This window comes from Chromobacterium sp. FG22 (assembly GCF_057809415.1).
The window spans coordinates 109596-221612 of the sequence record NZ_JBMDJX010000004.1; the positions used below are offsets into that span (position 1 = coordinate 109596).

107 protein-coding genes (2 of these 107 running past the window's edge) are annotated in these 112017 nt (G+C 63.7%); 43 read left to right on the plus strand and 64 right to left on the minus strand.

Annotated features, from left to right (window positions below):
* From adhE to ACODSD_RS05575, 3 genes are all read right to left on the minus strand, one after another.
* On the minus strand, positions 1-904 hold the 5' portion of the coding sequence (adhE, locus tag ACODSD_RS05565; protein ID WP_107798203.1) for a bifunctional acetaldehyde-CoA/alcohol dehydrogenase. The gene continues 1766 nt to the left of window position 1, outside the view; only the first 904 of its 2670 coding nucleotides appear in the window; its start codon is at positions 902-904; the stop codon falls past the left edge of the window.
* 428 nt (positions 905-1332) lie between these two features.
* Positions 1333-2418: a carbonic anhydrase gene (locus tag ACODSD_RS05570; RefSeq protein WP_474455713.1), complete on the minus strand. Its 1086-nt coding sequence runs from the start codon at positions 2416-2418 to the stop codon at positions 1333-1335.
* A gap of 200 nt (positions 2419-2618) precedes the next feature.
* Complete coding sequence (locus ACODSD_RS05575; protein WP_235084320.1) at positions 2619-3002, minus strand: ester cyclase; 384 nt, start codon at positions 3000-3002, stop codon at positions 2619-2621.
* A 328-nt stretch (positions 3003-3330) separates the two neighbouring features.
* Between ACODSD_RS05575 and ACODSD_RS05580 the strand changes: the two genes are divergently transcribed.
* From ACODSD_RS05580 to ACODSD_RS05590, 3 genes are all read left to right on the plus strand, one after another.
* The gene (locus ACODSD_RS05580; protein WP_253313828.1) at positions 3331-4263 is read left to right on the plus strand and encodes a LysR family transcriptional regulator; all 933 of its coding nucleotides are present in this window, start codon (positions 3331-3333) and stop codon (positions 4261-4263) included.
* A gap of 94 nt (positions 4264-4357) precedes the next feature.
* Positions 4358-5542 (plus strand): FAD-dependent monooxygenase, encoded by a 1185-nt coding sequence (locus ACODSD_RS05585; RefSeq protein WP_488876942.1) that lies wholly within the window; start codon positions 4358-4360, stop codon positions 5540-5542.
* A 121-nt stretch (positions 5543-5663) separates the two neighbouring features.
* Entirely contained in the window at positions 5664-6083 is a 420-nt protein-coding gene (locus ACODSD_RS05590; RefSeq protein ID WP_488876943.1) for a hypothetical protein, read from the plus strand.
* Between the two features lie 87 nt (positions 6084-6170).
* Here the strand turns inward: ACODSD_RS05590 and ACODSD_RS05595 are convergent, their stop codons facing one another.
* From ACODSD_RS05595 to ACODSD_RS05615, 5 genes are all read right to left on the minus strand, one after another.
* Positions 6171-7607 (minus strand): EAL and HDOD domain-containing protein, encoded by a 1437-nt coding sequence (locus ACODSD_RS05595; protein ID WP_107798199.1) that lies wholly within the window; start codon positions 7605-7607, stop codon positions 6171-6173.
* Positions 7608-7657: 50 nt separating this feature from the next.
* Positions 7658-8758 (minus strand): chorismate synthase, encoded by a 1101-nt coding sequence (gene aroC / locus ACODSD_RS05600; RefSeq protein ID WP_235084328.1) that lies wholly within the window; start codon positions 8756-8758, stop codon positions 7658-7660.
* Between the two features lie 57 nt (positions 8759-8815).
* On the minus strand, positions 8816-9460 hold the full coding sequence (locus tag ACODSD_RS05605; protein ID WP_227107001.1) for a 2OG-Fe(II) oxygenase: 645 nt from the start codon (positions 9458-9460) through the stop codon (positions 8816-8818).
* Between the two features lie 59 nt (positions 9461-9519).
* Positions 9520-10437 (minus strand): alpha/beta fold hydrolase, encoded by a 918-nt coding sequence (locus ACODSD_RS05610; protein ID WP_488876944.1) that lies wholly within the window; start codon positions 10435-10437, stop codon positions 9520-9522.
* Between the two features lie 243 nt (positions 10438-10680).
* A complete protein-coding gene (locus ACODSD_RS05615; protein WP_107798195.1) occupies positions 10681-11892 on the minus strand; it encodes an MFS transporter in 1212 nt (403 codons plus the stop codon).
* Between the two features lie 119 nt (positions 11893-12011).
* Between ACODSD_RS05615 and ACODSD_RS05620 the strand changes: the two genes are divergently transcribed.
* A complete protein-coding gene (locus ACODSD_RS05620) occupies positions 12012-13682 on the plus strand; it encodes an SgrR family transcriptional regulator (RefSeq protein WP_488876945.1) in 1671 nt (556 codons plus the stop codon).
* A gap of 117 nt (positions 13683-13799) precedes the next feature.
* Positions 13800-14231, plus strand: a complete 432-nt coding sequence (locus ACODSD_RS05625; protein ID WP_107798193.1) for an Hsp20/alpha crystallin family protein — start codon at positions 13800-13802, stop codon at positions 14229-14231.
* 80 nt (positions 14232-14311) lie between these two features.
* Here ACODSD_RS05625 and pepN read toward each other — a convergent pair whose 3' ends face one another.
* Positions 14312-16936 carry an aminopeptidase N gene (gene pepN / locus ACODSD_RS05630; protein ID WP_488876946.1) on the minus strand — a complete coding sequence of 875 codons (2625 nt, stop codon included), beginning with the start codon at positions 16934-16936 and terminating at the stop codon, positions 14312-14314.
* A gap of 82 nt (positions 16937-17018) precedes the next feature.
* Positions 17019-18797 carry a M61 family metallopeptidase gene (locus ACODSD_RS05635; RefSeq protein WP_488876947.1) on the minus strand — a complete coding sequence of 593 codons (1779 nt, stop codon included), beginning with the start codon at positions 18795-18797 and terminating at the stop codon, positions 17019-17021.
* A gap of 472 nt (positions 18798-19269) precedes the next feature.
* On the opposite strand from ACODSD_RS05635, the gene ccoN reads away from it, so the two are divergent.
* From ccoN to ACODSD_RS05695, 12 genes are all read left to right on the plus strand, one after another.
* Positions 19270-20694, plus strand: a complete 1425-nt coding sequence (gene ccoN, locus ACODSD_RS05640) for a cytochrome-c oxidase, cbb3-type subunit I (RefSeq protein WP_107798190.1) — start codon at positions 19270-19272, stop codon at positions 20692-20694.
* A 16-nt stretch (positions 20695-20710) separates the two neighbouring features.
* Positions 20711-21325 (plus strand): cytochrome-c oxidase, cbb3-type subunit II, encoded by a 615-nt coding sequence (gene ccoO / locus ACODSD_RS05645; protein WP_019102681.1) that lies wholly within the window; start codon positions 20711-20713, stop codon positions 21323-21325.
* A gap of 3 nt (positions 21326-21328) precedes the next feature.
* Positions 21329-21520, plus strand: a complete 192-nt coding sequence (locus ACODSD_RS05650) for a cbb3-type cytochrome oxidase subunit 3 (RefSeq protein WP_048410958.1) — start codon at positions 21329-21331, stop codon at positions 21518-21520.
* A complete protein-coding gene (ccoP, locus tag ACODSD_RS05655; RefSeq protein ID WP_019102683.1) occupies positions 21517-22434 on the plus strand; it encodes a cytochrome-c oxidase, cbb3-type subunit III in 918 nt (305 codons plus the stop codon). Before ACODSD_RS05650 ends, ccoP begins: the two co-directional genes overlap by 4 nt.
* A gap of 154 nt (positions 22435-22588) precedes the next feature.
* On the plus strand, positions 22589-24040 hold the full coding sequence (ccoG, locus tag ACODSD_RS05660; RefSeq protein ID WP_488876948.1) for a cytochrome c oxidase accessory protein CcoG: 1452 nt from the start codon (positions 22589-22591) through the stop codon (positions 24038-24040).
* 3 nt (positions 24041-24043) lie between these two features.
* Complete coding sequence (locus ACODSD_RS05665) at positions 24044-24571, plus strand: FixH family protein (RefSeq protein ID WP_107798188.1); 528 nt, start codon at positions 24044-24046, stop codon at positions 24569-24571.
* Complete coding sequence (locus ACODSD_RS05670) at positions 24571-24990, plus strand: YbaY family lipoprotein (RefSeq protein ID WP_227106993.1); 420 nt, start codon at positions 24571-24573, stop codon at positions 24988-24990. The genes ACODSD_RS05665 and ACODSD_RS05670 overlap by 1 nt, the downstream gene beginning before the upstream one ends.
* A 446-nt stretch (positions 24991-25436) precedes the next feature.
* On the plus strand, positions 25437-26813 hold the full coding sequence (locus ACODSD_RS05675; protein WP_107798187.1) for a peptide MFS transporter: 1377 nt from the start codon (positions 25437-25439) through the stop codon (positions 26811-26813).
* A 179-nt stretch (positions 26814-26992) separates the two neighbouring features.
* The gene (locus ACODSD_RS05680) at positions 26993-28489 is read left to right on the plus strand and encodes an ArnT family glycosyltransferase (RefSeq protein WP_488876949.1); all 1497 of its coding nucleotides are present in this window, start codon (positions 26993-26995) and stop codon (positions 28487-28489) included.
* Positions 28482-29495, plus strand: coding sequence for a glycosyltransferase family 2 protein (locus tag ACODSD_RS05685; protein WP_107798185.1), 1014 nt, complete (start codon positions 28482-28484; stop codon positions 29493-29495). Before ACODSD_RS05680 ends, ACODSD_RS05685 begins: the two co-directional genes overlap by 8 nt.
* Positions 29492-29899 (plus strand): GtrA family protein, encoded by a 408-nt coding sequence (locus ACODSD_RS05690; RefSeq protein WP_488876950.1) that lies wholly within the window; start codon positions 29492-29494, stop codon positions 29897-29899. The genes ACODSD_RS05685 and ACODSD_RS05690 overlap by 4 nt, the downstream gene beginning before the upstream one ends.
* A 53-nt stretch (positions 29900-29952) precedes the next feature.
* Positions 29953-30777 (plus strand): ChbG/HpnK family deacetylase, encoded by an 825-nt coding sequence (locus ACODSD_RS05695; RefSeq protein WP_488876951.1) that lies wholly within the window; start codon positions 29953-29955, stop codon positions 30775-30777.
* A gap of 28 nt (positions 30778-30805) precedes the next feature.
* Here the strand turns inward: ACODSD_RS05695 and ACODSD_RS05700 are convergent, their stop codons facing one another.
* Both ACODSD_RS05700 and ACODSD_RS05705 read right to left on the minus strand, forming a co-directional pair.
* Positions 30806-31492, minus strand: a complete 687-nt coding sequence (locus ACODSD_RS05700) for a TIGR01621 family pseudouridine synthase (RefSeq protein WP_235084340.1) — start codon at positions 31490-31492, stop codon at positions 30806-30808.
* Complete coding sequence (locus ACODSD_RS05705; protein ID WP_199225795.1) at positions 31485-31991, minus strand: acyl-CoA thioesterase; 507 nt, start codon at positions 31989-31991, stop codon at positions 31485-31487. The genes ACODSD_RS05700 and ACODSD_RS05705 overlap by 8 nt, the downstream gene beginning before the upstream one ends.
* 200 nt (positions 31992-32191) lie before the next feature.
* On the opposite strand from ACODSD_RS05705, the gene ACODSD_RS05710 reads away from it, so the two are divergent.
* A complete protein-coding gene (locus ACODSD_RS05710; RefSeq protein ID WP_488876952.1) occupies positions 32192-32857 on the plus strand; it encodes a putative metalloprotease CJM1_0395 family protein in 666 nt (221 codons plus the stop codon).
* 73 nt (positions 32858-32930) lie between these two features.
* On the opposite strand, the gene ACODSD_RS05715 is transcribed toward ACODSD_RS05710, so the two are convergent.
* Entirely contained in the window at positions 32931-35171 is a 2241-nt protein-coding gene (locus ACODSD_RS05715) for a heavy metal translocating P-type ATPase (protein ID WP_227106987.1), read from the minus strand.
* Between the two features lie 273 nt (positions 35172-35444).
* Between ACODSD_RS05715 and ACODSD_RS05720 the strand changes: the two genes are divergently transcribed.
* Together ACODSD_RS05720 and ACODSD_RS05725 are read left to right on the plus strand one after the other, a co-directional pair.
* Positions 35445-35915, plus strand: a complete 471-nt coding sequence (locus ACODSD_RS05720; RefSeq protein ID WP_107798179.1) for a Cd(II)/Pb(II)-responsive transcriptional regulator — start codon at positions 35445-35447, stop codon at positions 35913-35915.
* Positions 35912-36571, plus strand: coding sequence for a YiaD family glycine zipper/OmpA-like lipoprotein (locus tag ACODSD_RS05725; RefSeq protein ID WP_107798178.1), 660 nt, complete (start codon positions 35912-35914; stop codon positions 36569-36571). Before ACODSD_RS05720 ends, ACODSD_RS05725 begins: the two co-directional genes overlap by 4 nt.
* 179 nt (positions 36572-36750) lie before the next feature.
* Here ACODSD_RS05725 and ACODSD_RS05730 read toward each other — a convergent pair whose 3' ends face one another.
* Together ACODSD_RS05730 and ACODSD_RS05735 are read right to left on the minus strand one after the other, a co-directional pair.
* Positions 36751-37434 carry an LrgB family protein gene (locus ACODSD_RS05730; RefSeq protein ID WP_048415644.1) on the minus strand — a complete coding sequence of 228 codons (684 nt, stop codon included), beginning with the start codon at positions 37432-37434 and terminating at the stop codon, positions 36751-36753.
* Positions 37424-37855: a CidA/LrgA family protein gene (locus ACODSD_RS05735; protein ID WP_107798177.1), complete on the minus strand. Its 432-nt coding sequence runs from the start codon at positions 37853-37855 to the stop codon at positions 37424-37426. Before ACODSD_RS05735 ends, ACODSD_RS05730 begins: the two co-directional genes overlap by 11 nt.
* 121 nt (positions 37856-37976) lie before the next feature.
* On the opposite strand from ACODSD_RS05735, the gene ACODSD_RS05740 reads away from it, so the two are divergent.
* Both ACODSD_RS05740 and ACODSD_RS05745 read left to right on the plus strand, forming a co-directional pair.
* The gene (locus tag ACODSD_RS05740) at positions 37977-38867 is read left to right on the plus strand and encodes a LysR family transcriptional regulator (RefSeq protein ID WP_107798176.1); all 891 of its coding nucleotides are present in this window, start codon (positions 37977-37979) and stop codon (positions 38865-38867) included.
* 27 nt (positions 38868-38894) lie between these two features.
* Complete coding sequence (locus tag ACODSD_RS05745; RefSeq protein WP_107798175.1) at positions 38895-39347, plus strand: LEA/WHy family protein; 453 nt, start codon at positions 38895-38897, stop codon at positions 39345-39347.
* 87 nt (positions 39348-39434) lie between these two features.
* Here ACODSD_RS05745 and ACODSD_RS05750 read toward each other — a convergent pair whose 3' ends face one another.
* Complete coding sequence (locus tag ACODSD_RS05750; RefSeq protein ID WP_227106984.1) at positions 39435-39869, minus strand: hypothetical protein; 435 nt, start codon at positions 39867-39869, stop codon at positions 39435-39437.
* A gap of 131 nt (positions 39870-40000) precedes the next feature.
* Entirely contained in the window at positions 40001-41887 is a 1887-nt protein-coding gene (locus ACODSD_RS05755; protein WP_107798173.1) for a methyl-accepting chemotaxis protein, read from the minus strand.
* A 291-nt stretch (positions 41888-42178) separates the two neighbouring features.
* Here ACODSD_RS05755 and ACODSD_RS05760 point away from each other — a divergent pair, with 291 nt between their 5' ends.
* The gene (locus tag ACODSD_RS05760; protein ID WP_081544319.1) at positions 42179-42823 is read left to right on the plus strand and encodes a TetR/AcrR family transcriptional regulator; all 645 of its coding nucleotides are present in this window, start codon (positions 42179-42181) and stop codon (positions 42821-42823) included.
* 68 nt (positions 42824-42891) lie between these two features.
* Here the strand turns inward: ACODSD_RS05760 and sucD are convergent, their stop codons facing one another.
* From sucD to ACODSD_RS05825, 13 genes are all read right to left on the minus strand, one after another.
* On the minus strand, positions 42892-43776 hold the full coding sequence (gene sucD / locus ACODSD_RS05765; RefSeq protein WP_043592732.1) for a succinate--CoA ligase subunit alpha: 885 nt from the start codon (positions 43774-43776) through the stop codon (positions 42892-42894).
* 27 nt (positions 43777-43803) lie between these two features.
* Positions 43804-44976: an ADP-forming succinate--CoA ligase subunit beta gene (gene sucC, locus ACODSD_RS05770; RefSeq protein WP_048411387.1), complete on the minus strand. Its 1173-nt coding sequence runs from the start codon at positions 44974-44976 to the stop codon at positions 43804-43806.
* A 200-nt stretch (positions 44977-45176) separates the two neighbouring features.
* Positions 45177-46610: a dihydrolipoyl dehydrogenase gene (gene lpdA / locus ACODSD_RS05775; protein ID WP_235084350.1), complete on the minus strand. Its 1434-nt coding sequence runs from the start codon at positions 46608-46610 to the stop codon at positions 45177-45179.
* A 49-nt stretch (positions 46611-46659) separates the two neighbouring features.
* Positions 46660-46842 (minus strand): hypothetical protein, encoded by a 183-nt coding sequence (locus ACODSD_RS05780; protein WP_048411385.1) that lies wholly within the window; start codon positions 46840-46842, stop codon positions 46660-46662.
* Positions 46843-46896: 54 nt separating this feature from the next.
* Positions 46897-48138 (minus strand): 2-oxoglutarate dehydrogenase complex dihydrolipoyllysine-residue succinyltransferase, encoded by a 1242-nt coding sequence (gene odhB / locus ACODSD_RS05785; protein WP_081544315.1) that lies wholly within the window; start codon positions 48136-48138, stop codon positions 46897-46899.
* Between the two features lie 52 nt (positions 48139-48190).
* Entirely contained in the window at positions 48191-51019 is a 2829-nt protein-coding gene (locus ACODSD_RS05790) for a 2-oxoglutarate dehydrogenase E1 component (RefSeq protein WP_488876953.1), read from the minus strand.
* Positions 51020-51217: 198 nt separating this feature from the next.
* Positions 51218-52510: a citrate synthase gene (gltA, locus tag ACODSD_RS05795; protein ID WP_107798170.1), complete on the minus strand. Its 1293-nt coding sequence runs from the start codon at positions 52508-52510 to the stop codon at positions 51218-51220.
* A gap of 53 nt (positions 52511-52563) precedes the next feature.
* The gene (locus ACODSD_RS05800; protein WP_107798169.1) at positions 52564-52812 is read right to left on the minus strand and encodes an FAD assembly factor SdhE; all 249 of its coding nucleotides are present in this window, start codon (positions 52810-52812) and stop codon (positions 52564-52566) included.
* On the minus strand, positions 52809-53519 hold the full coding sequence (locus ACODSD_RS05805) for a succinate dehydrogenase iron-sulfur subunit (RefSeq protein ID WP_107798168.1): 711 nt from the start codon (positions 53517-53519) through the stop codon (positions 52809-52811). Before ACODSD_RS05805 ends, ACODSD_RS05800 begins: the two co-directional genes overlap by 4 nt.
* A gap of 13 nt (positions 53520-53532) precedes the next feature.
* The gene (sdhA, locus tag ACODSD_RS05810) at positions 53533-55305 is read right to left on the minus strand and encodes a succinate dehydrogenase flavoprotein subunit (protein ID WP_107798167.1); all 1773 of its coding nucleotides are present in this window, start codon (positions 55303-55305) and stop codon (positions 53533-53535) included.
* The gene (gene sdhD, locus ACODSD_RS05815) at positions 55305-55649 is read right to left on the minus strand and encodes a succinate dehydrogenase, hydrophobic membrane anchor protein (RefSeq protein ID WP_043592734.1); all 345 of its coding nucleotides are present in this window, start codon (positions 55647-55649) and stop codon (positions 55305-55307) included. Before sdhD ends, sdhA begins: the two co-directional genes overlap by 1 nt.
* Positions 55643-56017, minus strand: coding sequence for a succinate dehydrogenase, cytochrome b556 subunit (sdhC, locus tag ACODSD_RS05820; RefSeq protein ID WP_019103264.1), 375 nt, complete (start codon positions 56015-56017; stop codon positions 55643-55645). The genes sdhD and sdhC overlap by 7 nt, the downstream gene beginning before the upstream one ends.
* 235 nt (positions 56018-56252) lie before the next feature.
* Positions 56253-56987, minus strand: coding sequence for a GntR family transcriptional regulator (locus tag ACODSD_RS05825; protein ID WP_048415654.1), 735 nt, complete (start codon positions 56985-56987; stop codon positions 56253-56255).
* Between the two features lie 210 nt (positions 56988-57197).
* Here ACODSD_RS05825 and ACODSD_RS05830 point away from each other — a divergent pair, with 210 nt between their 5' ends.
* The 3 genes from ACODSD_RS05830 (at position 57198) to lysS (ending at position 60977) form a co-directional block, all read left to right on the plus strand.
* Complete coding sequence (locus ACODSD_RS05830) at positions 57198-58178, plus strand: malate dehydrogenase (protein WP_227106976.1); 981 nt, start codon at positions 57198-57200, stop codon at positions 58176-58178.
* 116 nt (positions 58179-58294) lie between these two features.
* A protein-coding gene (gene prfB, locus ACODSD_RS05835; protein ID WP_146176780.1) for a peptide chain release factor 2 occupies positions 58295-59399 on the plus strand; the annotation gives its coding sequence in 2 pieces (ribosomal slippage) (positions 58295-58375 and positions 58377-59399; 1104 coding nt in all).
* Between the two features lie 72 nt (positions 59400-59471).
* Entirely contained in the window at positions 59472-60977 is a 1506-nt protein-coding gene (lysS, locus tag ACODSD_RS05840) for a lysine--tRNA ligase (RefSeq protein ID WP_488876954.1), read from the plus strand.
* 135 nt (positions 60978-61112) lie between these two features.
* Here lysS and ACODSD_RS05845 read toward each other — a convergent pair whose 3' ends face one another.
* Positions 61113-61445, minus strand: a complete 333-nt coding sequence (locus ACODSD_RS05845; protein ID WP_488876955.1) for a monooxygenase — start codon at positions 61443-61445, stop codon at positions 61113-61115.
* Positions 61446-61656: 211 nt separating this feature from the next.
* Between ACODSD_RS05845 and ACODSD_RS05850 the strand changes: the two genes are divergently transcribed.
* Positions 61657-62106 (plus strand): hypothetical protein, encoded by a 450-nt coding sequence (locus ACODSD_RS05850; RefSeq protein ID WP_107798162.1) that lies wholly within the window; start codon positions 61657-61659, stop codon positions 62104-62106.
* A gap of 8 nt (positions 62107-62114) precedes the next feature.
* On the opposite strand, the gene ACODSD_RS05855 is transcribed toward ACODSD_RS05850, so the two are convergent.
* Positions 62115-63104: an aldo/keto reductase gene (locus ACODSD_RS05855; protein WP_488876956.1), complete on the minus strand. Its 990-nt coding sequence runs from the start codon at positions 63102-63104 to the stop codon at positions 62115-62117.
* Positions 63105-63207: 103 nt separating this feature from the next.
* Here ACODSD_RS05855 and ACODSD_RS05860 point away from each other — a divergent pair, with 103 nt between their 5' ends.
* Complete coding sequence (locus tag ACODSD_RS05860) at positions 63208-64110, plus strand: LysR family transcriptional regulator (protein WP_227106932.1); 903 nt, start codon at positions 63208-63210, stop codon at positions 64108-64110.
* A gap of 13 nt (positions 64111-64123) precedes the next feature.
* Here ACODSD_RS05860 and ACODSD_RS05865 read toward each other — a convergent pair whose 3' ends face one another.
* The 3 genes from ACODSD_RS05865 to ACODSD_RS05875 form a co-directional block, all read right to left on the minus strand.
* Entirely contained in the window at positions 64124-65065 is a 942-nt protein-coding gene (locus ACODSD_RS05865) for a GGDEF domain-containing protein (protein ID WP_227106930.1), read from the minus strand.
* A gap of 32 nt (positions 65066-65097) precedes the next feature.
* Positions 65098-67908 carry a bifunctional diguanylate cyclase/phosphodiesterase gene (locus tag ACODSD_RS05870; protein WP_107798158.1) on the minus strand — a complete coding sequence of 937 codons (2811 nt, stop codon included), beginning with the start codon at positions 67906-67908 and terminating at the stop codon, positions 65098-65100.
* 67 nt (positions 67909-67975) lie between these two features.
* Positions 67976-68164, minus strand: coding sequence for a hypothetical protein (locus ACODSD_RS05875; protein ID WP_488876957.1), 189 nt, complete (start codon positions 68162-68164; stop codon positions 67976-67978).
* Here ACODSD_RS05875 and ACODSD_RS05880 point away from each other — a divergent pair.
* The 3 genes from ACODSD_RS05880 (at position 68163) to ACODSD_RS05890 (ending at position 71349) form a co-directional block, all read left to right on the plus strand.
* On the plus strand, positions 68163-69482 hold the full coding sequence (locus ACODSD_RS05880) for a TRZ/ATZ family hydrolase (protein ID WP_107798157.1): 1320 nt from the start codon (positions 68163-68165) through the stop codon (positions 69480-69482). The genes ACODSD_RS05875 and ACODSD_RS05880 overlap by 2 nt on opposite strands.
* A 2-nt stretch (positions 69483-69484) precedes the next feature.
* On the plus strand, positions 69485-70183 hold the full coding sequence (gene ubiG, locus ACODSD_RS05885) for a bifunctional 2-polyprenyl-6-hydroxyphenol methylase/3-demethylubiquinol 3-O-methyltransferase UbiG (RefSeq protein ID WP_235084360.1): 699 nt from the start codon (positions 69485-69487) through the stop codon (positions 70181-70183).
* A gap of 497 nt (positions 70184-70680) precedes the next feature.
* Positions 70681-71349, plus strand: coding sequence for a GntR family transcriptional regulator (locus ACODSD_RS05890; RefSeq protein ID WP_107798155.1), 669 nt, complete (start codon positions 70681-70683; stop codon positions 71347-71349).
* Here ACODSD_RS05890 and ACODSD_RS05895 read toward each other — a convergent pair.
* Entirely contained in the window at positions 71332-72237 is a 906-nt protein-coding gene (locus ACODSD_RS05895; RefSeq protein ID WP_488876958.1) for a LysR family transcriptional regulator, read from the minus strand. The two genes, ACODSD_RS05890 and ACODSD_RS05895, sit on opposite strands and share 18 nt — an antisense overlap.
* 87 nt (positions 72238-72324) lie before the next feature.
* Between ACODSD_RS05895 and mdtH the strand changes: the two genes are divergently transcribed.
* On the plus strand, positions 72325-73527 hold the full coding sequence (mdtH, locus tag ACODSD_RS05900; protein ID WP_488876959.1) for a multidrug efflux MFS transporter MdtH: 1203 nt from the start codon (positions 72325-72327) through the stop codon (positions 73525-73527).
* An 85-nt stretch (positions 73528-73612) separates the two neighbouring features.
* On the opposite strand, the gene ACODSD_RS05905 is transcribed toward mdtH, so the two are convergent.
* Complete coding sequence (locus ACODSD_RS05905; RefSeq protein WP_019101271.1) at positions 73613-73816, minus strand: cold-shock protein; 204 nt, start codon at positions 73814-73816, stop codon at positions 73613-73615.
* Positions 73817-74047: 231 nt separating this feature from the next.
* On the opposite strand from ACODSD_RS05905, the gene clpS reads away from it, so the two are divergent.
* Positions 74048-74356 carry an ATP-dependent Clp protease adapter ClpS gene (gene clpS / locus ACODSD_RS05910; RefSeq protein ID WP_019101854.1) on the plus strand — a complete coding sequence of 103 codons (309 nt, stop codon included), beginning with the start codon at positions 74048-74050 and terminating at the stop codon, positions 74354-74356.
* Positions 74356-76632, plus strand: a complete 2277-nt coding sequence (gene clpA / locus ACODSD_RS05915; protein ID WP_227106924.1) for an ATP-dependent Clp protease ATP-binding subunit ClpA — start codon at positions 74356-74358, stop codon at positions 76630-76632. The genes clpS and clpA overlap by 1 nt, the downstream gene beginning before the upstream one ends.
* A gap of 53 nt (positions 76633-76685) precedes the next feature.
* Here the strand turns inward: clpA and xerD are convergent, their stop codons facing one another.
* From xerD to ACODSD_RS05955, 8 genes are all read right to left on the minus strand, one after another.
* Positions 76686-77594, minus strand: a complete 909-nt coding sequence (gene xerD, locus ACODSD_RS05920) for a site-specific tyrosine recombinase XerD (RefSeq protein WP_404990261.1) — start codon at positions 77592-77594, stop codon at positions 76686-76688.
* 196 nt (positions 77595-77790) lie between these two features.
* The gene (locus ACODSD_RS05925; protein WP_107798150.1) at positions 77791-78258 is read right to left on the minus strand and encodes a methylated-DNA--[protein]-cysteine S-methyltransferase; all 468 of its coding nucleotides are present in this window, start codon (positions 78256-78258) and stop codon (positions 77791-77793) included.
* 85 nt (positions 78259-78343) lie between these two features.
* The gene (rplS, locus tag ACODSD_RS05930) at positions 78344-78712 is read right to left on the minus strand and encodes a 50S ribosomal protein L19 (protein WP_019102875.1); all 369 of its coding nucleotides are present in this window, start codon (positions 78710-78712) and stop codon (positions 78344-78346) included.
* Between the two features lie 3 nt (positions 78713-78715).
* Complete coding sequence (gene trmD / locus ACODSD_RS05935) at positions 78716-79483, minus strand: tRNA (guanosine(37)-N1)-methyltransferase TrmD (protein ID WP_048415670.1); 768 nt, start codon at positions 79481-79483, stop codon at positions 78716-78718.
* Positions 79483-79989, minus strand: coding sequence for a ribosome maturation factor RimM (rimM, locus tag ACODSD_RS05940; protein ID WP_227106922.1), 507 nt, complete (start codon positions 79987-79989; stop codon positions 79483-79485). The genes trmD and rimM overlap by 1 nt, the downstream gene beginning before the upstream one ends.
* Before the next feature lie 35 nt (positions 79990-80024).
* Positions 80025-80273, minus strand: a complete 249-nt coding sequence (gene rpsP, locus ACODSD_RS05945; RefSeq protein ID WP_019102878.1) for a 30S ribosomal protein S16 — start codon at positions 80271-80273, stop codon at positions 80025-80027.
* Positions 80274-80379: 106 nt separating this feature from the next.
* Positions 80380-83055 (minus strand): bifunctional acetate--CoA ligase family protein/GNAT family N-acetyltransferase, encoded by a 2676-nt coding sequence (locus ACODSD_RS05950; RefSeq protein ID WP_107798148.1) that lies wholly within the window; start codon positions 83053-83055, stop codon positions 80380-80382.
* Positions 83052-84062 (minus strand): cation diffusion facilitator family transporter, encoded by a 1011-nt coding sequence (locus ACODSD_RS05955; RefSeq protein WP_227106919.1) that lies wholly within the window; start codon positions 84060-84062, stop codon positions 83052-83054. Before ACODSD_RS05955 ends, ACODSD_RS05950 begins: the two co-directional genes overlap by 4 nt.
* Positions 84063-84250: 188 nt before the next feature.
* On the opposite strand from ACODSD_RS05955, the gene nadA reads away from it, so the two are divergent.
* The 5 genes from nadA to rpoS all read left to right on the plus strand — a co-directional run bounded on the left by nadA (position 84251) and on the right by rpoS (position 88867).
* Complete coding sequence (gene nadA / locus ACODSD_RS05960) at positions 84251-85168, plus strand: quinolinate synthase NadA (RefSeq protein ID WP_107798147.1); 918 nt, start codon at positions 84251-84253, stop codon at positions 85166-85168.
* A gap of 130 nt (positions 85169-85298) precedes the next feature.
* Positions 85299-86045 carry a 5'/3'-nucleotidase SurE gene (surE, locus tag ACODSD_RS05965; protein WP_488876960.1) on the plus strand — a complete coding sequence of 249 codons (747 nt, stop codon included), beginning with the start codon at positions 85299-85301 and terminating at the stop codon, positions 86043-86045.
* The gene (locus ACODSD_RS05970; RefSeq protein ID WP_019102883.1) at positions 86027-86698 is read left to right on the plus strand and encodes a protein-L-isoaspartate(D-aspartate) O-methyltransferase; all 672 of its coding nucleotides are present in this window, start codon (positions 86027-86029) and stop codon (positions 86696-86698) included. Before surE ends, ACODSD_RS05970 begins: the two co-directional genes overlap by 19 nt.
* Complete coding sequence (locus tag ACODSD_RS05975; protein ID WP_488876961.1) at positions 86611-87870, plus strand: peptidoglycan DD-metalloendopeptidase family protein; 1260 nt, start codon at positions 86611-86613, stop codon at positions 87868-87870. Before ACODSD_RS05970 ends, ACODSD_RS05975 begins: the two co-directional genes overlap by 88 nt.
* 49 nt (positions 87871-87919) lie before the next feature.
* Entirely contained in the window at positions 87920-88867 is a 948-nt protein-coding gene (gene rpoS / locus ACODSD_RS05980; RefSeq protein ID WP_019102885.1) for an RNA polymerase sigma factor RpoS, read from the plus strand.
* Positions 88868-88919: 52 nt separating this feature from the next.
* Here rpoS and ACODSD_RS05985 read toward each other — a convergent pair whose 3' ends face one another.
* From ACODSD_RS05985 to ACODSD_RS05995, 3 genes are read right to left on the minus strand one after another with little or no spacing between them, the layout of a single operon-like run.
* Positions 88920-90857 carry a transglutaminase TgpA family protein gene (locus tag ACODSD_RS05985; protein ID WP_488876962.1) on the minus strand — a complete coding sequence of 646 codons (1938 nt, stop codon included), beginning with the start codon at positions 90855-90857 and terminating at the stop codon, positions 88920-88922.
* A complete protein-coding gene (locus ACODSD_RS05990) occupies positions 90844-91812 on the minus strand; it encodes a DUF58 domain-containing protein (protein WP_253313799.1) in 969 nt (322 codons plus the stop codon). Before ACODSD_RS05990 ends, ACODSD_RS05985 begins: the two co-directional genes overlap by 14 nt.
* Positions 91796-92692 carry an AAA family ATPase gene (locus tag ACODSD_RS05995; RefSeq protein WP_081544285.1) on the minus strand — a complete coding sequence of 299 codons (897 nt, stop codon included), beginning with the start codon at positions 92690-92692 and terminating at the stop codon, positions 91796-91798. Before ACODSD_RS05995 ends, ACODSD_RS05990 begins: the two co-directional genes overlap by 17 nt.
* Before the next feature lie 73 nt (positions 92693-92765).
* Here ACODSD_RS05995 and ACODSD_RS06000 point away from each other — a divergent pair, with 73 nt between their 5' ends.
* Complete coding sequence (locus ACODSD_RS06000; protein ID WP_107798142.1) at positions 92766-93725, plus strand: histone deacetylase family protein; 960 nt, start codon at positions 92766-92768, stop codon at positions 93723-93725.
* Between the two features lie 62 nt (positions 93726-93787).
* Here ACODSD_RS06000 and plsY read toward each other — a convergent pair whose 3' ends face one another.
* Positions 93788-94417: a glycerol-3-phosphate 1-O-acyltransferase PlsY gene (gene plsY / locus ACODSD_RS06005; RefSeq protein WP_107798141.1), complete on the minus strand. Its 630-nt coding sequence runs from the start codon at positions 94415-94417 to the stop codon at positions 93788-93790.
* A 73-nt stretch (positions 94418-94490) separates the two neighbouring features.
* On the opposite strand from plsY, the gene ACODSD_RS06010 reads away from it, so the two are divergent.
* Positions 94491-94850, plus strand: a complete 360-nt coding sequence (locus ACODSD_RS06010; RefSeq protein ID WP_048415680.1) for a dihydroneopterin aldolase — start codon at positions 94491-94493, stop codon at positions 94848-94850.
* Positions 94851-94923: 73 nt separating this feature from the next.
* Positions 94924-95349 (plus strand): PaaI family thioesterase, encoded by a 426-nt coding sequence (locus tag ACODSD_RS06015; protein WP_107798140.1) that lies wholly within the window; start codon positions 94924-94926, stop codon positions 95347-95349.
* A 65-nt stretch (positions 95350-95414) separates the two neighbouring features.
* Here ACODSD_RS06015 and ACODSD_RS06020 read toward each other — a convergent pair whose 3' ends face one another.
* The 15 genes from ACODSD_RS06020 to mutY all read right to left on the minus strand — a co-directional run bounded on the left by ACODSD_RS06020 (position 95415) and on the right by mutY (position 110740).
* Positions 95415-95711: a hypothetical protein gene (locus ACODSD_RS06020; RefSeq protein WP_488876963.1), complete on the minus strand. Its 297-nt coding sequence runs from the start codon at positions 95709-95711 to the stop codon at positions 95415-95417.
* 74 nt (positions 95712-95785) lie between these two features.
* On the minus strand, positions 95786-96178 hold the full coding sequence (locus tag ACODSD_RS06025) for a group II truncated hemoglobin (protein WP_227106904.1): 393 nt from the start codon (positions 96176-96178) through the stop codon (positions 95786-95788).
* Positions 96175-97383 carry a formate-dependent phosphoribosylglycinamide formyltransferase gene (gene purT / locus ACODSD_RS06030; protein WP_253313797.1) on the minus strand — a complete coding sequence of 403 codons (1209 nt, stop codon included), beginning with the start codon at positions 97381-97383 and terminating at the stop codon, positions 96175-96177. Before purT ends, ACODSD_RS06025 begins: the two co-directional genes overlap by 4 nt.
* 115 nt (positions 97384-97498) lie before the next feature.
* Positions 97499-98755 (minus strand): D-amino acid dehydrogenase, encoded by a 1257-nt coding sequence (locus ACODSD_RS06035; RefSeq protein WP_488876964.1) that lies wholly within the window; start codon positions 98753-98755, stop codon positions 97499-97501.
* Positions 98756-98822: 67 nt separating this feature from the next.
* The gene (locus ACODSD_RS06040; protein ID WP_107798136.1) at positions 98823-99674 is read right to left on the minus strand and encodes a CheR family methyltransferase; all 852 of its coding nucleotides are present in this window, start codon (positions 99672-99674) and stop codon (positions 98823-98825) included.
* A gap of 62 nt (positions 99675-99736) precedes the next feature.
* Positions 99737-100069 (minus strand): iron-sulfur cluster insertion protein ErpA, encoded by a 333-nt coding sequence (gene erpA, locus ACODSD_RS06045; RefSeq protein WP_197083112.1) that lies wholly within the window; start codon positions 100067-100069, stop codon positions 99737-99739.
* A 219-nt stretch (positions 100070-100288) separates the two neighbouring features.
* Complete coding sequence (gene argC, locus ACODSD_RS06050) at positions 100289-101317, minus strand: N-acetyl-gamma-glutamyl-phosphate reductase (RefSeq protein ID WP_488876965.1); 1029 nt, start codon at positions 101315-101317, stop codon at positions 100289-100291.
* 156 nt (positions 101318-101473) lie between these two features.
* Positions 101474-101866: a 30S ribosomal protein S9 gene (gene rpsI / locus ACODSD_RS06055; RefSeq protein ID WP_019102900.1), complete on the minus strand. Its 393-nt coding sequence runs from the start codon at positions 101864-101866 to the stop codon at positions 101474-101476.
* 15 nt (positions 101867-101881) lie between these two features.
* The gene (rplM, locus tag ACODSD_RS06060) at positions 101882-102310 is read right to left on the minus strand and encodes a 50S ribosomal protein L13 (protein ID WP_019102901.1); all 429 of its coding nucleotides are present in this window, start codon (positions 102308-102310) and stop codon (positions 101882-101884) included.
* Between the two features lie 499 nt (positions 102311-102809).
* Positions 102810-103520 carry a purine-nucleoside phosphorylase gene (deoD, locus tag ACODSD_RS06065; RefSeq protein ID WP_488876966.1) on the minus strand — a complete coding sequence of 237 codons (711 nt, stop codon included), beginning with the start codon at positions 103518-103520 and terminating at the stop codon, positions 102810-102812.
* A gap of 70 nt (positions 103521-103590) precedes the next feature.
* Positions 103591-104805: a phosphopentomutase gene (locus tag ACODSD_RS06070; protein ID WP_107798134.1), complete on the minus strand. Its 1215-nt coding sequence runs from the start codon at positions 104803-104805 to the stop codon at positions 103591-103593.
* Between the two features lie 15 nt (positions 104806-104820).
* Positions 104821-106146, minus strand: coding sequence for a thymidine phosphorylase (deoA, locus tag ACODSD_RS06075; protein WP_107798133.1), 1326 nt, complete (start codon positions 106144-106146; stop codon positions 104821-104823).
* Positions 106147-106361: 215 nt separating this feature from the next.
* Positions 106362-107129: a deoxyribose-phosphate aldolase gene (gene deoC, locus ACODSD_RS06080; protein WP_107798132.1), complete on the minus strand. Its 768-nt coding sequence runs from the start codon at positions 107127-107129 to the stop codon at positions 106362-106364.
* Between the two features lie 321 nt (positions 107130-107450).
* Positions 107451-109655 carry a RelA/SpoT family protein gene (locus ACODSD_RS06085; protein ID WP_107798131.1) on the minus strand — a complete coding sequence of 735 codons (2205 nt, stop codon included), beginning with the start codon at positions 109653-109655 and terminating at the stop codon, positions 107451-107453.
* A gap of 44 nt (positions 109656-109699) precedes the next feature.
* On the minus strand, positions 109700-110740 hold the full coding sequence (gene mutY / locus ACODSD_RS06090) for an A/G-specific adenine glycosylase (protein ID WP_488876986.1): 1041 nt from the start codon (positions 110738-110740) through the stop codon (positions 109700-109702).
* A gap of 126 nt (positions 110741-110866) precedes the next feature.
* On the opposite strand from mutY, the gene ACODSD_RS06095 reads away from it, so the two are divergent.
* On the plus strand, positions 110867-112017 hold the beginning of the coding sequence (locus tag ACODSD_RS06095; RefSeq protein WP_488876967.1) for a THUMP domain-containing class I SAM-dependent RNA methyltransferase. It continues 1585 nt past the right edge of the window; 1151 of the gene's 2736 nt are visible here — the first part of the coding sequence; its start codon is at positions 110867-110869; the stop codon falls past the right edge of the window.

Below are 112017 nucleotides of genomic sequence, written 5' to 3' on the forward strand. Positions count from 1 at the left end.
CCGCGCTCTGGCCGACGATGGCGGCGTTGAGGCTGCCGTCCTGCAGAATCACCTTGCGCACCGCCTCCGCTTCGCGCTTGGACAGGATGTAGCCGCCGTGCTTGGCGAAACGCTCGCGCACCGCCTCGTAGATTTCATCGACGATGATGACGGACTGCTCGGACGCGCAGACCACGCCGTTGTCGAAAGTCTTGGACATCAGGATGGAGGCGACGGCGCGCTTGATGTCGGCGGTCTCGTCTATCACCGCCGGGGTGTTGCCGGCGCCCACGCCGATGGCGGGCTTGCCGGAAGAATAGGCGGCGCGCACCATGCCCGGCCCGCCGGTGGCCAGGATCAGATTGAGGTCGGGGTGATGCATCAGCTGATTGGATAGCGCCACCGAGGGCTCGTCTATCCAGCCGATGATGTCCGGCGGCGCGCCGGCCGCCACCGCCGCCTGCAACACCAGCCGCGCCGCCTCGCAAGTGGAACGCTTGGCGCGCGGATGCGGCGAGAAAATGATGCCGTTGCGCGTTTTCAAGGAGATCAACGCCTTGAAGATGGCGGTGGAGGTGGGATTGGTGGTGGGCACGATGCCGCAGATCAGACCGATGGGCTCGGCGATGGTGATGGTGCCGAAGGTGTCGTCCTCGGCCAGCACGCCGCAGGTTTTATCGTCCTTGTACTTGTTGTAGATGTATTCGGAGGCGAAGTGGTTTTTGATCACCTTGTCCTCCAGCACGCCCATGCCGGTTTCCGCCACCGCCATCTTGGCCAGCGGTATCCGCGCGTCCGCGGCGGCCAGCGCCGCGGAGCGGAAGATGTGGTCCACCTGCTCCTGGCTGAAGCCGGCAAACGCGGCCTGCGCCTTTTTCACCCGCGCCACCAGCGCGTCCAGTTCCAGTTCATTGCCAACGGTCATTTCAAGTCTCCCAAACAGTTAAACCTGTCGCAGCGAGAGAATGACTAATTAGTGACATTTTACTTTCATTTATGAAAATAAAATCTAGACAATAATATTGTCCATTCACCGCCCATTCTCATCGCTTCAAAACTTTTTTGTAGCAAGCGCATTACAGCGATACGCTTTCAACACCGAAAAACCCTGTCGCCCGCAAACGCGAAACCATAGCGGCGGCATCAATAAGTCCATGCTAAGCGAAAAAACGATATTCGTTTTTGCGCATTGCCAAACAAATACGGATTAAGCGGAGAAAAAATGTCACAACCGGAATCATGAGGGGAAACGCGCGCGCGTCGGCTGTAACGGCGACGCTACCGCGCCGACGCCGCGCAAATAGAATGGCCGCCTGTCGGCGGCCATGGGCGAAGCGGAAATGCGGCGCGCCGCTATTTCATGAAACTGTATTTGAAGAACTGGCCGGCGCGGCTCATTTCGCGGATCTTGGCCGGATCGGTCTCGCCGTTCAGATTGGTGATCACCAGCTTGCCATAGCCTTGCTTCAGATCGTTGCGGAAGTCGTAGAACGCGCCCAGCACCGCCAGCTTGCCCGCCTCCACCTCGCCGGCGTAGGTCATGATCGCGGTTTCCACCTGATTGTTGACGTTCAGCAGCGCGCCGTTGGTGGGGTCTATGCCCTTGGGAATGTCGATGGTGGACAGCTCTTTGCGGATTGCCGGCTCCAGCCCGCCGTAGTCGCCGGAGGCGGCCTTGATCGCGCCGCAGGCGGCATGGCCGATGATGATCAGCAAGGGGGTATGCAAATGCCTCACCCCGTATTCGACCGAACCCTCGGCGGTGGCCAATTGATTGCCGATGTCCCGCACCATGAACAGATCGTTGACCGCGTCGCCGTGGAAGGCATTGGTTTGCACCCGGGAATCCGAGCAAGTCACCACGGTGGCGCGCGGGCTCTGATGCTCGGCGAAGCGCTCAAAATAGGCTTTGTCGTGCGCCTTCATATAGCGGGCGTTGGCTTCGACTATGGTCTCCACCACGCCGCGCACTTGCTGGGCCTCGGAGGCCAAATGCGCGCCGGCGTGCGCGTCGCCGTGCTCGGCAGCAACCGCCTTGCGCTTGGGCTTGACCACGCGGCGCTTTTTCACCGGCGCGTGCACTTCCGGACTGGGTTCGCTCAAATTTTTGGCCGCCGGCGGCGGCGCCATCTTCACCGCCGGTTCCATTTTCTCCGGCGGTTTGGCCTCGGCGTGTTTGGCTTCAGCGGGCTTGGCCTCCGCCGGTTTGGCTTCCGCGTGCTTCGCCTCCGGCTTGGCCTCCGCTTTGGCCTCCGCCTTGGCGGCGGGCTTGGCCTCGGTCTTGTGTTCCGCCGCCGGCGCGGCCGGCTTGGCCGGCTCCGCCTTGTGGGCTTCCGGCGCCGCCGGCTTCAACTTCAGCGGCAGCTTGATCACCGTCTTGGGCTGAGACCCTTCGGCCGGCGCCGCCTCCTCCGCCCAAGCCTGGGCCGTCAACAACAAGAGACAAAGCGCCAGTCGGCGCCTGCGTCCAAGCATCCCCATTTACCACTCCTTATTGTCATCTTGGCGGTCATTATATTTATGCAATATCGGCTATGTTTGATAAAACTGAAAGACGATATTAATTGACCGGTAATTAGCCCAAAAAAATGACAATAAGTTAAATTAACGCCGTTCAACATGCAAACGGCGCCGGCGGCTCAGCTGCTTTGTATCCAGTACTCGACAATGCGGCCATCCGCCACCCGGTAGCAGGCGCTGCCGATCTGGCGCAGCGGCTCGCCGCTGGGCGGGCGGCCGTCCAGGCCGGCCAGGTCATGTCCCAACTGGGTCCAGCGCGCGTAAGCCTTGTCTCCGTCCACCAGCAATTCGTCCACCCTCAGTTCAAAGGCCCCGTAGTCGCGCAGGAAGTCCCGCACATGGGCGGCGTAGTCGGCCGGGCTGCGCTCCAGCGTATGCGGCGACTCCGCCACCAATTGATGCGCCAATACCTTGGGCGCCAGATAATCGCCGGCCGCGTCCGGATTGCGTCCGGAACGCACCTCCTTCAAAAACCCCGTCACTACCGCTCTGGTATCCTGCATCTTCGTTTCTCCTCGATTCGACATCACGGTCAATGAAACACCCGTCGGTTCCGCGCGCAATCCACCGGATTGGCGCACTGCCGCCCTCCGTTCGACGCCGCGCACCTCGCCCGCTCCAGCGCCTCGGTTTCATCGCGCAACGCCCGCCGCGTGTGGGCTTGCATGCCCTGCCACCACAAACGGCCCAGCCGCCCCCAGAATCGACTCCACGCCCCCCAGGCTCCCAATGCCATGATGCGCTCCAATTGTTCTGCTATTGATCACGCAAGCATGCTAATCTACATGCGCATACAATAAAATCCGTGAAATATCCACACACTGTTCTGAAATGAAAACAAACCACCCTCCCTCTCCGGATGCTCTGCTGGCCTTCGACGCGCTGGCCCGCCACGGCAGTTTCACCGCGGCAGCCGACGCGCTCGGCTGCGCCAAAAGCCGCGTCAGCCAATTGGTCAAGCAACTGGAGCTGGAGCTGGGCGCGGTGCTGGTGCTGCGCAATACCCGGCGCGTGGCGCTGACCGAGGCCGGCCAGCGGCTGGCCGTGCACGCGCGCCAGCTGCGCGAGATGCTGGACCGGGTGCGCGGCGACGTCGGCAATGTGCAGGATTGCGTGGAAGGGCCGCTGGTGATCAGCTCCGCGTCCGCCTTCGCCCAGTTCCTGCTGGTCCCCATCCTGTCCGAGCTGTCCAATCAGTACCCGGGGCTGGAGATGCAGCTGCAAGTGGAGAACCGGCTGCAAGACCCGGTGGCGGAAGGGCTGGATTTTTGCGTGCGCACGCGCAATGTCTACGACGATGGACTGGTGGCCAAACCGCTGGGCTTCATGCGCGAAACCGTCTACGCCTCGCCCGGCTACCTGGCCCAGGCACCCAGGCTGGAACACCCGGAAGACCTGTGCCTGCACCGCGTGCTCTACGATTCCAGCAAGGCGCCCAGCGAGGCGGTGGAATGGGCGCTGGAGAAGGACGGCGTCTATGTGCGCATGCCGGTGCGGCCGGTGCTCAGCTGCAATCAGTATTCGCCGCTGGTGTCCGGCGCGGTGGCCGGCTGCGGACTGGCGCTGCTGCCCCACTACGTGGCCAGCAGCTTTCTCGCCACCGGCCAGTTGGTGCCGGTGCTGCCGGGCTGGAGCCACGATTGCTGGCCGGCCTTCCTGGTCTACCCTTACCGTCACCCGCTGCCGCGCAAGAACGAGATCTTCGTCCAGCACGTGGTGCCGCGGCTGCGCGCGCTGCTGGCGGCGGAACCGCAAACGGCTTGATCCAGGCCAAGACGCGCGGCGCCTCCCCTGGGCTATGCTGGCGCGCGACCCGGCGCTCGGCGAAAGGCGCGGGCAAACGATTGGAAAGGGATTTATGCAATACAGCGATATTCTCATCGTCGGCGGCGGCATGGTGGGCTCGGCGCTGGCCGCCGCGCTGTCCGGCCACGGCCTGAGCATTGCGGTGCTGGAGCAAGCGCCGCCCGCCCCGTTCGACGCGGCCCAGCCGCCAGATCTGCGGGTTTCGGCGATCAGTCCGGCCTCGGCTCGCTTTCTGGCCGGCATCGGCGCCTGGGACGCGGTGCTGGCGATGCGCGCGGCCCCCTATCTGCGCATGCAGGTGTGGGAGGGCGAAGAAGCCGACGGCACGCTGTTCACCGCCGAGGAGGCCGGCGAGGCCGCGCTCGGCCACATCGTGGAAAACCGGGTGGTGCAACTGGCCGCCACCCAGGCCCTGCGCCAATGCGCCGACGTCGACTATCTGGCCCCGGCCGCCATCCGCCGCATCGTCTACCAGCCCTTCGCCTCCCGCGTGGAGCTGGAAGACGGCCGTCAACTGAGCGCCCGCTTGCTGATCGCCGCCGACGGCGCGCGCTCGTCGGTGCGCGACGCCGCCGGCATCGGCGTCACCAGTTGGGACTATCCCATGCACGCGCTGGTGGCTTGCTGCGAGCAAGAGCAAACGCAGCAGGACATCACCTGGCAACGCTTCACCCCCACCGGCCCGCAAGCCTTTTTGCCGCTGACCGGCGAATACGGCTCGCTGGTCTGGTATCACCGTCCGCCGGACGTCCAGCGGCTGCTGGCGCTGGACGAGGCCGAGCTGGCCGCGGCCTTTCACGCCGCCTTCCCCCGCAAGCTGGGCGCGATCCGCCGCATCGTGGCCAAGGGCAGCTTCGCGCTGACTCGCCGCCACGCGCAGCGCTACGTCAAGGACGGCGTGGCCCTGGTGGGCGACGCCGCCCACACCATCCACCCCTTGGCCGGCCAGGGCGTGAACCTGGGCTTCCAGGACGCGGCCAAGCTGGCCGAGGTGATACGGGAAGCCGCGGCCCAAGGCCACGACTTCGCCAGCGCCGACACGCTGCAGCGCTACCAGCGCGCGCGCAAGCCGGCCAACCTGGCGATGCAGACCGCGATGGACGCGTTCTGCTACGGCTTCGCCAACGATATCGCGCCGCTGCGGCTGGCGCGCCGCCTGGGCATGCGCCTGGCCGACCGCGCCGGCCCGCTGAAACGCGAAGCGATACGCTACGCGCTGGGCTTGAAAGGCGGCTGACGCCCGGCGGCGTCTCCTTGAGCGGCCGGCGTCATCGCCCCTTGGCGGCTATGCTGAAGCGTCTGGCCCTCATCAGCGCCGCCGTCGCGGCGGGCCGGCCATCGCTCAAGGAGGCCATTCCATGAAACGTCTGACATTGCTGGCGGCGCTGCTTTACGCGCTCGGCGCCCTTTCCTCCCCCGCCTGGTCCTTCTCGCCTGCCCACGGGCCGCTGCTCAGCCAGGCTGGCGGTGGCGGTGGCGGTGGCGGTGGCGGTGGCGGTGGCGGTGGACACGAGGGCGGCGGCGGAGGTTCCGGCGGCGGCGGACATGAGGGAGGCGGCGCCGGCGGTGGCTCCGGAGGCGGCGGCAACCATGATGGCGGCCCACAGGGCGGCGGTCATGCTCCCGGCAACGCCAACGGCGGCCCGCAACACGGCGCGGCCCCCGGCAACGCGCCTTCCGGCGCGCCCCATGGGGAACCGCCGGGAGACCGCCGCGCGGCGCCGGGCGCCGACGATGCGGCCGCTCAGGGACAGGCTCCGGCCGGCAACGGCCAATAAACAAGCACAGGAAAGCCAACAGGCCGCATCCGAGGATGCGGCCTGTTTGCTGTCAGCGCGCCGTCATGCCTGATTTGGAACAGGCCCTCAAACCGCCTCCACATTGTTGTGGACTTCGCTGTCGCGCAAGACCACCTGCGCCCACACCGCGGCGTCCATATAGTACTGATTGACCAATTCCACCTCGAAATCCAGCACCTTGGCCAAGGCTTCGATCTGCTCGGTGTCGCCCTGCTCGCAGGCCAGCGCCATCGCCAGGAAGGGCGCGAACATGCCGCGGCGCTCCACCACCGCCTCGCGCACCGGCGAGGCCAGCTCCAGCGGGTCCAGCACATCGGGAAACGGCACCCCGAGCAAAACGTCCAGCATGGAGAACATGCCGGTGAGGAACAGATGTTCGGCCTCCACCCGGTTGCCGCGATAGCTGCCCATGCGCTCCAGCAGGCGGGCGCGGATCAGCGACTTTTCCAGCAGCGACACCGCGGTGCCGTCGTCCTTGCGCGCGGTGAACAACAGCATGGACAACCACTTGAACAAGGTTTCCCGGCCCAGCAGCAGCAGGGTTTCCTCTATGGTCTGCACCTTGCGCGACAAACCGTGCACCGGCGAATTCATGAAACGCAGCAGTTTGAACAGCAGCACCGAGTCCAGCTTGAACTGGGTCTCGATCTCGGCGGCTTCGGCATTGGCGCGCAACATGCGCATGATTTGCAGCACCCGGGTCTGGCTGGCGTCCACCTTGCCGCCCTCCAGCGCGCGCACGGTGGCGATGAAGGGGCCGTGGAACAAGGCGAAACGATTATGCCCCGGCCCGCGCAGACAGACGTCCAGATCCTCGGCGGTGCCGACGTTGCGCGCCATCCAGCGCACAGTGGGATAACGCTTGGGCAGTTGATCCAGAATGGGCTCCAGCACCTTGCCGGACGGCGCGTCGAAGTCCAGGATCATGAAGTCCATGCGGCTGAACAAATCGTTCTGCAGGTGCGCCGGCAGGCTGCCCGGATCGTAGCCGGCCGGCTCCAGCGCAAAGCGCATCGCTTTTTGCTTGAGCGCGTCCAGCTGCCGGATCATCTCCTCGGACACCGAACCGGTCTGCGACGGCTCCAGCACGAAGATCACGCTGCTGGCCGGCATATTCGACAGCATAGGCTCGTCCAGGGTGTCGATGGAGATATGGACAAAGGCGCGGCGGAAAGCCAGCAAGCGGAAGATGTCCATATTCTGCAGCGTGCTGAGCATCAGCCTGTCGAACTCTTGCTGCTTGCCGGCGGCGATATTGCGCTTGCCCTGGCGCACGAAGAAATCGTAAGCCACCACCCTTTGCAGCCTGTCCATCACCGGCTGGTGCGAAACAAAGCCCAGGGTGGGCGGCAAATCCAGCGGCGGCGCGTTTTCCAGCTGCCGGCTGGCCGGCGAGTCGTGCGCCAGCTCGGTGAACGGCGCGGGCACGACCTGTTCGTCGCTGGAGGAGTCCGAAGATTTCTTCATACGGCCGGTCAGGCCGCTGATCAGATTTTTCAGCATGTTCCATCCTACCGGATATGCCGGCGTCGTCCCGGCTTACGGTTTACAGTCTAGCCGATTCGGCCGGCAATTCTGGGAGTATCTACCGAAACATCGCCGCATTGCGCGCGATGGCGCAAGGCGTGGTCGATCAACACCAGCGCCAGCATCGCCTCGGCGATCGGCGTGGCGCGGATGCCGACGCAAGGATCGTGGCGGCCGTGGGTTTCCATGGTCAGCGGCTGGCCCTGCTTGTCTATGGAGCGGCGCGGCTGGGCGATGGAGGACGTCGGCTTGATGGCGATGGACACTTCGATCTCCTGGCCGGTGGAAATGCCGCCGAGCACGCCGCCGGCGTGATTGCTGGCGAAGCCCTGCGGCGTCAGTTCATCGCCGTGCTCGCTGCCGCGCTGGGTCACGCAGCCGAAGCCGGCGCCGATCTCCACGCCCTTGACCGCGTTGATGCTCATCATCGCGTGGGCGATGTCGGCGTCCAGCCGGTCGAACACCGGCTCGCCCCAGCCCACCGGCACGTTTTCAGCCACCACCCGCAGCCGCGCGCCGATGGAGTCCAGGCTCTTGCGCACGCTGTCCATATAGCTTTCCAGCTGCGGCACCACCTCGGGATCGGCGGCGAAGAAGGGGTTGCCGGACACATGCTCCCAGCCCTTGAACGGGATGGCGATTTCGCCGATCTGGCTCATGTGGCCGCGGATGACGATGCCGTAGCGCTGATGCAGCCATTTCTTGGCGATGGCGCCGGCGGCCACCCGCACCGCGGTCTCGCGGGCGGAGGAACGGCCGCCGCCGCGCGGATCGCGGATGCCGTACTTATGCCAATAGCAGTAATCCGCATGGCCGGGACGGAAGGTGTCGGCGATATTGCCGTAGTCCTTGCTGCGCTGATCGGTGTTGCGGATCAGCAGCGCGATCGGCGTGCCGGTGGTCTTGCCCTCGTACACGCCGGACAGGATTTCCACCGCGTCCGGCTCGCGGCGCTGGGTGACGTGGCGGCTGGTGCCGGGCTTGCGCCGGTCCAGCTCCGCCTGGATGTCGGCTTCGCTGATCTCCAGCCCCGGCGGGCAGCCGTCCACCACGCAGCCAATGGCCGGGCCGTGGCTTTCGCCGAAGGAAGTCACCGTGAACAACAACCCCATGGTATTGCCTGACATCTTCACTGTCCTTTGTATGCGGAATCCTTGGCGAAGATTCTAGCACGAGCCGTCGGCCTACCAGCCGGCCGCCGTCGCCATGCGGCGGCGAAACCAGCCGGTGATGGACAAACGCTGCCGGCCGGCCGGCAACACCTCGTGCCAGAAGCGGTCGGACAAAAACAGCGCCAGGGTGCCGGCCTCCGGCCGGACGTCGACATGGCGCTCGCCGTCCTCGTCCAGATAAAGCCGCATCTCGCCGCCGGCGTCGGCCGGCCAGTCGTCGTTCAGGTAGAGCACCGCGGTCAGCGCGCGCGCGTCGTCGTCGCGGAAGCGGTCCAGGTGTTTTTTATAGAAAGCGCCCTGCGGATACACGGCGAAGTGGGACTCCAAGTCCTCCAGCCCCATGTAGAAGGCCTGGTTGACCGCCTGGCGGACGGCGTCCAGCTTGGAGAAATACAAGGATGCGGCGGAATCGGCATTGTCCGGCTCCAGCCACAGCACCGAGTCGGAACGGATTTCGCTGCGGCGGTTTTGCTGCGCGGCGCGCCCGACGGCGGCTTCATGGAACTTGCCCTGCTGCCAGTGGACGAGGCATTCCTCGCGCAGCAGGCGGATGTCTTCGGCAGAGAACAGGCTGCGGTCTACGACCCAGCCCTGTTCGGCAAGGTTGTCGATAACGGGCCCTAGCAAATAGGGCGAAACTTCAAAGTCTTGTGTCATGGTTCATTCTCCCAGGCGCGATTTCTACCACAGCCGCGCGCCAAGGAAAATGTCATTTATCAGTAATTTTCGCTGACCTGATCATACTCACCATGCAGCCATGCCAATACCAGCGGGAAATGGTCCCGGATGGCATCAGGATGGGTCAATAATGACACATGGTTGTAATCGTGCAGATGGCCGACGCGCCGGGACAGCAGGCGCAGCCGCGACAGGTGCGGGCCGGATTCGTCGCGGAAGCGGCGCACGTCCTCCGGATGGCCGCGGCAGGGATCGTTGCCGGCGGCGAAGTACAGGGCCGGCGGCAAACGGGCGCCTTGGGCGGCGGCGCCGTAATCGAAGCCGTCGTCGCTGTCCACCCAGGGCTTGGGCTGCGCCCACAGCTTGCTTTGCAGATGGCTCTTGTCGCTCTCGTCGTCCGCCCCCAGCCGGATACGCCGCGCCGGCAGATAGCCGAACAGGCGGATCAAAACCCGCGAGGCGATATTCCACATGAAATCCACCTCCACCAGCTTGTTCAGATTGCGCACCCGCACGCTGCGCTTGCTGCCGAAGTAAACCAGGCTGGCCACTTGCTCAGCCAGCTCGGGAAAGCGGATCAGGCAGCTGGACATATGCACGCCGCCCCAGGAATGAGCCATCCAATGCAGCGGCGCGCCGTTCTTGAGTTCGCGGATGTGGCGATGCAGCGCCGGCAAATCCTCGCAGATGGTCTCGGTCTGCCCGTGGCGCGAGGCGCGGCTGATCTTGGGCAGGCTGCGGCCGCGGCCCCGCAGATCGGCGACGAACACATCGTAGCCGGCCTCGGCCAGGTAATGAGCCAGCCCTCGGCCGGAATTGCTGTAAAAAGTGCGGCCGTTGGCCATCACCCCGTGCAACAACAGCACCGGCGGACCGTCCTCGCGGCAATAAATGCGTTTCAGATACAGCTGCTCGCCGCCCACCGCGACAAAGCGGTCCTGCTGGCGCTTTTCCATGCCTTCTCCTCGTATCGGCGTCTGCTTCGTCGTCTGCGCGACAATTCAAACAAGCGCTTGATCATGACAAAAAAGCCGCCAAAGAGAAAGCCCGCCCTGCGTCAGAACCTGTTCAAAGCCTCTCGAGCCAGAGCGAGACAAGGCGGACACGGCTGAAGAAGCGGAATGTACGGGTGGTAATGAGCATTCTGAAGACGTTTTCAACGCCGTATCGCCGAAGCGCAGCAGACTTTGAACAGGTTCTCAGGTCTTCAAGGCCGAAGCCTGCCACACGCCGCCGCCCCGGGCCTGCCGCAAGGCCTCGCCGCGCAGCGCCAGCCACCAGGCCAGCGCGCACAAGCTCGCCATCGCCGCGAATAAAGTCCCGCCGGACGCGCGGGCCAGCATCCAGCCGGCCAGCATCGGCCCCAGCGCTCCGCCCAGACTGGCCAGATTCTGCGCGCCGTAGTAGACGCCCTTGCAGTCCTCCGGCGCGATCGCGTCTATGTACAGGTATTCGGCCGGCACCAGCACGATCTCGCCCACGGTGAACACCAGCATCGCCGCGCACATGCCCAGCAGCCCGCCGGGGACCCAGCCCAAGCCCAAGGTGCCCAGCCCCAGCAGCAGAAAGCCGGCGCCGATGGCTTTCATCAAGCCGGCGTCGCCTATCCGCCGGCCCAGCGGGTATTGCAGCAAGATCACGCCGACCGCGTTGCAGCTGATCAGCGCCGACATCCAGCGCAACACCTCGGCCTCCGGCAAACTCTGCATCAGATACAGGGGCAGATAGCTGGAAAAACGCGCGTACACCAGGTTGGCCAAGGCGCAACTCAGGGTGAACAAGACCAGCACCCGGTCTTGCCGCAAACGGCCCAGCGTCGCCAAAAAGCCCGGCGCCGGCGCGCCGGCCTCCCGGCTGGGCGCGCAAGGGCCGCGCGGCGTCGCCGCTCCGCCGGCCGCGGCCAGCGCGATCGCGCACCAGAACGGCCAGTTCCCGTCCCAAGCCAACAGCAGGCTGCACAGCAAGGGCCCCAGCGCCCAGCCGACGTTGGCCAGGGTGTAACGCAGGGAAAAGGCTTTGCCGCGCCGCTCCGGCGGCAGCAAATCGCTGATCATGGCCTTGATCGCGATGCTGTGCACCGCCTGGCCGATCTCGCTGAGCGCCAGCGCCAGCGCGCTCCACCACAGCTGCTGGCTCAGCGGCAGCACCAGATAGTTCAACGCGATCAAGGCCGCCGCGCCCAGCAACACCGGCCGCCGCGGCCAACGATCCAGCAAATGGCCGCCGTACAAGCCCATCAAGGCGGACAGCAGCAAGACGCCGCCCAGCAGCAGGCCGGTCTGCTCGCCGCTCAAGCTCAGTTGCCGTCCCAGGGTCAGCACCAGCAGCGGCGCGATCACCGCCCGGCTCATCGTCAACAACCAGGAGCCGGCCAGCAGCCAACGCACCTGGATTTCTTTTTCGCCAATCATGCCAAGGCCTATGCAAACAGGAAGTGCCCCCAGTATCCTGCTAAAAGCGGAATGTAAAAATGGATGCGAACCAAACAAATTGCTTCCGCTTTTAGCCTAGCTCTCAACCGGAAACGAGCATGAAGCTGGAACGACAATATCAGGCGCTGCACCAGGCCTACGCCGGCCGGCAGCCCGCCCAGCCGGGGCTGGCCGAGCTGTGCGCGCTGTGGGACTGCAGCGAGCGCAACGCCCGGCTGCAGCTGGCCAAGATGCGCGAGCGCGGCTGGCTGGTCTGGGAGCCGGGCCGGGGGCGCGGCCGCAAATCGCGGCTAAGCCTGCTCTGCCCGCCGGAACAGCTGGAATGGCAGCGTCTGCAGCGCTTGCTGCGCGACGGCAAGCTGGAGCAGGCCTTCGCCCAATTGCCGCCGCAGCGGCGCGAACAATTGCTGAGCGCGCTGCCGCAATACCTGGGCAGCGCCGCGCAAGGCCGCTGCCTGCGCATCCCGATACCGCATGCGCCGCTGAGCCTGGACCCGGTCACCGTCAGCGGCCGGCTGGAATCCCATCTGGTCCGGCAGATATTCGACCGGCTATGCCGTTTCGACCGCGCGCTGCAAAGCCTGCAGGGCGGCCTGGCCCATCACTGGGAAAGCGACGCCGCGGCCAGGCGCTGGCGCTTCTGGCTGCGCCCCGGCCTGCAATTCCACGACGGCTCGCCCTTGCAGGCCGACGCCGCGGCCGCCAGCCTGCTGCGACTGCGCGAATCCGACAATCCTTATCAGCGGCAATACCGCCACCTGAGCGCGGTCGAGGTCCACGATCCGCTGTCCTTCAGCTGTCGCTTGGACGACGGAGATTTTCTATGGCCGCAGCGGCTGGCCACCGCCAACAGCTCCATCGTTCCCTTGCGGCGCGGCGCCGACTTCGAACGCCTGCCGGTGGGCAGCGGTCCGTTCCGGGCGCTGCGCCACAGCGAGCAGCGGCTGAGCCTGGCCGCCTTCGCCGCCCATTACCGCGAGCGGGCGCTGCTGGACGAGATCGAGCTGTGGTTCATTCCCGCCGGCGACGACGGCCAGGACTTCCACCTGCGCCTGGATTACGCCAACGACGACGCCAACGGCACGCTGCAATCGGCCTGCACCTATTTGCTGCTGAACCCGGCCTTGCCGGACAGCGAGCGCGCTCCGCTGATGCGCTGGCTGGCCGAGCCCGCGCTGGTCCAGGTCAACGACGTTCTGCAGACGCCGGCCGCCGGCCTGCTGCCGGGCTGGCGCCACCCCTTGCCGCGGGCCGAGCGCCGCCCCCGGCTGGACCGCGCCCGCCTGCGCCTGTTCCATTACGACCTGCCCTGCTTTCCGCCGCTGGCCGCCGCCATCCGCCAGCGCCTGGCCGCCCTGTCCATCGACCTGGAGATCCACGCCCTCAGCCGGCGCGCCTTTTTTCACGATCAGGACTGGTGGCGGCAGGCCGATCTGATGTTGTGCAGCGAGGTCTTGCACGACGATCGCGACTACAGCTGCCACGAATGGCTGGGCACCCGGCAACCGTTGCAGCGCGGCCTGGGCGCGGCGGCGCAGGCGCGGCTGAACGCGCAATTGCGGGACATCCAGCGCCAGCCGGACACCCAACAGCGGATGGCCGGTTACGCCGCCATCGGCGACTGGCTGTGCGCCGAGGGCTGGGTGCTGCCGCTATCGCATGAGCGCCAGGGCCATCAAGCCAGCCCGCAACTGGCCGGCCTGCAAATGAGCGAAAACGGCTGGACCGATTTCGCCGGCCTATGGCTGAGACCTGTCCAATCGGACTGATGCGCGCGCGTCCCGCCACATTCCGCCCGCGCCGGGGCTTGAGAATCCGCGCGGCGTCCCTATATCGACAACAGGGCCCGTTTTACATCTAATCCATTGATCTAAAAGGAGAGTAAGATGAACATCCTGCCTTCCCGCGGCAATGTTAGCCTGTTTGACGAACTGTTCCGCGACTTCAGCCCCGGCTTTTTCATCAAGCCGCTGCACGGCGATCCCCTGCCCAGCCAGATCAAGATCGACGTGAGGGAATCCGAAACCCAGTTCACTGTTCACGCGGAAATCCCCGGCGTCGGCAAGGAGGATATCCATGTGGAAGTGGACGGCCCGCTGGTCACCATCAAGGCGGAAGTGCGCCAGACGGACAGCGAGCGCAAGGACGAACGCCTGCTGCGCACCGAGCGGTTTTACGGCGCGGTGTCGCGCAGCTTCCAGCTGCCGGCCGAGATCGAACGCAACGCGGCCAGCGCCAAGTATGAAAATGGCGTGCTCAGCCTGACGCTGCCGAAGAAACAAGGCGGACAGGGCGGGCAACGGCTGCGCGTAGAATAAGCCGCGCCGGGCAACCCAAGCCGCCATGAAAAAAGCCCCGGTTTGAAACCGGGGCTTTGTTTTGAGCGGCGCGAGACGGCTCAGGCTTCCAAAATCTTGGACACGATCTCGTACACGTCCTTGGACAGCGTTTGCCCGGCCAGGCGCTGCAATTGCTCGCGCATCAGCGCCTGACGCGCCGGCTCCAGCTTCTTCAGCCGGCGGAAGGCGTTGACGATGCGGCTGGCCACCTGCGGATTGATCGCGTCCAGCGCCAGCACCTGATCGGCGAGGAAGCGATAGCCGCTGCCGTCGGCGGCGTGGAACAAGGCCATATTGGCGCCGAAGGTGCCGATCAGCGCGCGCGCCTTATTGGGGTTCTTCAAGGTGAAGGCCGGATGCTGCATCGCCGCCTGCACATGCTCCAGCGTGCCCGGCAGCTGGCTGCTGGCCACCAGCATGAAGAACTTGTCCATCACCAGCGCGTCGCCCTGCCAGCGGGCGGCGAAGGCGGTGAAGCAATCGTCGCGCTCGGCGCCGTCGCGATCGCGCAAGGCCAGCATCGCGCCCATCTGGTCGGTCATATTGTCCGCCTCCTGGCACTGCTTGGAGGCGGCCTCCGCCGGCCAGGCGTCGTCCAGGCGGTTCAGCATGGCCAGCGCGCGGTTCTTCAGATCGCGCTTGCCGGCGTCCTGCGGCTTGTAATCGCGGGTCTGGCTCAGCTCGTACGCCTCGCGCCACTCGCCGCGCAGCGCCTGCGCCAGCTCGTCCAGCACGAAATCGCGCACCTGATGGATGCTCGCCGGATCGGCCGCCTCCACCATCTCCAGGATTTCCGCCTCGGAAGGCAGAGCCAGCATCAAGGCCTTGAACGCCGGATCGGCGACATGGTCCTTGAGCACCGCGCGGAAGGCGGCGACGAAGGTTTCCGGCAACTTCAGCTCGCCGCCAGCGGCCAGCGTCGTCAACAGCTGCTTGAACAGGCGCTCGGCCAAGGTCTGGCCGGCCTCCCAGCGGCTGAAGCTGTCGCTGTCGTTGGCCATCAGGAAAGCCAGTTGGTCGTCGCGCCAATCGAAATCCAGCTTCACCGGCGCGGAGAAGCCGCGCAGCAGCGAAGGCACCGGCTCGGCCGGCACGTCGACGAAGGTGAAGCTCTGCTCCGCCGCCTTGACGTCCAGCACCCGGGTGCCGCCCTGCGCCTCGGCCTCGCCTTCCAGCCGCAGCGGCAGGTCGGCGCCGTCCGCGCCCACCAGACCCAGGGCCAGCGGGATGTGGAAGGGCTGCTTCTGCTCCTGGCCCGGGGTGGCCGGGCAGGATTGGCGCACGTTCAGGGTGTAACTGCGCGCCACGCTGTCGTAACGGCCGCTGACGCTGAGCACCGGGGTGCCGGCCTGGCTGTACCACAGGCCGAACTGGCCCAGGTCCACGTCGTTGGCGTCGGCCATCGCCGCGCGGAAGTCGTCGCAGGTCACCGCCTGGCCGTCATGGCGTTTGAAATACAGGTCCATGCCCTTGCGGAAGCCGGCTTCGCCCAGCAAGGTGTGATACATGCGCACTACTTCCGCGCCTTTTTCATACACCGTCATGGTGTAGAAATTATTCATCTCGATATAGCTGTCCGGGCGGATGGGATGGGAGGTGGGGCCCGCGTCCTCCGGGAACTGATGAGCGCGCAGGCCCTTGACGTCCTCGATGCGCTTGACCGCGCGGCTGCTCATGTCGGCGCCGAACTCCTGGTCGCGGAACACGGTCAGGCCTTCCTTCAGCGACAGCTGGAACCAGTCGCGGCAGGTGACGCGGTTGCCGGTCCAGTTGTGGAAGTATTCATGGCCGATCACCCGCTCCACGCCCTGGAAGTCGGCGTCGGTGGCGGTGTCCTTGCGCGCCAGCACGTACTTGGTGTTGAAGACGTTGAGGCCCTTGTTCTCCATCGCGCCCATATTGAAGTCGCCGACGGCGACGATCATATAGATGTCCAGATCGTATTCCAGGCCGAAGCGCTGCTCGTCCCACTTCATCGAGTGCTTCAGGGACTCCATCGCGTGCTGGGTCTTGTCCTGATCGGCCGGTTCGGTCCAGATCTCCAGCGCCACTTCGCGGCCGCGCATGGTGACGAACTTGTCCTTCAACGCCGTCAGCTTGCCGGCCACCAAGGCGAACAGATAAGACGGCTTCTTGTACGGGTCCACCCACTTCACCCAGTGGCGCTTCTTGTCCACCATGCCCTCGCCCACCTTGTTGCCGTTGGAGAGCAGCACCGGGAATTTGTGCTTGTCCGCCATGATGGTGGTGGTGAACTTGGCCATCACGTCGGGACGGTCCAGGTAATAGGTGATTTTGCGGAAGCCTTCCGGCTCGCATTGGGTGAACAGATTGCCGTTGGACGCGTACAAGCCCATCAGACTGGTGTTGGCCGCCGGATCGATCTCGGTTTCCACTTCCAGGATGAAGCTGTCCGGCACGCCGCGCACGGTCAGTTGATCGTTGGCCAGCACGTAGCCGCCTTCGCCCAGGCGTTCGCCGTCCAGCGTCACCGCCACCAATGCGGCGCTGCCGTCCAGCACCAGATCGTCCTGGCGCGCGGCCTTGTCGTTGCGGGTCACCACCAGGCGCGCGTGCACGCGGGTGGCGTCGTCTTCGATGTCGAAGCTCAGATCGACGCGGTCGATCAGAAAAGCGGGGGCTGCGTAGTCGTTGCGGTACTTGACTTGCGGCTGTTGAGCCATGTCTACGTCTCCTTCGATGCCGGCTGCGCCGGTCTTGGCTGGAGGGGGACGACGCCGGGCAGCGGCGCCGACCCGATGAATATTAGCGGCGCAGCCACTGCGCGCCGCCGTCCTGCAACAGCAGGCGGCAGGCGTCGGCAGGAGCGGCTTGCAGCTCCACTTGCGCGCTGATCAGTTCGTCGCGGCGGAACCAGTGCAGTTTCAGCTTATCGCCGGGCTGGTAGCGCGCCAGCGCCTTGTCCAGGTCCACCGCCTTGAGCTTGTCTATGGCCACGATCACGTCGCCGCCGGACAGGCCGGCGCCTTGCGCCGCGCCGCCGTCGTAGACATTGAGCACGCGCACGCCCTGGGTCTCGGCCACGGCCTTGACCCCCAGGCTGGCCGGCGCAGGCTTGCCGCTCAGCGCCAGACCGCCGCGGTCGCCGGCGTTGGCCGCCGGCTCGAAGCGCAGCTCCACGCCCTGGGCCGCCAACAGTTCGGCCAGCGGCAGGGACTCAACGCCGCGCAGCGCGCGATCGAAAAAGGCCTTGAGGTCCAGGCCGGTGACGGCCTGCGCCTGGCTTTCCCACTCGTCCTCGGCCAGGCCCTTGCCGTCGTCCAGCCATTTGCGCCACAGCGCGCGCATCACGTCGTCCAGCGACTGACGGCCCTGGCTGTCGCGGCGTATGGTCAGGTCCAGCGCCAGCGCGGCCAGCGCGCCCTTGGTGTAATAGCTGACGATGCTGTTGGGGCTGTTTTCGTCTTGCCGGTAGTACTTGGTCCACGCTTCGAAGCTGGATTGCTCCAGCGTCTGCTTCAAGCGACCGGCGCCGCGCTCGACGCCGCTGATGGTTTCCGCCAACAGGCCCAGATAGCGCTTCTCGTCTATCAGGCCGCAACGCACCAGGCTCAAGTCGTCGTAATAGGAAGTGATGCCCTCGAAGGCCCACAGCAGACGGGTATAGCCTTCCTGGTTCAGATCGTAGGGCGTGAACGCCGCCGGCTTCATCCGCTTGACGTTCCAGCTGTGGAAATATTCGTGGCTGATCAGGCCCAGCAGCTTCAGATAGCCGTCGCCGATCTCCTCGACGCCCTGCTGCGGCAAGTCGTCGCGGTTGGCCACCAGCGCGGTGGAGGCGCGATGCTCCAGGCCGCCGTAGATGTCCTTGCCGACGAAAAGCATGAATACGTAGCGCTCGAAGGGCGCCGGCTCGCCGAACAGCTTGATCTGGTATTCGCAGATTTTCTTGGCGTCGCGCGCCAGGCGCTTGAGGTCGGCGCGGGAGCGGCCGGAGACGACGAATTCGTGCGGCACGCCGCAGGCTTTGAAGCTGACGCGTTCGAAAGCGCCCAGTTCCACCGGATGGTCGATCAACTCGTCGTAAGAGGCGGCCTGATAGCCGCCGAAGCCGGTTTTCTTGTCCGCGCCGCGCGCCGGCAAGCTGGTCGCCACCTTCCAATCGGCGTAGGCCTTGCCTTCCGGCGGCAGGATCTCCACCTCGCAAGCCTCGTTCTCGTAGCCGTCCGCCGCCAGGAACACGCTGCTGCCGTTATAGAAGCCGCGCTGCGCGTCCAGATAAGCGCCGCGCACCGACAGATCAAACGCATAAACTTTATAGCGTAGAACCAACGAGCCCTTGACTGGCGCGGCTTGCCAACTGTTTTTTGTCAGCTGGACCAGCCGCACCGCTTTTCCCGCGGATTCTGCGCGAATTTCCACAATATGTTTGGAGAACTCCCGGATCATGTAACTGCCGGGAATCCACGCCGGCAATGAGAAAATCTGGCCATTCTTGGCGGGCCGGGAAACGGTCAGGACGACCTCGAAAAGATGCGCCTCCGGGGCGCTCGGACATAGGGTGTAGCGGACGGAAACGGTCATGATCTGCCTGCAATCGTTGCAAAACCTTCTGATTTTAGCACTTGCCGCGGGTAAACGCTGCGTTTTATGACATCTTGATCCAGGTCAAGAAGGCTGGGCCGCCAGACAATACAATCTCGGTCAGTAGCAACAGTATTTGCAAGAACTGTCACGCTCGCTTGAGACATAAATAAAGACAAATGGGAAAGCGACATCCCCCGGCCGTCCAAACTGGCCCGATATGGGTAATTGATTTAGAATGCCGGGTTAACTAAATGGGGAAATTGCGCTGTCGCAATACGGGATGAACTGCTAATACAGACATCAGTACCGCTGCGATCTGGGTCAAGCGCTTGATTTTAATAAAAGTCGTTTTCCCTGCGGCATCGTCTGGATACAGTCACATCGGTACAGATGGGGACAGTTTCCCGGACTTCAAGCCGCCGATTAGATATGTCACGTTCTGAGTTAGCAACCTTGGAGAAAACCCTAAATGGAAACGCAATCCACTTATAACTATAAGGTGGTGCGCCAATTTGCCATCATGACCGTCGTGTGGGGCATTGTCGGCATGTTGGTGGGCGTCATCATTGCGGCCCAACTGGTCTGGCCCGAATTGAACTTCGGCCCCTGGTTCCACTTTGGCCGCCTGCGTCCTCTGCACACCAATGCGGTCATCTTCGCCTTTGGCGGTTGCGGCCTGTTCGCCACCTCCTATTACGTGGTGCAGCGTACCTGTAACGTCCGGCTGATCTCCGACAAGCTCGCCGCCTTCACCTTCTGGGGCTGGCAGCTGGTGATCGTGCTGGCCGCCATCACCTTGCCGCTGGGCCTGACCACCAGCAAGGAATACGCCGAGCTGGAATGGCCGATCAAACTGCTGATCGCGGTGATCTGGGTTGTTTACGCCATCGTTTTCTTTGGCACCATCGCCATCCGCAAGGTCAAGCACATCTACGTGGCCAACTGGTTCTACGGCGCCTTCATCCTGGCCGTGGCCCTGCTGCACATCGTCAACTCCGCCTTCGTGCCGGTGTCGCTGTGGAAATCCTACTCCGCCTACTCCGGCGCCGTGGACGCCATGGTGCAATGGTGGTACGGCCACAACGCCGTGGGCTTCTTCCTGACCGCCGCCTTCCTGGGCATGATGTACTACTTCATCCCGAAACAGGCCGGCCGTCCGGTTTACTCCTACCGCCTGTCCGTGGTGCACTTCTGGGCGCTGATCTTCACCTATATGTGGGCCGGTCCTCACCACCTGCATTACACCAGCCTGCCTGACTGGACCCAGTCCGTAGGCATGGTGTTCTCCCTGGTGCTGCTGGCTCCGAGCTGGGGCGGCATGATCAACGGCATCATGACGCTGTCCGGCGCCTGGCATAAGCTGCGCACCGACCCGGTGCTGAAATTCCTGGTGGTTTCGCTGTCCTTCTACGGCATGTCCACCTTCGAAGGCCCGATGATGTCGATCAAGACCGTCAACGCCTTGTCCCACTACACCGACTGGACCATCGGCCACGTGCACTCCGGCGCGCTGGGCTGGGTGGGCTTCATCACCATCGGTTCCATGTACTACCTGATTCCGCGCCTGTTCGGCCGCGAATCCATGTTCAGCCTGAAGCTGGTTGAAGCCCATTTCTGGCTCGCCACCGTCGGCGTGGTGCTGTACATCGCCGCGCTGTGGATCTCCGGCGTGACCCAGGGCCTGATGTGGCGCGCGCTGAACCCGGACGGCACCCTGACCTACGCCTTCGTAGAGGCGGTCAAGGCCACCTATCCGTACCACTTCGTGCGTCTGCTCGGCGGCTTCCTGTACCTGCTCGGCATGTTCCTGATGGCCTACAACACCTTCCGCACCGTAACCGCGGGCCGTGCCGTAGACGCCAAGATCCCGGCCATCACCGCCCACGCTCATTGAGGCGCAAGGAAACATCATGGATAAGATACAAAAACTGATCGAAGAACACGTCGGCTATCTGATCGTGTTCACCCTGCTGGTCGTCAGCGTGGCCGGTCTGGTGGAAATTCTGCCGCTGGCCTTCCAGAAATCGACCACTCAGCCGGTGGCCGGCGTCAAGCCCTACACCGCCGTGCAGCTGGCCGGCCGCGACATCTACATCCGCGAAGGCTGCCATACCTGCCACACGCAGATGATCCGTCCGTTCCGCGCTGAAACCGAGCGCTATGGCCACTACTCCGTGGCCGGCGAATCGGTGTACGACCACCCCTTCCTGTGGGGCTCCAAGCGCACCGGTCCGGACCTGGCCCGCGTGGGCGCCCGTTACTCCGACGAATGGCACCGCGTGCACCTGATCAACCCGCGCGACGTGGTTCCCGAGTCCAATATGCCGGCCTTCCCGTGGCTGGCCAAGAATCTGGCCGACGCCGACATTGTGCCGACCAAGATGAAGGCGCTGCGCCTGGTGGGCGTTCCCTATACCGACAAGGACATCGCCGAGGCCAAGGCCCAGGTGGAGGGCAAGTCGGAAATGGACGTGCTGGTCGCTTACCTGCAAGGCCTGGGCCTTGCCTTGAAGAACGTTCGTTAAGCCATGGACTGGGTAACCATCGGACGCTCGCTGTTCACGGTAGTGTGCTTTGCATTCTTCATCGTGGTGCTGGGCATCGCCTACAGCAAGCGCTCCAAGAACCGGTATGAGGACGCGGCCAACCTGCCCTTCCTCGACGACGACAAGGTGCAGGAAGCGGAACAAGACCAAGCTTCCAACGGAGCAAGAAAATGAGTGATTTCGTGAGCGAATTCTGGAACATCTGGATCACCGCGATCGTGCTGGGCGGCCTCGTCTGGCTGACCTATCTGGTGTTTTCGCAATCCAAGATCAAGGTGCAAAAGGGCGAACAGGTGGAGATCACCGGCCACGTGTGGGACGGCGACCTCTCCGAGTACAACCACCCGCTGCCGCGCTGGTGGATGCTGATGTTCTACGTGACCCTGGCCTTCGCCGTGGTCTATCTGATCCTGTATCCCGGCCTCGGCACCTGGAAAGGCGTGTTCGGCTGGACCTCGGTAGACCAGTACAAGAAGGAACGCGCGCAGGCGGAAGCCAAGTATCAGCCGCTGTACGACCAGTTCCTGAAGCAGGACGTCAAGGCCGTGGCCGCGGATCCCAAGGCTCAGGAAATGGGCAAGCGCCTGTTCCAGACCTACTGCGTGCAATGCCACGGTTCCGACGCCCGCGGCGCCAAGGGCTTCCCCAACCTGACCGACAACAAGTGGCTGTGGGGCGGCGACATCAAGACCATCCACACCACCATCTCCGAAGGCCGTCACGGCCAGATGCCGGCCTGGGGCGCGGCGTTCGGCGAGGAAAAGGTCAAGGACGTGGCCAACTACGTGCTTTCCCTGTCCAAGCGCAAGCATGACGCGGAGCGCGCGGTGCGCGGCAAGGAAACCTTCGCCACGGTCTGTATCGCCTGCCACGGCGCGGACGGCAAGGGCAACCCGCAGCTGGGCGCGCCCAATCTGACCGACAACAACTGGCTGTACGGCGGCAGCGAGAAAACCATCATCGAAACCATCACCAACGGCCGCAACAACCAGATGCCGGCCTGGAAAGACTTCCTGGGTGAAGGCAAGGTGCATCTGTTGACCGCTTACGTCTGGGGCTTGTCCAACAACCCCAAAGCGCCGCAATAACCGGTGCCGACCTACTGCCCGCTCACGCGGGCAGTATTCTTTCGCGAGGATGTTATATGATTTCATATAACATCTCCGCTCCGACGCAGCCGCGCATTTCGCCAAGTCCATGCCGCGCATGGCTTTGGCCAAATCCGCAGAGAAGGAAACGCCCATGTCCGATTCGCTCAAGGAAATTCCGATCAAGGTCGAACCGCCGCGCCAGGCCGGCCAGCAGCCCGACGCCACCGAGACCGTTTCTCTGTACGAGTCGCATACCAAGATCTATCCGCGCGCCGTCAAAGGCCTGTTCAACAATCTGCGCGTGCTCTTCGTCATAGGCACCCAGCTGGTCTTTCTCGGCCTGCCCTGGCTGAGCTGGAACGGACGCCAGGCGCTGCATTTCGACCTGATCGAACGCAAATTCCACCTGTTCGGCCTCACCATCTGGCCGCAGGACTTCGTCTATCTGGCCGCGCTGCTGATGTGCTGCGCCTTCGCCCTGTTCACCTGGACCACCATCGCCGGCCGGCTGTGGTGCGGTTATTCCTGTCCGCAGACGGTCTACACCGAAATCATGCTGTGGATAGAGCAATGGGTGGAAGGCGACCGCAACAAGCGCATCAAGCTGGACAAGTCGCCGATGAGCTTGCGCAAATTCCGTCTCAAATTCGCCAAGCACGCCTTGATGATCCTGTTCTCGCTGTGGACCGGCTTCACCCTGGTGGGCTATTTCACGCCGATCCGCGATCTGGTGGCCGCCGCGCCGCGCTTCGACTACGGGCCCTGGGAAGCGTTCTGGATGTTCTTCTACGCCGGCTTCACCTATCTGCTGGCCAACTTCATGCGCGAGCAGGTCTGCAAATACATGTGCCCGTACGCGCGCTTCCAGAGCGTGATGTTCGACGCCGACACTCTGATCATTTCCTATGACGAAAAGCGCGGCGAGCCGCGCGGCGCGCGCAAGAAAGGCAGCGACCCGAAGGAACAGGGTCTGGGCGCCTGCATCAACTGCAGCATCTGCGTTCAAGTCTGCCCGGTGGGCATAGACATCCGCAACGGCCTGCAATACGAGTGCATAGGCTGCGCGGCCTGCATCGACGCCTGCGACGAGGTGATGGATAAAATGGCCTATCCGCGCGGCCTGATCCGTTACACCACGGAAAACGCGCTGGAGGGCAAATACCCGGAAAAGGCCATCGCCTCCCGGCTCAAGCGCCCGCGCGTGATACTGTATACGCTGGTGCTCAGCGTCGTCATCGCCACCTCCATCGGCTCCATGCTGATGCGCAAGCCCTTCAAGGTGGACGTGCTGCGCGACCGCGCCTCGCTGGTGCGCGAAACCGATGCCGGCTGGCTGGAAAACACCTATATCATTAAAATTATCAATACTACGGAACAGAATCAGCATTTCAGGATCACAGCATCGGGCTTGCCCGGCCTGAAAGTGCAGGCCGACCGCAAGGACATCGCCGTCGCGGCCACCGGCAACACCGACGTCACCGTCCACGTCCAGGCCGATCCGCAGTACGCGACCAAGGGCAGCCACGAGATCCGCTTCCTGATCGAGTCCATCAACAACCCTTCCCTGCAAGTGGAAGAGAAGTCCAGCTTCATCGGAGAGTAATACATGCAGCACACCCACCCTGCTCCGCGCCCCTGGTACCGCGAGCCCTGGCCCTGGATTCTGTTCGGCCTGCCGCTGATTTCCGTCATCGTCGGCGTGATGTTCCTCGCCACCGCGATCCGCACCGACGACGGCCTGGTCACCGACGACTATTACAAAAAGGGCAAGGCCATCAATATGGAGCTGCGCCGCGACAAGCAAGCCTTCAATATGGGCCTGAGCGCGCAGCTGATGGTGGGCTCGGATCAGCGCACGCTGCGGCTGATCACCACCAGCAAGGTGGCGCTGCCCGCCACCATCACCATGCGCATGGTGCATCCGGCTCAGGACGACTTCGACCAACAAGTGGATATGCGCCAAGCCGGCCCCAATCTCTACCAGGCCACGCTGCCGACGGTTCCGGTCAAGGCCAACCACTGGTACATCCTGCTGGAAGACCAGGCCAAGCAATGGCGGCTGCAGGGCGAGTGGAAGCCGGCTGAAGGCCAGACCGTCTCGCTGGGCCACCCCAACCTGGAGCCGGCGGACTGATGATGACGCGATGGTTCCGCGCCCTGTGCGCGCTGACTCTGGGCCTGGCCATGAGCGCCGCCCACGCCGGCGGCTTCGTGCCCGCCTACCTGACCGGCAATATCGCGCCGCAGCAGAGCGCGACGCTGTCCCAGGCCAAGGACGTGCTGGTCAAGGTTCGCCTGCTGGATCAAAGCCGTCAGGACGCGCCGCCGCAGCTGCTGGCCGAGCAAATCCTGGAAAAGCCGCGCAGCATCCCGGCGGACTTCTCCCTATGCTACGACAAGCAGGCGATCAAACCCGACGGCCGCTACGTGGTGGAAGGCCAGATCTTCGTTGACGGCGAACTGCGCTACAACAGCAGCCGCCAGACCGAGGTGCTGCGCGCCGGCGCCGACGAACACCCGCAGCTGAGGCTGGACACCGTCGGCGGCAATTAAACGCCGAAGCGCTCCGCCTCCCGGCCCTGCTTCCCGCAGGGCTTTTTCTTTGTCCGCCGCCGCCGGCGCCCGATCAAGTGTTGCTGTTTTGCCTCAGCGCCGGCGAGCCCGGCCCTCAGCCTCCCCTCCAAGGCCGGCAGCGCCGCAAACACGCTTAAGCCCTTCTCCCGCCGGGATTTTCGACAATAGCCCGAATGTGAAGCCTCACAGCACCCATGTCATTTTGCTTACAAATAAATATGACAAATAAAGACAGTTAGTGACGCATTTACTCTATAAACACTGATTGTATGGCAACAAATATTAAAAAATTTTCACATCCAAACATTTCCTAGTTATTATCAAAAATTGCCTACAAAATCCAAGGCAAGTAAAAACTACAACAACACCTCACTCGATCTTGCTCGTTCAAGTGGTGTCACTCAAGTCACACAAGGAAATAATCTATGTCGACCACTTCGCATCCCAAAGGGCTCTATCTGCTTTTTGTGACCGAAATGTGGGAGCGCTTCAGCTATTACGGCATGCGCGCCATTTTCGTGCTGTTCATGATCAAGGCTCTGATGTTCGACAAGGCTCACGCCGCCGACATCTACGGCACTTATACCGGCCTGGTCTACCTGACTCCGCTGATCGGCGGCTATATCGCCGACCGCTACTGGGGCAACCGCCGTTCCATCCTGGTGGGCGGCGTGCTGATGGCCATTGGCCAGTTCATGCTGTTCTTCTCCGGATCGCTGCACGACAGCAATGTGCAAAGCGCCTCCTGGCTGCTGTACGGCGGCCTGGGCATGCTGATTGCCGGCAACGGCCTGTTCAAGCCGAACATTTCCTCGATGGTGGGCCAGCTCTACCCTGAGGGCGACAAGCGCGTCGACTCCGCCTTCACCATCTTCTACATGGGCATCAACGCCGGCTCGCTGATCGCGCCGCTGGTCTGCGGCACCCTGGGCGACACCGGCCACCCGGCCGACTTCAAATGGGGCTTCATGGCCGCCGGCTTCGGCATGCTGCTGAGCCTGGTCGTGTTCTCGCTGTTCAAGAACAAATACCTGGTGACCCCGGAAGGCAAGCCCATCGGCATGGCGCCCAAGCGCCACCACGACAGCGGCGAAAAAGTGGTTCACGCCCCGCTGACCCGCATAGAAAAAGAGCGCCTGGCGGTGATCCTGATCGTGTCCGCCTTCGTGATCTTCTTCTGGTCCGCCTTTGAGCAAGCCGGCGCCTCGCTGACCTTCTTCGCCGAAGAGCAGACCAACCGCAACCTGCTCGGCTTCACCGTGCCGGCCTCCTACTTCCAGTCCATCAACCCGATTTCGGTGGTAATCTTCGCGCCCATCTTCGCCCTCATCTGGACCAAGCTGGGCCACAACAACCGCGAGCCGAACTCCCCGGTGAAAATGGCGCTGGGCCTGTTCTTCCTGGCGCTGGGCTATCTGGTGATCGCCTTCGGCGTGGAAGGCCTGGAACCGGGCGTCAAGGTCAGCATGCTGTGGCTGGTCAGCCTGTACGTGCTGCACACCTTCGGCGAACTGTGCCTGTCCCCGATCGGCCTGTCCCTGGTGGTGAAACTGTCCCCGGCCCGCTTCACCGGTCTGATGATGGGCATCTGGTTCCTGTCCAACGCCGCCGCCAACAAGTTCGCCGGCACCCTGTCTGAACTGTACCCGGACCCGAGCAAGCCGGTGCCGCACTTCCTCGGCTACGCCATCAGCAATCTGCACGACTTCTTCATGCTGTTCGTGGCCATGGCCGGCGTCAGCTCGCTGGTGCTGTTCGCGCTGTCCTACAAACTGAAGAAAATGATGCACGGCCTGCAATAAGGCCAAGCGTCGCCGGCCGGGCTCCCAGCCCGGCCCCGCAAGCAGCCGGCGAACGCCGGCTTTTTTTGCGCCGTCCCCGGCCAACACAGACCGGAGAAAAGGCTTTATCATACGGGGCTTCCAGATTCCGGCCCTTATTCGCCGCCGCGCCCGCGCGCGCCGACGGCCCTCCACCCCGAATGAAAAGATCAAGTCTCTCCTGGCAGCAAGGCGCCGTCGCCGTCCTGCTGCTGCTATTGCTGCTCCGCCTCGCCGGCATGTGGGCGATTCCGCTCACCGACACCACCGAGGCGCGCTACGGCGAAATCGCCCGCAAGATGCTGGAAACCGGCAACTGGGTGACCCTGTGGCACGATTACGGCATTCCGTTCTGGGCCAAACCGCCGCTGTCCAGCTGGCTGTCCGCCGCCGGCATGGGCCTGTTCGGCGTCAATGAAATCGCCGCGCGCCTGCCCTCGCTGTTGCTGGCCGTCGCCACCCTGGGCCTCAGCGCCCACCTGATGCGCCGCCGCAGCGGCGGAGACGCCGCCATGGCCGCCGCGCTGATCCTGGCCAGCGGTCTGCTCTTCCTCGGCGCCGCCGGCACGGTGATGACCGATCCGGCGCTGCTCTTCTGCGTGACCCTGAGCCAGGTCGCCTTCTGGCACGCTCTGGCGCGCGACAGCCGCCGCTGGGGCTATGTCTTCTTTGTCGGCCTGGGACTCGGCCTGTTGGCCAAGGGCCCGCTGGCCGTGGTGCTGGTGGGCATGCCCATCTTCTTCTGGGTCTTGCTGCGCAATCAATGGCTGGCGCTGTGGCGCAAGCTGCCGTGGATCGGCGGCGTCTTGCTGATGTTCGCCGTCGCCGCGCCCTGGTACGCGCTGGCGGAACAACGCACCCCGGGCTTCCTCGATTACTTCATCATGGGCGAACACGTCAGCCGCTTCCTGGATTCCGGCTGGAAAGGCGACAAATACGGCTTCGCCCACGCCACGCCGCGCGGCATGATCTGGCTGTACGCGCTGGGCGCCATCTTTCCCTGGTCCGTCGCCATGCTGGCCTGGCTGGTCCGCCACGGCGCCAAGCTGCCGCGGCTCTGCCGCGACGACGACGGCTGGCTGCTTTATCTCTCGCTGTGGACGCTGATGACGCTGCTGTTCTTCACGATGTCCGGCAACATCATCTTCCCCTACTCCCTGCCCATGCTGCCGGGCTGCGCGCTGCTGTTCGCCGAACTGTGGCGTCGCGCGCGCGCCGACGACGCGAAGCGCAGCGCGCTGCCCTGGATCGCCGCGATCGGCGGCGTGGTGCTGTTGGCGCTGCTGGCCTTCAACCACTACGACGGCAATCGCTACCTGCGCACCCAGAAACAGGTGATCGCCGCTTGGCGCGCGCAAAACCCGAGCGCGGACAGCGCCTTGGTCTATTGGGCCGGCCGCCGCGAATTCTCCGCCGAGTTCTACTCCCACGGCCGCGCGCGCACCACGCAGGACCCGCAGCAACTGCGCGCCTGGCTGGCGGGCAAACCCGGCAGCTTCATCGTGGCCGACGAAAACGAGCTGGCGCGGCTGCCGGCCGACATCCGCGCCCGCTTCGCGCCGCTGGGCCGCTTCCAGGTCATGAACGACACCATGCTGCTGCTCGGCGACGCCCCGCGCGCGCGGCAAGCCCACCACGAGGACGCTCAGCATGACTGAGGCTTTTGTGCCGCCCTATCTATTGGCCCAACGCGCCAAGGAGCGCCCGGCCGATCCGCTGGTCAGCTGCGTGGTGCCGGCCTACAACGAATCCGCCAACATCGTGCCGATGCTGCAAACCCTGCATCAGTTGCTCGCCGACGCCGGCTACCGACACGAGCTGGTGGTGGTGGACGACGGCAGCCGCGACGACACCGTGGAACAGGTGCTGACCCACGCCGCCGGTCTGCCGGTGACGCTGATCCAGCTGTCCCGCAACTTCGGCAAGGAGATCGCGCTCACCGCCGGCGTCGACCACGTCCAGGGCGACGTGGCCGTGCTGATAGACAGCGATTTCCAGCATCCGCCGGAAATGGTGCCGGTGTTCCTGCAGGAATGGCGCCAAGGCTACGACATGGTCTACAGCGTGCGCAGCAGCCGCGAGGACGAGCCGCTGGCCAAGCGCCTGTTCACCCGAGCCTTCTACCAGCTGGCCAATAGCGGCAGCCGCCACAAGATGCCGGCCGACACCCAGGACTTCCGCGTGCTGGACCGCTGCGTGGTGGAAGCGCTGCGCCAGATGCCGGAGCGCAACCGCTTCATGAAGGGCTTGTACCACTGGGTGGGCTTCACCCAGCGCCCGATGCCGACCCAGACCCGCGAGCGCCGCGCCGGCCAGAGCAGCTTCAACTACCGCCGGCTGCTGGACCTGGGCATCACCGGCCTCACCGCCTTCTCCAATATGCCGCTGCGCATCTGGACCGTGGTCGGCTGCCTGATTTCGCTATGCTCCATCGGCTACGCCGCCTGGGAGCTGACCCACACCCTGCTGTTCGGCAACCCAGTCAGCGGCTGGCCCACGCTGGCGGTGGCGATCAGCTTCCTCGGCGGCGTGCAACTGCTGTCCATCGGCATACTGGGCGAATACGTGGGCCGTATTTTCGACGAGGTCAAACAGCGCCCCACCTATCTGGTCAGCCGCATCAGCGGCCGCGGGCGGCCGGACGCCGGAGACGCAGGGGAATGAGCCGGGAGCTGTTCTGGTTCGGCGTGGTCGGCGTATCCGCCATGCTGGTGCATTTCGGCGTGGTGGCCTGGCTGCTGGTGCCGCTGGGCATGGCGCCGCTGCAAGCCAATGTGCTGGGCTTTCTGATCGCTTTCCAGGTCAGCTACTGGGGCCACCGGCTGCAAACCTTCCAAGCCGCCCACATCCCCCACCGCCAGGCCTTGCCGCGCTTCTTCGGCGTCGCCTGCCTGAGCTTTCTCGTCAACGAGGCGATGTACGGCCTGCTGCTGCGCTTCACCCCGCTGAATTATCGCGCCGCCCTGTTGCTGGTGCTCGTCGTCGTCGCGGCGCTGACCTTCGCGCTCAGCAAGCTATGGGCCTTCCGTGAGCCGCCGTCGACACAGAAACTACACAGAAGCCCTTAATTTTCAGCACAAAGGGATATAAAACTTTACCCGCTTGTCGCGGTCACACTCCCATGACAAAACGACTGACACTCTGCGCCGACGACTTCGCCCAGTCCGACGCCATCAGCGCCGGCATTCTGGAACTGCTGGCCGCCGGCCGCCTGTCCGCCACCAGCGTGATGAGCCAGGCGCCCAGCTGGGCCAGCCGCGCTGCCGAGCTAAAAACCTTCGACGGCAAAGCCGACATCGGCCTGCATTTCAATTTGACTCACCCCTTTGGCGAGCAGGCGCGTCCCTTATCGCATTGGCTGATGAAGAGTCAATTGCGCCAGCTGTCGCGCCCGACGCTGCGCGATGCCGCGGTTCTGCAAATCGATCTGTTCTGCCAGCATTTCGGCCGGCTGCCGGACTTCATCGACGGCCACCAGCATGTGCATGCGCTGCCGGTGGTCCGCGACGCCTTGTTCGAAGCCGTCGCGCTGCGCTGGCAAGGCCGGCCGCTGCCCTATCTGCGCGCGCCCGACCGCCTCGGCCATCCCGGCGACAACCGGCTCAAGGCGCTGGTGCTGCGCAGCGTCAGCACCGGTTTCGACGACGGCGCTCGCGAACTGGGCTTCAGCACCACGCCCTGGTTCGGCGGCATGTACTCGCTGACGCCGCAAGCCGACTTCGCCGGCCTGATGCAGCAATGGCTGGCCCGCACGCCGGACCGCGGGCTGATCATGTGCCACCCCGGCCACCCGGCTCAAGACAAGGAAGACCCGATCGCCGCGACGCGGGACAAGGAATTCCGCTTCCTCTCCAGCCAGGCCTTCGTCGAACTCTGCGGACAATACGGCGTGGAATTGGCTCGCTTCGACCAGGCCGCGCCCGCTCCCGCGCCGATGGCGGCCTGAAAGCCGGACCCCGGCCCAGCCTAGCCGCTCACGCCGCCGGCCAGCCCAAATCCCAGGGTTGGCCCAAGTCCCGCAACGCCGCGAGGCAGGTCTCGGACAAGAAGGCCTCGCCTCGGCTCGGCGGGCAGACAAAGCGGAAACTTTCGCCCTCCAGTTCGAAGCGCAGCGCATAGGCGTGCAGATAGCCGCGATCCGCCGGCGTTCCGCCGTATAGCAGATCCCCCAGTATCGGCGCGGACTGCGACTTCAAGGCCACCCTCAGCTGATGGGTCTTGCCGCTGCGCGGCCGCAGCAGGAACAAGCGCAGACCCGGCTGCAGCGAATAGCTGAAGAACTGCGTCACCGCCGGGTTCTGCTGGCTGTTCAGCAAGCGCCAGGCGCCGCCTCGGCCCTTGGCCATATCGCCGGCCACCTTGCCCTGTTTCTTGCCCGGCTTGCGGTCCGACAAGGCCAGATAATATTTCTCTATCTCTCGCCCGGCGAAGGCTTCGCCCAGCCGCGCCGCCGTCTCGGCCGAGCGCGCCACCAGGATCAGGCCGGAGGTGATGCGGTCCAGCCGGTGCACCGGCCACAGCGCCTCGTCGCTCAAGCCGGCGCGCAAGGCCTCCATCAGGCCGGCCTCCTCGCCCTCGCGGTGGAAGCTGACGCCGGGCGCCTTGTCCACCAGATAAAAGCGGGGATCGCTATGCAATAGAGTGAACGCCGCCTCAGGCATCGGCGCCGTCCTGCTTGGAGGCCTGGCGCATGCGCTGTTCGGTTTCCATCCTCATCTTCTTGCGGATTTCGGCGTCGCGGAAACGGTGTTGCTGCTCCGTCGTTTCCAGCGTCAGCGGCGGTACCGGCACCGCCTTGCCGTTTTCGAACGCCACCATGGTGAAATAGCAGCTATTGGTGTGGCGCACCGTGCGCTTCTGAATATCCTCGGCCACCACCTTGATGCCCACCTCCATCGAGGTGCGGCCCACATGATTGACGCAGGCGAGAAAAGTCACCAGTTCGCCCACGTGGATGGCCTGCTTGAACAGCACCTGATCCACCGACAAGGTCACCACGTAACAGCCGGCGTAACGGCTGGCGCAGGCGTAAGCCACCTGGTCCAGCAGCTTCAACAGCACCCCGCCGTGGACATTGCCGGAAAAATTGGCCATGTCCGGCGTCATCAACACCGACATCACCAGTTCGCGCTGGCTCGCCTGATCCACCTGTTGCCCCATGCCATACTCCCAAAAGCGGACCTCGCCCGACGCCGGCCGGCGTGGTCCCGCAAAGATTCGAAACCGCGTATTCTGCGCCCTTAAGCTTGTTTTAAACAGTTTTTAGCGGAATTTCCGCCCCTGTCGCCGCCGCAACAGCTTTTGGACAAAAACCCCGCATAGCGGCTAAACTGGAAATATCAAGCTAAGACGATGAATTCATGAGCATTTCCGGGATATCCAGCTACGGCGGCTATGGCGGCTACGCCTTGCAAGCCAGCCATGGCGCCAACTGCCAGTGCCCGGCCTGCCAGCAAAACCTGGCCAGCGCCGCGGCGCCGGCGGCGCTTGCCTCTGCGCCCGGAAACAGCGCGGCCGATCCTAGCGCCGCCGATCAAAAAGAGCCAGCCCGGCCCAATGCCACGCTAGGCGCCGACGGCAAGCCCCTGGACGAGCCGCAGCAAAAACAAGTGGAAGCGCTCAAGGCGAGAGACAGCGAAGTGCGCCAGCATGAGCAAGCCCATCTGACCAGCGGCGGCGCGCTGGCCGGCAGCGGCGCCACCTACACTTATCAGCAAGGCCCGGACGGCAAGCAATACGCGATAGGCGGCGAGGTGGGCATCCGCCTGGCTCGGGGCAGCACGCCGCAGGAAACCATCTCCAACGCCCAAACCGTGCAAAGGGCCGCGCTGGCGCCGGCCGCCCCCTCCGGCCAGGATCGCGCGGTGGCCGCGGCGGCCGCGCAGATGGAACAGCAGGCCCGCATCGAGCTGATGCAGCAACAGGCCGGCAAGCAAGGGATGAGTCCGCTGCAGGCGCGCCAACACGTCAACAGCCCCGAGCGGCAAGGCCCGGGGCTGGGGTCCAACATCGATACCTACGCCTGAGAACCTGTTCAAAATCCGCTGCGCTTCGGCGATACGGCGTTGAACAGGCCCTGAGAACCAGGCGTCGTTTCTATCACTCCGCCTTGCGCACGCCGCGCGCCAGCCTCAGGCCGTTGGCGATCACCACCAGACTGGTGCCCACGTCGGCGAACACCGCCATCCACAAGCTGGCCATGCCCAGCATCGCCAACACGAAGAACACCAGCTTGGTGAGCAGGGCCACCGCGATATTCACCTTCAACACCCGCGAGGTGCGCCGCGCGTGGCTGAGCATATCGGCCAGCTTGGCCAGCTTGTCGTCCATCAGCGCCACGCCGGCGGTTTCCAGCGCGCTGTCGGAGCCTGCCGCGCCCATGGCGATGCCCAGATCGGCGCGGGCCAGCGCCGGCGCGTCGTTGACGCCGTCGCCCACCATCGCCACCGTCTTGCCGGAGGCCTGCAAGCGGACAATGCGTTCCAGCTTGTCTTCCGGCAGCAAGCCGCCGTGCGCCTCGACGATGCCGGTCTGCGCCGCCACCGCCTGCGCCACCTGCTGGTTGTCGCCGCTCAACATCACGGTCGCCACGCCCAGCTTGGCCAATTGCCGCAAAGCCGCCGGCGCTTCCGGACGAATCCGGTCGGCCACCGCGATCACGCCCAGCGCGCGCTCGCCCTCCAGCAACACCAGCGCGCCCTGGCCGGCCAGCTCCAGCCGCGACAGCTCGGCTTGCAAGGCCTCGTTCAAAGCGCCCTGCTCCCGCGCCAGCCGGCTGCTGCCCAAGGCCAGCTTCCTGCCGTCCGCCAGGCCGCTGACGCCGCGCCCGGCCTGTTCGCTGACTTGCTCCGCCTCCGGCCAGGACAGGCCGCGGGCGCTAGCCGCCGCCAGCACCGCCTTGGCCAGCGGGTGGGTGGAATGCGCGTCCAGGGCCGCGGCCCAGCGCAGCAGCTGATCCTGATCCGCGTCGGCCAGCGCCACCACCTCGGTCACCTGCGGTTCGCCCTCGGTCAAGGTGCCGGTCTTGTCGAAACACACCGCGTCTATCCTGGCCGCCGTTTCCAGCGGCGCGCCGCCCTTGATCAGCAAACCGTGCTTGGCGGCGGAGGCCAGCGCGCTGACCACGGTCACCGGCGTGGCGATCACCAGCGCGCACGGGCAGGCGATCACCAGCATCACCAGCGCGTTGTAAACCGCCTCGCCCCAGCTCAGCCAGCCCAGCAAGGGCGTGGCCACGGCGAACAACAGCGCGGCGACCAGCACCACCGGGGTGTAGATCTCGGCGAAGCGGTCGATGAAGCGCTGCGTCGGCGCCTTGCTGGCCTGGGCGTTGCGCACGGTGTCGATGATGCGCGCCAGCACGCTGCCGTTGGCCGCCGCCGTGGTCAGCACTTCCACCACGCCGCTGCCGTTGATGCTGCCGGCGAACACCGCGTCGCCCGGCGATTTGTCCACCGGCAGGCTCTCGCCGGTGATCGGCGCCTCGTTGAAGGCGCTATGGCCCTGGTCGATGCGGCCGTCCAGCGGCACCCGTTCGCCCGGACGCACCCGCACTCGGCTGCCCGGCGCCACTTCGGCGGCCGGACGCTCCACCCATTCCCCGCCGCTTTGCAACCAGGCGGTTTCCGGCGCCAGCGACATCAAGGCCTTCACCGCCTCGCCGGCGCGCGCCAGCGACATCGCCTCCAGGCGCTCGGCGATGGCGAACAGGAACAGCACCATCGCCGCCTCCGGCCACTGGCCGATCAGCATCGCGCCTATCACCGCCACCGACATCAGGAAATGGATGTTGAGCGTGCGCGTGGACAAGGCGATCCAGCCCTTTTTCAAGGTGGGAATGCCGCCCAGCAGGATGGAGGCCAGGGCCAGCGCCGCGCTGCCCCAGCCCTGATCCGCGCCGCTGAGCCAGGCCACGCCTTCCGAACCCGCCGCAGCCAAACCGGACAAGGCCAGCAGCCAATTGCCGCGGCGCGAGGATTTGGGCTGCTCTACCGGCGCCGAGGCGTCCGTCAGCTCCACCGCCTTCATGCCCACCTTGGCGATGGCCTGTTTGACTCCGTCCAGATTGGGCAGATCGTGACGCACCAGCAGCACGCGTTCGATGAAGTTGAACTCCAGCGCGGCCACCCCCGTCATACCGCCCAGGGCTTTTTCAATCAGCTTGGCCTCGGTCGGGCAGTCCATCGCCTGGATGTGCAAGCGCGCCTGCTGCCGGCCGCCCTCGCCCAAGGACACCGCGCGCGGCGCTTCCGCGCCGTGGTCGTGGCCCGAGCAGGCCTTGCCCGCAGCGTCGTGGCTGTGATCGTGATCATGCGCGGCGGCGGGCCGTTGGGCCGGCATCGCCGCCTCCAGTTTATGGCCGCAGCAATCGTCCGCCGGGCGCGGATCGGGCTTGCCCTCTCCGCCGCGGCAAGAAGCATGGCCGGCATGCGGAGCAAGCTTGTTTCGCCTTCTTTGCGCTGGATGGAACATGGTGGCCTCCCTTGATCGGATTGATATAGCTTCATTGCAAACCCTATAGTCGCTACAAGGTCAAGCTTTTTTGCTAAAATATCCTCACCCGGCGGCACATCGTCGCCATCGCCCAACGGGGCGTCTTGCGGGAGAACTGAGATGCTGATTGGAGAACTGGCGCGCCAGACCGGCTGCGAAGTGGAAACCATCCGTTATTACGAGCGCGAAGGCCTGCTGTCCGCGCCGCTGCGCAGCGCCTCCGGCTACCGTCGCTACAACGCCGAGCAATTGGGCGAACTGAATTTCATCCTGCACTGCCGCTCGCTGGGCATGTCGCTGGCCGACATCCGCCAGCTGGCCGCGTTCAAGGCCGACTCCTCGCTGGCCTGCGACGACATCAATCAATTGATAGACCGCCAGGTGAGCAAGGTCCATCAGCAAGTGGAAAGCCTGCGCCTGCTGGAGCAACAGCTGCTGGCGCTGCGCGACCGCTGCCACGACCATCACACCGTGGCGGAATGCGGCATTCTGCAAACCCTGGTGGAAGCGTCTGAAGGCGAGCCCTGCGTCTGCCACACGCCCTTCGGCCAGGACCCGCACCCCCATCACCCTTCAGTGGAGAAGCAATGACCCGTTTGTTCAAGCCCGCCACCGCCGCCGCGACCCTGATCGCGCTGGCTCTGTCCGCCTGCACCACCAACCCGCAAACCGGCCAGACCGAGATCAGCAAGACCGCTCTCTACGGCCTGGGCGGCGCGGCGGCCTGCGGCCTGGTGGGCGCGCTGACCCATGGCGGCAAAGGCGCCCGCAATTCGGCGCTGGCCTGCGGCGCGATCGGCGCCGGCATCGGCGGCTATATGGATTACCAGGAAAAACAATTGCGCGAGAAGCTGAAGAACAGCCAGATCGCCGTCGAGCGCATCGGCGACCAGCTCAAGCTGTCCCTGCCCGACAACATCACCTTCCCCACCAATGGCTACCAGTTGAACGCCAGGGCGCAAAAACCGCTGGGCGACATCGCCGGCGTGCTGGTGCAGTTCCCGGACACCTCGATCACCGTGGCCGGCCACACCGACAGCAGCGGCGCCGCCGCCTACAATCAGACCTTGTCGGAAAAGCGCGCCCAATCGGTGACCGAATACCTGCAAGGCCAGGGCGTCAACTCGGTGCGGGTGCGCACCATGGGTTACGGCGCGGCCCAGCCGGTGGCCAGCAACGCCAGCGACAGCGGCAAGGCGCGCAACCGCCGCGTGGAGATCATGATCACCCCGCAGCAAATGGGCTGAACGATCTTGATGCCCAACCCGGCTCCGGCCGGGTTTTTTATCGTCCATGCGCAGGGGAATAGGCAAAAAAAGGGGCCGACCCACTGGGTCGGCCCTAACAACGCTCGTTTGGGGAGATGAGGAGAAACCACCGCACGCCACCCCACGGGAATGCGGGTCACAACAAGTACACACACAAACTACAACAACAAACCTATCAGCGGCGCGGCGAACACCGTCGCCAAACCGCCCAGCATCATGGTCAGGCTGGCCACCACGCCTTCTTCGGCGCCCAGCTCGCTGGCCTTGGCGGTGCCGGCCGCGTGGGCGGCGGCGCCGAACAGGGCCCCGCGCGCCAGGCTGGAGCGCAGCGGCATCCAGGCCAGCATCACTTCGCCCAGCAACATGCCGCACACCCCGGTCATCACCACGAACACCGCGGTCAGATCCGGCGAGGCGCCGATGCCGGAGGCCGTGGCCAGGGCGAACGGGGTGCTGATCGAACGCGGCGCCAGGCTGCGCTGCAAGAGCTCGGACAAGCCCAGCAGGCGCGCCAGCCAGATCGAGCTGAACACCGCCACCGGCATGCCCACCAGCACGCCGCAGCTCAGCGACAGCCAGTGACGGCGTATCATCGCCCGGTGCTCGTAGATCGGCACCGCGAAGGCCACCGTGGCCGGGCCCAGCATCCAGGTCAGCCAGCGGGTGTCTTCGAAATACACCCGGTACGGCACCTTGGCCAGGACCACCAGCGCAATCACCAACAGCGGCACCGCCAGAATCGGGGCGCTCCACCAATTGCGCTTTTTCAGATAAAACTTTTTGACCAGTCCGTACAAGACAACGGTAATCAACAAACTGGCCAGTGCGATTTCATGCTCCATGCGTCTTCACCTGTTTCTGGCGGCCATGCCAGCGCAGGGCCACTTCCAAGCGGTAACATTTATCCACCACCCAGGAGGTCGCCGCCATCACCAGCAAGGTGGACAGCACGATCACCGCCACGATCCGCAGCCCGGCGGCCATGATCACGTCCGGGTACTGGATCACCGCCACCACGGCGGGGATGAAGAACAACAACATTTCGGCCAGCAACCAGCGGGCGCCGCTGCGGCACCAATCCAGCGGCAACCAGCCCAGCCAGAGCGCCGCCAGCACCAGGAACATCCCCAGCACGCCGGCAGGCACCACAGGCAGGAAATGGCTGCTCAACTGGCTGGCCGCTATCCACACCACGCTCAGCAAGGCCACCTGACCAACGGTCAGCGCCACTTGCTTGAATGCGGGAAGGTTCGGGTTTGCCATGATTGAGCCACTACACAACACAGGGAGTGTTTCGAGTATAGAGCGCCGGCATGCATTCAAAAAATGAATTAAAATTATTTCACGCATTCCAATCTGGAATACATGATCCGGACAAGCACACATGGACATCCGCGCGCTGCGCTATTTCATCGAGGTGGTCAAACGCCAAAGCTTCACCAAGGCGGCCGAAGCCCTCTATGTGACCCAGCCCACCATCAGCAAGATGGTGCGCCAGCTGGAGGAGGAGCTGGGCTGCCCGCTGATCTTGCGCGAAGGCCGCAGCTTCCGCCTCACCGACGCCGGCCGGGCCACTTACGAGCGCGGCCTGGACGTGCTGTCGGCGATGAACCAGTTGAAAACCGAGCTGTCCGACTTGTCTGCGCTCAAGCGCGGCGAACTGGTGGTTGGCCTGCCGCCCATGGTGGGCGTGGCCTTCTTCGCGCCGGTGGTCAGCAGCTTCCGTCAACGCTATCCGCAGATCGAACTGAAGATGGTGGAAGACGGCGCGCTGGCCATCGAGAGCAGCGTGCGCAGCGGCGAACTGGAAATCGGCGTGGCGGTGCTGCCGGTGGACAATCAGGCTTTCGATCAATTCGCCGTGGTGCGCGATCCGCTGTGCCTGGTGGCGCCGGCCGGCTCGGAGTGGCGGGGCCAGAGCGTGGTGAGGCTGGAACAGATCGCCGGCCAGCCCTTCGTGCTCTACCCGCAGGATTTCACGCTGGCGCGCCGGGTCAGCGACGCCTTCCGCGAGCTGGGCCGCCCGCTGCACGTGGTGGGACGCAGCGCGCACTGGGACTTCATCGTGGAACTGGTCTCCGCCCATATGGGCGTCACCCTGCTGCCGCGCTCCATCGTGGAACGGCTGGACCGCGCCGCCTACGACGTGATTCCGCTGGCCGAACCCAAGCTGGTCTGGCATCTGGCGCTGATCTGGCAAAAGAACGGATACTTGTCGCACGCCGCGCGCGCCTGGCTGGCGGTGACGCGCGATGTGCTGGGCGGTTTGGAATAAAGCCAGTCAACCCTAGGAAAACCGAATATGAAACGATATCTGAGCATCGCCCTGTTCGCCCTGCTGCTAAGCGGCTGCGCAGCGCTGAACTATCAGAAACCGCAGATCAGCATCGCCGACGTCAAGCCCGGCAAGACCACGCTGTTCGAGCAAAGCTTCGAAGTCAGCCTGCGGGTCAGCAATCCCAATAATCTGGCCTTGAACGCCAAGGGCATGACGCTGGAGCTGAACGTGGCCGGAGAAAAGCTGGCCACCGGGCTCAGCAATCAAGCCATCGCGGTGCCGGCGCTGGGCGAAGGCATGGTCACCCTGCAATTGCACACCTCGCTGGCCGGCTGGCTGAAACAGATCGGCAAGGCGATGGAGGCCGGCAACGGCGGCAAGCTGGAATACCAGCTGAACGGCACGCTGGAGGACCTGAACGGCATGGGCCGGGTGCCGTTCCGCAGCAAGGGGGAATGGAAGCTGCCCGGCCAATAAGAGCCGGTTACGATCCGCGGCGCGAGCCGGCGAGATCGTGAACATGCTCTACATGTCCGCAGCCCCGCCGTCCGGCGGGGCCGGAACTCACTGCCGCGGCACCGCCACGCAGTTGTTGCCGTCGAAGCTGACGGTCTCCACCAGCTGGCTCTTGGGATTGACCACGAAATTGGTGGTGCAGCTGTAATGGGTGGAACCGCCGCCTATCATGCCGGTGTTGACCCAGCGTCCCGGCGTTTCTATGGTCTTGGTCTGGCCGTTCTCGTTGTAAGTCACCTTGGCGCCCGGCTCGTACACGCGGTTCTCGCGCAGCGGCTCGCGCTGGGTGAATTCCTTGCTGTAGGTGTAGAGCATGTTGCCGTTCGGCATCTTCAGGGTTTTCTGCGGCGCGCCCCACTCCGCCAGCAATTGATTCACATCGCGCCCCTGCCAGTAATACGCCTTCTGCGCATAGCCTTCCTGGGTCGGAAAGGTGCCGCAGGCGGTCAGCAGCAGCGCCGACATCATCATCAGTCTTTTCATCCGAAATCCTTCAATCCCCGTTTCACTATCCATAGCATAACAAAACGCCGGCCCCTGAACGGAGCCGGCGTTGTATGACTGACCATGCGAAAGCGCGAGAGTTTCCTTACGCGGACAATCGCTGAGTCGGTTTAGAGCCGGAAGCGGTTGAAGGTGCTCTGCATGCCGCGGGCCAGGTCGTTCAAGGAGCCCAGGGTCTGCATCGCCGATTGCAGCGCGGAGTCGGAATCGATGATCTGGTTGTTGATCGACTCGGTGCTCTGCGCCATCGCCGTGGTGGCGTTGTGCTGCTCGCTGGTGGACAGGGCCACGTCGCCGATCTTGTCCACCACCTGCTGCATCGCCTCGCTGATCGCGGTCAGGCGCGCGCGCGCCTGGGCGGTCAGGTCCACGCTGTTGTCCACCGCGCCGACGGTGCTGTTCATGTTCTGCACCGCCTTGCCGGTTTCGCCCAGAATGTTTTCCACCATCTGGCTGATTTCCACCGTGGCCTGGCCGGTGCGCTCGGCCAGCTTGCGCACTTCGTCGGCCACCACGGCGAAGCCGCGGCCCTGCTCGCCGGCGCGCGCGGCTTCGATCGCCGCGTTCAAGGCCAGCAGATTGGTCTGGTCGGCGATGTCGCGGATCACATTGGTGATCTTGGAGATTTCCTGCGAACGCTGCTCCAAGGACGCCAGCAGGCCGGACAGTTCGCCCACCGATTCGCTGGTGCGCGACATCTCGCTGCTGATGCGCTGCATATCGTTGGCGCTCTCGCGCGAATGCTCGCCGGTATTGCGCGCCAGGCTGTCGGTCTCGCGGGTGGCGTCGGCGATGTGGGAGATGCTCACCGTCACTTCTTCGATCGCCGCGGCGTTGGAGCTGGAGATGTCCGCCAACACGTGGGAATCGTCGGCCAGACGCTTCACCGCGCCGCTGACTTCGATCACGCCCTGGGTCAGTTGCCCGGCTTCGTCGCGCAGTTCGCGGAACATGCCGTTCAACCGCTGCACGAACTGGTTGAAGGCCTGCGCGGTCTGCGCCACCTCGTCTTCGCCGGCCACTTCGATGCGACGGGTCAGATCGCCTTCGCCCTGGGAGATTTCGCGCATCGCGTCGCGCACCTGGAACAGGCCCTTGAGCAGGCGGCCCAGATAGGCGGAGCTGAAGGTCAGCATCACCGCCAGCACGATGGCGACGGCGCCGGCGATCAGCCAGATGATGCCGTTGACCTGGGAGGAGATCACGTCTTCGTCCGCGGCCACGCCCATCACCCAGTCGGAGCCGGCGATCGGACGCAAGGCTACCATATAAGCGCCGCCGTCAATGTCCACGCTCTTGGCCTGGTCGCTTTGCAACAGGCTGGCGAAGGCGGCTTCGTCCAAGGCAGGAATCACGCTGCCGATGGGCTTGAGCTCATTGCCCGGCTTGGGATAGGCGATGATCTTGCCCTGCTTGGTCAGCAGGAAGGCATGGCCCTTGCCGGCCAGCTTGATGTCCAGCACCGACTTGACCAGCTTGTCGATCAGGATGTCGCCGCCCACCACGATCTCCTGGCCCTTGACCTTGTCGGCGATGGTGATCACCAGCTTGTCCTTGGTTTCCGGCTCGGAATCCTTGTAGGGATCGGTGACGATCAGGCCGTCCTGGGCCTTGGACTGCTGGAACCAGGGACGCTGGGCCGGCTGGTAGTCGGCGCTGGGCTTGGGACGCCCCGGCACCGAGTACTTCATGTCGCCGGTGACGCCGTTGCCGGCGTAGATCACATTGAAGCCGCCGCCCTTGGCCAGCTGCTGCAGATAGTAGCTGACCTGAGCGTCGTCGGCGTGGCTGAGGCTGGCGCTGATCAGATTCTTGCGGACCGACAGCCATTCGGACACGAAGCCGCCCTGTAGCTGGGCGACCTGGTTGATCTCGCGCTCGGCCTCTTGGTAGGCATGGGAACGGATATTCAGGCAGGCGGTGATGGTGATGCTGAGCGTGGCGACCAGAATGGACACCGCTGTCAGCAGCGTGAGCTTGTGACGGATGGAGCGCATGATAAGCCGTTGCTGATAAAAGCGTTATTATCCGTCATACGAGATGTCATGCATTGTTAAAAATAACAATGTCTTTAAATATTTGCGCATGTTTTAAATCAAATTACCAGCTCAATCATGCATTTCAAATACTCGTAACGCCTGCGAAGCTTATCTTGCCGACGCTTGCGTCACAAAATGTCGACAATTTGCCCTAACCACGACAATTTCACCCCAATTTGAGCGATACTTGCGCCTGGGCGCGGCCACGGCAATGGGCGGCGCCCGGTTATTAGACAGAAAGGGGCCAAGATGAGTAAAAGCGGCGAACGGTCGCAAACCTTTCAGAACATCGTTGACGCCAGCTTGCAGCTGTTCAATCAGGAGGGCGAGCGCGTCATCACCACCAACCATATCGCCGAGCGGATGAATATCAGCACCGGCAAGCTCTACTATCACTTCCGCAACAAGGAAGAGATCATCAGCGAGCTCTACCAGCGCTACGTCAAGGGCATGGCCGAGCAGCTGTCCGCCGCGCTCCGGCACAGCAACTCGATAGAGGCGATGGTGGGGGCGATGGAAAAAACGCTGCGGCACATCTGGAGCTTCCGCTTCCTGCCCAAGAGCATGCCCAGCCTGTACTACCTGCACCCGGAACTGGCGGAAAACCACCAGCAGCTGTCGCGCGGCCAATTGGCCGGCAAGCTGGCCCAGCTGTTCTCACGGCTGCGCGAAGAGGGCGTGCTGCTGGGCGACGACAAGCAGTTGGCGCACCTGGTCCAGCACTTTCAGATGGTGCAGACCGGCTGGGTGACCACGCTCAAGCACTCCGCCACGCCCAGCGAGCTGGAGCGCATGGTGAAAGACGGCTGTCGCAGCCTGCTCTATCTTCTGACGCCTTACGTCGATCCGCGCTACCGGCCGCCGTTCGACCGCGTCTGCGCGCGCTACGCCTGAACGGCGAGGCATAAAAAAACACCCCTGGCTGGCCAGGGGTGTTTTGTTTGCGGCTTGCTTGTAAGCGCTTAGATCATGCCCTTGCTTTTCAGCAGTTCAAACATGGTCTTGCCGATTTCCGCCGGGCTGCGGGTGTAGGCGATGCCGGCCTTCTCGAAGGCCTTGAACTTCTCTTCCGCCGTGCCCTTGCCGCCGGAGATGATGGCGCCCGCGTGGCCCATGCGCTTGCCCTTGGGAGCGGTCACGCCGGCGATGTAGCCGACCACCGGCTTGGTCACGTAGGACTTGGCGAACTCGGCCGCCTCTTCCTCGGCGGAACCGCCGATTTCGCCGATCATCACGATGGCGTCGGTGTCCGGATCATCCTGGAACAGCTTCAGCGCGTCGATGTGGCTGGTGCCCGGGATCGGGTCGCCGCCGATGCCGATGCAAGTGGACTGGCCCAGGCCCAGAGCGGTGGTTTGCGCCACGGCTTCATAGGTCAGGGTGCCGGAACGGGACACGATGCCGATGCGGCCCGGGTTGTGGATGTGCCACGGCATGATGCCGATCTTGCACTCGCCCGGGGTGATGATGCCGGGGCAGTTCGGGCCGATCAGGCGGATGCCGGCTTCGTCCACGGCCTTCTTCACGTAGAGCATGTCCAGGGTGGGCACGCCTTCGGTGATGCAGACGATCAGCTTCACGCCGCTGTCGATGGCTTCCAGGATGGAGTCCTTGGCGAAGGCTGCGGGCACGTAGATCACCGAGGCGTCGGCCTGGGTCTGACGCACGGCGTCCTTCATGGTGTTGAACACCGGCAGGCCCAGATGCTCGGAACCGCCCTTGCCCGGGGTTACGCCGCCTACGACCTTGGTGCCCACTTTCAGCGCCTGCTCGGCGTGGAAAGTGCCGTTCTTGCCGGTGAAGCCTTGCACCAGCACTTTGGTGTCTTTGTTTACCAATACGCTCATTTTGTATTCCTCAGCTCAGTGCGGGTCTCAGGCAGCGGCCTTGACGGCGGCGACGATCTTCTCGGCAGCGTCGTTCAGACCCTGGGCGGAAGTCAGTTTCAGACCGGAATCGTCCAGGATCTTGGCGCCCAGTTCGGCGTTGTTGCCTTCCAGACGCACTACGACCGGCACGGTCACGTTCACTTCCTTCACCGCGGCGATGATGGCTTCGGCGATCATGTCGCAACGCACGATGCCGCCGAAGATGTTGATCAGCACGCCCTGTACCGAAGTGTCGGCCAGGATCAGCTTGAACGCCTCGATCACGCGCTCCTTGGTGGCGCCGCCGCCCACGTCCAGGAAGTTGGCCGGCTGGCCGCCCTTCAGCTTGATGATGTCCATGGTGGCCATCGCCAGGCCGGCGCCGTTCACCATGCAGCCGATATTGCCTTCCAGCGCCACATAGTTCAAATCGAACTCGGAAGCCTTCACTTCGCGTTCGTTTTCCTGGCTCTTGTCGCGTTGCGCCAGCAGTTCCGGGTGACGGTACAGGGCGTTGGAGTCCAGGTTGATCTTGCCGTCCACGCAGGCCAGCTGGCCGTTTTCGCGCAGCGCCAGCGGGTTCACTTCGAACAGGGCGAAGTCGTTTTCAACAAAGGCCTTGTAAGAACCCAGCATCAGCTTGGTGAAGGCGGCAACCTGCTCGCCCTTCAGTTCCAGCGCGAAAGCGGCGTCGCGGGCCTGGAACGGCTGCATGCCCACCAGCGGATCAACCTCGATCTTGATGATCTTTTCCGGGGTTTCCTCGGCGACCTTCTCGATTTCCACGCCGCCTTCGGTGGACACCATGAACACCACGCGCTGGCTGCCGCGGTCAACCACGGCGCCCAGGTAGAGCTCGCGCTGCACCGGGTACATGTCTTCGCACACCAGCACGCTGTTCACCGGCTGGCCGGCGGCGTCGGTCTGGTAGGTCACCAGATTCTTGCCGATCAGGCCCTTGGCCACTTCGGCGGCTTCTTCGCGGCTTTTCACCACTTTCACGCCACCGGCCTTGCCGCGGCCGCCGGCATGCACCTGGGCCTTGACGACGGCGAATTTGCCGCCCAGTTTGTCATAAGCGGCAGCGGCTTCTTCCGGCGTGGCGGCCAGAATGCCCTGTTGCACCGGCAGGCCGTATTTGGCCAGCAGCTCTTTCGCTTGGTATTCGTGCAGGTTCATCTATGGTTTCCTTTCGGAGAAATGGATGGCGGGCTGAAACCGACGCCCCTATTTCTTTGAGTCGCTTGTAAACCTTGAATGTATCTGGCGCGCGGCGCTTACCCCCCAGGCTAAACGCCGCCGCCGCATACTCCGTCAACCGGCCCCCGAGGAGGCCGTTTTGCCGGGCCGTGCGCGATTGTACACGACCCGGCCAACGCTTAGCCGTGCAAAGCGCGCTTGTCGGCGGCCAGCGCCGCTTCGTGTATCACTTCCGACAAGGACGGGTGGGCGTGGACAATGCGCGCCAGGTCTTCGCTGGCGGCCTTGAACTCCATCGACACCACGCCTTCGCTGACCAGCTCGGACACCATCGGGCCTATCATGTGCAGGCCCAGGATGCGGTCGGTCTTGGCGCAGGCCAGGATCTTGACCGTGCCTTGCGCTTGGCCCAGGCCCAACGCGCGGCCGTTGGCGCCGAAACCGGAAGTGCCCTTCTTGTACTCTACGCCCTCGGCTTTGAGCTGTTCCTCGGTCTTGCCGACCCAGGCGATCTCCGGAGAAGTGTAGATCACCCACGGAATCACGCCGAAGTCCACGTGCGGCTTCTGGCCGGCGATGCGCTCGGCCACGGCCACGCCCTCTTCCGACGCCTTGTGCGCCAGCATCGGGCCGCGCACCACGTCGCCGATCGCCCAGACATTGGGCAGATTGGTGTGGCAATGGTCGTCCACCGCCACAAAGCCGCGCTCGTCCAGCTGCAGACCCACCGCATCGGCGCCCAGGCCCTGGGTGTTGGGCACGCGGCCGATGGAGACGATCAGCTTGTCGAACTCGGCCTTGACCGCTTCGCCGTTCAGTTCGTAATTGACGGTGACGCTCTTCTTGCCGGCCTTCACTTCGCCGATTTTGACGCCCAGCTTGATGTCGAGGCCGGTGTCCTTGGTCAGGGTCTTGAAGGCTTCCTTGGCGATCTGCTGGTCGGCCGCGGCGAGGAAGGTCGGCATCGCTTCCAGGATGGTGACTTCCGCGCCCAGACGCTTCCAGACCGAGCCCATTTCCAGGCCGATCACGCCGGCGCCGATCACGCCCAGGCGCTTGGGCACGTCCGTCAGCGCCAACGCGCCTTCATTGTCCAGCACCAGCTTGTTGTCGGTGGCCAGGCCCGGCAGCGCGCGCGGGCTGGAACCGGTGGCCACGATCACGTGGCCGGCTTCCAGAGTGTCCACCACCTTGCCGCCGTCGCTGACCTCGATCACCCATTTCTCGCCCTGGCGGCCCTTGAAGGCGGCCAGACCGTGGATGTTGGCGACCTTGTTCTTTTTGAACAGGAAGCTGATGCCGGCGGCGTTCTTGCTGATGATGTCGGTCTTGCGCGAAATCATCTGCGCCACGTCCATCTTGGCGCCGGAGACGCTGATGCCGTGCTTGGCGAAATCGTGCTGTACCGCGTGGAAGTTTTCAGACGACTGCAACAGCGCCTTGGACGGGATGCAACCGACGTTCAGGCAGGTGCCGCCCAGCGACGCCTTGCCTTCCGGGTTCTTGAACGCGTCCACGCAGGCGGTGTTGAAGCCCAGCTGGGCGGCGCGGATGGCGGCCACATAGCCGCCGGGGCCGCCGCCGATCACCACTACATCAAACGATTGGCTCATCTTGTTTTCCTTTGTCGGTGGCGGGCGCGCGGCCCGCCGGCTGCCGGGTCTACTTGCCGACCTTCAGCAGCAGAATGCCGAATGCGATCATGAACAGACAGAGAATGCTTTTGCCGATCAGGCTGTACAGGTCTTCGCGCACGCCGTTTCGGCGTTTTTTCCAGGTCAGCCAGCCTATGGCCACGCCGGCCAGGATGGCGGCGATTCCGTAAAACCAGTCGGGCAACTGCATTCAAGCTCCATTCATCGCAAGACAGGCCGGGAGCGCGCTCCCGGCCGCGGGTGATTACAAGTCGAGGATCAGGCGGGCCGGATCTTCAATCGCGTCCTTGATCGCCACCAGGCTCAGCACGGCTTCGCGGCCGTCGATGATGCGGTGGTCGTAGGACTGGGCAAGATACATCATCGGGCGCACCACCACTTGACCGTTCTCAACCACGGCGCGCTCCTTGGTGGCGTGCATGCCCAGGATCGCGGACTGCGGCGGGTTGATGATGGGGGTGGACATCATCGAGCCGAAGGTGCCGCCGTTGGAGATGGTGTAGGTGCCGCCGGTCAGTTCTTCCACGGTCAGCTTGCCTTCCTGGGCGCGCTTGCCGAATTCGGAGATCTGCTTCTCGATGTCGGCCAGGCTCAGCTGGTCGGCGTTGCGGATCACCGGCACCACCAGGCCGCGCGGGCTGCCCACGGCCACGCCGATGTCGAAGTAGCCGTGATAGATGATGTTGTTGCCATCCACCGAGGCGTTGACGATAGGGTATTTCTTCAGCGCGGCGACCACGGCCTTGACGAAGAAGCCCATGAAACCCAGCTTGATGCCGTGTTCCTTCTCGAAGCGGTCCTTGTACTTGGCGCGCAGGTCCATCACCGGCTTCATGTTCACTTCATTGAAGGTGGTGAGGATGGCGTTGGTCTGCTGCGACAGGATCAGACGCTCGGCCACGCGCTGGCGCAGGCGGGACATCGGCACGCTCTGTTCCGGACGGTCGGACAGGATGGCGGCGACATTGACCGCGGCCGGGGTGGCGGACAGCGCGGCGCCGGCGGCGGCCGGAGCCAGCACCGGGCCGGCCTGGGCCGGAGCGGCTTGCTTGGCGGCCTGCACGTCTTCCTTCAGCACGCGGCCGTCGCGGCCGGAACCGGCCACCTTGGACAGGTCCACGCCGGTTTCGGCGGCCAGCTTGGCGGCGGACGGCATGGCGGCTCCGCCTGCCGGAGCGGCGGCGGGCGCCGGGGCGGCTGCCGGAGCCGGCGCGGCGGCTGCGGCCGGAGCCACGTCGCCGGCCTTGGCGGCGGTGTCGATCTTGGCGATCAGCTGGCCGGACACCACGGTGGCGCCGTCTTCCACGATGATTTCAACGATCACGCCTGCCTGGGGCGCCGGCAGTTCCAGCACCACCTTGTCGGTTTCCAGGTCGATCAGGTTCTCGTCGCGGCTGACGGCTTGGCCAACCTTCTTGTGCCAGCTCATCAGCGTGGCTTCGGATACGGACTCGGGCAGTTGCGGGACGGTGACTTCAATCAGCATGTTCTTCTCCATGTAGAGGCAGCCCTCCGGCTGCCTCGAACTCATTCAGTGGTTATTTGGCGACCGACATGGCTTCTTCAACGAAAGCCTTGAGTTGGGCGACGTGTTTGCTCATATAGCCTACGGCCGGGGAAGCGGACGACGGACGGCCGGCGAAGGACAGCGACTGCTTGGCGCCCAGCAGGCCTTCCAGGCGGTGGCGGATCTGATACCAGGCGCCCTGGTTGCGCGGCTCTTCCTGCACCCACATCACTTCGCGCGCCTGCGGGAAGCGCGCCAGTTCGGCGGCCACCTGCTCGGTCGGGAACGGATACAGCTGCTCGATGCGGACGATGGCGATATCGTCGTCCAGACCGCGCTCCTTGCGAGCGGCGGCGAGGTCGTAATACACCTGGCCGGCGCACAGCAGCACGCGCTTGACCTTCTTGGCGTCCTGCACCACCGCGTCGCCGATCACCGGGCGGAAACCGCCGCTGGTGAACGCGTCGATCGGGCTCATCGAATCCTTGAAGCGCAGCAGGCGCTTGGACAGGAAGATGACCAGCGGCTTGCGGTACGGGCGCAGCACCTGGCGACGCAGCATGTGGAACATCTGCGAGGCTTCGGACGGCATCACCACCTGCATATTGTGCTCGGCGCACAGTTGCAGCCAACGCTCCAGGCGCGCGGACGAGTGTTCCGGGCCCTGGCCGTCGTAGCCGTGCGGCAGGATGGTGGTCAGGCCGCACAGACGGCCCCACTTGGTCTCGCCGGAGGAAATGAACTGGTCGATGGCCACCTGGGCGCCGTTGGCGAAGTCGCCGAACTGGGCTTCCCAGATCACCAGCTGATCCGGAGCGGAACAGGCATAGCCGTATTCATAGGCCAGCACCGCTTCTTCGTTCAGGATGGAGTCGATCACCAGGAAATCGGCCTGGTTGTCGGACATATTGCGCAGCGGCACATAGCTGCCCTGGTCCCAGCTCTCGCGGTTTTGGTCGTGCAAGACCGAATGACGATGGGAGAAGGTGCCGCGGCCGGAGTCTTCGCCGGACAGGCGCACGCCGAAGCCGTTGGTCACCAGGCTGGCGTAGGCCAGGGTCTCGGCCATGCCCCAGTCCGCGTTCTGCTCGCCGGCGGCCATCGCCTTGCGCGCGGCCAGCACCTTCTGCACCGTCGGATGCAGCTTGAAGCCGTCCGGCAGCGAAGTGAACTTCTCGGTCAGGCGCTGGATGTCGGCCTGCGGCAAGGAGGTGTCGGTCGGATGCGCCCAGTGGGTGCCCAGATACTGGCTGAAGTCCAGCGCGTGTTCGCGCTTGTAATTGGTCAGCGCGGTCTGCTCTACGTGCTCGCCCTTGTCCAGCGCGTCGCGGTAGGCCTGGATCTGAGCGTCGGCCTCTTCCGCCTTCAGCACGCCTTCCTGCACCAGACGCTCGGCGTACATCGCGCGCACGCCTTGGTGCTTGGCGATCTTCTTGTACATCATCGGCTGGGTCAGGAACGGGTCGTCGCCCTCGTTGTGACCCAGTTTGCGGTAGCACACCAGGTCGATGACCACGTCCTTCTTGAAGGTCATCCGGTAGTCCAGCGCGGCCTGCATCACATAGCAGACGGCTTCCGGATCATCGCCGTTGACGTGGAAGATCGGCGCTTCGATCATCTTGGCCACGTCGGTGCAATACATGGTGGAGCGGATGTCGCGGGTGTCCGAGGTGGTGAAGCCCACCTGGTTGTTGATCACGATGTGTATCGTGCCGCCGGTGCCGTAGCCGCGGGTCTGCGACAGGTTGAAGGTGCCCTGGTTGACGCCCAGGCCGCCAAAGGCGGAGTCGCCGTGGATCAATACCGGCACCGCAGTCTTGCGTTCCGCGTCCTTGCGGCGTTCCTGACGCGCGCGCACCGAGCCCTCCACCACCGGGTTGACGATTTCCAGGTGCGAGGGGTTGAAGGCCAGCGACACATGCATCGGGCCGTCGGCGGTCGGGATGTCGGAGGAGAAGCCCATGTGGTACTTCACGTCGCCGGAGGCCATTTGCTGGGCGGCCTTGCCTTCGAATTCGGCGAACAGGTCGCGCGGCAGCTTGCCCAGGGTGTTGACCAGCACGTTCAGACGGCCGCGGTGGGCCATGCCGATGATCAGTTCCTGCACGCCCTGGCCGGTGGCGTTCTGGATCAGGTGATCCAGCGCGGCGATGGCGGACTCGCCGCCTTCCAGCGAGAAGCGCTTCTGGCCGACGTATTTGGTGTGCAGATAGCGTTCCAGCGTCTCGGATGCGGTGATCTGCTTCAGGATGCGCTGCTTCTTGGCCGCGTCGTAATGCGGCGTGGACAGATCGCCCTCGAAGCGCTTTTGCACCCAATGCTTTTCATCCGACTTGGTGATGTGCATGTACTCGACGCCGATATTGCCGCAGTAGGTCTGCTTCAGGCGCGCCAGGATGTCGGACAGCGGCATCTTCTGCGGACCCACCAGCGAGCCGGCGTTGAATTGCACCGCCATGTCGGCGCCGGTCAAACCGTGGGTAGCCGGGTCCAGTTCGCGCACCAGTTCCTGGTCCATGCGCTTGAGCGGGTCCAGATTGGCCTGGCGGCTGCCCAGCACGCGGTAGGCGGAAATCAGTTTCAGCACCCCCACCTGCTTTTGCATGGTGTCCCATTCCGCCCCGCTGCTGGCGCGCTGGCCGGCGGCCGGCTTCTTGGCCAGCTGAATGAAGGATTCCTGGATCGGCATGTGCGGCACATCGCGTTCGGCAGCGCCCGGCGCTTGCGCCAGCTTGTCGAAATAGTCGCGCCACTCGTTCGGAACGGAGTTGGCGTCAGCGAGGTACTGTTCGTACAGCTCCTCGATGAACGGTGCATTCCCACCGAACAGGTAAGAATGGCTGTACATGGATTGCATCATGGGGCTACCCTTTGTCGTTTCTGTTCGGAATCCGGCCAGCTACGCCCTGGCGCGAACTCCCTGTTGCTGCATGGGGAAAACGCTATCGGAAAAACTTTTTGTTGTGCTTCCCATAACATTCTGACCCTGCCCCGGCCCGCCGTCGGGCCGGAAAAAAAGGCTGGCTGAAGCCCTGCTCCAGCCAACCCTCGTTCCTGCTTACTTGCGCTTCTCCACCGGAATGAAATCGCGGCGGGGGGCGCCGGTGTACAACTGACGCGGACGGCCGATCTTCATCGCCGGGTCGGAGATCATTTCGCTCCAGTGGGCGATCCAACCCACGGTGCGGGCCAGCGCGAAGATCGGGGTGAACATCGACACCGGGATGCCGATGGCCGACAAGACGATGCCGGAGTAGAAGTCCACGTTCGGGTACAGTTTGCGCTCGATGAAGTAGGGATCGGACAGCGCGATCTTTTCCAGTTCCATCGCCAGCTTGAACTTGGGATCGTTGTGCAGGCCCAGTTCGTTCAACACTTCGTCGCAGGTCTGCTTCATGATGGAAGCGCGCGGGTCCATGTTCTTGTACACGCGGTGGCCGAAGCCCATCAGCTTGTAGCGCTTGTCCTTCACGCCTTGCATGAAGTCGGCCACGTTTTCCACGCTGCCGATTTCGTCCAGCATCTTCAGCACGGCTTCGTTGGCGCCGCCATGGGACGGGCCCCACAGGCAGGCGATGCCGGCGGCGATACACGCGAAGGGGTTGGCGCCGGAGGAGCCGGCCAGACGCACGGTGGAGGTGGAGGCGTTCTGCTCGTGATCGGCGTGCAGGGTGAAGATGCGGTCCAGCGCGCGCGCCAGCACCGGGTTCACCTTGTACTCTTCGCACGGGGTGGAGAACATCATGTGCAGGAAGTTTTCCGCGTAGGTCAGGCCGTTTTTCGGGTAGGAGAACGGCAGGCCCTTGTTGTAGCGGTAAGCTTGCGCGGCGATGGTCGGCAGCTTGGCCACCAGGCGATGCGCGGAAATGCGGCGATGCTCAGGATTGGAGATGTCCAGCGAGTCATGGTAGAAGGCGGACAGCGCGCCCACCACGCCCACCATCACCGCCATCGGGTGCGCGTCGCGACGGAAGCCCTTGAACAGGCTCATCAGCTGATCGTGCAGCATATTGTGGCGCATGATGCCGCGCTCGAAGTCCTTGCGCTGCGCCGCGGTCGGCAGCTCGCCGTTCAGCAGCAGGTAGCAGACTTCCAGGTAATCGCTCTTCTCGGCGAGCTGTTCGATCGGGTAGCCGCGATAGTAGAGCTGGCCCAGATCGCCGTCGATGAAGGTGATGCCGGACTCGCAGCTGGCGGTGGCCAGGAAGCCCGGGTCGAACGTGAACATGCCGGTTTTGGAGAAGGTGCGGATGTCGACGACATCCGGCCCCAAAGTGCCGCTCTGGACCGGCAAATCCAGAGTTTCCTTACCCTCGTTGTATGTGAGCGTTACTTTGCGATCAGTTTCCACAGCAATACTCCCAGTCGGTTTATGGTCGTTGTAATTGGGGTGATGCACAGCCGTCAGAGCGAACGGAGAATCGCCACGATGCCCATCTCTTCCGGATCGTCCAGATCGGCCTTGCCGCTGACGACGTCCAGAAAATCGGTATCGGGCAAATCCAGCAACCGCCGATAAGCCTCAATCTCGGCGGGGGCGAGCTGGTCGAAGGGGCCGGCGAAGAATTTCTCCAGCACCAGATCCAGCTCCAGCAGCCCCCGCCGGGACCGCCAACGGATCCGCTTGAGTTCAATCGGATCGTAGGCGGTCATACTGCACGCTTGACCATCAGGTCCTTGATCTTGCCAATCGCCTTGGTCGGATTCAGGCCCTTAGGACACACGTCCACGCAGTTCATGATGGTGTGGCAACGGAACAGGCGGTACGGGTCTTCCAGGTTGTCCAGGCGCTCCTTGGTCGCTTCGTCGCGGGTGTCCGCGATAAAGCGATAGGCGGCCAACAGGCCGGCCGGACCGACGAACTTGTCCGGGTTCCACCAGAAGGACGGGCAGGACGTCGAGCAGCAAGCGCACAGAATGCACTCGTACAGGCCGTCCAGTTCCTTGCGGTCTTCCGGCGACTGCTTGCGCTCGCGTTCCGGCGGCGGCGTGTCGTTGATCACATAAGGCTTGATCGAGTGGTACTGCTTGAAGAACTGGGTCATGTCCACGATCAGATCGCGGATCACCGGCAGACCCGGCAGCGGACGCAGCTCGATCGGCTGTTTCAGGTCGCGGAAGTCGGTCAGGCAGGCCAGGCCGTTCTTACCGTTGATGTTCATCGCGTCGGAACCGCACACGCCTTCGCGACAGGAGCGGCGGAAGCTCAGCGTGTCGTCCTTCACCTTCAGCTTGACCAGCGCGTCCAAGAGCTTGTGCTCGGTGGAGTCCATCTCCACGCTGATGTCCTGCATATACGGCTTGGCATCGGTTTCCGGATTGTAGCGGTAGATGCGGAATTTGACGGTTTCGGTAGTCATCTTGATGGAACCCTTAGTAGGAGCGGGTCTTCAGCGCGATCGTATCGACCGACAGCGGCTTCAGATTGACCGGCTTGTAATCCAGACGGTTGGCTTCGCGATACCACAAGGTATGCTTCAGCCAGTTCTTGTCGTCGCGGCCGTTCGGGGTTTCCTCGGTGTCCTTGGCGTCGTCGCGCACATGGGCGCCGCGGCTCTCGGTGCGGGCGTTGGCCGAGATCATGGTGGCCTTGGCCACTTCGATCAGGTTCTCCAGCTCCAGCGCCTCGATGCGGGCGGTGTTGAAGACATTGGACTTGTCGGAGATCTCGGTGCGCTGCACCATCTTCTCCACTTCCAGAATCTTCTCCACGCCTTCGGCCAGCATGTCCTTGAAGCGGAACACGCCACAGTGCGCCTGCATGGTGCGCTGCATCGCCTCGCGCGCGTCGTTGACTTGCACGCCGCCGGTCTGCTGATTCAGGCGCTCGACGCGGGCGACGGAGCGCTCGACATCGGCCAGCGCCAGTTCCGGCAGGTCTTCCGGATGCTGCTTGATGAACTCGATCATCGAGTTGGCCGAGCTCTTGCCGAACACCAGCAAGTCCAGCAGCGAGTTGGTGCCCAGGCGGTTGGCGCCGTGCACCGACGCGCAGGCGCATTCGCCGGCCGCGTAGAAGCCCTGCACTTTTTCGCCCTGCACCACCACTTCGCCGTGGTAGTTGGTGGGAATGCCGCCCATCTGGTAATGGCAAGTCGGCACCACCGGAATCGGGGCCTTGATCGGGTCCACGCCGGCGAACTTGATCGAAATCTCGCGGATGCCCGGCAGCTTGGACATGATCACTTCCGGATCCAGGTGAGTGATGTCCAGCAGCACGTGATCCTTGTTCGGACCGCAGCCGCGGCCTTCGTTGATCTCGGTCACCATCGCGCGCGACACCACGTCGCGGGACGCCAGGTCCTTGGCGTTGGGCGCGTAGCGCTCCATGAAGCGTTCGCCCTGCGCATTGCGCAGAATGCCGCCTTCGCCGCGCACGCCTTCGGTGATCAACACGCCGGCGCCGGCCACGCCGGTCGGGTGGAACTGCCAGAACTCCATGTCTTCCAGCGGGATGCCCGCGCGGGAAGCCATGCCCAGGCCGTCGCCGGTATTGATGAAGGCATTGGTGGACGAGGAGAAGATGCGGCCGGCGCCGCCGGTGGCGAACAAGGTGGCCTTGGCCTGGAACACGACGATTTCCGAGGTTTCCATTTCCATGGCGATCACGCCCTGGACATTGCCGTCGGCGTCGCGGATCAGATCCAGCGCCATCCATTCAACGAAGAAATGGGTATTGGCGCGCACATTGCGCTGGTATAGCGCGTGCAGCATGGCGTGGCCGGTGCGGTCGGCTGCGGCGCAGGCGCGGCGCACCGGCTTTTCGCCGAAATTCGACATATGGCCGCCGAACGGGCGCTGGTAGATGGAACCGTCGGCGTTGCGGTCGAACGGCATGCCGAAGTGCTCCAGCTCCACCACCACCTTGGGCGCTTCGCGGCACATGAATTCGATGGCGTCCTGATCGCCCAGCCAGTCCGACCCCTTGACGGTGTCGTACATATGCCAGTGCCAATGATCTTCCTCGGAGTTGCCGAGAGAAGCGGACACGCCGCCTTGGGCGGCCACGGTGTGGGAGCGGGTCGGGAATACCTTGGACAGCACCGCTGTCTTCAGGCCGGCCTCGGACAATTGCAAGGCCGCGCGCATGCCTGCTCCGCCTGCCCCAACGATAACGGCGTCGAAATGACGAACAGGAATACCCATTACAGCCCCCAGACCACTTTAACGGAATAGATAAAACAGGAAACCAGCCAGACGATGGTGAACACGTGCAGCGCCAGGCGTACGCCCACCGGCTTCACATAGTCCATCCACAGATCGCGGATACCCACCCATACGTGCAGGAACAGAGCGATCAGGCTCACCTGAGTCAGCAACTGCACCCAGAACTGGCCGAAGAACGCCTTCCAGCCTTCGTAGCCGGACGGCATGGTCAACAGGAACAAAGCCAAAGCCACGGTGTAGATCAACATGATCACCGCGGTGACGCGCTGCATGATCCAATCGCGCAGGCCATAGCCGGCGCCGACGACATTGCGATTTACCATAGAGCAACTCCCAGAACCACGGTCAGCGCCAGGCTGACGGCCACGACGGTCTTGGCGGTGGCGCGGGCGGTCTGCAGTTCGAGACCTTTATGAATATCGAGGAAGAGGAAACGGATACCGGCACAGAAGTGGTGCATATACGCCCACAACAGGCCGAGCAACACCAGCTTCATCAGCGGGTTGCCCACCACGGCGCGGTAGGTTTCGAACGATTCGGCCGAACTCAGCGAACCGTGCAACAGGTAAATCAACAGTGGGAGAGAAAAGAACAGCGCAACACCGCTGATCCGGTGCAAGATCGAGACGATGCCGGGAATCGGCAATCTGATCTTGGCCAGATCCAGGTGCTTTGGTCGTTGCTTCTGCATATGGCTTCCTTGGATGTTTTTAGAACCAAGAGGTTACACAACAGACGGTCCGCTACGAGACCGCCCGCTTGAAGGGCTCCGTTGTTGTTATGGCTGGATGCCCGTCATTACCGCTCATGCCGCACCAGGAATATCGCGGTGCAATATGACCCGGGGATTCTAGCAAAACTGGCTGGCCGCGGCCCGTTTTTCGCCGCCGGCCCAGCCGTCCACGTCACGTCAAAAGCCCGCCGCGTCAAGCCCGGCGGGCGGTGTAAGCCCAGTTGTGCGTCAGACAGTAACGCTGCCGCCACTCCAGCGGCACGCCCTCCATCGAGCCGGAAATCCGGATCAGACTCAAGGCCGGCGCCTCGGCCACCATGCCGGTGACGCCGAGCAGCGCGCTTTCCTCGCGCGGCAACATCAACGCGCGAAACTGCTCGCACAATACTTTCAAACGGATGCCGAAACGCTGCTGCAGCGCCTGATACACCCCGGACGAGCCGCGCAGCCATCGCGCGTCCAGCCCCTCGAACTCGTCGGCCGGCAAGAAAGCCTCGTCCACCGCGACCGGGATGCCGTGCCAACGCCACAGCTGCCGAACTCTCAATAAAGGCGCAGCGCGCCGCAATTGCAATGCCGCGGCCATGTCGTCGCTGGCGTTGCCCCGCGAAATGCCGAGGAACTCCCGCGCCAGATCGTCCGGCTGCTCGTTGAACAGGCCCGGCGTCAGCAGCAGGCCTTCGCCCCACTCGCTGGGCGCCGGCGCCACGAAAGTGCCCCTGCCCTGCGCGCGATACAGCAGGCCGTCGGCCACCAGTTCGCCCAAGGCCTTGCGCACCGTGCCCTGGCTTGCGCCCAGCTCGTCCGCCAAGTCCCATTCGCTGGGCAAGGCATCGTTCTCCTGCCATTCGCCATCGCCGATCCGGCGCAGCAATTGCTGCTTGATCTGGCTGTACAGCGGCTGTCTACGCAGCGGTCGATCTGTCATGTTCTCTGTTGTATCACCAAACAAATCAAGCGTAAATACAAGTCTTATATAAGATACAAGACTTTACTGGACCCATCAGCTTTTCTGATGAGGATTACACCCCCACTTTGGCTATACTCCGTGTTACACTCAGCCGCACAAAAGCATTCAATGCTGCAGAGCAACATCTGCATATCGTCATTATCGGATACATCAAAGGAGAGTCCGCCAATGAAAGCTCCCGTTCGCGTCGCCGTCACCGGCGCAGCCGGCCAAATCGGCTATAGTCTGCTGTTCCGCATTGCCAGCGGCGAAATGCTCGGCAAGGATCAACCGGTCATCTTGCAACTGCTGGACCTGCCGCAAGCCCAAACCGCCCTCAAGGGCGTGATGATGGAACTGGAAGACTGCGCCTTCCCGCTGTTGGCCGGCATGGTTGCCACCGACGACCCGAACGTGGCCTTCAAGGACGTCAAGGTCGCGCTGCTGGTGGGCGCCCGCCCGCGCAGCAAGGGCATGGAGCGCAAGGATCTGCTGGAAGCCAACGGCGCCATCTTCACCGTTCAAGGCAAGGCGCTGAACGACCACGCCGCCCGCGACGTGAAAGTGCTGGTAGTGGGCAACCCGGCCAACACCAACGCCTGGATCGCGATGAAGTCCGCTCCGGACCTGAATCCGAAAAACTTCACCGCCATGTTGCGTCTTGACCACAACCGCGCGCTGTCCCAGATCGCCGCCAAGACCGGCAAGCCGGTGGCCGCCATCGAGAAGCTGGCGGTATGGGGCAACCACTCGCCGACCATGTACGCCGACTACCGCTTCGCCAGCATCGCCGGCCAGCCGGTCAAGGCCATGATCAACGACGAAGCCTGGAACCGCGACGTATTCCTGCCCACCGTGGGCAAGCGCGGCGCCGCCATCATCGAAGCGCGCGGCCTGTCTTCCGCCGCCTCCGCCGCCAACGCCGCCATCGACCACGTCCACGACTGGGTGCTGGGCAGCCAAGGCAAATGGGTGACCATGGGCATTCCGTCCGACGGCTCCTACGGCATCCCGGAAGGCGTGATGTACGGCTTCCCGGTTGTATGCGAAAATGGCGAATACAAGATTGTGCAAGGTCTGGAAATCGACGAGTTCAGCCGCGAGCGGATGAACTTCACCCTGGCCGAACTGGAAGAAGAGCGCGCCGCCATCGCTCACCTGTTTGGCTGATCCATCCCAAGTCTTTTCAGCAAAAGCGCACCTTACGGTGCGCTTTTTTGTCTTTGATCAAGACCCGATTTCCCGACTGCCTATATTTAACAGACTGCCATTTGGAGTTGAGCATGATTGAAGTCGAAGTACTGAACCAAATCGCGGCCAAGATAGACGACCTGGCCACCCGTGGTGCCGACATCCGGGGGTATCTTTGACTACGACGGTAAAAAAGACCGTCTGGAAGAAGTTTCCCGCCTGACCGAAGACCCGGACATCTGGAATGATCCCAAGCGCGCCCAGGAACTGGGCCGCGAGCGCAAACAGCTGGAAGACGTGGTGCTTGTGATCGACGAGATCAGCGCCATGGTCGGCGACAGCGCCGAATTGTTCGAGATGGGCCGCGCCGAAAACGACGACGACACTATCCTGGCCGTGCAGGCCGATCTGGACACCGCCGAAGCCAAGCTCGCGCAGCTGGAATTCCGCCGGATGTTCCACGATCCGATGGACCCGAACAACTGCTTCCTGGACATCCAGGCCGGCGCCGGCGGCACCGAGGCCCAGGACTGGGCCGGCATGCTGCTGCGCATGTATATCCGCTACGCCGAACGCAAGGGCTTCAGCGTGGAAGTGCTGGAAGAATCCGAAGGCGAAGTGGCCGGCATCACCAGCGCCACGCTGAAGATCAGCGGCGAATACGCCTACGGCCTGCTGCGCTCTGAAGTGGGCGTGCACCGCCTGGTGCGCGTGTCGCCGTTCGACTCCAACGCGCGCCGCCACACCTCCTTCTCCTCGGTCTTCGTCTATCCGGAAGTGGACGACAGCTTCGTGATCGACATCAATCCGGCCGATCTGCGCGTCGACACCTACCGCGCCTCCGGCGCCGGCGGTCAGCACATCAACAAGACCGACTCGGCCGTGCGCATCACCCACAATCCCACCGGGATCGTGGTGCAGTGCCAGAACGACCGCTCCCAGCACCGCAACCGCGACGAAGCGATGCAGATGCTGCGCGCCAAGCTGTACGAACTGGAACTGAAAAAGCGCAACGAGGCCAAGCAGGCGCTGGAAGACACCAAGACCGATGTGGGCTGGGGCCACCAGATCCGCTCCTACGTCTTCGACCAGTCCCGCATCAAGGATCTGCGCACCAGCTACGAAGTGGGCAATATCAAGGGCGTGATGGACGGCGACCTGGACGGCTTCATCGAGGCCAGCCTGAAACAGGGCGTCTGAACCTAAACCCGCTTAACCCGGCCGCCGCCCCTGCGGCGGCCAACAGCCATTGCATTGAATTACGGAGTGAACATGTCTGAACACGAGCAAGCATCGCCCAGCCAGGACGAAAACCAGATCATGGCGGAGCGCCGCCAAAAGCTGAAGAGCATCCGCGAACAGCGCATCGCCTTCCCCAACGACTTCAAGCGCAGCCACTTCGCGCAAGTCCTGCAGGACGCTCACGCCGGCAAGGAAAAGGAAGCGCTGGAAGCCGAAAAGATCGAGGTTGCCGTCGCCGGCCGCATGATGTTGAAACGTGTGATGGGCAAGGCCAGCTTCGCCACGCTGCAAGACGGCAGCGGCCGCATCCAGGCCTATATCTCCAATGACGGCGTGGGCGAAGAGCTGCACGCCGAGTTCAAGCACTGGGATCTGGGCGACATCGTCGCCGTCAAGGGCGTGCTGTTCAAGACCAAGACCGGCGAACTGACTGTGCAGGCCAGCGAAGTGCGCCTGCTGTCCAAGAACATCCGTCCGCTGCCGGAGAAGTTCCACGGCATCACCGATCAGGAAACCAAGTACCGTCAGCGCTACACCGACCTGATCATGAACGAGGACAGCCGCCAGACCTTCATCAAGCGCTCCAAGATCATCCAGAAGGTGCGCGACGTGATGGTGGGCGAAGGCTATCTGGAAGTGGAAACCCCGATGATGCACCCGATCCCGGGCGGCGCCGCGGCCAAGCCTTTCGTCACCCACCACAATGCGCTGGACATGCCCTTGTACCTGCGCATCGCGCCTGAGCTGTATCTGAAGCGCCTGGTGGTGGGCGGTCTGGAGCGCGTGTTCGAGATCAACCGCAACTTCCGCAACGAGGGAATGAGCACGCGCCACAACCCCGAGTTCACCATGATCGAGTTCTACGAGGCTTACAGCGACTACCAGCGCATGATGGAGATGACCGAAGCCATCATCCGCGAATGCGCGCTGGTATCCTGCGGCTCCACCACCGTCAGCTACCAGGGCAAGGAAGTGGATCTGGGCAAACCGTTCGACCGCTTCACCATCGTCGGCGCGATCAAGCACTACAACCCGCAATACACAGATGCCCAACTGGACGACGCAGCCTGGGTGGCCAGCGAGATCAAGCGCCTGGGCGGCAAGCTGCCGCCGGCGCCGGGCCTGGGCAGCCTGCAACTGGCGCTGTTTGAAGAATGCGCAGAAAGCCTGCTGTGGAACCCGACCTTCATCATCGACTACCCGGTGGAAGTGTCCCCGCTGGCGCGCGGTTCCGACAGCAAGCCGGGCCTGACCGAACGCTTCGAGCTGTTCATCGTCGGCCGCGAGCACGCCAACGGCTACTCCGAGTTGAACGATCCGGAAGACCAGGCCGCGCGCTTCCTGTCCCAGGTGGCGCAGAAGGACGCCGGCGACGACGAGGCGATGCACTACGACGCCGACTACATCCGCGCGATGGAATACGGCCTGCCGCCGACCGGCGGCTGCGGCATCGGCATCGACCGCCTGGTGATGCTGCTGACCGACGCGCCGTCCATTCGCGACGTCATTCTGTTCCCGCAGATGCGTCCGGAATAAGCGCTTCAAGCCTACGGCTCGACCCAGCCGCCCGCCTTCCGGCGAGCGGCTTTTTCTTTTCCCCCTCTGCCGTACCCTGCTTTTCAAACGCAGACAAGAACCTCGGCACAAGGCCCCGCTGACCAGAGCTGCCGGCTACTCGGCCCCAAGCGGCTCCGGCCCGCGCGCAAAGCCCGCATGATTGAGCTCGCTGAGCGCCAGGTTCACGTCAAAAATCCTGCAGCTGACCTCGGCCACCCCCAAGGCTTTCAGTCTTGCGCTGTGCATGCGCAGATAAGCTTGCGCCGTTTCTTCGCTGGCAAACAGATAAATGCCGCCGGCCTCTTGCCGGTCCGGGCTCTCCGTCCATATTTTCCAGATGAAGCCGGGCTCCTGATTGATGGACGCCGCCAGCTCTTGCAAGCGGCTTGCCATCTCGTCGCCGAAAGGACCGGAAAAATCAAAGTGGACTTGCAGAAGTTTTTGCATGAAAGCGTTTCCTATAGAAGGCAAGACTCGCGGCAACGCAGGGCGCCTTGCCAGGCCGTCCATCGCGGCCGAGAAGTTTTGCTTTTGTTTGCTAAACCTCCTTTCCGCCAACAATAGACATCATTCCGTCCTTCAGCTTCGCGCATGCGCAATAGTGCCGGACGATATTGGCAGTACAACACTCGCTTGTACGACTAAAAGGACATTCGCCATGAAACGTCTATTCGCATTCGCCGCGCTGAGCGCCTCGGCATGGCTCTGCGCCATGCCGGCCCAGGCCGGCGTCTCCATCACCATCGGCCAGCCCGGTTTCTACGGACAACTCAGCCTGGGCGGTTTCCCGACGCCGCAGCTGATCTATCCGCAACCGGTGGTCATCCAGCCCGCCCCGGTGGCGGTGGCGCCGATGTATCTGCGGGTGCCGCCCGGCCACATGAAGGATTGGCGTCGCTACTGCGGCCGCTACGGCGCCTGCGGCCGCCCGGTCTACTTCGTTCGCGACGAGTGGTACCGCCAAGTCTATGTGCCGCGTTATCAGCAGGTTCAACGCGGCCATGAGTACAGGCGCGAACACGAACGCCACGGCTGGCATGGCGACGACGATCACGACCATGGCCGCGGCCATGAGCGCGATCGTCGCGACTGGCGGCGAGACCGCTAAAACCGCGCTCAGCGCTGCACCGTCGCCATCACCTCGGACGCGTAGCGCAGGCCGCTGACGGCCTCCGGCGGAAAGACCGCGTCGATTTCCGCCCGCTCCGCCGGACTCAGTGCCAGCGCCAGCGCGCCCAGATTGTCGTCCAGATTGCGGATGCGGCGCGCGCCTGGAATGGCGACGATGTGATCGCCGTGCGCCAGCACCCAGGCCAGCGCCAATTGCGCCGGCGTGCAGCCCTTGGCTTCGGCCAAGGTCTTCACCTGGTCCACCAGCGCCAGATTGCGGCGGAAATTCTCGCCGAGGAAGCGCGGATTGCCGCGCCGGTAGTCGTCGGCGTCGAAGTCGTCCGGGCTTCGGATCGCCCCGGTCAAAAAACCGCGCCCCAGCGGACTGTAGGCGACGAAACCGACGCCCAGCTCCCGGCACAAGGCCAGCGTTTGCTGCTCCGGATCCCGCGTCCACAGCGAGTATTCGCTTTGCAGCGCGTGGATGGGATGGACGGCGTGCGCGCGGCGCAAGGTGTCGGGCGCGGCCTCGGACAGGCCCAGGTAACGGACTTTGCCGGCGTGCACCAGCTCCGCCATCGCGCCCACCGTTTCTTCGATAGGCACTTGCGGGTCCACGCGGTGCAGATAGTAAAGATCGATGACGTCGACGCCCAGCCGCTTGAGACTGCCTTCGCAACTGCTGCGCACGTATTCCGGCCGTCCGTTGACGCCGCGCGCGGCCGGATTGGCCGGGTCCATCACGATGCCGAACTTGGTGGCCAGCACCACCTCGCTACGGCGCGACTTCAGCAGCTGCGCCAGCAATTCCTCGTTGCGGTAAGGTCCGTACATATCCGCGGTGTCCAGCAGATTGACGCCGCGATCCAGCGCGTGATTCAGCGTGCGCAGCGATTCCGCGTCGTCATGCGCGCCGTAGAAAGCGCTCATGCCCATGCAGCCCAAGCCCAAAGCGGAAACGGAGGGGCCGTTACGGCCCAGGATACGTTGTTTCATGCCTGCCATCCTTCGTGGTCGGTTAAGATGCCTTAAGCATATTCTCTTGCCTCCATCGGAAAAACCGGCTTAATCTGCATGCATTACGTAGAAAATCTTCACAATGCCGCAAAACTCCCTGCATGCCTTGCAAGCCTTCCGCCTCATTGCCCAGCACGGCAGCTTCACCCGCGCCGCCGCCCAGCAAGAGGTCACCCCCTCGGCGCTGAGCCAGACGCTGCGTCAATTGGAGGCGCAACTGGGCGTGCGCCTGCTGAACCGCACCACCCGCAAGGTTGGGCTGACCGAAGCCGGCCAGGCGCTGCTGGCGCGGATAAGGCCGCTGCTGGAACAGTTGGACGGCGCGCTGGAAGACACTCGCCAATGGCAAGGTCAGCTCAGCGGCACCCTGAAGCTGACCTTGCCGCATACCGCCGCAGCCCTGCTGCTGTATCCCTTGCTGGCCGGCTTCATGCGCGCGCATCCGCAGCTAAAGCTGGAACTGGACGTGAACAATCAATTGGTGGATATCGTGGAGCGCGGTCTGGACGCCGGCCTGCGCTTCGGCGAGAGCCTGCAACAGGATATGCAGGCGGTGGCGGTCAGCGCCCCGCTCCGCTTTTGCGTGGCGGCCAGCCCGGCTTATTTGCAAACGCGCGGCGTACCCGCGCATCCGGCCATGTTGCGACAACATGATTGCCTGCGCTATCGCTTCGCCAGCAGCGGCCAGATCTACCGCTGGCAATTCGTCGACGCCGGCCGGCCGTTCGAAGTCGCGGTGCAAGGGCCGCTAACCGCCAACGACACCGCCGCGGCGCTGCACGTCGCGCTGGGCGGACTCGGCCTCGCCTATCTGCCGCAGGCGATGGCCGAACCCCATCTGGCGGACGGCGGCCTGATCGCCGTATTGGAAGAATGGATGCCGCCGGCGGAGGCCTTCTACCTGTATTACCCGCACCACCTGCATCAGCCGGCGAAACTGCGGGCGTTCATCGACTACCTGAGACAGGCGATGACCGCCCGTTGACGGCCCGCCGGCCTCACCCCGCCCGGCAGCAATTGCGCCCCGCCGCCTTGGCCTGGTACAAGGCGGCGTCCGCGCGCTGCAGCAAGACCTCCACTTCCAGGCCCGGCTGCGCGCAGACATGGCCTATGCTCAGGGTCAAGGGCACCGGATGCTGCTGCCATTGCAGATTGGCGGCGGCGAGCCGCTGCCGGGCCTGTTCCGCCAAGGCCGCGGCCTTGGCCTGATCGGCGTCCGGGGCCAGCAGCAGAAACTCTTCCCCGCCCCAGCGCGAACAGAGCAAGTCCGGAAACGCCTCGCTCAGCAAGCGCGCCGCTTCCACCAGCACATAGTCGCCGCCGTCATGGCCGAAATGGTCGTTCACCAGCTTGAAATGGTCGATATCGCACAACAAGACCGCGAACGGCCGGCGCGTCTGCAACCATTGCAGCCAGGCGGCCTCCATTTGACGCACCGCCTCGCGGCGGTTGATCAAACCGGTGAGAAAATCCGTGCGCGACAACCTGACGTTTTCGTCCATCGCGCACTTGAGGTCGTCCACGTCGCGGAAGGTGACGATGTGCCAGTTGGGCAGCAGATCGGCATGCAGTTGCGCGGTGACGATGAACCAGCGCAGGCGGCCGTCGGCGCAGCACACCCTCACTGTCATCTCCGCCAGGTTGCGGCCCAGCGCCAGGCTGTCCTTCACCGCCTGCAACCAGCTTTGCTCCACCTCCAAGCGGTAGGCCGGATCGGGATAAGCCAGACGAAACCAGGCCTCCATGTCCGGCATCTGCTCCAGCGTGTAGCCTATTTGCTGCAGGAAAGCGCGGTTCAGATAGCGATGCACGCGCCGGCCGGGCTGGTCCAGCTTGGCGTCGGATTCCGAGATCAGGATGGGAATGGGCACGAAATCCAGGCTGCGCGACAGCACTTCCTTGCCGACATCCACCGCCTCGTCGCCAATCTTGAAAGTCATCCGCGCGCTCCCGTCCCTGCCCTTGGGTCAGCTCACTCCTGCGGCAACAGGCAATCCTGGGCCAGCAGTTTGACGAACTCGTCCGCCGGCAGCGGCCGGGCGATCAAGTAGCCTTGCACGTATTCGCAGCCTTCGCGTTGCAGGAAGTGCCATTGCTCTATCGTTTCCACCCCTTCCGCCACCACCTTCATATTCAGGTTCTTGGCCATATTGATGATGGCGCGGGCAATGGCGGTGTCGTCGGCGTCGTGCGGGATGTCGCGCACGAAGGAACGGTCGATCTTCAGCTTGTCCGCCTTGAAGCGCTTCAGATAGGACAGGCTGGAATAGCCGGTGCCGAAGTCGTCGATGGACAGCTTCAGCCCCATATTCTTCATATTGTCGATGGCCTGTATGGTGGCCATCGCGTCTTCCATCACCACGCTCTCGGTCACCTCGATGTCCAGCGCGTGACCGGGCAGGCCGTTGGTGGCCAGCGCCGAGGTGATCTGATCCGCCAGATCGGACTGGCGGAACTGCAAGGCGGACAGATTGATGGCCAGAGTCAGTTCCGGCAGGCCCTGGCTGCGCCAGGCGGCCAGCTGGCGCGTGGCCTCGCCTATCACCCAGTTGCCGATCTGCACGATGAAGCCGCGCTCCTCCGCCACCTCGATGAAACGCACCGGCCCCAGCACGCCCAGCGACGGATGGTTCCAGCGGATCAGCGCCTCGGCGCCTATGATGCGGCCGCTGGCCATTTCCACTTGCGGCTGATAATGCAGCACAAACTCCTCGCGCTCCAGCGCGAAGCGCAGCTGGCTTTCAATCGCCAGGATTTCACGGGCGCGGGCGTTGAGGTCGGCGGTGTAGAACTTGTAGCTGTTGCGGCCCGAGGATTTGGCGTGGTACATCGCCGCGTCGGCGTTGCGCACCAGAGTCTCGTAGTCGCGGCCGTCGTCCGGGTAGACGCTGATGCCGATGGACGGCGTGATGGTGATCACATGATTGTGCAACTCTATCGACGCGGTGAAGGCGTCGCGGATGCGCTCCGCCGCCATCGCCGCCTCGCCCGGATCGGAAATCACCGGCAACAGCACGATGAATTCGTCGCCGCCCTGGCGCGCCAGCATCTCTCCCGGCCCCAGCACGCCCTTGATCCGGTCCGCCGCCACCTGCAGCAGGGTGTCGCCGGCGGTGTGGCCCAGCGATTCGTTGACGGTCTTGAAGCGGTCCAGGTCCAGCAGCAACAAGGCCAGCCGCTCATTGTCGCGGCCGGCGTTGTGGATAGCCAGCTCCACCCGGTCCTGCATGTGCACGCGGTTGGGCAAGCTGGTCAGCACGTCGAAATGGGCGAGGAACTGGATGCGCTCGTCGGCCGCCTTACGCTCGGTCAGATCGCTGAAGATGGCCACGTAATGGGTGATTTCGCCCAGGCTGTTGCGCACCGCGTTGATCGCCAGCCATTCCGGGAACACCTCGCCGTTCTTGCGGCGGTTCCACAATTCACCCTGCCAGGAGCCGTGGTCGGCGATGGACTGCCACATCTGTTCGTAGAAGGGCTGGTCGTGGCGGCCGGAGGACAGCACGCTGGTCTTCTGGCCCAGCACCTCGTGCTGGGTGTAGCCGGTGATCTCGGTGAAAGCGCGGTTGACGCTGCGGATGCGTTTGTCCGCGTCGGTGATCATGATGCCTTCCACGGTGTTCTCGAACACCTTGGCGGCCAGTTGCACCCTCTCCTCCGCCGCGCGTTTCTCGGAGATGTCGCGCACCATGCGCCATACCGCGTTGATGCGTCCGAAGGCGTCGCGCATCGCCACGGTCTTGACGCTGACCGGCACCGGATTGCCGAAACGGTTGATATAGGTGGCCTCGAACTCGTCGCAGTAGCCGAAGCGCAATACCTTGTTGTCCAGATTGAAGCGCTCCAGCGCCTCGCTCTCCGGCCCCACCAGCGTCCAGAAATTCTGTAGCTTGAGCTGATCCAGGCTGTAGCACATCAGGTTGAGGAAGGCGGGGTTGGCGTCTATCACCTGGCCGTCCAGCGAGCTGATCACAATGCCGTCGAGGTTGGACCAGAACAGTTCGCGGTATTTGTTCTCGGAGCGGCGCAGCGCGTCCTCCACCTCGCGGCGGCGGGAAATGTCCGCTTCCAGCGCCAGTGTCTTGGCGCGCAACTCGTCCAGCAAGCGCTTGAGTTCCGCGCGGGTCCATTCCAAGTGTTTGCCCAGATGGCCGATCTCGTCGCGGCGCTGCCATTCGAACGGCCGGTCCAGCTTGAGTTCGGCCAGCAAGCGCGCCTGTTCGGTCAGGGCCTTCATCGGGCTGAGGAAACGCGAGTGCAGAATGCTCATGATCAGCAGAATGGACAACACCAGCTGCGCCGCCAGAATCATCAGAATATTCTTGATCTGGTTGTTGAGCGCGATGGCGAGGTGTTCATTGTCGAATTCCAGCGTCACCTGGCCGATTTCCTCGCCGCGGTAGATCACCGGTTTTTCCACAAAGGAGACACTGCCGATGCGGCGCTCCGCGCGCACCGAAGACAGAAAGATCTGATTGGACTGGGTGTCGGTGACGCGGATGGAAACCACCCTCGCGTCTTCCATCACCGAAGCGATCAACGGGTTGCCGGCCTGGCGGCTCAGGTTCCACAAGGGCTCCTGCATGCCCAGAGCGACGATGTCCAGCAGGCGTTTTTGATCGGTTTCCAACTGGGCGGTCAACGCGTCCCGTTGAATATTGAAACTCAGATAACTGATGATGGACGCGGGAATCAGCAAGCCCAGCACCACGGCGATGAGAAAGACAGCCCTGAGGGAAAGGCCGGTACTGGCTGTGGATTTATCGTCAGCGTGGTGTGCCATGTTTGCGTTTATTATCGCTCGCCATTAGCCGCAGGCAATTGAGCCCATGCGTCAGTTGTTCATATTTTCAAAAGTATACACCGGATAATCGCGGCAAAATGCTGGAATATTCACTAGTCATCGCCTTGTCAAGCCCGGATCCGGCAAGCCTTGCGCCGGCCTGCTTCGCCGCCGCTTCCCGCGCTCCGTCATTGCCTTGCATTTGGCCTCGGCCTACAATCCACGTCACTTCAAAATCGCGCCAGGATTGCTCCATGTCCCAGTCCCGTTATGACAAAATTATCACCGCCCGCTGGATCATTACCGTCGAGGAAGACGGCGAAATCCTGGAAAACCACGCCATTGCTCTGAAGGATGGCAGGATTGCCGCGATTATTCCAGCCGACCAAGCCGGCGCGCTGGAAGCGGATCAACGCGTGGAATTGCCCAACCACGTGCTGATGCCGGGCCTGATCAATCTGCACGGCCACTCCGCGATGACGCTCTTGCGCGGCCTCGCCGACGACAAGGCGCTGATGGACTGGCTGACCAATCATATCTGGCCGGCCGAGGGCAAACACGTGCGCGACGATTTCGTGTTCGACGGCGCGCTGCTGGCGATGGGGGAGATGATCCGCGGCGGCACCACCACCATCAACGACATGTATTTCTATCACGGCGCGATGGCCCGCGCCGGCCTGGCCTCCGGCATGCGCACTTTTGTCGGCTGTTCCATCCTGGAGTTCCCCACCAATTACGCCAGCAACGCCGACGACTACATCAGCAAGTCCCTGGCCGAGCGCCGCCAGTTCCTGGGCGAAGAACTGATCACCTTCACCCTGGCGCCGCACGCGCCCTACACGGTGTCGGACGACACCTTCGCCAAGGTTGTGACGCTGGCGGAACAGGAAGACATGCTGATCCACTGCCATATCCACGAAACCGCGGACGAGGTCAGCAACAGCGTCAAGGAGCGGCACCAGCGCCCGCTGGCCCGCCTGCAACAGCTGGGCCTGCTGTCGCCGCGCCTGATCGCCGCCCACATGGTGCATCTGAACGACGAGGAAATCGAACTGGCGGCCAAGCACGGCGTGTCGGTGGCGCACAATCCCTCGTCCAATATGAAGCTGGCTTCCGGCATCGCCCCCATTCCCAAGATGCTGCAGGCCGGCATCGCGGTGGGCATAGGCACCGACGGCGCCGCCTCCAACAACAAACTGGACATGCTGGCGGAAACCCGGCTGGCGGCGCTGCTGGCCAAAGTGGGCACGCTGGACCCCACCTCGGTGCCCGCCGCCGCCGCCATCCGCATGGCTACGCTCAACGGCGCGCGCGCGCTGGGCATCGCCGACAAAGTCGGCTCGATCAAGACCGGCAAGCAGGCCGACCTGATCGCCATCGACCTGTCCGCCATCGAAACCGCGCCGGCCTTCGACCCGATCTCCCACGTGGTCTACGCGGCCGGCCGCGAACAAGTCAGCCATGTCTGGGTCAAAGGTCAGGCCCTATTGGAACAACGCCAACTCAAAACTCTGGACGAAGCCGCGCTCAAGGCGCGCGCGGAAGATTGGCGTCATCGCATTCTGGCGAAATAATCATGATTAATGTAGACGAAACCGAAATCGACAAATTCAGCCAGCTGGCGCACAAGTGGTGGGATATGAGCGGCGAGTTCAAGCCGCTGCATGAAATCAATCCGCTGCGCCTGGGCTTCATCGACGCGCGCGCGGCCATCGCCGGCAAGCAAGTGCTGGACGTGGGCTGCGGCGGCGGCATCCTGGCGGAAAGCATGGCCGCGCGCGGCGCCGGCGTCACCGGCATCGACCTGGCCAAGAAATCGCTGAAAGTGGCTCAGCTGCACAGCCTGGAGTCCGGCGTGGCGGTGGATTACCGCTGCGTGGCGGTGGAAGAACTGGCGGAGGAAGCGCCGGCCAGCTTCGACGTGGTCACCTGCATGGAAATGCTGGAACACGTGCCGGACCCGCAAAGCGTGGTGCGCAGCTGCGCCAGCCTGGTCAAACCCGGCGGCTGGGTATTTTTCTCCACGCTCAACCGCAACGCCAAATCCTATCTGCTGGCGGTGATCGGCGCCGAATACGTGCTGAACATGCTGCCGCGCGGCACCCATGAATACGCGCGCTTCCTCAAGCCTTCGGAATTGTCGCGCATGGCCCGCAACGCCGGTCTGGAGCTGGATGTCGTCCGCGGCATGAGTTACAACCCGCTGACGCGCATCTACGCGCTGGGCGACGACACCGCCGTCAATTATCTGATGGCCTGCCGTCGTCCCGAATAAGCGGCAAGAAAAAAGGCCTTCGCCATGGGCGAAGGCCTGAATCACACTCCCGGTTCCACACCGGACACAACCCGCTAAAGTTCGCAAACGCCGCGCCGGCTTCGACGCCCTCGCGGGACGGCCCGCTTACGGCGGCGTTCGGCTTGCGCCGCTCGTCGCCTGCGAGGCTGCTGTTCCCGCTCGGGCCGGCCGCCGGCCGGGTCCGCAAGACGGCGGAAATGCCTCTCCGTCGCCTCTCGCCTATTTTGATAGCCCCTCTCGTGTCAGCCATTTCAAACAAGCGTTTTAATCGTATGATTGATATGATGAATGCGCAAGTAAAACCTTCGCAACGCTTGTCTAGTGCGGCAAGTTGACAACAGTCGACGCCAAAACCGCTGATAATGTTTTGATAACAACAATCTGTCGGACAAACTACTGCCAGACAAACGTTGCAGTTTGATTGCCGGCGCATATCAAACATAGGAAAATAATAATATTCTATTCCGGAGAGCAAGATGACGTTCAAAGCGAACGACTCACTGACCGAACAAATTGCCCAATACCTGGGCAAACAAATCATACAAGGCACGATGCAAGCCGGAGAGCGCATCCAGGAATTGCGCATTGCGTCGGAACTGGAAGTCAGCCGCGGGTCCGTACGCGAAGCTTTATTGATTTTGCAACGCCGCCATCTGGTGGAGATTTTCCCGCGTCGCGGCGCGGTGGTGTCCAGCATCACCGGTCAGGATGTGCGCCATTTCTTCGAACTGTGGTTCCTGCTGCTGGATCAAGCGGTCTGTAACCTCGCCACCTCCTGGCAAAACGACGACCTGGCCCACTTCTTCGAAGTCACCACCCAGTTAGCCGAATGCAACCGCAAAGACGATTTGCACGGCTTTTACGACCACGGCGTCGATTTTCTCGACACCCTGTACCGCTACGCCGGCAACCGCTATCTGGAACACACGCTGAAGGACTTACTGCCGCTGACTCAGCGCTGCCTGTTCGCCATTCTGCGCGCCGGCAAGAGCCAGATGGACCAGACCCAGCTCTTCCTGGAAAACCTGCTCAAGACCATCATCGCCCGCGACACCGCCAGATTGCGCCAGATGGTGGCCGAGTTCGGTCAGCAATACAGCCAACTGGCGCAAAGCGCCGCCGAATCGCTAGCCGGACGCCATTGAGGCCCACCGCCCGGCCAAAGCCCGGGCGGCGTCCAGCACCAGCTCCTTCCCCGCATCCCTGCGCTTGCCGGCGCGCCAGGCCATGGTGACCTCCCACTGCCAGGCCGGCAGGTCGGCAATGCTCAGCCGTCGCAAAACGCCGTCGGCCAGATCGGACTGAATCGACAGCTCCGGCATGAAACACAGAAAACCGTGACGCAAGGCCAACTCCCTGGCCGCCGACGCCGGCTGGATCGCATGGATGGGCTGGGCCACGGTGCGCGCCTGCCGCAGCCGGCGTATCAACTCATCGCACTCCACGCCCCAGTACTGGGGCGCGATCCGGTAAGACGCCACCTCCTCCAAACTCAGCGGCTGCTCCCGCTCCGCCAACGGATGCCCGGCCGCCGCCACCGCCACGATGGGAGAGCGCCACAGCGTTTCCATCTGAATGCCCGCCATCGCCGGACACCGCAACACAAAGCCGACCTGCACCAGGCCGGACAACAGGTTCTGCATAATCAGCGGCGAGTGATCGGTGTCGCAGCGGATTTCCAGCGGCGCTTCGGCCAGGTCCAGCAATAAAGGACCGAAAACCGCCGAAGTCAGCGACGGCAGACAAGACAGCCGCAGGCAGGGCAAGGCCGGCGTGCCCTGCAGGATCTCCCTCCCCTGCTCCAAGGCCGACACCGCCTGCTGCGCCGATGGCAAAAAGGCCAGGCAGGCCGCTGTGGGTTCCGCGCCACGACGGTGGCGATGAAACAGGCAAGTCCCCAGCTCCTGCTCCAGCAATTGCACTCGCTGACTGACCTGGGGCTGCGACCAGCCGCGCTTGGCGGCGGCCTGGCTGAAGCTGCCCAGCTCGGCGATATCCAGCAATAGGCGCAAATCGGAGAGTGCGATAGACATAAGAAAATCCAATATTAACTATTACGGATTAGTCAGTTTCAGAATATCAGGAGCCTTCATAGAATGACATGAAAATAAGGAGATTTCATGGCGCTGCTAAAGCGGGCCCGGACCTTGGGCAAAGGCTTCATCCTGCTGGACAACCTGATCGTGGTATTTGGTTTCTTCATGGTCTTTCCGCTGATCAGCCTGCATTTCGTCGATCAACTGGGCTGGACCGCGGCCGCGGTGGGCTTTGGGCTGGGTTTGCGCCAGTTCACCCAGCAAGGGCTGGGCTTGTTCGGCGGCTCCCTGGCCGACCGTTTCGGCGCCAAACCGCTGATCGTGGCCGGCATGCTGCTGCGAGCCACCGGCTTTGCCGCCATGGCGCTGGCGAACGCGCCGTGGCAGCTCTGGCTGTCCTGCCTGCTCTCCGGCCTGGGCGGCACGCTGTTCGATCCGCCGCGCTCCGCGCTGGTGGCCAAATTGACGCGGCCGCGCGAACGCAACCGCTTCTATTCGCTGCTGATGATGCAGGACAGCGCCGGCGCGGTGGGCGGCGCCTTGTTCGGCTCCTGGCTGCTGCAATTCGACTTCCACTGGGTATGCCTGGGCGGCGCCGTCGCGTTTTTGGCGGCGGCGGCGGCAAACGCCTGCCTGCTGCCGAACTACCGCGTCGCCGCCCGGCGGGCGCCCGCGCTGGCCTCCATCCGCATCGTGCTGAACGACCATCGTTTCCTGAAGCTGGTGCTCACGCTCAGCGGTTATTATCTGCTCAGCGTGCAAATCATGCTGTTGCTGCCCATCGCCATCAAGCAATTGACCGGCACCGCCCAGGCCGTGGGCTGGATGTACGGCCTGGAAACCGCCTTGTCGCTGAGCCTGCTCTATCCTTTGGCGCGGCTGGGCGAGCGCCATTTCCGCCTGGAAACCCGGGTACTGGCCGGCATCGCGTTGATGAGCCTCAGCCTGGCCTGCATGGCCGTGGCGCGGCAGCCGCTGACCGCCTTCCTCATCCTGGCCGCCTTCTTTCTCGGCACCCTCATCACCGAACCGGCGCGGGAAACCCTGGTGGCCAGCCTGGCCCGTCCGGAAGCCAGAGCCAGCTATATGGGCGCCAGCCGGCTGGGCCTGGCCCTGGGCGGCGGCGGCGGCTTTCTCGCCGGCGGCTGGCTCTACGACTTTGCCCAAAGCCGGCATCAAGCCGGCCTGCCCTGGCTGCTGCTGGCCGCCGCGGGCGCGCTCACCTTCATCGCGCTGGCGCGCCAGTTTGGCCCCGCCGCGCCGCGGACGCTCAAACAAGCGGCCTGACAACAACAAAAGCCCGCCGGATGGCGGGCTTTTCATCAATCAGCTGGGCTGTTTGCCTTGCGACAAACAGACAGTAAAACCGGTGTTACGCGTTCTGAATATTGGACGCTTGCTTGCCCTTCGGACCGGACACCACTTCAAAGCTTACACGTTGCCCTTCTTTCAGGGTTTTGAAGCCTTGCATGTTGATGGCCGAGAAGTGAGCGAACAAATCCTCGCCGCCTTCATCCGGAGTAATGAAGCCAAAGCCTTTAGCGTCATTGAACCACTTAACGGTACCTAATGCCATTCTTACTTCCTTGCAAAAAAAGGCTGGTGAAGCCGACCAACTTAGAGCTTAATAAGAGTTGTCTGGCTTGCCTAGCGCAAAAAAATGCCAAACAGTTAAGCCAAGCACCAGCTGCATTTCTACGCAACCCGCCGCTCATCGTCAAGTCGTAGAGGAAAAGTGCCAGTCCCCTTGAAAAAAACTCTCGGGGAACCCAAATTGAAGTAAGACGCAGATTCCACGAAAGCCGACATGTCTACGCAGTTCAAGGACGATGCCATACAAGAGGCGTCCCGGGTTAGGGAAAACCCACCCCCGATGTATAAGGTCTTGTTATTGAACGATGATTTTACCCCGATGGATTTTGTGATCCAGGTCCTCCAGCAGTTCTTCTACATGAACCGCGAAAAGGCCACTCACATCATGCTGCAAGTCCACACGCAAGGTCACGGCGTGTGTGGCGTTTATACCAAAGACGTGGCTGCAACAAAGGTCGAGCAGGTGTTGCAATATGCGAAAGCGCACCAGCATCCGCTCCAGTGCGTTATGGAGGAAAACTGATGATTGCCCAGGAGCTTGAAGTAAGCCTGCACATGGCGTTCATGGACGCAAGGCGCAAGCGCCACGAGTTCATCAGCGTGGAGCATCTGTTACTCGCGATGACCGACAACCCGTCGGCCGCCGAAGTACTGCGCGCATGTGGAGCCAACATCGACCAGCTGAAAAAACAGCTGGGCGATTTCATCGATGAGCACACCCCCACCGTGCCCGGGGAGGCGGAGGTGGAAACTCAACCCACTCTCGGCTTCCAGCGCGTGATACAGCGCGCGATCCTGCACGTGCAGTCTTCCGGCAAAAAAGAGGTGACCGGGGCTAACATCCTGGTGGCCATCTTCGGCGAGAAGGACTCCCACGCGGTGTACTATCTGCACCAGCAAGGCATTTCGCGGCTGGACGTGGTGAATTTCATTTCTCACGGAATCACCAAGCAGCGCTCGCAGCAGCAGCCGCAGGAGCCGCGAGACAGCAGCGGCGAAGCGGAGAGCGAGGAGCAGGCCACCGGTCCGGGCGGCGCGCTGGAAAACTACACGCTGAACCTCAACCAGCAGGCGCGCGACGGCAGGATAGATCCGCTGATCGGCCGCGAGTCCGAGCTGGAGCGCACCGTGCAGATTCTGTGCCGTCGCCGCAAGAACAACCCCTTGCTGGTGGGCGAGGCCGGCGTGGGCAAGACCGCCATCGCCGAAGGCCTGGCGCGCCGCATCGTCAACGGCGAAGTGCCGGAGATTCTGGGCAAGTCCACCGTCTACGCGCTGGACATGGGGGCGCTGCTGGCTGGCACCAAATACCGCGGCGATTTCGAACAGCGGCTGAAGGCGGTGATCAAGCAATTGACCGAGGACAGCAACGCCATTCTGTTCATCGACGAGATTCACACGCTGATCGGCGCCGGAGCGGCCTCGGGCGGCACGCTGGACGCGTCCAACCTGCTGAAGCCGGCCTTGTCCAACGGCAGCCTGCGCTGTATCGGGGCGACCACCTACAACGAATACCGCAGCATTTTCGAGAAGGACAACGCGCTGTCGCGCCGTTTCCAGAAGATCGACGTCAACGAGCCGACGGTGGAGCAGACCGTGGAAATCCTCAAGGGGCTGAAATCCCGCTTCGAGGCCCACCACGGCGTCAAGTACACCCAGTCCGCGCTGTCCACCGCGGCGGAGCTGTCGGCGCGCTTCATCAACGACCGCCATCTGCCGGACAAGGCCATCGACGTGATCGACGAGGCCGGCGCCGCGCAGAAGATTCTGCCCAAGTCCAAGCAGAAGAAGGTCATCAACAAGACCGAGATCGAGGACATCGTCGCCAAGATCGCGCGCATTCCGCCCAAGACCGTGTCGTCCGACGACAAGAACGTGCTGAAGAATCTGGAGCGCGATCTGAAAAACGTGGTCTTTGGTCAGGAAAAAGCCATCGAAGGGCTGGCTAGCGCCATCAAGATGACGCGTTCCGGCCTGGGCAATCCGCAAAAGCCGATCGGTTCCTTCCTGTTCTCCGGTCCCACCGGTGTCGGCAAGACCGAAGTGGCTCGCCAGCTGGCCTATATACTGGGCGTGGAGTTGATCCGCTTCGACATGTCCGAGTACATGGAGCGCCATGCGGTGTCTCGGCTGATCGGCGCGCCTCCGGGCTATGTCGGCTTCGAACAGGGCGGCCAGCTGACCGAGGCGGTCAACAAGCATCCGTACGCGGTGGTCTTGCTGGATGAGATCGAAAAAGCGCATCCGGACATCTACAACGTGCTGTTGCAGGTGATGGACCACGGCACCCTGACCGACAACAACGGCCGCAAGGCGGACTTCCGCAACGTGGTGATCATCATGACCACCAACGCGGGCGCGGAGTCCCTGTCCAAGCCGACGCTGGGCTTCACCCAGACCAAGGCGGCCGGCGACGAGATGGGCGACATCAAGAAACAGTTCAGTCCGGAATTCCGCAACCGCCTGGACGCCATCATCCCGTTCAAGATGCTGGACGAGCAGATCATCCTGCAAGTGGTGGACAAGTTCCTGATGCAGCTGGAGCAGCAGTTGGCGGAGAAGCGGGTGGACATCCACTTCACCGACGAGCTGCGGCGCTACCTGGCGAAGAACGGCTTCGATCCGCTGATGGGCGCCCGCCCGATGGCGCGTCTGATCCAGGACACGCTGCGCAAGGCGCTGGCCGACGAGTTGCTGTTCGGCCGTCTGGTCACCGGCGGCGAAGTCACCGTCACCGTGGTGGACGACAAGGTGGAGCTGCAGTTCGACCACCAGGCCTTAGCGCCCGAACCGGCCTGATCTTGATACGGCAATATGCAACGCCCGCTGACGCGGGCGTTTTTCTTTTCATCTCAACCGCGAGGATGATGTTTGGCGTGCAGCTGTTTCAAGCGCTCGCGCGCCACATGGGTATAGATCTGCGTGGTGGAAATGTCAGAATGCCCCAGCAGCAGCTGCACCACGCGCAAATCCGCGCCGTGGTTGACCAGATGGGTAGCGAAGGCATGACGCAACACGTGCGGGCTCACCGCCGGCAAGCCCTGGCGCTTGGCGTACTGCGAGATCAGATGCCAGGCCATCTGTCGCGTCATGCCCGCCTTGCGCTGGGTCACGAACACCGTGTCGCAGACCGCGCCCGCCAGCAAAAGCGGCCTCGCCTCGGCCAGATAACGCTGCAGCCACTCCTGGGCCAGCTCGCCCAAGGGCACCAGTCTCTCCTTATTGCCCTTGCCCATGGTCTTGACCAGGCCGTCCAGCAAATTCACTTGTTGCAGAGTCAAGCCCACCAGCTCCGACACGCGCAAGCCGCTGGCGTAGAGCAGCTCCAGCATCGCGCGGTCGCGCAGGCCCAGCGGCGTGCCCACGTCCGGCGCTTCCAGCAAGGCTTCCACATGCCGCTCGGACAGGGATTTGGGCAAGCGCGGCCCCTGTTTGGGCGCGCGCAAGCGCGCGCAAGGGTCGTCGCCGCGCAAACCCGCCTGCGCCAGATATTGATAAAAGCGCTTCATCGCCGACACCATCCGCGCCCGGGTCGCCGGCTTCTCTCGGTCCACGCCCAGCAAGAGCGCCTGCTCCAGGTGCTCAGAAGCGGCCTCCGTCAGGCTAACGCCCTCGTCTCCCAGTCTCGCTGCCAGCTTGCCCAGATCGCGCCGATACGCGGCCAGGGTGTTCTTGGACAGGCCGTCGCTCAACCATAACTGGTCCAGAAACGCGTCGATGACCTCCTCGGCCGCCTTCATTGCTTCGCTGCTCGCATCCATTATTGTCGTCGTCCGCCGATATGCGCGTCAGGCCGCCGCCCGCGCGAAACATCCATACTGAATAATCCTCAGTCTTTGTCCGCCTCGCGGGCAAAACATTCCCCTGCTCCCCTTGAAGGCGAGCCCGGGCCTCGCGCAATGACCTCGACTCGCGCCTCAACAGACGCAAAGCGGCGCCTTGCGCGCATCCCTCCGCTCAACAACCGAACTCATGCGCCAGCAGCCACTGCTTGATGTCCACGGTTTCCCGGCCCAAGGAGCGATTGAAGCCGCCCAGGCTGTTGCGGGCCACCACGCGGTGGCAAGGCACGATGATGGGCACCGGATTGCGCCCGCAGGCATTGCCCACCGCCCGCGCCGACGAGCCCAGCGCCGTGGCGATATCCTGATAGCGCGCCATCTGCCCGCAGGGAATCCGTTCTATCTCGCGCCAGACGCGCTGCTGGTGCTCGCTGCCCCGCAAACGATAAGGCAGGCTGAAGCCAAAGCGCGGATCGACGAAATAAGCGCGCAGCTGTTCCGCCACCTCCTGCTCCAGACTGCGCGGCTCCGGCGGCCTGAGGGCTTGCCGCTCGGCCAGGAATTCCAGATTCACCAGCGCGCCGTCGAGACATACCATGCCCAGCTGCCCGAACGGCGCGTCGATCACCGCGCTGTATTCCATGTGTCCGCCTCCGGATAATAAAAAAGCGCAAGGCATCGCCTTGCGCTTTGAACTGTCATCAAGCCTAAGCCTGACTCGACAAGGCTTAGCCTTGCTTGCGAGCCGGCAGTTTTTCCTTGATGCGTGCGGATTTGCCGGTACGGCCGCGCAGGTAGTACAGCTTGGCGCGACGCACGTCACCACGGCGCTTCACTTCAACGGAAGCCACCAGCGGGGAGTAGGTTTGGAAAGTACGCTCTACGCCTTCGCCGGCGGACATCTTACGCACGGTGAAAGCGCTGTTCAGGCCAGCGTTTTTCTTGGCGATAACCACGCCTTCGTAAGCCTGCAGACGTTCGCGGTTGCCTTCCTTAACCTTCACCTGAACGACGATGGTGTCGCCCGGGGCGAATTCCGGCAGGGTTTTGCCCAGGCGGGCGATTTCTTCTTGCTCGAGTTTCTGGATCAGATCCATGATTCACTCCTGGTTTTTCTGGAGATCTTGTTCCTGCTGGTACTCCGCCAGCAGCCGAGATTCCTGTTTTGTCAAAATACGGCCTTGCAGCAAATCCGGGCGACGTTGCATCGTCCTGCCCAGAGCCTGTTTCAGCCGCCATTTAGCGATCAGCGCATGATTACCGGACAACAGCACGTCCGGCACCCGCATGCCCTGATAGTCTTCGGGTCGGGTATAGTGCGGACAATCAAGAAGCCCGTCCACAAATGAATCCTCGTAAGCCGACTGCGCGTCGTTCAGGACGCCGGGCAGCAAACGCACCACCGCGTCCATCAGCACCATGGCCGGCAGCTCGCCGCCGGACAGCACGTAGTCGCCGATGGAAATCTCCTCGTCGACCTCGCGCTGGATCAACCTCTCGTCCACGCCCTCGTAGCGGCCGCACAGCAGGATCAGGCCCGCTCTTTGCGACAGCTCCGCCGCCTTCGCATGCGTCAGCGGACGGCCTTGCGGCGAAAGATAAATCACATGGCTGCGCTCGGCTCCGGCTTGCGCCTGCCTCGCCCTGGCCGCCGCGATGGACTGCGCCAGGGGCTCGATCTGCATCACCATGCCGGGGCCGCCGCCATAAGGCCGGTCGTCTACCCGGCGGTAGTTGTCATGCGTGAAATCGCGAGGATTCCAGGCCTGAAAACCCCAAATGCCCAAATCAAGCGCCCGCTGGCTAACGCCAAAGCGGGCGATGGAATCGAACATCTCCGGAAACAGCGTTACCGCGTCGATCTGCATCAGTAGTCCAGACCCCAGTCCACCTGGATCTTGCCTGCGGCAAGCTGAACTTCCAGCACATACTGATCCACGAAGGGAATCATGCGCTGGCCGTCCGCGCCTTGCACCACCAACACATCGTGCGCGCCGGTTTCCATCAATTCGCTGACTTTGCCCAGCACTTCGCCTTGCTGATTGACGACTTCCAGACCGATCAGATCGGTCCAGTAGTATTCGCCTTCCTCGGCGGCCGGCAACTCTTCGCGCGGCACGGCGATTTGCATGCCGCGCAGGGCTTCGGCCGCGTCGCGGTCTTCCACGCCTTCCAGCTTGGCGGCAAGCGCCTTGGGCTGGAGTGCGCCGTTTTCAAATGTGTACGGCTTCCAGTCGTTCTCCTTGCCCAGCCACCAGACCGGGTAGTCGAACAGACCGTCAGCGTATTCGGTGTCGGCCTGGACTTTCACCCAGCCCTTGACACCAAAGGCGCCACGCACAAACCCCATCACTACGAGATCTTCGTTGCGCATGCGCCTAGTCCGTCAGTTGATGTGTCAACGAACGCTTAGGCAGCGGCCTTCTGCTCTTTCAGCAGCTTGGCAACGGCGTCGGAAACTTGAGCGCCAACGCCAACCCAGTGGTTCAGGCGGTCCATGGTGAAACGAACGCGCTCTTGCTTCTCGTTGGCAACCGGGTTGTAGAAGCCAACGCGCTCGATGAAGCGACCGTCACGACGGTTACGGGAATCGGTCACCACGATGTTGTAGAACGGACGGTTCTTGGCGCCGCCACGTGCCAGACGAATCACTACCATTGTCGATTGTCCTTGAATAAAAACGGTATGAGAAAAGCCCACGATTTTAGGTCAGTTTTCCCTTATCTTGCAAGCGCTTAATGCAAGACGCCTGTCAAGCCCGCCGTTACAAGCTCTTGGACACCATGGTCAGGGCCCGGTCTTCCGGGTGCGGCTCCACGGAAAAGCCCAGCTTGTGCATCAGTTTCAACATGCCCTTATTGCCGGCCAACACCTCGCCGCGCATCACTTTCAGGCCCTGCTCCCGCGCCGCGTCGAACAAGGCGCTCATCAGAAGATAGCCTATGCCCTTGCCTTGCCAGCGGTCGGCCACTTCCAGCGCGAACTCGCAGCCCTCATTGTCCGGATCGGTGATGAAACGCGCCACCGCCAGCATTTCCTCGCCGTCTTTTTGTTCGCGCGTCATCGCCAGCGCCATCTCGCGGTCGTAATCCAGCTGGGTGAAACGCACCAACATGCTTTGCGACAATTGCTTGATGCTGGACAGGTAGCGGTTGTAGCGGCTCTCCTCGGACAGATTGCGCACGAACTCCTGTTGCATATCCGCATCTTCCGGACGCACCGGCCGCACCATCACATTGGTGCCGTCCTTCAATTTGGCGCACACCACCATATGGCTGGGATAAGGCATGATGGCCATATGGGCGTAGCGCTTCAAGTCCGGCCGCCGCGGCCTGACGATGATGCGGGCGTCCAGCGCGATCACGCCCTGCTCGTCGGCCACCAACGGATTGATGTCCATCTCGCGCAGCTCGGGCAGCTCGCACACCATTTCCGACACATGCAGCAGCACATCCTCCAGCTCGTCCTGATCCACCGCCGGCAGGTTCTTGAACGCGCCCAGCAATTGGCCGATGCGGGTATGCCGGATCATGCTGGCCACCAGATAGCCGTTGAGCGGCGGCAGGGATAGCGCGCGGTCGTGCATCACCTCCACCGCGATGCCCCCGGCGCCGAAAGTGATCACCGGCCCAAAGGCTTCGTCGTGGGTAACGCCCACCATCACTTCGCGGGCGAAGCGGCGCTTGCGCATGGGCTGCACCGACACCCCGTCGATGCGCGCCTCCGGCCGCGCCTGGCGCGTGCGGCCGATGATGGCGTCGAACGCTTCGCGCAGCGTCGCCTCATTGCTGATGTTCAGCTCCACGCCGCCAACGTCCGACTTATAAATAATGTCCGGCGAATCGATCTTCAGCACCACCGGGTAGCCGATCTTGTCGGCCTGCTTGACCGCCTCGTTGGCGGTGCGCGCCAGCCGGGTGGGATTGACCGGAATCTGGAAGGCTGCCAGCACTTCCTTGGATTCGCGCTCGGACAGAATGTCGCGGCCGTCCTTCAGCGCCGAGGCGATCACCTTACGCGCCTTGGCCACGTCCGGGTCGGCGCGCTTGCCCTCCAGCGGCCCCGGCGTCTGCAACAACAACTGCTGGTTGCGCTGATAAGCCGCCAGATTGCGGAACACTTCGATGCCGTACTCCGGCGCGCGGAAGTGAGCGCACTTGGCTTTGGAAAACAGTTCGCGGCTTTCCGACACCTTGGCGTCGCCCAGCCAGGACAGAAACAGCGGCTTGGCGGATTCGCGCTGCAAGCCGATCATCAACTGCGCCGTGGTCAGGTGGTCGGTGCCGGCCTGCGGGGTGAACACCACCATCACGCCATCCACATTAGGGTCGTCCAGACAGGCCTTCACCGCGGTGCGAAAACGCGAGGGACTGGCGTCGCCTATGATGTCCAGCGGGTTGCCGTGCGACCAATTGCGCGGCAAGACCCCATTGAGCAGTTCCACGGTGGAATCGGACAGCTTGGCCAGCTCCACCCGGTTGGAATAGGCGCTGTCGGCGGCCAGCACGCCGGGGCCGATGCCGTTGGTGACGATGGCCAGCCGCTTGCCGCCCACCCGGTAGTTGGCCGCCAGCACCTTGGCCGCAGTGAACAGCTGGGCGATGGTGTCGACCCGCAGCACGCCGGCGCGCGCCAGCGCGGCGTCGAACACATCGCCGCTCTCCACCAGATTGCTGGAATGCGTGACCCCGGTCACCGCGTCCTCATAGCGGCCGGACTTGATCACCACCACCGGCTTGGTGCGCGCCGCGGCGCGCAGCGCCGACATGAAGCGGCGCGCGTCGTGAATGTGGTGGACATGCAACAAAATGCCCTGGGTGAAGTTGTCCGCCACCAGGTAATCCAGAATTTCGCCGAAGCCGACGTCCAGCGCGTTGCCCACGGAAATCACGCTGGAAAAACCGATGCCCTTGCTGTCCGCCCAATCCAGCATCGCCGTACACAGCGCCGACGACTGCGACACCAGCGCCAGATTGCCCGGCCTCACCTTGCTGGTGTAGTTGCTGGCGTTGAAGCCGGCCACCGGCCGCATCAGGCCCAGCACGTTCGGCCCCAGGATGCGGATGCCGAAATGGCGGCTGATGGACAGCGTCTCGTTGATGATCTCCCGCTCCAGCTGCTCGCTGTCGGCGAACTCCTTGGCCAGCAGCACCGCCTTGATGCCCTTCTTGCCGCAGTCCTTCATGATCGCCGGCAGGGTGCGGGTGGCGGTCACCACCACCGCCAGATCCACGGGCTCGCTGATCTGACGCACCGAAGCCACCGCGGGCACCCCGGCCACCACCTTGTGGTTGAGGTTGACCGGAAACAGCTTGCCCTGGAAGTTGCCCGCCAGCAGATTGGCGAACACCGCCTGCCCGATCGAGCCCGGCGTGTCGCTGGCGCCGATCACGGCGACGCTGCGCGGCGAAAACAACGGTGTCAGGTAATGCGGCCTCATTGATGCTTATCCTCGGAAATAATGGTAACCGGCACGGTTTTCCCCGCCGGCGGCGGCAACGGCCACTCCGGCTGCAAAGTCACATGATCGATGCCGTACTCGCGCGACAGCATGCGCTGGCAAGCCGCCAGAATGCGCGGCCAATCCTGCGGCGCGGCCACCTGCAAATGCGCGGACAAGGCCACGCGGTCCGCGGCCATGGTCCAAACGTGCAGATCGTGCACCGATCTCACCCCGGCGATGCCGCCCAGGGCGCGGCCGATGCGGTTGAAATCCAGCTCCGCCGGCACCTCCTCCATCAACACCGCCAGCGACTTGCGCAGCAGCCGCCAGGTAGACGACAGAATCAGACAGGCCACCAGCATGGACAAGATCGGATCCGCCGGCGTCCAGCCGGTCCAGTACACGATGGCCCCGGAAGCGATCGCCGCCAGCGAGCCCAGCAAATCCCCCATCACGTGCAGCAGCGCCGCCTTGCTGTTAAGGCTGTGCGCGCCGCGGCTCAGAATCCACACGGCCAGCACATTCACCAGCAGGCCGGCCACGGCGATGCCCATCACCCCCAGGCCGTTGACCGCGTGCGGCTCCAGCAAGCGCCGCACCGCCTCCACCGCGATGAAAACGATGACGCCGAACATGAACAAGCTGTTCAGAAACGCGCCTATCACCTCCGCGCGGCCATGGCCGAAAGAATGCGACTCGTCCGCCGGGCGGCGGCCGATATGCGCCACCCACAAGGCCAGCAACAGCGAAATGGAATCGGTCAGCATATGGCCGGCGTCCGACAACAAGGCCAGCGATCCCGTCGCCCAGCCGCCCACCGCCTCCACGCAGGCGAAGCCTATCGTCAGCAGCGCCACCCAGCGCAAGGCGCGCATGCTGGCGGCGCGCGCCGCCGCGCCCGTCACCCCGCCGTGGGGATGGCGATGCGGGTGATTGTAATCGTGCTCGTCGTCATGCTCACCGCCCGCCGAGCCATCATCATGCAGACTGAACCTTGACGTCATCTTGACCTCCGGCAAGCCGAATCCATCGCGCCCCGCTTCGCCGCAAGGGCCTAACAAGAATGGACTGGCGCGGACACTACAATATTGTTAATCTTTGCTGTTTAGCAATAGCTCTTTACTGCACCGCACAAAGTCGCCACGCGCCCCTTGCTCCAACAAGGCCGGATGGCGGCGGGAGTCGATCCATCATGACGAAACGCGTCGTCACGCTTGCCCATTACTATACCCAGCCTGAAATCCAGAAAATGGCCGACAAGGTTGGCGACAGCCTGGAACTTTCTTTGTACGCCAAGGAAGCCAATGCCGACATCATCGTTTTTGCCGGCGTGCGCTTCATGGCGGAAACCGCGAAAATCCTCAATCCCCAGGCGGAAGTGATTCTGCCCGACGCCGGTTCCACCTGTTCGCTGGTGACACAGACCGACGTCGCCGCGCTGGCCAAATGGCGCAAGCAGCACCCGGACCACGTGCACGTTTCCTATATCAACTCCAGCGCCGAGCACAAAGCGCTGTCCGACTGGATCGTCACCAGCCGCAATGTGGACGACATCATTGCCCACCTGTACGCCGAAGGCAAAAAAGTGATCTTCTCGCCGGACCGCAATATGGGCGGCTACCTCAACTATCAGTACGGCTACGACATGCCGCTGTGGTCGGCGGTGTGCGAGGTGCACGACAAATTCAACGAAGCGGCGCTGGACGAGGCCTTCGCGGTCGCCGGCGCGGAGAAATACCTGATCGCCCATCCGGAAAGCCCGCTGCCGGTGCTGAAGAAGGCCGATTACGTCGGCTCCACCTCCGGCATGCTCAACTGGGTCAAGCAATTCTCCGGCAGCCCGGACGCGGTGATCTTCGTCGCCACCGAAGACGGCATCCTCTACAACATGGGACTGGCCCGTCCGGATCTGGACCTGCGTCAGGCGCCGATCTACGCCGGCTGCCAATGCAACTCCTGTCCGTACATGAAGATGAACACCATAGAAGCGGTCAAGCGCGCTCAGCAGGGCGTGGGCTTGCGCATCGACTACCTCAGCCGGGAACAGATGGACGCGGCGCGGCTGCCGATCGAGCGCATGCTGGAATTCAGCCAGCGTTACTACGCCTGAGCAGCTTTCCCCAACCCGCCCACCGGCGGGTTTTGTTTGTCCGTCTTCCACGCCGGACTTTTCCGCGTCATCGTTGGAGCGATACAATCAGCCGGGCCACCTTTGCCGGCAAGAACAATAGAAAGACAGCATGAAGTTTCTCATCAGCAACGACGACGGTTATTTCGCTCCGGGACTGGCCATGCTGGCGCAAACCCTGTCCCGCCACGGCGAAGTCGTCGTTGTCGCGCCGGAGCGGGACCGCAGCGGCGCCAGCAACTCCCTGACCCTGGATCGCCCCTTGACCGTGCGCAAGGCCGCCAACGGCTTTCACTACGTCAACGGCACCCCCACCGACTGCGTGCACCTCGCCGTGACCGGCATGCTGGACTTCAAGCCGGACATGGTGTTCAGCGGCATCAACCACGGCCCCAATATGGGCGACGACACCCTGTACTCCGGTACCGTGGCCGCCGCCACCGAAGGCTTCATGCTGGGCATTCCCTCCATCGCGGTGTCGCTGGCCGGCTATAGCGGCCAGCACTTCGCCAGCGCCGGCCTGGTCGTTGATCAACTGGTGGAACGCTGCAAGCGCAACCCCTTCCGCGAGCCGGTGCTGCTCAACGTCAACGTGCCCGACATCGCTCCGGAAGCGCTGGGCCAATTGACCGTCACCCGCCTGGGCCGCCGCCACTGCGCGCAGCCGGTGATCAAGTCTCAGAATCCGCGCGGCGAGACGATATACTGGGTAGGACCGGTCGGCAATGTGCAGGACGCCGGCGCGGGCACGGACTTCGGCGCGCTGGCCCACAACGATATTTCAGTGACGCCGCTGATGCTGGATTTAACCGCCTATGGCCAACTAGACGGAATCAAAACATGGCTACACCACAGCTGACGCCGGGCCAGCCGGCCTACGGCATGCTTTCCGACCGCACCCGACGCCGCATGGTCGAGCGCCTGCGCCAGAACGGCGTGGCCGACGAACGCGTGCTGACCGCGATGTCGGACGTGCCGCGTCACCTGTTTGTAGACCAGGCGCTGGCCACCCGCGCCTACGACGACGTGTCGCTGCCCATAGGTCACGGCCAGACCATCTCCCAGCCTTTCACCGTGGCGCGGATGACGGAAATCCTGTTGAATGGCAAGAAACCGGGCAAAGTATTGGAGATAGGCACCGGCTGCGGCTATCAGACCGCGGTGCTGCTGAAGACCGGCGCCGAGGTCTACTCCATTGAACGCTTGGGCGTCATTCTTGACAAAGCCAGACGCAATTTGCGCGCCGCCAAGCTGGTGCACGCCCGCCTGGTCCACGGCGACGGCCATTTCGGCCTGGCCGAGGCCGCGCCCTTCGACGGCATCATCATGACCGCCGCCGCGCGCAACATCCCCCAGGCCCTGGTCGAACAACTCAACGACGGCGGCCGCATGATCATGCCGATAGGCGAAGAGGAACAGTACTTGTGGCTGATAGAGAAAACCGCGCAAGGCCTGCAGAAAAGCCGGCTGGACCCGGTGAAATTCGTACCCTTGCTTGCCGGACGCAGTTAAAACTGCAAAAACACAACAGTTTCTTTGTCCGACAATTTATCAAATCACTTAAACAGACTATAAAAAACAAAAGTATGCTAAAAATGCATTGCAGCTATGCATATATATTCACGGCTTCGATCGGCATCGCCCTGAGCGGATGCAGCAGCATCGCCCAGCAACCGGCCCCCGTGGAAAGCGCAACGCCGGCCGTCGCGCGCAGCGCGCCGCCTTCGGCGCCCGTCGCGACAAGCGGCAACAGTGCGGCGGTGACGACGCCGTACCAGGATAACGGAGGAGTGTCCGCCGCGCCGATAGGCTCCGCCTCGGCGGCGGGCGCAACAACAAAAGAAAAGACCCATGTGGTTCAGCCGGGGGAAAACCTGTTCCGCATCTCTCTGAACAACGGCCTGAAATACAAGGACGTCGCGGCCTGGAACAACCTGCCGGACAACAACATCAAAGTAGGACAAGTACTGCGCTTGACCCCGCCCGGCGGCGATGCCCCTCCGGCGGCCAACGCCGGCCAGCCGACGGCCGGCGCCGCGCCGGTTCAGCCCAGCGCGCCGGTGGAAAGCGCAACTGTCCAAGCAGGCGGTGTCAAGGCCTACCCCAAAGCCCTGAAACTGCCATACAGCGCAGAAGCAGCAAAAACCCTGTCCGCCCAGAGCGAGGGAGGACCGGGCAACAACAAGAACGCTCAAGCCCCGATCAGCGCCGCCGGCTCGCCGGCGACGGCAAGCGCTCCGGCCAAGACCGAAGCGCCGGCGGCAACGCCGTCCAGCAAGCCCGAGGCCAGCAAGCCCGCGGCGAAAACGGACGAAGACGCGGTGCCGTGGCTGTGGCCGACCGAAGGCAAGATGATCCGGGGATATTCCGATAGCAGCAAGGGCATAGACATCAGCGGCCGCAGCGGTCAGCCGGTGTTGGCGGCGGGAGACGGCAAAGTGGTGTACAGCGGCACCGGCCTGCGTGGCTACGGCAAGCTGATCATCATCAAGCACAATAAATCCTTCCTGTCGGCCTACGCCCACAATAGCCAGTTGCTCGTAAAGGAGGGCCAGTCTGTCAAGCGAGGGCAGAAGATTGCCGAAATGGGCAATTCCGACGCCGACCAAGTGAAACTGCACTTTGAAATCCGCCGCCTCGGCAAGCCGGTGGATCCGATGCAGTACCTTGACCATAAGTCCTGACGGGCGGCCGGGGCCCCCGTCCAGGATCAGAAAGAGACGGGGGTAGAACATGAGTAGCGAACTCGACATTCTCGAAGAGCAAGAAATTCTCGACGAGGAAAGCAATGAGGAAGCCGTTGCCGAAGTGGAGGCAGAGGAAGTCGGCGAAGCGCAGCCGGTATACGAAGAAGTTGCCGACGTCACCCAAATCTACCTCAACGATATCGGCAACAACGCCCTGTTGACGCCGCAGGAAGAACTGGCTCTAGCCCGCCGCGTGGTGGCCGGAGAGTTCGAAGCGCGGCAGAAGATGATCGAACACAATCTGCGGCTGGTGGTGAACATCGCCAAGCATTACATCAACCGCGGCCTGGCGCTGTTGGATCTGATCGAGGAAGGCAATATCGGTCTGATGCACGCGCTGGAGAAGTTCGACCCCGAGCGCGGCTTCCGCTTCTCCACCTATGCCACCTGGTGGATACGCCAGAGCATAGAGCGCGCCATCATGAACCAATCTCGCACCATCCGCCTGCCGGTGCACGTGATCAAGGAGCTCAACGTTTATCTGCGCGCTTCGCGCCACCTGGAAAGCCAGATCGGCCGCGAGCCGACGCTGGACGAAATCGCCCACCTGGTGGGCAAGCCGGTGGACGATGTGCGCAAGGTGATGAACCTCAACGAGCGCATGGCCTCGCTGGACGCGCCGCTGGACATCGATCCGATGCTGTCTATCGGCGAGTCCATCCCGGACGAGCAGCACGACGAGCCGGAAATCCAGTTGCACAACAGCCAGCTGGAGCACTTCGTCCATGAATGGCTGGGCCAGTTGAACGAGAAGCAGAAACTGGTGATCGAACGCCGTTACGGTCTGAACGGCTACGAGATCTGCACGCTGGAGGAATTGGCCGCCGCACTGAGCCTGACCCGCGAACGCGTGCGCCAGATCCAGATTGAAGGCCTGGAACAGCTGCGCCGCATTCTGCGCCGCAAGGGCATCTCCAAGGACTTCCTGCTGTAGCGCGCGCCAGCGTCGACCGCAGCCAGCAGCCCCCGGCCCCCCGGGGGCTTCGTCATTTCCGCGCCAGACGAAAACGGCGGCTGCGACGCAGCCAGTCCCGCTGCCGGGCGGCGTCCGCGGCGCGCGAACGATAACGCAAGGCCACGTATTCGCTCACAAGGGTTTTCAACTGCGCGTATTCCGCGGCCGCCAGGTCGGGCTTGGCGCGACGCAACAGCTCCAAAGGCCCGTCGCAAGGACCGGCCTCTATCCGCCGCCGGCGCAATTGCGCCAACAACAGCCGCCAGCCCCTCGCCATCGGCTCCTCGCGTCCGCGCCCCCTTCGCCACCACCAGGCCAGCGGCAAACCCGCCAGCAAGACGCCGACGAACAGGGCCTGCAACACGCTGCTCGCGCTCACGCTCTCGCCCAGGCCCAAGCGTTGAAACACATTGCGCTGCCGCGCGGCATCGTAGCCCACCACCCATTGCTGCCAGGCGAAACCCGCGGCCTGCCAGTTCTGGCGCAGATTGCGCAACCAGGCCGGCGGCAAACCCGCCATCCCGCGCTCCCTCAAGGCCGGCACGCTCTGCTCCGCGCCATCCGCCAGGCGCAGCGGCGCCACCGCGCTGGTGGGATCGACGCGCAGCCATTGCCGGCTTTCCGCCAGCCAAATCTCCACCCAGGCGTGCGCGTCGGACGACTTCACCTGCCAGAAACGCCCCACCGGATTGTATTCTCCGCCCTGATAACCGACGACAATCCGCGCCGGCATGCCTGCGGCGCGCGCCAAAAACGCCAGTGCCGACGCGTAATGCTCGCAAAAGCCCTGCCGGCTGGAAAACAGGAATTGATCGATCTCGTCTTGCCGGTCCAGCAAGGGCGGATTCAGCGTATAGCGAAAGCCCTGGCTTCGAAACGCTTGCAAGGCGGCCTGCGCGAAAGCGCCCTCCCCGCGCGCCGCCAGCTCTCGCGCCCAAGCGCGCGCGCGGGGATTGCCGGGCGGCAAGCGCAGGTAAAACGCGCGCTCGGACTCGGACAAAACCGCCTGATAACGCGCGCCTAAACGGCTGACGGCGTAAAAACGCTGAGTCCTCCTGTCCTTGGCGTCCCCGCGCAACACCATGCCGTACCGCAAACGCGACGCCTCGTCCGGCAGCGGCACATCCAGCGCCGGCAAGCGCCCCTTGTCCGGCTCCAGCGTAACCGCGTACTCCACCGTCTCCCCACCGCTGACGCCCTCCGCTCCCGCGCCGCGCGCCTCCCCGTCGCCGCTCCAACGGCTGCCGTCGAAGCGGTCCAGCAACAAGACCCGCCAGTACATCTGCTCCCGCGGCGGCGCCCGCTGCGGGAACACCGCGGAAAACGCCGGTTCCCGGCTCAGAATCAGCTGGCTGACGCTGCCCGGCTCCAGGCTGTCGCCCAGGCCGCTGACCGCCTGCCTGCCCGGTTCGCTGGGCATGCTCCACAAGGGGCCGGACAGCCGCGGCATGATCACGAACAAGACCAGCATCAAGGGCAGCGCCAAGCCCAGGGCCGACGCGGCGGAGCGCAAGCTGCCGCGCCATGGCGCGCCCTCCAGCGCCGCCATCGCGCCGGTCAGCGCCAACAAACTCACGGCCAGCCAGGCCGCGGCCAACGGCGACTGGTCGAACAGCAAGGGCATGGCGGCCAGAAACACCCCCAAGGCGATCAACACCCGCCAATCCCGCAACTGAGCGCACTCCTGCGCCTTGAACCCCAGCAGCAACAGCAAAATGCCGACGCCGCCCTCGCGCCCCACCAGAGTGCCCAGCGTGCGCCAGGACAGCCAGGCGGCCAGCAGCAAGGGGGGCAACAACCACCAGAACGCCGGAGGCGCTCTGCGCCGCCAGACCAAGGCCGCCTTGCCCAGCAATAAGGCGAAAGCCAAGGCGACCAGCCAAAACGGCAGATGCAGCCATAGCGGCGCGGCGCTCAAGGCCACCGCGGCCAGCGCCGGCCACACTCTGGCGCGATCAGGAACGCTCATCGCCGCGCTCCAGATACAGGGCCAGAGCCGTCAGCGCCAATAAACGCTGTTGCGGCTGCGGCCCCACGCTGCGCGCCGGCAGCTTCAGCACATAGGGCTGGCGCTGGCGCTCGCACTGCTCCACGCGCCAGGCCAGGCGCGACAGCTTGAGCTCCACATCGCCGCCTCGACCGTAATCCTGCCAGTCCAAGGCCAGCAAGCCGGCCCGCCCTTCCCCGGCGAACTGCTTGCTGACCAGCGCGCCGCGGCGCGCCAGCACTTTCCAGGCGATGCGGCGCGGCGAATCCCCGACTCGATACGCGTCCAGATGGGAGAAGTCCTCCTCCTCGCCCGGCAGCTCGCAGGGCTGATCCCCGCCGCCCTGGCTGCGGCCGCGCTGGCCGTCCTGCAAGGGCGCGGGAAACAACAGCACCTGGGCCCTCAGCCTGACCCAGGCGCTGGCGCGCACCAGGCCGAACGGCGCCTCGCTCCAGACCTGGCAAGCCGGCAGGGCCATATAGCCGCGCCGGCTGCCGCAAACGCTCAGCTCCACCTCGAACTCCGCTCCGCCGGGCAGACGGTCAATCCGGGTTTCCATCCCGTCCTCCAGCGCCAGGCTCAGTTGACGCTCGCCCTCGTCCTCATGCTTCAGCAAGACGCGGAAACGCGCGGCGTCGCCGGCGAAGACCGGCTCCGCGTCCAGCGCGCGCAGCTGCAGGCCGGCCAGCTGCCGGTAAGCCAAGAGCACGGCCACCAGCAATAAACCGGCCACCCAGAACGACAGCGCGTAAGCAAGGCTGACGTCGTAGTTCAAGGCGCCTATCCATACCGCCAGCGCCACCAGGCCCAGCGTCATGCCGAAACGGGTGGGCAGCAGATAGATGCGGTTTTGCTCCAGCCGGCAATGCTGCTGCGGCGTCGCGCGGCGCAACATCCATTGCCGCAGACGGCGACGCGGATCAAGGAATGGGAACATGAGCGAGCAGGCCGCTGGCGGCGTCGCCGCCGTTGCCGCCGAGCAGGCGATGGCCGGCCACGCTGGGAAAAACCGCTTTCACGTCCTCCGGCAACACGTGATCGCGCCCTTCCAGCAAGGCCCAGGCGCGCGCCGCAGCCGCCAGCGCCAGACCGGCGCGCGGGCTCAGCCCCGAGGCGAAGCGGCTGTCGCGGCGCGTGGCTTCGACCAAGGCCAGCACATAGCCGGCCAAGGCCGGACTGACGGTCAGCTCCGCGGCCTGGCGCTGCAGCGCGATCAAGTCGCCGGGACGCAGGGCCGGCACCAGCTTGGCCAGCAGCTGACGGCGGTCTTCGCCTTGCAGCAAGGCCAGTTCGGCCTCGCGCGGCGGGTAGCCCAGGGAGATGCGCATCAAGAAGCGGTCCTGCTGCGACTCCGGCAACGGAAAAGTGCCGGCCTGCTCCGCCGGGTTCTGGGTGGCGATGACGAAGAAGGGCTCGGGCAAGGGATAGGTGGCGCCGTCGACCGAAACCTGGCGCTCCTCCATTGCCTCCAGCAAGGCGGACTGGACCTTGGGCGAGGCGCGATTGATCTCGTCGGCCAGCAGCACCTGGGAAAACACCGGGCCTTGATGGAAGTGGAAGGAGGCGGAATCGCGCTGATAGATATTGACGCCGAGAATGTCCGAAGGCAGCAGATCGCTGGTGAACTGCACCCGGCGATATTCCAGGCCCAAGACCCCGGCCAGACCGTGAGCCAACGTGGTCTTGCCCACGCCGGGCACGTCCTCGATCAATAAATGACCCCGGGCGATCAGACAGGTCAAGGCCAGGCGGATCGCCTGCGGCTTGCCCAGGATCAGCTGATTCAGTTGACGATACGCAATGGAGAGAGATTGCATTTGCACCTGCTAACGCGCACTATTTATCGATATCGGATATCCTGCGTTCATTGTACGCAACAAGGAATCGCACGTGTTGACCTGGCTGAAAAAACGCTTGCAGCGTTCAGGCCTCACCGCCTACATCTCCCATCCCGAATGCCTGCAACACAATATGGGCGTCGGCCACCCGGAATGCCCCGAGCGCCTGATCGCCATCCGCGATCAATTGATGGCCTCGCAGATTCTGGACGGGCTGCAAGAGATCGAAGCGCCGGAGGTCACCGAACAGCAACTGGCCCGCGTGCATCCCCCCCACTATCTCGAATACCTGGAATCCTGCTCTCCCAGCATAGGCACTTTTCGCGTGGACCCGGACACCGCGATGTCCGCCGGCACGCTGCAAGCCGCCCGACGCGCCGCCGGCGCCGTGGTCAAGGCGGTGGAACTGGTGGCGGAGGACAAGGCGCCCAACGCCTTCTGCGCGATCCGCCCGCCCGGCCATCACGCCGAAAGCGGCAAGGCGATGGGCTTCTGCTTCTTCAACAATCTGGCGATCGGCGTCACCCACGCGCTGGCCCATTATCAGTTTGAACGGGTGGCGGTGATAGATTTCGACGTCCACCACGGCAACGGCACCGAGGAAATCCTGCGCGACGATCCGCGGGTCTTGATGGTGTCCATCTTCCAGCACCCCTTCTATCCCTATAGCGGCGACGAGCCGCTGGGCCCGAACATGCACAATGTGCCGCTCAAGGCCGGCAGCGGCGGCCGCGAGTTCCGCGAGGCGGTGGAAACGGTGTGGCTGCCGCTATTGCACGACTTCCAGCCGCAGATTCTTTTCATTTCCGCCGGCTTCGACGCTCATCGCGAAGACGATATGGGTTCGCTGGGGCTGGTAGAGGCCGACTACGAGTGGGTGACCCGCCACCTGATGCAGATCGCCGACCTCTACGCCGACGGCCGCGTGGTCTCGGTGCTGGAGGGCGGCTACGATCTGTCCGCGCTGGGCCGCAGCGTGGCCGCCCATCTGCGGGTGCTGTCCGACGGCTGAAACAGACCGCGCCAAAACAAAAGGCCGTCCAAGAGACGGCCTTTTCATGGGCTAAGCAAGGCTCAGGAAGAACTCTTGTCCGTCCCCTTGTCGCCTATTTTGTCCTCTTGACCGGTCAAGAGCTTGATCAGATTGGACTTGTGGCGATGCACCACCAGGATGGCGATGATGATGCAGCTGCCGAAGTACACGCTCTGCGGCCCGACGATGAAGTAGGCGTACACCGGCGTCAGCACGCAGGCGACGATGGCGGACAGCGAGGAAATCTTCAGCACGAAGGCGACGAACAGCCAGGTGGCCAGCGCCGCCAGCGCCAGCCACGGGCTGAAGCCCAACAGCACGCCCACCGCGGTGGCCACGCCCTTGCCGCCCTTGAAGCCGAAGAACACCGGCCACATGTGGCCGATCAGCACCGCCAGCGCCGCCAGCGCGATCGCCTGCTCGCCCAGGCCGTATCGCGGCCCGAACCAGGCGGTCAGCGCCACCGCCACCCAGCCCTTGATCCCGTCGCCGAGCAGGGTCAGCGCCGCCGCCAGCTTCTTGCCGCTGCGCAGCACATTGGTGGCGCCGGGGTTGCCGGAACCGTAACTGCGCGGGTCGGCCATGCCCATGGCCTTGCTGACAATCACCGCGAACGAGAGCGAGCCGATCAGATAGGCCGCAACAACAAAGGCAAAAGCTGTCGTGGTCATGGTGTATCCATTAGAATAGAAGGCTTCGGATTTTACGGTATCGGGCGGCAAACCCCAACTCCCAGACAGACTGATGGACATCATATTCCTGCGCGAAGTGCGCGCCGACACCATTATCGGTGTCTACGAATGGGAGCGGAAAGCCCCGCAAACCATTGAAATCGACCTGGAAATCGGCATTCCCAGCGAAGCGCCCTGTCACAGCGACAATATCGGCGACACCATACACTACGGCGTGGTGGTGGAGCGGCTGCGCAAGGCGCTGTCCGAACAGCATTTCCTGCTGCTGGAAGCGCTGGCCGAATACATCGCCAAGGTGATCCGCGAAGACTTCGGCGCGCCCTGGGCGCGCGTCTCGGTCACCAAGCTGGGCATCCTGCCCGGCGTCAAGCGCGTCGGCGTCCTGATCGAACGCGGCCACCGCCCGCGCTGAAGCCGAGCCGCCGGGCATTGACGCCCGCGCCCCGGCGCTTGATGATGTTTAGATCACAGCGCCGGAGCGCCTCATGTCTCGCTTATCCGTCCCGGAATTCCAGAACCTGATCGATCAGGAACTGCCCTTGGTCCGCCTGTTCGGCATCCAAACCGAATCCATCGCCGACGGCGGCGCGGTGTTGCGCATGCGCTTCAACCCGGATTTGATCCGGCCGGGCGGCACCATCGCCGGCCCCGCCTTGATGGCGCTGGCGGACGCCACGCTGTACGCGGTGGTGCTGGGGATGATAGGGCGGGTGGAGCTGGCGGTGACCACCAGCCTCAACATCAACTTCCTGCGCAAGCCGCCGCCGGCGGACGTGATCGCGGAAGGCCGCATTCTGAAGCTGGGCAAACGTTTGGCGGTGGGGGAAGTCTTGCTGCTGTCGGCCGAGCTGGAAGAAGCGGTGGCCCATGTCACCGGCACCTACTCGATTCCGCCTCTGTCCGGAACCTGAAACGATGCCGGGACTTGGAGCGCATTCGCGGTCTTGTGGGCGAAAAGGAGGGGTGGAGCAGGCTCTCAGTCGGTATTCACTTTCAAACGCAAGCCGAACTGCTTGGGCGTCAGACGCAAAGACAACTGGGCTTGCTTGTTCAGGTCCAGCACCGGAGATAGCGACAAACGGTTGCTGGCCGCCTCCCGCTCAAAGCGCAGACCGCCGATGGAAATGTCTTTGCCGGCGTCCCGGGGCGCGGATTTGATCTCACCGTCGGACGGAGAGGCACAGGCCCAGGCTTGCGGCAGACACGCCGCCGCGGCGCCCGCGCCCGCCCACAGTCCCAGCCACAACAGCAACAGCAACAGCTTGCACGCCATGCGCTCCATCTCCGCCAGATGAAATGCGAGAACCTTCTCTCAGCATGGACAATGGCGCGCCGGCCGCAAGTTTTTTATTGATTGCGCATGAAGTCGGCGGTGTTGTGAAAAGCCTCGATCAGTTTTTGCTTCAACCAATCTTCGGCCACCAGTTCATCCACCGCGCGGCGCATGCAGGACATCCATTGATCGCGCGCCGCCTCGTCCACCGCAAACGGCATATGGCGCATGCGCAGCCGCGGGTGGCCAAAGGCCTCCATGTACAAGGACGGGCCGCCCAGCCAGCCGGACAGGAACATGAACAGCTTCTGGCGCGAACCGGCCAGATCCTGCGGATGCATGTCGCGCAGCGGCTTGACCGACGGGTCGCTGTCCATGATGTCGTAAAAGCGGTCCGTCAGCCAACGCACCACGCCTTCGCCGCCCAATAATTGATAGGGCGTCATTTCCCGCACTTCATCGCTCACGCTTCATTCCCCGTCGTCGGCCGCACCAGCGCGGCCGCTGTCCTGGCCCGCTCGCGGGCCTGTTCCACCGTCTCGGCCGTGGCCAGCGCCACGCCCATGCGACGCTTCAAATAACTTTCAGGCTTGCCGAACAAGCGCAGGTCAGCGCCCGGCACCCGCAAAGCCTGGTCCACGCCGTCAAAGACGATGCCGGCCTCGTCCAGGCCGCCGTATATCACCGCCGACGCGCCGGCGCTGGAGATCTCCGCGTCCACCGGCAGGCCCAGGATGGCGCGCGCGTGCAGCTCGAACTCGGACCAGCGTTGGGTGGCCAGCGTCACCAAGCCGGTATCGTGCGGCCGCGGGCTCACCTCGGAGAACCACACTTGTTCGCCCTTGATGAACAGCTCGACGCCAAACAGGCCGCGGCCGCCCAGCGCGTCGGTCACCGCCTTGGCCACTTCGCGCGCGCGCAGCAAGGCCAGTTCGCTCATGGGCTGGGGCTGCCAGCTCTCCACGTAATCGCCGCTGCGCTGCAAATGGCCGACCGGCGCGCAGAAATGCGTGGCGATGCCGCCCGCGCCGTCCGCCGCGCGCACGGTCAGCTGGGTGATTTCGTAATCGAAATCGATGAAGCCCTCGACGATCACCCGGCCCTTGTCCACCCGGCCGCTGCTGGCCGCGTATTGCCAAGCCTGAGCCACGTCCTCCGGCCCACGCAACAGCGACTGGCCCTTGCCACTGGACGACATCACCGGCTTCACCAGGCAGGGGTAGCCGATGCCGTCGTCGATTGCGGCTTGCAATTCTTCCAAGCTGGAGGCGAAGGCGTACGGCGAGGTGGGCAGGCCCAGCTCCTCCGCCGCCAGCCGCCGTATCCCTTCGCGGTTCATCGTCAGATGGGCGGCGCGCGCGGTGGGAATCACCTCGGCCAGACCGTCCGCCTCGATGCGCAACAGCTCGTCGGTGGCGATGGCCTCGATCTCCGGCACGATCAGATGCGGGCGCACTTGCTCCACCAGCCGGCGCAAAGCCGCGGCATCCGACATGTCGATCACGTGGCTGGCGTGGGCGACCTGCATCGCCGGCGCGCCGGCGTAGCGGTCCACGGCGATGGTTTCCACGCCCAGCCGCTGCAAGGCGATCACCACCTCCTTGCCCAGCTCCCCGCTGCCCAACAACATCACCCTGACGGCACTGCGACTTTGCGGCGTTCCGATACGCATGACGATCTTCCTTGCAAATGAATGGCTTGGCCCGCCGGCGGCGGACGATGGGAATCCGAATCGGCGCGATTTTACCATGCGTCGGGCATCGGCTCGCTTCAGTTCAACCTATCCCTCAGGCGCGGCAGAACGCGAAATCCAGCGCCGGCGTTTCGCCGTTGATGATCTCGGCCAGCGCCCGCCCGGAGCCGGCGCCCTCGGTCCAGCCCAAGGTGCCGTGGCCGGTGTTCAGATACAAGCGCCGCAAGCGGCTGGGGCCGATCAGCGGCACATTGCCCGGGGTGGCCGGCCGCAGGCCGCTCCAGAAACGCGCGCGCTCCCAGTCGCAGGCGTCGCCGAACAAGGCGCGGCCGCGCTGCAACAGCAAGTCGCAACGCCGCGGCTCCAGATGGGTGGAATAACCGGACAATTCGGCGGTGCCGGCGATGCGCAGCTCGTCGCCCAGCCGCGACACCACCACCTTGTGGGCTTCGTCGGTAATGCTGGTCAGCGGCGCGGCGGCGGCGTCCAGAATCGGCAGGGTGGCGGAATAACCCTTGGCCGGGTACACCGGCAAGCGCAAGCCGGCCTGCGCCGCCAACAAGGGAGAATAAGAACCCAGCGCCAAGACATAGGCGTCCGCCTCTAGCCGCTCGTAAGCGCCGTCGGCCGCGGTGACGGAGACGCCGCTCACCTCCCCGTCCGCGCGCTCCAGCGCGTTGACCCGGGTCTGGAAGCGGAACTCCACGCCCCGCATAGCGCAAGCCTGGGCCAGGGCGACGGTGAAGAGATGGACATTGCCGGATTCGTCGTCCGGGCTCCAGCACGCCCCGCTCAGTTCAGGCAGAATGCGCGCCAAGGCCGGCTCCCGCTCCAGCGCCTGCAACGGCGTCAGCAGGCTTTTCTCCACGCCCAGCGCTTGCAGCCGCGCGCAGCCGGCCTGGGCCTGGGCCCGTTCCGCATCGGAGAACAGCAGGGTCAGAATGCCCCGCTGCAATTGCTGGTAATCGATGCCCAGTTCCCGGCGCAAACCGCGCAGCGTGTCGCGGCTGTACAAGCCCAGCGCCACCATCTGGCGCATATTGCGCTGGCTGCGTCCCGGCAGGCATTCGCGCAGGAAATCCAGGCCCCAGCGCCATTGCTGCGCATCCAGCCGCGGCCGGAACAGCAGCGGCGCGTCGTCGCGCAGCAGCCAGCGCAACACCCGCCACGGCGCGCGCGGATTGGCCCAAGGCTCGGACTGGCTGACTGAAATCTGGCCGCCGTTGGCGAAACTGGTTTCTCTCGCCGCGCCGCTGGCGCGGTCCACCACCACCACCTGGTGGCCCTTCTCCGCCAAAAACCAGGCGGTGGATACGCCGATGACGCCGGCGCCCAGGACAACTACTCGCATCGACTCTCCACAAAAGCCAATGGGCAAGACCCGCTTGCCCATTGGCCGTGCCAGCCGCGATCTGCCGTTACGGCTTCTTCGCGTGCTCGTAAACCGTCTTGCCGCGCAGATGGAAATAGTCCGACGCGAAATAGAAATTCTCGGAATGACCGACGAAGAGCAGGCCGTCCGGCTTCAGCAACGGCGCAAAGCGCTTGAGCACGCCGAACTGGGTGTCGCGGTCGAAATAAATCATCACATTGCGGCAGAAGATGGCATCGAACTGGCGCTTGACCGACCAGTTGCTCTCCACCAGGTTCAAACGCTGGAAGGTGATCATATTGCGCAGCTGGGCCTTGGCCTGGAAGCTGCCGTCCGGCTGCTTGTCGAAATACTTGGCGGCGTAGCCCGGCGGCAGGCGCGCCACCTTGTCTGCGGCGTAAATGCCCTTGCGGCCGGTTTCCAGCACACTGGTGTCCAAGTCCGTGGCCAACACGCTGATGCGCGCGCCCGGCACCGCCTCCAGCGCGGTGATCGCCAGCGAGTACGGCTCTTCGCCGGTGGACGAAGCCGCGCACCAGATCGCCAGTTCTCCGCCGGCCGTCGCTTTTTTCTTAAGATGCTCGGCCAGCAGCGGGAAATGGTGTTCTTCGCGGAAGAAGAAAGTCAGATTGGTGGTCAGCGCGTTAACGAACTGTTCGAACTCGCGCTTGCCGCTGATCGACTCCAGAAAATCGACGTAGGCGGCGAAGCCGGGCAGCTTCAGTTCGCGGATGCGACGCACCAGGCGGCCGTAAACCATGTCTTTCTTCGACGGGTTCAACGAAATGCCCGCTTCCTTGTAGATCAGTTTGCGAATGCGCTCGAAGTCGGCGTCGCTAAACGCGAACTCACGGGTGAATTCGATCTTCGGCAAGACGACGGGTGGCGGCTTATTCATTTTGTTGTCCCCATAAAAAAGGCCCGGGCAAAAGCCCGAGCCTGTATTCTACCGCGTCCGGATCACACCGAGAACGACGAACCACAACCGCAGGTGGTGGTGGCGTTCGGATTGCGGATCACGAACTGGGAGCCCTCCAGGCTTTCCTGATAATCGATTTCGGCGCCGACCAGGTACTGGTAGCTCATCGGATCCACCAGGAAGGTCACGCCTTGTCTCTCTATAGCGGTATCGTCTTCATTTGCAATTTCGTCAAATGTGAAACCGTATTGGAAGCCGGAGCAGCCGCCGCCGGTCACGAAGACGCGCAGTTTCAGATCGGGATTGCCTTCCTCGGCGATCAGCTCCTGCACCTTGGAACAAGCGCTTGCGCTGAAGTTGATCGGGGACGGCATTTCAGTTGCAGCAGTAGTCATGTCAAACCTCGCAATTCAGTTCCGGGGCCTTGAGAAACCCGCCAACGGTCCGCTAGCGGCCTGGCTGCGTGCGCGCTGCGGTTTCTCAAACCCCTTCTAAAGCCGGCAGAGCGGCATTCACCCACTATTTTAGTCGGATATTGGGGCCGATGGCGAGTCTTCAAGCGAACTAGTTCTTTCCGCGCATGCGCCGACGCCTCAAGGCAGCAAGGGAACGATGTCCAGTCCGGCCCGCTCCGGCTGGCCGAACATCAGGTTCATGTTCTGCACCGCCTGGCCGGCCGCGCCCTTGACCAGATTGTCTATCACCGACAACACCACCACGGTATCCCCGCCCTGCGGCCGGTGCGCGGCGATGCGGCAGACATTGGCGCCGCGCACCGAGCGCGTCTCCGGGTGGCTGCCGGCCGGCAGCACGTCGACGAAGTTCTCGCCCTCGTAGCGGCGCTCGAACAACGCCTGCACGTCCACGTCGGCCTTCAGCCGCGCGTAAAGCGTGGCGTGGATGCCGCGTATCATCGGCGTCAGGTGCGGCACGAAGGTCAGGCCCACCGGCTGCGCGGCCGCCCGGCCCAGGCCCTGGCGGATTTCAGGCAAATGCCGGTGACCGGACACGCCGTAAGCCTTGAAGGAATCACCCGCCTCGGCCAGCAAGGCGCCCACCTCCGCCTTGCGCCCTGCGCCGGACACGCCCGACTTGCAATCGGCGATCAGGCTGGAAAGCTCCACCGCGCCGGCTTCGATCAAGGGCAGGAAGCCCAATTGCACCGCGGTCGGATAGCAGCCCGGATTCGCCACCAGCCGCGCGCCGCGGATGGCCTCGCGGTTGATTTCCGGCAGACCGTACACCGCTTCGGCCACCAGGTCCGGCGAACCATGGCTCATGCCGTACCATTTTTCCCATTCGGCGACGTCCCGGATCCGGTAATCGGCGGCCAGATCCACCACCCGCACGCCGGCGGCCAGCAATTCTCGCGCCTCGTTCATCGCAATGCCGTTGGGTGTGGCGAAAAACACCACATCGCAATCCCGCAAGCGCGCTTCGTCGGGCGTGGAGAAGGCCAGATCGATGCGGCCTCTCAAGCTGGGGAACAGGTCGGCCACTTTCATGCCGGCCTCCTTGCGCGAGGTGACCGCGGTCACGCGCGCCGACGGATGGCCCGCCAGCAAGCGCAGCAGTTCGACACCCGTGTAGCCGGTGCCCCCGACGATTCCCACCTTGATCATGCCCATTCCTTTATGTAAAAGCGCGTCGCAAAAACGACAGTGTAGGCACTGCGATGCTGCCTTGCAATATGGATGGGATGGAAGCGGAGAAACGACAGGCAAGAAAAAACCGCCTGGCAAACGCAGGCGGTTTTCTTGAAAACAGAATTCGGCGAATTAACGCTTGGAGAACTGCTTGGCGCGGCGAGCTTTGCGCAGGCCGACTTTTTTACGCTCAACTTCACGAGCGTCGCGGGTCACGTAACCAGCAGCGGACAGAGCCGGCTTCAACGCGGTGTCGAAGTCGATCAGCGCGCGGGTGATGCCGTGACGGATCGCGCCGGCTTGGCCGGTTTCGCCGCCGCCGACAACGTTCACCTTGATGTCGAAGGACTCGAGGTTTTCGGTCAGCGCCAGCGGCTGGCGGATTACCATGCGGCCGGTTTCACGAGCGAAATATTCATCAACGGGCTTGCCGTTAACGATGATCTGGCCCGAGCCCTTTTGCATGAACACGCGAGCAACGGAGCTCTTGCGACGGCCGGTGCCGTAGTAGTATTTACCGTTCATTTCTACGCCTTAAAATCAGATTTCCAGCACTTTCGGCTGTTGAGCAGTGTGCGGATGCTCGGAACCGGAGTACACCTTGAGCTTCTTGATCATGGCGTAACCCAGCGGGCCCTTCGGCAGCATGCCTTTAACGGCTTTTTCCAGAACGCGCTCAGGGAACTTGTCTTGCAGTTCGGTGAAGCTGCGCTCGTAGATACCACCCGGGTAGCCGGAGTGACGGTAGTACTTCTTGTCTTGTGCCTTGGCACCGGTAACGCGCAGCTTCTCGACGTTGACCACGACGATGAAATCGCCGGTATCTACGTGCGGGGTGTATTCCGGCTTGTGCTTGCCACGCAGGCGACGGGCGATCTCAGCGGCGAGGCGGCCCAAAACCTTGTCGTTGGCATCGACCACAAACCAGTCGCGTTTAACCTCATGCGGCTTGGCAGAAAAGGTCTTCATGGAACTCTTCCATCGTAATTCTTGAAAGTTACGGATTCTATTACAGCCCCGATCCAGCTGTCAAACCCTTGTGAGACAACAGAAATCCGGCTACTTGACGGCGGTGCTCGCACAGAGGGGAAAATGCAGGCGGAATAAGGGGATTAGCGGCGGCGGGGCAAAAAAAAAGCGCAACATCTAGCTTTGTTGCGCCAAGTTCCACCTAAAGAAGGAGGATGGAGGAGACAACACCAAAACGCACACTTTGCATGCCACGTCCTGATGCAGGTTTCATTATCTGCATAGGTTTGCTTCATTGCAAGGCTTTTTGTGCATTGCACTATAAAGCGTGGCTTTTTACGCCACATTTGGCTGGAGTCTCTGTTAAATCAAGGACAAAAGCACTGCGGCACTGCAAGGAAAAAATAAGGCGATTTCATTTTTTACCCTGATTTCCCCGCCTGGCAACGCTAAGGCGGGAGCCCTGCCCCCGCCATGCTGTCTGACAATCGGCAAAGGCTTACAGCTTGATCGCCGCCGCCAAAGCCACTTCCATCATGTCGCGGAAAGTGGTTTGACGCTCTTCGGCGCTGGTGGCCTCGCCGGTGGGGATGATGTCGGACACGGTCAGAATGCCCACCGCGCGCGCGCCGTATTGCGCGGCCACGCTGTAGATGCCGGCCAGTTCCATCTCGATCACCTTGACCTGCATCTTGTCCAGCACTTCCAGCATACTGGGCTGAACGCCGTAGAACAGGTCGGCGGAGAACACATTGCCCACCGTCACCGGTTTGCCCTGCTCCGCCGCGGTGTCCACCACGGCGCGCAGCAGGCCGTAATCGGCGATGGCGGCGTAGTCGTGGTCGTTGAAGCGCATGCGGTTGACCTTGCTGTCGGTGGACGCGCCCATGGCGACGAACAGTTCGCGCAGCTTGATGTCCGGCGTCACCGCGCCGCAGGAACCGATGCGGATGATGTTCTTGACGCCGTAGTCCTTGATCAGCTCGGTGGTGTAGATGCTGGCGGACGGAATGCCCATGCCGTGGGCCATCACCGACAGGCGCTTGCCCTGGTAAGTGCCGGTGTAGCCGAACACATTGCGCACCGTGGTCACCAGCTTGGCGTCTTCCAGGAAGGTTTCCGCGATCATCTTGGCGCGCAGCGGATCGCCGGGCATCAATACGGTTTCGGCAAAATCGCCCGGCTGGGCGTTGATATGCGGGGTCGCCATCGTCTTTAGTCTCCAGATTCAAAAGAGCCCCGGCGCACAGACGCCGGGGCGTGCGTCATTCAGCCTCGCCTCACAGGAAGGACTGGCCGTAATCCATAGGGCTCAGGCCCAGGTGGGCCGCCACGGTCTGGCCGATGTCGGCGAAGGTGGCGCGCTCGCCCAGCGAGCCCGCCGGCACCTTCTTGCCGTAGCACAGCACCGGAATATGTTCGCGGGTATGGTCCGTGCCTTCCCAGGTGGGGTCGCAACCGTGGTCGGCGGACAGGATCAGGATATCGTCGTCGCCCAGCGCCGCCATCACTTCCGGCAGCCGCGCGTCGAACTCCTCCAGCGCGCGGGCGTAGCCGGCGGTGTCGCGGCGGTGGCCGTAGCTGGAGTCGAAGTCGACGAAGTTGGCCATGATGATGGCTGGGCGTTCGCCATGATCGCGCATCGCGCCCAGGGTGGCGTCCCACAGCTGATCAAAGCCGGTGGCCTTGTGCTTGTGGGTGATGCCCACATGGGCGTAGATGTCGGCGATCTTGCCGATGGACACCACGTCGCCGCCGGCCTTGGCCAGCTTTTCCAGCACCGTGGTTGCCGGCGGTTCCACCGCCAGGTCCTTGCGGTTGCCGGTGCGCACGAACTGGCCCTTGCCCTCGCCCACGAAGGGCCGCGCGATGACGCGGCCGATATTGTAGGGCTCCAGCAGTTCGCGGGTGATCTTGCACAGCTGATACAGCCGCTCCAGCCCGAACGTCTCTTCATGACAGGCGATCTGGAACACCGAATCCGCCGAGGTGTAGAAGATGGGCTTGCCGCTCTTCATATGCTCCTCGCCCAGACGGTCCAAAATCTCGGTGCCGGAGGCGTGGCAGTTGCCCAGATAGCCGGGCAGCTCCGCCTTGGCGACGATGGCGTCCAGCAGCTCCTGCGGGAAGCTGTTGTCGTGATCGCTGAAATAGCCCCAGTCGAACAGCACCGGCACGCCGGCGATTTCCCAATGGCCGGACGGCGTGTCCTTGCCGCTGGACAGCTCGCGCGCATAGCCGTAAGCCGCCACCGGCTCGGCCGGGTCCATGCCTTCCGGGAAATAGCCGGAGGACAAGCGGCAGGCGTGGCCCAAGCCCATGCGGGACAGATTGGGCAGGGTCAGCGCGCCGTGGCGGCCGACGTTGGCGCGGCCGGCGGCCGCCTCCATGGCGATGTGGCCCAGCGTATTGCTGCCGGCGTCGCCGAACTGCGGGGCGTCGGCGGCGGCGCCGATGCCCAGCGAGTCCAGAATCAGAATGATGGCTCGTTTCATATTGCCGCTCCGGGATTACTGCTGGCGAATCTTCTGATAGACCAGCGGCAGCGCGGAAGGTGCCGCGTCTGCCAGTTGGATCGCCGCCTTGAGGCGGCGCTCCGCGTCGGCGAAGCTGTTTTCGTCGGCCGCATGAATATAAGCCAAGGGCGCGCCGGCGTCGATGCGCTGGCCCAGCTCGACGAAGCGGGACAGACCAACGCGGAAGTCCAGCTCGTCGCTGGGCAGGCGGCGTCCGCCGCCCAGCGCGCACACCGCCATGCCGATGCCGCGGGTGTCCATGCCGCCGACGAAGCCGGCGCGTTCCGCAAACACCGGGCGCACGATGGGCGCGGCCGCCATATGGGAATCATAGTTCTCCATGAAGTCGGCCGGGCCGCCCAGCGCGGCCACCATGCGGCCGAAGATCTCGGCGGCGCGGCCGGAATCCAATGCGGTCTGCAGCTTGTCGCGCGCCTCGGCCTCGTCCTTGGCCAGCTTGCCCACCACCAGCATTTCGGCGCACAGCGCCATGGTCACTTCATGCAAACGCGGGTTGCGCTCGTCGCCCTTCAGATAACGCACCGCCTCGCGGGTTTCTATGCTGTTGCCGGCGGTCCAGGCCAGGGGCTGGCTCATTTCGGTGATCAGCGCACTGGTGGCCACGCCGGCGCCGTTGCCCACCTTGACGATGCGCTCGGCCAGCTCCACGGATTTCTCCATCGTCGGCATGAAGGCGCCGGTGCCGGCCTTCACGTCCATCACCAGGGCGTCCAGGCCGGCTGCCAGTTTCTTGGACAGGATGGACGCGGTGATCATCGCCACCGACTCCACCGTCGCAGTCACGTCGCGCACCGCGTAAACGCGGCGGTCTGCCGGCGCCAGGTCAGAAGTCTGGCCGATGATGGCCACGCCCACGTCCTTGACCACGCGGCGGAACTCGTCCGGGCTGGGGAAGGGGTTGTAGCCGGGGATCGCCGACAGCTTGTCCAGCGTGCCGCCGGTATGGCCCAGACCGCGGCCGGAGATCATCGGCACGAAGCCGCCGCAGGCGGCCACCATGGGCCCCAACATCAGCGATACCACGTCGCCGACTCCGCCGGTGGAATGCTTGTCCACCACTGGGCCCGGCAAATTAAGGTCGCCCCAGTGCATGCGGCGGCCGGAGTCGCGCATCGCCAAAGCCATGTGCACGTTTTCTTCCAGCGCCATGCCGTTGAAGTACACCGCCATGGTCAGCGCGGAGATTTGGCTGTCCGCCACGCTGCCATCGGTGATGCCGGCAACGAACTGCTGGATGTCCTGTTGCGACAGCGCCTGGCCGTCGCGTTTCTTGCGAATGATTTCCTGAGGCAAAAACATGGCATTCTCCCTGCCTTGCGCCTGCCGCGGCGAAACCCGCCGCGAGCAATAAATAATGGCCGGGACCCAATGCCACGGCCAAGAATTAAGAGCCGCTAACAAAACCGCTTAGCGCACCTGAGGCAAGGCGCACCGACGCAGGCAGTACTTGAGTACGACAAGTCGGTGCAACGCAGCATCAGGGGTTTTGTCAGCGGCGATGAAACGGCGAGCGATCAATAGCCGCTGATCGGCTTAACCTCGCCCCCTTCGATTTCCGCCTGCAAATTGCCCAGCAGGCCGGAAGCGCCGAAACGGAAGCGCTCGGCGCTCACCCAGCCCGCGCCCAGCAGATGCTCGGCCAAGTCCAGGTATTCCGCCGCCTCGGCCGCGGTGCGCACGCCGCCTGCGGCCTTGAAGCCGCAAGCGCCGCCGGTTTCGCGGATGGCGGACAGCATCACGCCGGCCGCTTCCAGCGTGGCGTTCACCGGCACCTTGCCGGTGGAGGTCTTGATGAAATCGGCGCCGGCCTGGATCGAGATCAGGCTGGCCTCGCGGATCAGCGCCTCGTCCTTCAGCTCGCCGCTTTCAATGATGACTTTCAGCGTCTTGCCTTCGCAGGCGTCCTTGCAGGCCGCCACCAGTTGCGCGCCCACCTCGCGGTTACCGGCCATCAGCGCGCGGTACGGGAACACCACGTCGACTTCGTCCGCGCCGTAGGCGATCGCGGCGCGGGTTTCCGCCACCGCGACGGCGATGTCCTCATCGCCGGCCGGGAAGTTGGTGACGGTGGCCACTTTGACCTCGGGGCAGCCGGCCTCGCGCAGGGTTTTCTTGGCGATGGGCACGAAGCGCGGATACACGCAGACCGCGGCCACGGTGCCGGCGTCGCTCTTGGCCTTGCGGCACAGCGCGGCGACCTTGTCGTTGGTGTCGTCGTCGTTCAGCGTGGTGAGATCCATCAGGGACAGGGCGCGGCGGGCCGCGGCGATCAGTTCGGACATGAGCTAACAAACCTTTCAAAATTGAACGGCCAGGCGCGCTCGCCAAGCGTTCCAAAACTTCAGCGCCGCCGGCGGGCGGCGGCGCAAAAAAACCATTATGAAAATTTCTTTAAGTCAAAGCAATGCACAGCCACAGTGAACTTGTGCCAACGCAAACTCGGCCGCGCCTTAGAACGTGTTTACGATCTCGCAAGCTAAGGCGAGACAAGGCGTTGCGGCTGAGAAAGCGGAATGGTCAAGCGGTACATGAGCATTTTGAGCTTGGTTTCAACGCCCATTTCTATCCATCCCGCCGACGCGCAGCAGGCTTTGAACAGGCTCTTACAAACGCCGCGCCTCCTGCACCCCGCTCAACTCCATCATCCGCGACAGCACCCGGCTGATGTCCTGCACCTGGCGCACCTCCACGGTGAAACGCATGCGGGCGCGAGTGTCTCGCGACAGGGTGTTGACGCCGATCAGGTTCAGCTTCTCGCGCGACAGCACGTCGGACAGATCGCGCAGCAGGCCGGGCCGGTCCATGGCGATGATTTCGATGTCGATGGGGAAGACGCTGCTGCGCTGGTCGCCCCATTCCGCGGCGATCAACCGCTCCGGCGCTTCCACCGACAGTTTTTTCAGCGTCAGGCAGCTCGTGCGGTGAATGGAAATGCCGCGCCCCTTGGTGACGAAGCCCATCACCCCGTCCGGCGGCGCCGGCTTGCAGCACTTGGCCAGCACCGTCATCAGATTGTCCACGCCCTCGATCAACACGCCGCCCGCGTCGTGGCCGCCCTTGCTGGCCTTGACCAGGCTTTCCGGCGCCACGTCCGCCGGCGGCGGCGGCGCGAAGCTGACGATGGCGTTGGACACCACGCGCGTGGTCAGCTCGCCGTGGCCCAGCGCGCCGTACACTTCCTCCAGCTTGTCGTAGCCCAGCTTCTCCGCCAACGCGCCCAGATTGGGCTGCATATGGCTGTGGCGCGCCAGCTCGCGCTCGAACAACATCTTGCCGGTCTCGCGCACGGTGTCGGCGTTGAGCAGGCGGATGTGCTGGCGGATCTTGGAAATGGCGCGATGGCTCTTCACCCAGCCGTCGTGCAGCCAGTTCACCGACGGCCCGCCTTCCTTGGCGGTGATGATCTCCACCCGCTGGCCGTTTTGCAGCGGCGTGGACAAGGGCACGATCTGCCCTTCCACCTTGGCGCCGCGGCAGCGATGGCCCAGATTGGTGTGCACCGAATAGGCGAAATCGATGGGGGTGGCGCCAAACGGCAAGGCCATCACCCGGCCCTGCGGCGTCAGCACATAGATGGTGTCGGCGAACAGCTCGGTCTTGAACGCCTCGGCCAGGCCCTCGCGGTCCGACATCTCCTCGCGCCAGTCCAGCAACTGGCGCAGCCAGGAGATTTTCTCCTCATAGGCCGCGTCGCCCTTGCCGCCCTCCTTGTAGCGCCAATGCGCGGCCACGCCGAACTCGGCGTGCTCGTGCATCTCGAAGGTGCGGATCTGCACCTCCACCGCCTTGTCCTCCGGCCCGATCACCGCGGTGTGCAGGCTGCGGTAATTATTGGCCTTGGGATGGGAGATGTAGTCGTCGAACTCGCCGGGAATCGGCTGCCAGGTGCCGTGAATGATGCCCAGCGCCGTATAGCAGTCTGGCAGCCGCTCCACCAGGATGCGCACCGCGCGGATGTCGTAGAGCTCGGAGAAATCCAGCTTTTTCTTCTTCATCTTCTTCCAGATGGAGAAGATGTGCTTGGGCCGGCCGGCCACTTCCGCCTTGACCCCGGCGTTCTTCAGCTCCGCGCGCAGGGTGTCCAGCAGCCGGTCGATATAGTCGATGCGTTCCAGCCGGCGCTCGTCCAACAGTTTGGCGATGCGCTTGTAGCTGTCCGGCTCGGTATGGCGGAAGCCCAGGTCCTCCAGCTCCCACTTGATCTGCCACACCCCCAGGCGGTTTGCCAGCGGCGCGAACAGATCCAGGGTCTCGGTAGCGATGCGGCGGCGCACCGTCTCGTCCTCCACCTCGGCCAGGTAGTGCATGGTCTGGGTGCGCCAGGCCAGCTTGATCAGCACCACGCGGATGTCGGCCACCATGGCCAGCAGCATCTTGCGCATGGTTTCCGCCTGGCGCGCGCGCTCTTCCGGCGTGGACAGCTTGTCGATGCGCGCCAGCTCGGTGATGCGGCGCACGCCGTTGACCCCCTCCACCAGCACCGCCACCGTGGGATTGAAGGTTTCGCAGAGCCAGGGCTGCCAGTCCTCGCGGTAATCCGAAGCGGCGAACATCAAGGTGGCGACGATGGCGTCCGGCAACAGGTTCAGATCCGCCACGATGGCGGCGGCGGCCACCGCGTGACTGAACAAGTCCTCGCCGGTCTGGGCCATGGTCTTGCCGCAGTACAAGGCGCGCGCCTCGTCCAAGGCGCGAGTGAGCATCGCCTGCTCTTCTCCGCTCAGCGAAGAAGACAAGCCCTCCAGCCAGCGTTGCGGATTAGCCGCGTCTGCCAGGGTGTCAGCCATCGAACGAACTACGGAAACCATATCAACCCAGTAACTCAATCAAATCGTGTTTCGACAGCGCTCGGCTACTCGGCCAAACGCAACAACAGCCGGCGCACCGGCGCCGGCACCCCGGCGTCCGGGGCCACGGACAAGGGCAGCCACTGCCCGCTGTCCTCCATCGCTGCCTCCGCGCGCAGCGCGTCCAAGCGCAGCGGCACCGGCGTAATGATCAATCGGTAATGCGTAAACACATGCTCCAGTTCCGGCCAGGCCGGCAACACGTCGCCGTGGCCGTTGCGCGCCAGCCAGTCCTCGATCTGCAACGAAGTCTCAAACTCCGGCAAGGACAGCAAACCGCCCCAAATGCCGCTGGGCGGCCGCCGCAGCAGCCACACCTTGTCGCCATGGGTGGCCAGCAACATCACCGTATGGCGCGTGGGCACCGTCTTCTTCGGCCGCGGCGTCGGCAGCTCGCCGGTGCGGCCCTCGCGCGCCGCCGCGCAGCAGTCCACCATGGGACAGACGGTACAGGCCGGTTTGCCGCGGCTGCACACCGTGGCGCCCAGGTCCATCAAACCTTGAGTGTAGGCGCTCATCAGCGCCGCATCCTGCGGCAGCAACGCTTCGGCCAATCGCCACAAACGCTGTTCCACCGGCTTCTCGCCGGGGAAGCCGTCGATGCCGAAGCAACGGGTCAGCACGCGCTTGACGTTGCCGTCCAGAATGGTTTCCCGCTGGCCGAAAGCGAAAGAAGCAATCGCCGCGGCGGTGGAACGCCCCACGCCGGGCAGGCGCTCCAGTTGCTGGCGCTCGGCCGGAAAGCGGCCGCCAAACTCGGCCATCACCATCTGCGCCGCCTTGTGCAGATTGCGCGCCCGGCTGTAATAACCCAGGCCGCTCCACAAGGCCAGCACGTCCTCCTGCGGCGCGGCGGCCAGCGCCGTCACGTCCGGAAAGCGGGCGAGGAAGCGCGGGTAATATTCCAGCACGCTTTTGACCTGGGTCTGTTGCAGCATGATCTCGGACAGCCAGATCCGGTACGGGTCGCTGACCTGCCACGGCAGATCATGGCGTCCATGCGTTTTTTGCCAGGCGGTCAGGCGCGCGGCGAAGGAGCTGTGCAGCATCGTCTATCATCTTGAATCGAACCGGATATGGTAGCGGAAAGCCTCGCTGTCACCAAGCAGCCTCCGGACAAATAAGTTAAAATCAAAGAATTGCTTAAAAGTCTGCTTACTCAAGGAAGTTCCATGTCCAGTTTCCGTTCCCGCCAGCGTGCCAATATGCGCCGCGAATTCAATAGCCGCGACAATGAGGCCAGTTCGCCGGCAGGCGGAGACAGCCCGGCCGGCAAAAGCCCCGTGATCCAGAAGAAAGCGCCTTCGGCCGACGCCGCGCCGCGCGCGCCTTATTCCGGCCCGCGTCCGGGCAACGCCAAGCCCAATTGGCAAGACCGCGGCCCAGGACAGGGACAAGGCCCGCGCGACGGCGGCAAGCGCGGCCCCTATCAGGGACGCGACCAACAGGCCGGGCGCGACAAGCCGTATGGCAACGACCGCCGGCCGCAAGGCCAGCAGCGCTTTGAGCGCAACGAAGGCCAAGACAGCTTCAATAAGGACCGCTTCAATAAAGAACGCGGCAACAATTGGCAGCCGCGCAGCTTCGCCCGCGACGGCGAAGAACGCCCGCAAGGCAGCGGCCCCAAGAAGCCCTTCCATCACCGCGAAGACCGCGAGCCGCGCGACTACAGCCGCGACCGCGGCCCATCCGGCCGCAAGCCGCTGAACGCCGCCGCGGACGTGGAGCCGGAACGCAAACCGTATAGCCGCGACCGCGGCCCGTCCGGCCGCAAACCGCTGCATCTGGAGCGGGACGGCGAACAAGGCGCGCCGCAGGGCAAGCCGCGCTGGCAGCAACGCGACGGCGAACGCCATGTCGATCAGCCGCGCAAGCCGTTCAATCCTTCCAGCGATCGCGAACAGCGCTTCCGCCGCGACGACGCCGAACAGGCGCCGCGCAAGCCTTGGCAGGAACGCCAGCACAGCGAGCAGCGCGAAGAGGGTCCGCGCAAACTGTTCGGCAAGCCGGCCAATCGCGACAACAACTTCCGTCGCGACGACGCCGAGCAGGCGCCGCGCAAACCGTGGCAAGAACGCCAGCACGGCGACCGCGACAACCGTTTCCGCCGCGACGACGCCGAGCAAGCGCCGCGCAAGCCCTGGCAGGAGCGCGAACACGGCGACCGCGACAACCGTTTCCGCCGCGACGACGCCGGGCAAGCGCCGCGCAAGCCCTGGCAGGAACGCCAGCACGGCGACCGCGACAACCGCTTCCAGCGTGACGACGCCGAACAAGCGCCGCGCAAGCCGTGGCAGCAAAACGAGCCCGCTGAACGCGGCGA

Excerpts from the sequence above, each read along its gene's own strand:
- rpoS (WP_019102885.1), top strand. The coding sequence starts at position 87,920 with ATGAGTAGCGAACTCGACATTCTCGAAGAGCAAGAAATTCTCGACGAG.
- ACODSD_RS05845 (WP_488876955.1), bottom strand. The coding sequence starts at position 61,445 with ATGCAAAAACTTCTGCAAGTCCACTTTGATTTTTCCGGTCCTTTCGGC.
- ACODSD_RS05580 (WP_253313828.1), top strand. The coding sequence starts at position 3,331 with ATGAAAACAAACCACCCTCCCTCTCCGGATGCTCTGCTGGCCTTCGAC.
- mdtH (WP_488876959.1), top strand. The coding sequence starts at position 72,325 with ATGGCGCTGCTAAAGCGGGCCCGGACCTTGGGCAAAGGCTTCATCCTG.
- ACODSD_RS05895 (WP_488876958.1), bottom strand. The coding sequence starts at position 72,237 with ATGTCTATCGCACTCTCCGATTTGCGCCTATTGCTGGATATCGCCGAG.
- deoC (WP_107798132.1), bottom strand. The coding sequence starts at position 107,129 with ATGTCCGAACTGATCGCCGCGGCCCGCCGCGCCCTGTCCCTGATGGAT.
- deoD (WP_488876966.1), bottom strand. The coding sequence starts at position 103,520 with ATGGCGACCCCGCATATCAACGCCCAGCCGGGCGATTTTGCCGAAACC.
- ACODSD_RS05690 (WP_488876950.1), top strand. The coding sequence starts at position 29,492 with ATGAGCCGGGAGCTGTTCTGGTTCGGCGTGGTCGGCGTATCCGCCATG.
- aroC (WP_235084328.1), bottom strand. The coding sequence starts at position 8,758 with ATGTCAGGCAATACCATGGGGTTGTTGTTCACGGTGACTTCCTTCGGC.
- ACODSD_RS06040 (WP_107798136.1), bottom strand. The coding sequence starts at position 99,674 with ATGAATAAGCCGCCACCCGTCGTCTTGCCGAAGATCGAATTCACCCGT.
- ACODSD_RS05675 (WP_107798187.1), top strand. The coding sequence starts at position 25,437 with ATGTCGACCACTTCGCATCCCAAAGGGCTCTATCTGCTTTTTGTGACC.
- ACODSD_RS05800 (WP_107798169.1), bottom strand. The coding sequence starts at position 52,812 with ATGACCGCCTACGATCCGATTGAACTCAAGCGGATCCGTTGGCGGTCC.
- ACODSD_RS05740 (WP_107798176.1), top strand. The coding sequence starts at position 37,977 with ATGGACATCCGCGCGCTGCGCTATTTCATCGAGGTGGTCAAACGCCAA.
- nadA (WP_107798147.1), top strand. The coding sequence starts at position 84,251 with ATGACGAAACGCGTCGTCACGCTTGCCCATTACTATACCCAGCCTGAA.
- ACODSD_RS05870 (WP_107798158.1), bottom strand. The coding sequence starts at position 67,908 with ATGGCACACCACGCTGACGATAAATCCACAGCCAGTACCGGCCTTTCC.
- lysS (WP_488876954.1), top strand. The coding sequence starts at position 59,472 with ATGTCTGAACACGAGCAAGCATCGCCCAGCCAGGACGAAAACCAGATC.
- ACODSD_RS05955 (WP_227106919.1), bottom strand. The coding sequence starts at position 84,062 with ATGACGTCAAGGTTCAGTCTGCATGATGATGGCTCGGCGGGCGGTGAG.
- ccoP (WP_019102683.1), top strand. The coding sequence starts at position 21,517 with ATGAGTGATTTCGTGAGCGAATTCTGGAACATCTGGATCACCGCGATC.
- ACODSD_RS05615 (WP_107798195.1), bottom strand. The coding sequence starts at position 11,892 with ATGATTGGCGAAAAAGAAATCCAGGTGCGTTGGCTGCTGGCCGGCTCC.
- purT (WP_253313797.1), bottom strand. The coding sequence starts at position 97,383 with ATGCGTATCGGAACGCCGCAAAGTCGCAGTGCCGTCAGGGTGATGTTG.
- sdhA (WP_107798167.1), bottom strand. The coding sequence starts at position 55,305 with ATGGGTATTCCTGTTCGTCATTTCGACGCCGTTATCGTTGGGGCAGGC.
- pepN (WP_488876946.1), bottom strand. The coding sequence starts at position 16,936 with ATGGCTCAACAGCCGCAAGTCAAGTACCGCAACGACTACGCAGCCCCC.
- ACODSD_RS05905 (WP_019101271.1), bottom strand. The coding sequence starts at position 73,816 with ATGGCATTAGGTACCGTTAAGTGGTTCAATGACGCTAAAGGCTTTGGC.
- ACODSD_RS05950 (WP_107798148.1), bottom strand. The coding sequence starts at position 83,055 with ATGAGGCCGCATTACCTGACACCGTTGTTTTCGCCGCGCAGCGTCGCC.
- ACODSD_RS05925 (WP_107798150.1), bottom strand. The coding sequence starts at position 78,258 with ATGGAATACAGCGCGGTGATCGACGCGCCGTTCGGGCAGCTGGGCATG.
- ACODSD_RS05790 (WP_488876953.1), bottom strand. The coding sequence starts at position 51,019 with ATGATGCAATCCATGTACAGCCATTCTTACCTGTTCGGTGGGAATGCA.
- ACODSD_RS05860 (WP_227106932.1), top strand. The coding sequence starts at position 63,208 with ATGCCGCAAAACTCCCTGCATGCCTTGCAAGCCTTCCGCCTCATTGCC.
- ACODSD_RS05650 (WP_048410958.1), top strand. The coding sequence starts at position 21,329 with ATGGACTGGGTAACCATCGGACGCTCGCTGTTCACGGTAGTGTGCTTT.
- ACODSD_RS05890 (WP_107798155.1), top strand. The coding sequence starts at position 70,681 with ATGACGTTCAAAGCGAACGACTCACTGACCGAACAAATTGCCCAATAC.
- sdhD (WP_043592734.1), bottom strand. The coding sequence starts at position 55,649 with ATGGTAAATCGCAATGTCGTCGGCGCCGGCTATGGCCTGCGCGATTGG.
- ACODSD_RS05875 (WP_488876957.1), bottom strand. The coding sequence starts at position 68,164 with ATGGAGCAATCCTGGCGCGATTTTGAAGTGACGTGGATTGTAGGCCGA.
- erpA (WP_197083112.1), bottom strand. The coding sequence starts at position 100,069 with ATGCCGTCCCCGATCAACTTCAGCGCAAGCGCTTGTTCCAAGGTGCAG.
- ACODSD_RS05805 (WP_107798168.1), bottom strand. The coding sequence starts at position 53,519 with ATGACTACCGAAACCGTCAAATTCCGCATCTACCGCTACAATCCGGAA.
- argC (WP_488876965.1), bottom strand. The coding sequence starts at position 101,317 with ATGATCAAGGTGGGAATCGTCGGGGGCACCGGCTACACGGGTGTCGAA.
- ACODSD_RS05755 (WP_107798173.1), bottom strand. The coding sequence starts at position 41,887 with ATGCGCTCCATCCGTCACAAGCTCACGCTGCTGACAGCGGTGTCCATT.
- clpA (WP_227106924.1), top strand. The coding sequence starts at position 74,356 with ATGATTGCCCAGGAGCTTGAAGTAAGCCTGCACATGGCGTTCATGGAC.
- ACODSD_RS05620 (WP_488876945.1), top strand. The coding sequence starts at position 12,012 with ATGAAGCTGGAACGACAATATCAGGCGCTGCACCAGGCCTACGCCGGC.
- ACODSD_RS05695 (WP_488876951.1), top strand. The coding sequence starts at position 29,953 with ATGACAAAACGACTGACACTCTGCGCCGACGACTTCGCCCAGTCCGAC.
- sucD (WP_043592732.1), bottom strand. The coding sequence starts at position 43,776 with ATGAGCGTATTGGTAAACAAAGACACCAAAGTGCTGGTGCAAGGCTTC.
- ACODSD_RS06010 (WP_048415680.1), top strand. The coding sequence starts at position 94,491 with ATGGACATCATATTCCTGCGCGAAGTGCGCGCCGACACCATTATCGGT.
- ACODSD_RS05635 (WP_488876947.1), bottom strand. The coding sequence starts at position 18,797 with ATGACCGTTTCCGTCCGCTACACCCTATGTCCGAGCGCCCCGGAGGCG.
- ACODSD_RS05760 (WP_081544319.1), top strand. The coding sequence starts at position 42,179 with ATGAGTAAAAGCGGCGAACGGTCGCAAACCTTTCAGAACATCGTTGAC.
- ACODSD_RS06070 (WP_107798134.1), bottom strand. The coding sequence starts at position 104,805 with ATGAAACGAGCCATCATTCTGATTCTGGACTCGCTGGGCATCGGCGCC.
- ccoG (WP_488876948.1), top strand. The coding sequence starts at position 22,589 with ATGTCCGATTCGCTCAAGGAAATTCCGATCAAGGTCGAACCGCCGCGC.
- sucC (WP_048411387.1), bottom strand. The coding sequence starts at position 44,976 with ATGAACCTGCACGAATACCAAGCGAAAGAGCTGCTGGCCAAATACGGC.
- ACODSD_RS06035 (WP_488876964.1), bottom strand. The coding sequence starts at position 98,755 with ATGCGAGTAGTTGTCCTGGGCGCCGGCGTCATCGGCGTATCCACCGCC.
- deoA (WP_107798133.1), bottom strand. The coding sequence starts at position 106,146 with ATGTTTTTGCCTCAGGAAATCATTCGCAAGAAACGCGACGGCCAGGCG.
- ACODSD_RS06085 (WP_107798131.1), bottom strand. The coding sequence starts at position 109,655 with ATGGTTTCCGTAGTTCGTTCGATGGCTGACACCCTGGCAGACGCGGCT.
- trmD (WP_048415670.1), bottom strand. The coding sequence starts at position 79,483 with ATGCAGATCGACGCGGTAACGCTGTTTCCGGAGATGTTCGATTCCATC.
- plsY (WP_107798141.1), bottom strand. The coding sequence starts at position 94,417 with ATGACCACGACAGCTTTTGCCTTTGTTGTTGCGGCCTATCTGATCGGC.
- ACODSD_RS05985 (WP_488876962.1), bottom strand. The coding sequence starts at position 90,857 with ATGAGCGTTCCTGATCGCGCCAGAGTGTGGCCGGCGCTGGCCGCGGTG.
- ACODSD_RS05725 (WP_107798178.1), top strand. The coding sequence starts at position 35,912 with ATGACCCGTTTGTTCAAGCCCGCCACCGCCGCCGCGACCCTGATCGCG.
- ACODSD_RS05850 (WP_107798162.1), top strand. The coding sequence starts at position 61,657 with ATGAAACGTCTATTCGCATTCGCCGCGCTGAGCGCCTCGGCATGGCTC.
- ACODSD_RS05750 (WP_227106984.1), bottom strand. The coding sequence starts at position 39,869 with ATGAAAAGACTGATGATGATGTCGGCGCTGCTGCTGACCGCCTGCGGC.
- ACODSD_RS05590 (WP_488876943.1), top strand. The coding sequence starts at position 5,664 with ATGAAACGTCTGACATTGCTGGCGGCGCTGCTTTACGCGCTCGGCGCC.
- surE (WP_488876960.1), top strand. The coding sequence starts at position 85,299 with ATGAAGTTTCTCATCAGCAACGACGACGGTTATTTCGCTCCGGGACTG.
- ACODSD_RS05700 (WP_235084340.1), bottom strand. The coding sequence starts at position 31,492 with ATGCCTGAGGCGGCGTTCACTCTATTGCATAGCGATCCCCGCTTTTAT.
- ACODSD_RS05665 (WP_107798188.1), top strand. The coding sequence starts at position 24,044 with ATGCAGCACACCCACCCTGCTCCGCGCCCCTGGTACCGCGAGCCCTGG.
- ACODSD_RS05970 (WP_019102883.1), top strand. The coding sequence starts at position 86,027 with ATGGCTACACCACAGCTGACGCCGGGCCAGCCGGCCTACGGCATGCTT.
- ACODSD_RS05595 (WP_107798199.1), bottom strand. The coding sequence starts at position 7,607 with ATGCTGAAAAATCTGATCAGCGGCCTGACCGGCCGTATGAAGAAATCT.
- ACODSD_RS05720 (WP_107798179.1), top strand. The coding sequence starts at position 35,445 with ATGCTGATTGGAGAACTGGCGCGCCAGACCGGCTGCGAAGTGGAAACC.
- rpsI (WP_019102900.1), bottom strand. The coding sequence starts at position 101,866 with ATGAACGGTAAATACTACTACGGCACCGGCCGTCGCAAGAGCTCCGTT.
- ACODSD_RS05705 (WP_199225795.1), bottom strand. The coding sequence starts at position 31,991 with ATGGGGCAACAGGTGGATCAGGCGAGCCAGCGCGAACTGGTGATGTCG.
- ccoO (WP_019102681.1), top strand. The coding sequence starts at position 20,711 with ATGGATAAGATACAAAAACTGATCGAAGAACACGTCGGCTATCTGATC.
- ACODSD_RS05605 (WP_227107001.1), bottom strand. The coding sequence starts at position 9,460 with ATGACACAAGACTTTGAAGTTTCGCCCTATTTGCTAGGGCCCGTTATC.
- ACODSD_RS05680 (WP_488876949.1), top strand. The coding sequence starts at position 26,993 with ATGAAAAGATCAAGTCTCTCCTGGCAGCAAGGCGCCGTCGCCGTCCTG.
- ACODSD_RS06015 (WP_107798140.1), top strand. The coding sequence starts at position 94,924 with ATGTCTCGCTTATCCGTCCCGGAATTCCAGAACCTGATCGATCAGGAA.
- ACODSD_RS05670 (WP_227106993.1), top strand. The coding sequence starts at position 24,571 with ATGATGACGCGATGGTTCCGCGCCCTGTGCGCGCTGACTCTGGGCCTG.
- ACODSD_RS05735 (WP_107798177.1), bottom strand. The coding sequence starts at position 37,855 with ATGGCAAACCCGAACCTTCCCGCATTCAAGCAAGTGGCGCTGACCGTT.
- ccoN (WP_107798190.1), top strand. The coding sequence starts at position 19,270 with ATGGAAACGCAATCCACTTATAACTATAAGGTGGTGCGCCAATTTGCC.
- ACODSD_RS05830 (WP_227106976.1), top strand. The coding sequence starts at position 57,198 with ATGAAAGCTCCCGTTCGCGTCGCCGTCACCGGCGCAGCCGGCCAAATC.
- ACODSD_RS05575 (WP_235084320.1), bottom strand. The coding sequence starts at position 3,002 with ATGCAGGATACCAGAGCGGTAGTGACGGGGTTTTTGAAGGAGGTGCGT.
- rimM (WP_227106922.1), bottom strand. The coding sequence starts at position 79,989 with ATGCGCAACGAAGATCTCGTAGTGATGGGGTTTGTGCGTGGCGCCTTT.
- ACODSD_RS05625 (WP_107798193.1), top strand. The coding sequence starts at position 13,800 with ATGAACATCCTGCCTTCCCGCGGCAATGTTAGCCTGTTTGACGAACTG.
- ACODSD_RS05715 (WP_227106987.1), bottom strand. The coding sequence starts at position 35,171 with ATGCCGGCCCAACGGCCCGCCGCCGCGCATGATCACGATCACAGCCAC.
- rplS (WP_019102875.1), bottom strand. The coding sequence starts at position 78,712 with ATGGATCTGATCCAGAAACTCGAGCAAGAAGAAATCGCCCGCCTGGGC.
- ACODSD_RS05865 (WP_227106930.1), bottom strand. The coding sequence starts at position 65,065 with ATGACTTTCAAGATTGGCGACGAGGCGGTGGATGTCGGCAAGGAAGTG.
- ACODSD_RS05710 (WP_488876952.1), top strand. The coding sequence starts at position 32,192 with ATGAGCATTTCCGGGATATCCAGCTACGGCGGCTATGGCGGCTACGCC.
- ACODSD_RS05780 (WP_048411385.1), bottom strand. The coding sequence starts at position 46,842 with ATGCAGTTGCCCGACTGGTTTTACGGAATCGCCGCCATCCTGGCCGGC.
- ACODSD_RS06020 (WP_488876963.1), bottom strand. The coding sequence starts at position 95,711 with ATGGCGTGCAAGCTGTTGCTGTTGCTGTTGTGGCTGGGACTGTGGGCG.
- ACODSD_RS05585 (WP_488876942.1), top strand. The coding sequence starts at position 4,358 with ATGCAATACAGCGATATTCTCATCGTCGGCGGCGGCATGGTGGGCTCG.
- rplM (WP_019102901.1), bottom strand. The coding sequence starts at position 102,310 with ATGAAGACCTTTTCTGCCAAGCCGCATGAGGTTAAACGCGACTGGTTT.
- ACODSD_RS05880 (WP_107798157.1), top strand. The coding sequence starts at position 68,163 with ATGTCCCAGTCCCGTTATGACAAAATTATCACCGCCCGCTGGATCATT.
- ubiG (WP_235084360.1), top strand. The coding sequence starts at position 69,485 with ATGATTAATGTAGACGAAACCGAAATCGACAAATTCAGCCAGCTGGCG.
- clpS (WP_019101854.1), top strand. The coding sequence starts at position 74,048 with ATGTCTACGCAGTTCAAGGACGATGCCATACAAGAGGCGTCCCGGGTT.
- ACODSD_RS05855 (WP_488876956.1), bottom strand. The coding sequence starts at position 63,104 with ATGAAACAACGTATCCTGGGCCGTAACGGCCCCTCCGTTTCCGCTTTG.
- ACODSD_RS05745 (WP_107798175.1), top strand. The coding sequence starts at position 38,895 with ATGAAACGATATCTGAGCATCGCCCTGTTCGCCCTGCTGCTAAGCGGC.
- ACODSD_RS05990 (WP_253313799.1), bottom strand. The coding sequence starts at position 91,812 with ATGTTCCCATTCCTTGATCCGCGTCGCCGTCTGCGGCAATGGATGTTG.
- ACODSD_RS05995 (WP_081544285.1), bottom strand. The coding sequence starts at position 92,692 with ATGCAATCTCTCTCCATTGCGTATCGTCAACTGAATCAGCTGATCCTG.
- odhB (WP_081544315.1), bottom strand. The coding sequence starts at position 48,138 with ATGCTGATTGAAGTCACCGTCCCGCAACTGCCCGAGTCCGTATCCGAA.
- ACODSD_RS05685 (WP_107798185.1), top strand. The coding sequence starts at position 28,482 with ATGACTGAGGCTTTTGTGCCGCCCTATCTATTGGCCCAACGCGCCAAG.
- sdhC (WP_019103264.1), bottom strand. The coding sequence starts at position 56,017 with ATGCAGAAGCAACGACCAAAGCACCTGGATCTGGCCAAGATCAGATTG.
- xerD (WP_404990261.1), bottom strand. The coding sequence starts at position 77,594 with ATGGATGCGAGCAGCGAAGCAATGAAGGCGGCCGAGGAGGTCATCGAC.
- ACODSD_RS05825 (WP_048415654.1), bottom strand. The coding sequence starts at position 56,987 with ATGACAGATCGACCGCTGCGTAGACAGCCGCTGTACAGCCAGATCAAG.
- ACODSD_RS05730 (WP_048415644.1), bottom strand. The coding sequence starts at position 37,434 with ATGGAGCATGAAATCGCACTGGCCAGTTTGTTGATTACCGTTGTCTTG.
- lpdA (WP_235084350.1), bottom strand. The coding sequence starts at position 46,610 with ATGAGCCAATCGTTTGATGTAGTGGTGATCGGCGGCGGCCCCGGCGGC.
- rpsP (WP_019102878.1), bottom strand. The coding sequence starts at position 80,273 with ATGGTAGTGATTCGTCTGGCACGTGGCGGCGCCAAGAACCGTCCGTTC.
- ACODSD_RS05610 (WP_488876944.1), bottom strand. The coding sequence starts at position 10,437 with ATGGAAAAGCGCCAGCAGGACCGCTTTGTCGCGGTGGGCGGCGAGCAG.